Raw genomic sequence first — 93,975 nt, forward strand, 5'->3', positions numbered from 1 at the left:
TACAAACCGGAGTTGCACCAGGTACAAACCTGATTGTAGCAAAAGTGTTTGATGCATATGGTTCTGGATATTTATCTGATTGTATTCTTGGCTTTGAGTGGGCAGTTAATAACGGTGCCCGTATTATAAGTTTCAGCGGTGGATCATCAATACATGACCCGGCATTTACAACTACAATAAACAATGTTTTGGCAGCAGGTGTACTTCCTGTTATAGCAGCTGGTGGCTCAGGGCCTGGATCTGGCTCAATCTCATGCCCTGGTGATGAATTCAATTCGTGCACCGTAGGTGCAACAGATTCCTCCGATGTAATAGCAGCCTTTAGCGGCCGTGGTCCTGTTACTCTTGATGGACAAACATACATTAAACCCGATGTCTCTGCGCCCGGAGTAGATATCACTTCAACGGTTCCAGGCGGTGGATATGATACATGGTCCGGAACTTCAATGGCAACACCACATGTTTCCGGTACTGCGGCATTATTTTTGCAAAATAACCCGACTATGAAGCCTGCTGATGTACAGAAGGCATTAGAAAGTACAGCAGTAGATCTTGGATCAGCAGGAAAGGATAATGATTATGGTTCAGGCAGGATCGATGCATTAATGGAAGTCGGCCCAAGACTTTTTGCAAACTTTTCTGCGAAACCTACCGAAGGAAAAGTACCATTAACTGTTGCATTTACTGACACTAGCACAGAAAATCCGACTTCATGGAAATGGAGTTTTGGAGATGGAACAACTTCAACCATGCAGAATCCAACCCATAAGTATTCCAAAGCAGATAATTATACTGTTAAACTTACAGCAACAAATGATAAAGGCAGTAACACAGTAACAAAAGCAGGCTATATAAAAGTAGTAGCAAAACCGGTTGCTTCATTTTCCGCGAAACCTACCTCCGGAAAAGCACCACGAACTGTCGCCTTTACTGACAAGAGTGCAGGAATTCCTACTGCATGGAAATGGAGTTTTGGAGATGGAGCATCTTCAACAGACCAGAATCCAAAACATGAGTATTCGCAGGAAGGAAACTATAAAGTTACACTTACAGTAACCAATGTTGCAGGCAGCAGTACTGTAACGAAGACAAATTTCATAAAAGTGACAACAAATACAAGACCAGGTATATACTCTGAAAACGAATAGAACTTGAATTGAAAAAAGAAAAAAAAGATCAAGACAAAAGGGAAGTGGGGGAATTATTCATTAAATATGATAAAAAATCATTTTTGTCTTTCATGATCAGAGTTGAAAGCCATTTGCCTATATGCAGTTTCTCAGTGAGTAATTTTCAGAATCAAACTTTATAATTCTTTGTAAGCGAATTTGAAATTTTTAAAGTTCTTTTTTATGTTTTTGTGCTAAAATATGGAATTTCTACATAGATTAGCTTTTATCTGCTTTTTCTCTTGGGCGAAATCTTCCAAATTATGTGATTTTTATAAAGCTGAGATTTAAAAGAGAAAGTTTAAAAATTGACATGTATTCCAGAATATTAACGTATTTTTATGAAAAAAATTGAACTAAAGACAATGGAGTAGGATAATGAAAAATAGCAACAAATTATATTCACTAGCCTTAGCATCAGCAGCTCTAGTTTTAGTTTTAATACTTTTTTCGTCTATGGCATCCGCAGCTACTGAGAAAAATGCTTCGCCCAATATCAATATAACTCAAATCACCACAAGTGGAATAGCGACTCACCCCGATATTTACAGCGATAAAATAGTTTGGGAGGAGGACTACAGTAATGGATATGCATCCAACATCCACGTGTACAATCTCTCCAAGCAAGAAGAGGAAACTGAATTTAGTGCCAGTGGATCACCTCCATATCCTGTAATCTACGGTAACACGATAGTGTGGGTAGATTGGCGTAATGGACACAGAGACGGTGACCGATATATTAGCTCCCATGATGTTTACATGTATGATCTCTCCACGGGAAAGGAAACTCTTATCACTATACCACCGTGTAACGCGGGCAGCCATGATATCTATGGTAACAGAATAGTATGGGAACATGGCACAGATACCGTCAATATTTACATGTACGATATCTCTACTCATTACCTCCACAATATAACTCAAATCGGCACTTGGAGGTCATCATTTAATCCTGCTATATACGGTGACAGGGTAGTATATCAGGATGGACGCAATGGGTTCCCCCAAATATATATGTACAACAACTCCACTCAAACTGAAATTTTGATTACTGATGGAAAAAACGATAGTACTATTGAAGGAGTAAATCCTGATATATATGGCGATAAGATTGTGTGGCTGAATCCCAATGGAGATTATGGGGATATTCATATGTATGATCTCTCCACTTCTAAAGGAACTCAGATTACCACTAGTGGATCAGCATCCAATCCTGCGATCTACGGTAATAGGATCGTCTGGGAAGATTATCGCAATGGAAGCCCAGATCTTTATATGTACGATCTCTCTACCTCCCATGAAACTCAGATCACTACCAGCGGATTAGCATACGATCCTTCAATCTATAGTAACAGGATAGTGTGGACATATGGGCGCTATAGGGATTCAGATATCTACATGGGTACTATCTCAGAAGAGGAACCAGAACTACCTGTTGCTGCATTTTCTGCTTCTCCAACCTCTGGAAAGGCGCCATTAAATGTAGGTTTTACTGATAGTAGCACAGGAACTCCCACTGCATGGAAATGGACTTTTGGAGACGGAGCTTCTTCGACAGAAAAAAATCCAAAACATCAGTATTTACAGGAAGGAAACTATAAAGTTACACTTATAGTGAGCAATGCGGCAGGCAGTAGTACTGCAACTAAAACAAACTACATAAAAGTAACAACGAACACAAGACCGGGGATATACTCTGAAAACAAATAAAACCTGAATTGAAGCACGAGAAAAAACTGGGACCAAGGGATAGTGGGAAAAAAGATAAAAGCTAAGGGGTTCATGATCACTTATCTAATCTTGAAAAGATGGACACGTTCTCTTATTTACAGAAATTTGGAACGGCCATTTTTCACACATTTTAGTTAACGACCCGCGAGATCTGCTATCCTTTTCGCGATTTTATCTCCTATACTCTCTCTATTTTTTTCTCGACTTCTTTTCGACTTCCTCTGAAACTATCTCTCAACTTTTTCTTGACTTTTTCTGCTTGTTCTCAACTTTGTCTCAACTTCTTTCATTACTCTCATTTTCTCGTATTTTTCCCGGCTTTATATCTTAATTTCCCTTTCTTCATCTGTTCTGCCTTATAAAATAGGCTGCTCCTATAGCCAGCCCCACAATTCCAGGTCCAGAGCCAGGCGATTCTTTTTCTCCTGAAGCCTCTTCATTGGTAGCATTTTTAGTGGTAGCATTTTCATCTGTAGCATTTTCAGCTGCCGTTTCTGTAGCTTTTTTTGTTTCGTTTACAGTGGCTTTTGAACTGGTTGCGTTCTCCCTGTCGGCAAGGCCCTGCTCATAAGCACTGGTATTCAAGCTGCTTTCAAGGGCTTTAACGGCATTTGGGACTTTGGGGTAGAGCGGGTACTTATCGGTTCCTCCGCCTGTGATGTTATATGAGGTATCACAAATTCCGTTGCTATTTTTGTCCACACCGGTTTCGCTGTAACCTTTGCCTTCAAGGTCGGCCCAGAAGTTTCCTCCGATGTAAGGACCCCGGACGATATTCTGTCTTGTTTTGAGGGGACTTTGCCAGATATTTTCTGAGTTTGTGGCTTTTTCTTCGACATTTTCGGCGTTTTTGAAGTAATTGTTATAGATATAATTCCTGCTGCTTTCTTCAAGGGAGATTCCTGGACCATAATTATAGGCAATTGAATTGTCAAGGATATTATTTGAGTTTGAGCTTTCGAGCCTTATTCCTGTTTCTTCAAGGGTAATGAGATTGTTACTTATGGTATTGTTATCGGAACCTTTGAGAAGAATGCCGTATTCGGCTCCCTGGACTCTGTTGTTGTTAATATAACAGCTTTTAACCCCTGTAAGCAAGATCCCTGCTTTTTTCGAGCCTTCAATGGCAAACCCGCTGAAAGATGCCTGATCCACGCTGATTTCAATAGCGCTTTTCGTGGGATCGGCTGCCCTTATCACCGTATCTTCTGGCTTTCTTGATTCCGACCAGATCTGGACTTGCTTATTTATTTTGAGATTTTCAACATAGGTTCCAGGGCTTACAAAAATCGTGTCTCCTGCTTCTGCCTCATCGATTGCGGCTTGTATAGAGATATAGTCTCCTTCAGTTGCCGAACTTACCCTTAAATTCGAAGCCGAAGAGGCAGAGCAGGTGCAGAGAACTGCCAGAGTAATCGCAAGTGCTGTCAGCTTAAAAGCTCTGAAATTCTGTCTGTTTATTCTTCTCATACTAGTTCTTCCTTTACATTTTGAAGTTTCCGTTTTCTTTAGTCAGGGTTTAACTCTTTAGAAAAAGGAAAGCCTTCCTTTTTTAGGTTTTTATTGGTTTTTAGTAAAAAATTCTCTTAATTCTCTTAATACTTTGTCAAGAAAGGAATTTTATCCCTAAATTAATATACCTTTGGAAATCAAAAATTCTAAACAGCTATCCTTAAATAATAGTTCAATATCCTCTACGATAGAGGAAATTAATCTTCAATTAAAGCCTTAAATACTGTAAAATCTGATATTACATTGAAATTTTATTGTTTTATTATTGTCTCGAATGGAGGCCTAAAAATGTATGAGAAGATTGCGCCCCACCTTGAAGAGTTAACCAGGGCGCTTGGAGACCTTGAAAAGACTGGCATCCGGGCAGAGTTTGATAAACTCATTGCTTTTCGTGTCCCGCCTGATGTTGCAAAAGAGAGTATTCTCCGCAAATTCGGAGGAAAAAGGAAAGTTTTGAAAGTAAAAGATCTGTCTGCTAATCTTAAGAATTTTGAACTTACAGGCAGGATTCTGGATCTCGGGGAAAAATCAATCCGTCCGCAGGCAGGAGCTCCGGAAAAACCTTCTAAACTTTATACCGGTGTTCTTGCGGACGAAACCGGGTCAGTTCTGTTTTCTTCCTGGAAAGAGCTGCCAGGTTCGATTGGGGATGTGGTTAACATCAAAAATGCCTATATCCGCATCTGGCAAAACAGAATCAGGCTTTCTATAGGGGAACAGTCTCCTGTGTCGAAAATTTCGGACTCTTCGCTTCCTCCCTTGTCCGAACTTTCAGCAAGCTATAAAAAAAAGTTAATTGACATAGGAGCTGTGGACTTTTCCGTAGATACTGTAGCCTGTGTACTTCAGCTTTCTCGCAGGGAAGCCATTGTAAAGGGGCGCCAGTCAAGAATGATCTCGGGCGTGCTTGCAGACGAGACCGGCAGACTTCCTTTTACGGCCTGGATTGAGCTGCCTGGTATTGATATCGGAAGTATTATCCGAATCGAGGGAGCTCAGGTGCGAATGTTCAGGGGAATGCCATCGGTAAATATCTTGAGCAGCACAAAAGTTTCTTCGGTCGGGCCCGAAGAGGCCGGAAAACTTGCATTTACTTTTGAATCCGCAGCAAAAGATCCTGTCCCAATCAAAATCGAAGAGCTAGGTTCAAGAGACAGCATGTTTGACGTGTCTGTAGCAGGCAACCTGGTTTCAGTCAGGCCCGGTTCAGGTATAATCTCCCGCTGCCCTGAATGCAGTCGTGTAATCCAAAAAGGAAACTGCAGGGTGCACGGGAAGGTCGAAGGCATATGGGATATGCGGATCAAAGCCATACTGGATGACGGAACAGGTTCCATGTCAGTTATGTTCCCAAGGGAACTTGCGGAAACTATCTATGGAAAAACTCTTGAAGAAGCCGAACAGCTGATGTTTTCGGATGTCTCAAAAGATGCAGTCTATGAAGATTTAAGGCGTTTTCTTACAGGCCGCTATCTTGCAGTACGCGGAAATTCTTCAAAAAGTGAATTTGGGGTTTCTTTTGTAGCTGAAAATGCCTGGGTACCTGAAGATGATCTTGCAGTGAGGGTGGTTGAACTCCTTCGCAGGCTCGGGCCGGATGAAGAGAATGTACCGGATAAAAATTCACAGGTTTCAGGGGGAGGAATCGAGCTTGCTTAAACGAGAGGTTGCAAAAAGAGTTTTTGCAAGAGAATTCGAAGCCTGCAGAGAACTTGAAAAATCCGAACGTTCGGACTCGGAAGCTGCAGATTCAAAAACCCCAAACCTGCTTATTAGTCCTTTGGGGCTTATTCTCAATCGTGTTTTTGTGGTTGGAGTAATCACGGAACTTGACAACATCGGAACACAGAGTGAGATGTGGAAAGCCAGAATAGTTGATCCCACAGGGGCTTTTACGGTATATGCAGGGCAGTACCAGCCTGAGGCTTCGATCTTCTTTTCAACGGTACAAGTTCCTGCTTTCATTGCCCTTACAGGGAAAGCCAGGACATACGAACCCGAACTCGGATCGGTTTTTGTTTCGATTCGGGCTGAAGAGGTAAATGTAGTGGATGAGGAAATTCGCAACAGATGGGTCGTGGATACCGCAGAACAGACCGTTGAGAGACTTGAAGCCTTCTCGGATGCTCTGACCAGCGGATATCGTGGAGAGAAACTTAGGGAATACCTTCTGCAGAAAGGCGTTTCTTCCGAGCTTACGGAAGGAATTGCCATTGCGCTTGAACGGGAGCGCTCTCCTGATGAATTTGCAAGACTCCTTCGGGCTTCCATCAGGGAGGGCCTTAAAACCCTGGATCTGGATTCCGGAAACAGTACCGACGCCAAAGCTGATCAGAAGGAATTCGTGCTTGAATTGCTCAGGGAAATGGGCGGAAGCAAAGGAGTTGATTACTCAGCTTTTATGGGTGCTGCGGCCTCACGGGGCATTTCTGAGCAGGTTGTAGAAGAGGTTATCCGTTTCTTGCTTGCAGGCGGGCAGTGTTACGAACCTAAGATAGGGATAATAAGGCTTGTAGGGTAACTGAAGATGGATTTACAGGGCTTGTAGGGGAATCGTGCAGGGAAGAAAACCTGCGGTAAAGATAAAATTGGAAGGAATTAGCTCTTAATATGTGTGATAACGCTTAAGTGTGATTAGGTTAATTGGTATTCTCTGTTAAAATTTAATATCTCATATTTATCGTATTGATCTGGAGAAATTGACATGAAAGTATTGGTCAGCGATTCACTCTCCAATGAAGGTTTGGAGATTTTAAAAGAACACTTTACGGTTGACGTTTCCACCGGGCTTTCCGAAGACGAGCTGGTGAAAAAAATCAAAGATTACGATGCTCTTGTAATACGCAGCGGTACCCAGGTCACCCAGAAGATTATCGAGGCTGCCGACAACCTGAAAATCATCGGGAGAGCCGGGGTCGGAATTGACAATGTTGATGTGGATGCAGCTACAAAGAAAGGCATTATTGTGGCTAACTCTCCCGAAGGCAATATGATTTCGGCAGCAGAACACACAATTGCCATGATGATGGCAATGTCCAGAAACATCCCACAGGCAAATGCTTCCCTGAAAGCCAGAGAATGGAAACGCAGTAAATTCACGGGCGTTGAGGTCAAAGGCAAGACCCTGGGAATTATAGGTCTCGGAAGAATAGGTTCCGAAGTCGCAAAAAGGGCTTCAGGGCTTGAAATGAACCTTATGGGGTATGATCCTTTTATTTCCGAAAAGCGGGCTACCGAGCTTGGTGTCAAGTTAGCTACAGTTAACGAAATCGCAAAAGCAGCCGACTATATCACAGTGCACACACCTCTTATTAAAGAAACTAAAAATATCCTTGATGAAGAGCAGTTTGCCCTGATGAAACCCGGAGTCAGAATTCTCAACTGTGCCCGTGGTGGCATCATCAATGAAGAAGCCCTGGCAAAAGCTCTTGAAAGTGGAAAAGTGGGCGGCGCAGCGATAGACGTTTTTGTCGAGGAACCTCCATTTAATAGCCCTCTTCTGAATTTTGACAACGTTGTAACAACACCCCATCTTGGTGCCTCCACGCAGGAAGCTCAGGTCAATGTGGCAGTAGACATTGCAAAGGAAGTAACATCTGTCCTTACAGGCGGGCCTGCAAAGAATGCAATCAACATCCCTTCGGTAAAGCCGGAAGCTATGGCAGTCCTTGCTCCTTACATCAGGCTCTCGGAAATTATGGGCAAGATTGCAGGGCAGCTCGTAGACGGAAACTACGAAAAGGTAGAAATTGGATACAATGGAGAGATTTCCGGTAAGGATACAAGACCTCTTACAGTCTCTGCTCTTAAAGGGTTGCTTGAGATGGCTCTCGGCTCTGGAGTAAACTATGTTAATGCACCTACCCTTGCAAAATCAAGACAAATTGCAGTCGTGGAAAGCAAATCCGAATCTTCTGAGGAATACTCTTCAACTATCAGTATTAAGCTTAGCAGCAATGAGCAGACGAAATTGGTTGCAGGCACAGTTGTTGGGGACGAGCCAAAGATTGTTGCAGTTGATAATGATAGAGTAGATATCTTCCCTGCAGGCCATATGATTTTTGCCAAACACATCAACAGGCCCAATGTTATCGGACCATGCTGTCTCGTGCTTGGTAAAAACAATATCAATATCTCAGGTATGCAGGTTGGCAGAGGAGAAATCGGAGGCGTGACCATGATGGTTCTTAACGTAGACTCCGAAGTTTCTGATCCAATCCTTGAGGAAGTCCGCAAAGTCGACGGAATCCTTGATGCTAAACTTGTGACACTCTAAACTTTCCTGTTCAGGAAGACTTTACTCCGGCAGAAGTTTAAGATGGAAAAAACTTAGCCGGAGACTTTAATTTTTTGAGTCTTTGTCTTGAATTTCTTGATTTTAGACTTCTTCATCTCAAACTTCTACATCACACTCTCTATATTCTTAAATTTATATTATATGCCTAATATTGTTTATAATATTATTAAATACACAATATAATTAAATGCGTAATATTACATAATTAATATTATATACTAAATATCAGATTAGACCCTCCTTGCCAGACCAATTTCTAAGGGTGCAGTTAATGGAAGAACTTAAACGCGTAGTCTCCGTTCCTTTTAAAAAAACTCTTGCAGCTTCTCTCTCGGAAAAAGATTTTGAGTATTCTCTGGCTTTTGACCTGAAATGGTTTTCCCCAAAAACTGCCTCAAAAGTAAAGGAAAAAGCCCTTGAAGCAGGCTATCTCATACTTAAAGCAGGGGTTCTTGTACCCGGTTTTGATGTGGATAGTATCCGGATTCCACATGCTTTCAAGCCGTCGGAGAATTTTCTTGAAAACGAGAAAAGTTCAGGAGGGAAAGTTTCGGTAAAAGAAGAAATTTCCTTCGAGCAGATTCTGGAGTTTATCTCCGCAGATACCGGGGTAAACCGTCAAAAACTTGTTTCCGAAATTAATTTCATGCAGGACCGGCTTTCCTACCTTGTGGATATCCGGGTCGTAGCCCTTATTGTAGCAAAAAAGTTCGGGTGCGATATTTCGGTAATTTATGACAGGGTTTCGAGGTCGGTACTCGGCATATCTTATTAATAGATTTCTGCAACTACTTAAACAGAAGAAAAGTCACAGCTTTCTCTGGAAGTTTAATTTTATTCAAACAGATTGGAGAAAAGTTGTCTGAAAAAACAACTTTCCCTAACTCCTTAATAGACTTAAATTGTACCTTTTACAAGTTTTTGTGAATTGTTTCCATAAGCGGAGGAGCCGATAGTTTTGGCGTAACTATTTCTATGTATGCACCCGTTTTAGCATTATTCAGCTCTCTCATGACCTTATCAAGGGCACCGCAGGTAGTAACCTTTCTCGTTATCCAATCATTGCAACCTAGTATCTCTGGTAATTTATAATATTGCCACTCTGCAAGGTCATTGTAGCAGTAATCTAATTTTTCAGACAACATTTTTTCTATCAGATAGCCGTGATTATTCAGCACGAAGATGATAGGCTTTAAACCATAGCGATAAAATTGGCTGATCTCTTGAGTAGTCATCTGGTGTGATCCTTCTCCAGTGATAAGAATTACTCGCTGGTCAGGTGCAGCAAGTGCAGTGCCAAAGGACGCGGGAGTAGCCCAGCCAATTGCTCCCCAGAGCATCTCACTCTCGAACTTAGCTCCTTTTGGTAAAAACAGAGGTAGTAATCCATAAAAGGATGAGCTTGAGTCAGCTATAATTATGTCATCGGGCTTAAAGAACTCCGCGTACTTAGCGTATAAATAGTCAGCCGTTATTGGATCTTCAGCATTTACTTCTGGAATGGCTGGATGTATGGCAACAGGGCCCCTGATATCGGTACGTTTGTTAAGTCTTCTGGCGAGTTCCTCCAGTACGTCAAGCATTTTTACATTGATATAATCAGTATACCCTATATGGACACTGGAAGGCATGATATTGATAATTCGGGACTTATCCAGCTTAGCCGTGAACATGCCCATGTTAACGTCAGACAGGATGGTGCCTATAGCAAGGATACAGTCGCAGGATTCCACAAATTCCCGAATTTCAGGATTCATAAGCTGTCCAATGTATAATCCCATGTAGGAGGGATTAGTCTCGTCAAGAACTGATTTATCCAGAGCCATAGTAGCATAAGGTAAGCCTGAAGCATTAATGACAGCCAGGGCCAGGTCCTTGAGTCCAAATCGGTCAACAAGAAAACCCGGCATAATACAGGCTTGTTTTGCTTTCGAGAGTTTACCTTCAATAATTGAAACTACCTCTTCAAGAGTTGCAGGATCGCTTTTTACAGGTGTTTCTTTTGGTGCCGTGAAGGATGAAATATCTGCATTCACATAGTCGTGAGGTATTGCAATATAAACAGGACGGCGTTTCTCCAGGGCTGTTTCGATAACGCGCTCGACTTCTTGAACACAGTTCTCCGGAGTAAGCATTGTACTCGCACATACTACTGGCGTAGCCATTTCCATAAATATGCTAGATTCTCCGTCTCCCAGCGAATGATGCACTATATCGTGTTTCTTCTGTGCCTGCATTTTCGGCATTCCGACAATATGGAACACCAGATTGTACTCCGCGTAAGAGCCTGCTATACCGCATAGTGTGGAAAGTTCGCCTACGCCAAAAGTAGTAGATAGCGTTGATATGCCTTTAATACGAGCATAACCGTCAGCAGCATAAGCAGCATTCAGTTCATTGCAGCAGCCTATCCAGTGAAGCTCCTTATCATCACATATGGCATTATTGATAGGAAACGCAAAGTCTCCTGGCACGCCGAAAATATCTCTTATTCCCAGTTGCTTTAATCTATCCAGAAGGTATTGAATAACTGTTGGCATAATAGTATCACTCGCTCCTCATTCGTTTATTTTTCATATTTCGTACCAGGCACAGTAATTTAGTGATGCCCATAAGGAAGTCTATATTCATTTGCAGCCTGCTCATAGATCGGATACTCTAATTGTATGCGAGATTTCCCACTTCCCCAACACTGATTATTCCCCAAGTGGTATAATTTGTTTAATATTATAAAAATGGGATTTCTTTCTAATAAATCCCATCTATATCGGTTAACTCGGAAAGCAAATTTTCTAATTGAGCTGATCTCAAAACTCAAAATTACTTATCTGAATCCTGTATTCTGAATAATCAATAAGGTTTCAGATCACGAAAAATAACTCATGAAATACAAATTTAAAAATTTCATAACTTGAAAATAAAATTGGTTTTGGGATGAGCTCATTAATAAGTAAAACGAATATTGAGGTTATGAGTACACAGAAACAAAAAAATAGTAGAGACGAATAAAGATTATTATCTGGAATTCTTGCAAATGGAACTGGTGATGCACATAATCTTTATGTACTAGAAATGTTATTCACATCATACCAATTCCAACTAATCGCTTGTTCTTTAAATTTGCTGCTTTTGGATTCAGGTTCCAAAGGAGCAGCTCTAGCGATGTTCGAACGCGATAGGGAATTTTTTTCCGCGTGAGTGAGATTTATACTAATCTTGCGGAGGAACATACATTGGGTAAAAAATCACTGGTAAAACTGACAAGAAAAACAAATCCAAGAATCGTTTCTCTGATTCTTACCCTGAAAGAGAGGGCAAATACAAACACTGCCCCCATCTGGAAGGATATCGCGAGACGTCTTGAGATGCCGTCCAGAAACTATGCGGCTGTGAATATAAGTAAGATCAACAGGCACACGGCAGAGGACGATGTTCTGCTTATTCCAGGAAAAGTTCTGGGCGCGGGTCTCCTTGACCACTCTGTAACTGTTGCGGCTTTAACCTTCAGTGGCTCCGCAGTTGAGAAGATCACTGAAGCCGGTGGAAAGTGCCTGAGTCTCGAAGAGATAATGGAAGCAAATCCGAAAGGGTCCTGTATCAGGATTTTCCGCTGAGGTGTTAAATATGACGGTTATCGATGCAAATGGGCTTATTCTAGGACGTCTTGCAAGTACAGTTGCAAAACAGTTGCTTTCAGGAGACGAAGAGATATATATTGTAAACGCTGAAAAAGCCGTAATTTCTGGCTCAAGGGCGACCACCCTCAAAGAATACCGGGAAACCCGGGAGAGAGGTGCTACGGAATTTGGGCCTTACTTCCCGAAGCGTCCGGAACGCATCCTTAAGAGGACTATCCGTGGCATGCTGCCCTATAAGAGAGCAAGAGGCAGGGACGCAATGTCCAGGCTCAAAGTCTATGTAGGCGTTCCCTCTGAACTCAAGGGCGCTGAAACAATCACAATTGCAGATGCCGATATGAGGCTTCTGAGCTCCAGTAAATATATTGAGCTTGGTGAAGTGAGCCAGAAAATGGGTTCAAAATTCTAAAGGGTGAGTCCTCATGGTCAAAGTAGTTAATTCATCTGGAAAGCACAAGACTGCAACTGCACGTGCAACAGTCACAAAAGGAACCGGGAAGGTCAGGATCAACAAAGTTCCGCTCGAGCTATATACTCCAGAGCTTGTAATGATGAAGATCTCAGAACCTCTGCTGATCGCAGGAAATGAAGTGGTCTCCGGACTTGACATTAATGTAGATGTTCGGGGCGGCGGAATTATCGGGCAGGCTAATGCGGTAAGGACCGCAGTTGCCAGAGGTATTGTGGAATGGACAAATGACACAATCATCAGAGATAACTTCGCAAGCTACGACCGTAATTTACTTGTAAGCGATTCCAGGCAGAAAGAATCAAAGAACTTCGGTGGGCCTGGAGCAAGGGCTAAATACCAGAAATCTTACAGGTAAGACTATGATCCCAGTCCGATGTTTCTCATGTGGAAAAGTAATCTCAAACTATTGGGATGAGTACAAAAGACGTGTCAATGATGGCGAAGATGCTGCCGTAGTGCTGGATGATCTTGGGATCACCCGCTACTGCTGTCGCAGAATGATTCTAAGCCATGTTGAACTCGTTGATGTGCTTTCGCCGTACCAGTAAGGGACCGTAGGGTAGCTTGGTCCATCCTTCGGCGTTCGGGACGCCGGAACCTGAGTTCGAATCTCAGCGGTCCCATTTCCCGATTTCCAGGGTGCTGGTTTTAAGGCATGGTACTATAAATATCAAACTTATCATGATTCTCAATTATCAGAATTCATCGGAGCGTTTTTAAATTTCAGGGTGATCAGTTGGTCAAGGAAAAGTATACCCGGTTCGAGCGTGCACGGATCATAGGTGCAAGAGCATTGCAAATTGCAATGGGAGCTCCTGTCCTTGTTGAAGATGACGGGCGGCTGGACCCTCTTAATCTTGCTATTGAAGAGTTGAAGGCCGGAGTTATTCCTATTACGGTCAAACGTAAAACCAGTTAAAAACGCAGTGGGATACATTTTCAGATATTGAATGTGTTTTATTGTTGATTCTATATTATGAGGTGACTTTATGGAGGAAATTGAGCAGACAGGGCAGGAGGAAAATAACGAACAGCCTTTGCCTGAAGAAGATGTCGTGGCTGAAGCAAAACCTGCACCTGAAAAGGAAGCCGCAGCAAAAACCGGATCTGTACCTGTAGAAACAGAGGATGAAGCAGCTTCTACTAAAGAAGGTTCTACATCTCTTGTTTCGATTGACGAATACTTGGCAGCAGGTGTTCACATAGGCACCCAGCAAAAGACCCAGGATATGATGCGTTTCGTATACAGGGTCAGAACTGACGGATTATATGTACTTGACATTCAGTCAACAGACGAAAGAATAAGAGTTGCAGCAAAATTGTTGTCTCACTATGATCCTTCAAGGATCCTTGTGGTTTCTTCAAGGCAGTACGGGCAGCATCCTGCAAGGATGTTTTCCAGGTCATTAGGCACAAGAGCAATGCTCGGAAGGTTCATCCCAGGCTTACTTACAAACCCTCAGATCCACGGTTTCTTTGAGCCTGATGTTGTGATCGTAACTGACCCTGCAGGCGATGCTCAGGTACTAAAGGAAGCTTCAAGCATCGGAGTACCTGTTGTAGCACTCTGTGATACTAACAATCTGATTTCAAATGTGGACCTTGTAATCCCCACAAACAACAAAGGTAGAAAAGCTCTTTCCCTTGTCTACTGGCTGCTTGCAAGGGAAGTCTCCCGGCTTAATGGCACTCCCTTCAATTACGAGTTGCCCGAATTCGAAACACCTCTCTGATTCCAAAGGCAGCCCTGCAGACTGCAAGGATATATAAAAATGACCCGTATCTTATATGGGTGATCATAAATGAGACAGCCAGCGGTTGCAGGGCAGTTCTATCCCCTGCGTCCTGAAAATCTGGAGAAAGAACTTAAGCAATGTTTTGAAGGTCTGGAGATCCGGGAAAAAAATATCCTCGGGGCCGTTTGCCCTCATGCAGGATATGTCTATTCAGGGAGAGTTGCTGCACACGTCTATGCAGCTCTTCCCAAAGCTGACACATATGTCCTTTTCGGTCCCAACCATACAGGATATGGTTCACCGGTTTCGGTATCCACAGATACCTGGAAAACTCCCCTTGGAACTCTTGATGTTGATCGGGAACTTGCAGACGGGCTATCAGGAAGTATTGTTGATGCGGATGAGCTTGGGCACCGATACGAGCATTCGATCGAAGTTCAGCTTCCTTTCCTTCAATACCGCTTTGATCAGGATTTCAGGATTCTTCCTATTTGCCTAGGTATGCAGGACGAAGAAACAGCAACTGAGGTGGGAAACCTTATTGCCGATCTTGTCTCAGAAAGTGGGAAAAAAGTAGCCTTCATTGCATCCAGCGATTTTACTCATTATCAGCCTGCAAACCTTGCAAGGGAGACAGATAATGAAATCATAGAAGCTATCCTTAATCTGGATGTTTCAGAAATCTATGAAAGGCTTTATAGAAGAAATGCATCCGTATGCGGATATGGTCCTATTTCTGCGATGTTGACAGCCTCAAAGAAGCTTGGTGCAACTCGGGCTGAGCTGCTTAACTATTCAAACAGCGGGGAGGTTTCCGGAGATATGAATGCAGTTGTAGGATATGCCGCGATTATTGTGGAGTAAAAGAAATTCCGCAATTATTAGGTAGTAGGAAAAATTCTGCGGAAACGGAGCATACTCGTTTTTAATTAAAAGATCAGGGAGAGTTACGACCCCCAAATAAATTTTTTATGGTTTTTACCGTTATCTACTTATCATAGGCTTGTAAAACAGGTTAAACATCAAAACAAAGTATTTTAGCATTCGGAAACAAATTAACGGCGCATTCAAATAAACTCACCTTGCATTCAAAAGCAAATTAGCTTTCAGATTCAGATATAAATTGGTTGCTTGCCTGTTTCAATCAAATTTGAACTTTTCAGAGGAGTAATATGATTTCGTGTTCTGCCCCCGGGAAAATTTATCTTTTCGGAGAACATGCGGTTGTCTACGGAGAAACCGCAATAGGATGTGCAATTGAATTAAGGACCCGTGTGCGGGTGGAATTATGTGACTCTATAATAATTCGGTCGAAAATTGGCCGAACAGGGATTGATTTTGAAAAACATCCTTATATCTCCGCAGCCATTGAGAAAATGAGGGAAATAGTACCAATAGATGGTGTTCATTTGAGAGTTAATTCTGAGATTCCTGTGGGCTCGGGACTCAGTTCATCTGCCGCTGTTACGATTGCAAGTATAGGTGCGCTCAATGAAATGTTTGGCTGTGGCCTCTCTCTAGAAGAAATCGCTAAAATGGGGCATGAAATAGAAATTCAGGTACAAGGGGCCGCAAGTCCTACTGACACTTATGTTTCTACATTCGGAGGGGTTGTGACCATTCCCGATAGGAGGAAGCTGAAGACGCCTGATTGCGGGATTGTTATTGGGGATACAGGAGTTTTCGCTTCTACAAAAGAGCTTGTAACAAATGTGAGAAAACTCCGTGAAAGTTATCCACATCTTATAGAGCCTCTAATGGTTGTTATTGGAAGAATTTCCAAGACCGCAGAACCCTTTTTCCAGACAGGAGATTACTCTTCAATTGGCAAACTTATGAATGTGAACCAGGGCCTTCTGGACGCACTTGGAGTAAATACTTTTGAACTCTCTAAGTTAATATACTCCTCTCGGGGAGCTGGAGCTTTTGGAGCAAAGAGTACAGGAGGTGGAGGTGGGGGATGTATGGTTGCCCTTACAGCACCTGACAAATGTACACAGGTTGCTGAAGCCATCTCAGAAGTAGGGGGTAAAGCAATCATAACAAAACCAACAGAACAGGGCTTAAAGTTAGAATGAGCAACTTAAACCCTGATCCCTTTGGAGTCTTATTTCGTAATTTCGCATTATTCATAAAGGAAGCTGGAAGCTTTAAAAAGGTATTAAGTGATATAGCATGAATGTCTCAACCGAACCTGTTATTCTGAAACTTGGGGGCAGTGTCATTACTGACAAGACCGCAGATCAAGGGGTTGTAAGAGAGGATGCCCTCCTGAGAATTGCAAAGGAAGTTTCCGAATACCGGGGAAAAATGATTATTGTACACGGTGCAGGTTCTTTTGGGCACACCTACGCTAAAAAATATAGTCTTGGCAGGGTTTTTGACCCTGAAGGAGCAATTGTAACACATGAGTCTGTCAAGAGACTTGCATCCAGGGTGGTAGATGCTCTAAATGAGTACGGAGTCCGGGCTATAGCCGTACATCCTATGTGCTGTACAATTTGCAGAAACGGGCGAATCGAGAGGATGTACCTTGATAACATAAAGCTCATGCTCGAGAACGGGCTCATTCCGGTGCTGCACGGAGATGTTGTTATGGATCTCGAACTCAGAGCGTGCGTGCTCTCAGGAGACCAGATAGTCCCCTATCTTGCAAAAGAACTCAAGATTACCCGGCTCGGATTAGGCTCGGCAGAGAATGGAGTGCTTGATAATGACGGAAAAACCGTACCAGAGATCACTCCGGAAACTTTTGAGAATTTCGAGCGTTACATAAAGGGGTCGGGAAGTACCGATGTCACGGGCGGCATGCTCGGGAAGGTGCAGGAACTTCTGGAACTTAGCAAAACGTCTTGTATTACATCATATATATTCAATGCCGGGAAAGAAGATAATATACGTCGGTTCTTAAATGGGGAATCTATGGGAACCATAATCAGTCCGGACAAAAGGGTATGAAATATGATTAGCACGACCTCAAAGCGAAAGATCGAACACCTGAATTTATGTGCTGAAAGCCCGGTTGAATCCCGAAAAGTCAGTGCGGGCTTTGAGGATGTGACCCTGATCCACAGGGCGCTTCCGGAACTCGATATGGATAAATTGAACCTGTCTATAGACTTTCTTGGAAAACGCCTGCAAGCTCCTTTTCTGATTGCTTCGATCACCGGTGGGCATCCTGACACTATTCCTGTAAATGCTGCCCTTGCCGCTGCGGCCGAGGAGCTGGGGGTAGGGCTTGGAGTTGGAAGCCAGAGGGCTGCAATTGATGACCCTGCCCAAGAAGAGTCTTTCAGGGTTGTCAGGGAAAAAGCTCCGAATGCCTTTATATACGGAAATGTGGGCGCTGCCCAGATTCGCCAATATGGGGTTGACGGAGTTGAAAAACTCATAGAAATGATCGATGCCGATGCCCTTGCCATTCACCTTAACTTCTTACAGGAAGCCATCCAGCCAGAAGGGGATAGGAATGCCACTGGCTGCCTTGATATGATTAAAGAAATCTGCTCCGTACTGGGCACGCCAGTAATCATTAAAGAAACAGGAGCCGGGATCTCAAGGGAAGATGCACTTCTTCTCCAGAAAGCAGGCGTGTCTGCAATTGATGTAGGAGGTGCGGGAGGTACGAGCTGGGCAGGCGTTGAGGTCTACCGGGCCAGGGAAAGTGGAGACTCTGCCTCCGAAAATCTTGGAGAACTTTTCTGGGACTTTGGAATTCCCACAGTTGCTAGCATTATAGAGTCAAGGGTCTCTCTTCCAATTATCGCAACCGGCGGGATCAGGACAGGGATAGATATCGCAAAGTCCATTGTTCTCGGAGCCAGTGCGGCAAGTGCAGCCCTGCCTTTTGTAGGTCCTGCCCTTGAAGGAAAAGATTCAGTTGTCAGAGTCCTTTCCCGCATGCTGGATGAATTAAGGATTGCAATGTTTCTCTGCGGCTGTGCAAATATACAGGATCTGCGTAACGCACCAGTGGTTGTTACCGGCTGGACCCTTGAATATCTGGAACAGCGCGGCTTTAACGTAAAAGACGATGCCGTAGCATGAAACGCTTTCTAACACATAGCACAGGATTCGGCTACACTTATACCTGTAATCTGTATTAAAATCCAGTCTGTATTAAAATTCGGATTACACCGGTAAGATATAATACCAGATACATTAATTAGAAGATTCGTTCCACAACAATATTTATACATAATATGAAGTAATGTTTGGGAATAAGTCGTTAATATGAAAAGTGATCCGTATTTCCTAATCCTGAAAAACTGACTCAGGACTATACGGACAAGCATTGGGTTCGACCTGAACTTTCTGGAGTTAGTAGCAATTACACTAGAATTTGCTTCAGATTCATAAACTGCCAGATATCAGTTGTTGTAAAGTCAATGAAAGTCATGAGTTAATTTCATAAAATTACTAAAAAGTCGATAAACATCGATTAAACTAAGGAATAATTTTCATAGAATTGCTGTAAAATCAATTAAGTAAAAGAGCTCATTTCACAGTTATTCATGCTGAAATTACTTATTATGAAGGGATTGTATTATTAGACTAGAAATAATTATGATAATTGTTGACTCCGGAACCGCCTGGTGAGGTTAGAATCATCTGGTGAAGTTCTCATGATAGGAATAAACCAGATAGAATGGATTATTGAGAAGCAGCAGGGATAGAATTAGAGTAAATTAGAATAAGTCGGAAATAAACCATAATAAACCAGGAATAAAACCAGGAGTAAAAACCCCATTTATAACAAAGCATATTGCTGCATAAGCTCTAGAAGAATCGGCTAGAATAGAAAACTGGATATTTTCAAAGCATTTTAAAGGTAGAAATCTTACTTTACAGGATTGATTGAAAATCAGGTTCTTAAGAAATACTGGCCAATAAGAGAAGAATACGTAAAGGCTCTTGTTAATTGAAGTAATAGCAGAATTCGCTTAATCTGGAAGGGTAGAATCCTTTGAAGAAATGTGTATCTAAGAAAAGAGGATTTTAAAAGCAGTCCTGGGACAATTCTGGAGCGTGCTTGACAGGCATTTGGTTATCTGTATTGAAACAGATATATTAAAAGAATTCTTCTTACAAGAGATGTAGCCTGATTCGTCTCATCGGGGGTGGAGTTCTTCCTGCGAACAAAATCTGGGTATGGCTGCTTTAAGGCTGATTCTATGTTAGATTCTATACCAGTTGTATCATTCACATCGCGGCTATAATTTCAAGGTCATCACCTGATCCATCTTCTGAGGATTGGGGTTTCACAAGGATAAAAATGAATAAGAGGTAAAAATATGACTGAAATAGGAATTGTTGCAGTCGGCGGTTACAATGAGATGGGCCGTAACATGACTGCGGTTATTGTAGGTGAAGATATTATCATTCTGGATATGGGGCTTCGACTCGATAGGGTTCAGATCCATGAGGATGTTGAAATTGACAAAATGCATTCTCTCGAACTTATCGAGATGGGAGCAATTCCTGATGATACAATTATGAAAGAAATCAATGGAACTGTCCGGGCAATTGTCTGCACTCACGGGCACCTTGACCATATAGGTGCAATTCCGAAACTTGCCCACAGGTATAATGCCCCAATTATCTCTACACCCTATACAACGGCCCTTATCAAACAGCAGATCGAGGCAGAACGCAAGTTTGAGGTTTGCAACAGGGTTATTCCGTTGAATGCTGGAGGAACTTACCAAGTTACGGAGGATATTTCTATCGAGTTCATCAATGTCCAGCACAGTATTATTGATTGTGTGCTTGCAGTAGTTCACACTCCAGTTGGAGCGGTCCTCTACGCCTGCGACTTTAAGCTGGACCGCACTCCAACAATGGGTAAAGCTCCTGATTTCGAGCGCCTCAAGGCCCTCGGGAAGGAAGGAGTTGTAGCAATGATTGTAGAGAGCACGAATGCTGGGCGTTCAGGAAAAACTCCATCGGAACAGATCGCAAAGGACATGGTCAGGGATGTGCTGCTTGGTACAGAAGAATCCGAAGTCGGGATGATTATTACCACCTTTGCCTCCCACATCCCCAGGCTAAAAGCAATTATTGAAGCGGCTGGGGAAATGGGCAGGATTCCCGTACTTTTGGGGCGCTCAATGGAACGCTATGTAGGGGCTGCGAGAGATCTTGGTTATCTGGAATTACCTTCCAATGTCGAAATGCACGGCCAGAGGAAGGATGTGGATAGAGCTCTCAAAAGAATTATACAGGAAGGAAAGAACAAGTATCTCCCAATCGTCACCGGGCACCAGGGAGAGCCAGGCTCCATACTTGTGCGCATTGCGAACGGGGAAACTCCGTATACAATTGAGCCAGGAGACAGGGTTATTTTCTCTGCAAATGTGATCCCGAGTCCCATGACTCAGGCTAACCGCTATGCCCTTGAGACTAAGCTCAAGATGCGGGGAGCCAGGATTTATGATAATGTGCACGTATCAGGGCATGCATACAGGGAAGACCACTGGGAACTTCTGCGTATGGTGAATCCTGAACATGTGATCCCTGCCCATGGGGATATGGAGATGCACGGACACTACATCGAGATGGCGGAAGATGCCGGGTATGTACTCGGAGATACAGTACACCTTCTCAGAAATGGTGAAGTGTTATATATAGAAGAATAACTGTATAGGAAATTTATTCCGTACCTCGTGATGTTTATGATGTTAATTGATGAAATCAAAAAAAGAAGTGTCCATGTTGACGCCGCAATTAATGAACTGCTTCCGGTAGCTCATCCCGAGGAGCTGTACAAAGCCTCTCGCTACCTGGTAGATGCAGGAGGAAAGCGCCTCCGCCCCGCAGTTCTTATTCTGGCAGCTGAAGCTACAGGCTCGAACCTCAAATCGGTCTTACCTGCAGCGGTGGCCGTGGAACTTGTACATAATTTCACTCTGATCCATGATGACATAATGGATAGGGATGATATTCGTAGAGGAAGACCTGCAGTCCATATGATATGGGGTGAAGCCGGAGCAATTCTTGCAGGTGACACGCTGTATTCCAAAGCTTTTGAAATTCTGTCTAAAGTTGAAAATGAGCCTGTAAGAATTTTAAAATGTATGGACGTCCTCTCAAAAACCTGTACCGAAATCTGCGAAGGCCAGTGGCTTGACATGGATTTTGAAAAAAGGGAAAAGGTTAGTAAATCAGAATACATCGAGATGGTGGAAAAAAAGACTTCAGTTCTTTACGCTGCTGCAGCCAAGATAGGGGCTCTTCTTGGAGGAGCTTCTGATGAACTTGCTGAAGCTTTATCCGAGTACGGACGCCTTATAGGGATTGGCTTCCAGATGTATGATGATGTTCTGGATATGGTCACCCCGGAGGAAGTTCTTGGAAAAGTAAGAGGTAGCGACCTTATGGAAGGGAAACATACTCTTATTGTAATCGATGCTTTTGAAAAAGGTGTGAAACTGGATATTTTCGGGAAAGGGAAAGCTACTAAGGAAGAAACCGACGAAGCCGTCCGAATTTTAACCGAATGTGGGTCAATTGATTATGTGAAGAACCTTGCAATTTCGTATATCAATGAAGGCAAAGCAAAACTGGACGCCCTGCGGGACTGCCCGGAAAAAGAACTTCTCCTTCAGATCGCCGATTATATGATCTCAAGGAACTACTGAATAGAGCCGCCCAAATAACAGGAGGCTTCAAGGAAAGTTGCGGCTAATTGGGGCCGCAATAACCTGTATTTTCATAAATCTTTTTTATTGACTAGTTAGTCCCAAAACCAGTTTTATTCTCAAAATCAGTAAAGTTTCAGAACTGTTTTCTGTGATCTAAAACTTAATTGACTATTCGGAATGCAGGATTCAGAGAAGCAATATTGAGTTTTGGGGTCAGTTTATTATAGACGTGAAAGTCTAAAGCTAGATTTTAGATGTATAACGACTTAATGTTACTATTTTTCAGTTCAAGTACGTAAGTTCTACTTGGAAAAGATTCTCTATTCTAATCTTTAAGTCTTGATTAGAAAAGAGCTATGATTGACTTGAAATCTTTTACGTCAAACAATTTTTTGCTTGAATGCAATTTTTGATATGATTTATTTAATATAATTTATGCTATTACTATGTGATGGAGTTGGGGAATAGAGCTGGGGTATCATCAAAAAGAAAAGAATTTCCTGGGGTTGCTGATCCTTCTTCGAATCAATGTGCTTGGGGGAGCATAAATTCGGAGGGACTGTATTGGGGGATACAGTAGATACAGCACCTCTGGGCTTCTTCTTGCATTAAATATTCTGAAGATTCCTGGTCAAATTTTAGGAAATTTTTTTATCAAAAACTTCTTATCTTGAGAACCTCTACGTAGTCTTTTTTGGAACCTTAATAGCTAATCTTTATACTTTGGGAAATTCATCTTCCGTTTATTATCACTCCTTAAGCGCAAGTTATTTATATAATAAATGGGAAATAGGATTCCGTGTTCCTTTAAAAGAAAAAGGAATAAAACTTAGAATAAAGGAGAACCAGTTAATGAATAAAATGACAGAGAAGAAGCTTTCAAAGCAAATTTCACAAGGATCTTTGTTTGGGAATGGAATGCTTTTAACCTCTGAGGAAATTTACACAAGATGTTGGGGCCATTCATACAATACTAATCTAAACTTAAAAACAAATTGGAAAAAAGGTACATGTTAAAAATTTGTTAATAAGCAATATCTAGACAACTTCCAGAAAATTATCCATATATTAATAGAAACCAGCTTGAAAATAGCGAAACCACAAAATGGGGTATAAAATGGAATATGAACTTGAAGAAGTAGAGAGAGATTACATCATGTTTAGAAAAGAAATGGGAGAAGAATAACATAAAAAGAGTAAACTAGTCTCTCAATAGTCTATCAACATATCAGACAACCTCCAAACATATCAAACAACCTCCAACCAACATATCAGACAACCTCTAAAAGTCTCTCAAAAACTAAACAAATGCTTGAGCTCGTTACAAAACTTGATTGATCGTTCAAAATTCAAGTTTCTGAGAACCAATTTTGAGGTTTGTAATGAGCTCAAAATTAAAATAAAATTCAAGGAGTTTTATTCATGAAACATTTAAAAATATGTCCAAAATGCCACGCTCAATTGAAATTGCGCTCAGACGGCGAGATCCAGTACTGTAGTATTTGCAAGTACTGGACAAAAGCAGGTACTGCAAGGCTCGATTCAATAATGATTTTTGGATGAGGAGTATGCATGGCGCTCGACGTAAAATGACGACAAACCCTCAAAAAGGGTTACATCATTATATTTTTAAGGAAACACTTTTAAGAATCAGGATTGCCAGACCAAAGTTTTCAGATATCAGAATATTCAGAATTGTGAAATATAGTTAAAGATAACAAAAAAGAGTTTACAAGAGAAATTTACAAAAATGAGTTTCCAAAAAAAGGTATACAAAAAAAGAGTAATAAGAGCAGGATAAATCCTGCCTCTCTTTGAATAAGTCTTTAACTTCAAGGACTTTTTACTTTCTGGACTCAATTGTGCTCTGGGCAGCCACGAGTCTTGCAATCGGAACTCTGTAAGGAGAGCAGCTTACATAGTTAAGGCCTATATCATGGGCGAAGTGGATGGATCTCGGCTCTCCGCCGTGTTCTCCGCAGATTCCCATTTTGAGATCAGGTTTGACAGAGCGGCCTTTTGAGATACCAATTTTCATGATCTCGCCAACGCCTTCCTGGTCCAGGACTGCAAATGGATCGTGCTCAAGAATTCCTGCCTTCTGGTAGATAGGCACGAATTTGGACACGTCATCACGGCTGAACCCGAAGGTTGTCTGAGTCAGGTCATTTGTTCCGAAGGAGAAGAAATCGGCTTCCTGGGCAATCTGGTCTGCGACAATTGCGGCTCTGGGCAGCTCGATCATTGTTCCTACTTTGTAATCGATCTTTACGCCTTTCTCAGCCATGACTGTTTCTGCCATCTTGCAGACTTCTTCCCTGGTAATTGAAAGCTCTTTTACAAGACCCACGAGCGGAATCATGATTTCAGGAACAATCTGCATTCCCTCGTTTGCAAGTTCACAGGCTGCTTCCATGATTGCACGTACCTGCATATCATAGATTTCCGGATAGGTGATTCCGAGTCTGCATCCTCTGTGACCAAGCATAGGATTGAGTTCTTTGAGGGAAACCACACGCTGAATGACCTTCTTTACCTCGCTGATCTTTTCGGAATCTCCAGAGGCTTCGAGATTCCTGAGTTTTGCGTCAAGCTCTTCTTTGTCAGGAAGGAACTCATGGAGAGGTGGATCAAGCAGTCTTATAGTAACGGGCAGGCCTTCCATGCTGCGGAAGATCCCAAGGAAGTCCTCCTTCTGCATAGGAAGTAATTTTTTGAGGGCTTTCTTTCTGGACTTTTCTTCTTCGGCCATGATCATTTCCCTTACTGCAGGAATTCTCTCTTCCCCGAAGAACATATGTTCAGTTCTGCAAAGTCCTATACCTTCAGCCCCAAGTTCACGGGCGAGGCCTGCATCTGCCGGATTGTCTGCGTTTGTTCTAACCCCGAGAGTCCTTATCTCGTCGGCCCACTGAAGAATCTTCTTCAGATCATCATTAATTTCGGCATCAATCAGCTCGACTTTCCCGATGATTACGCTGCCTGTACTTCCATCAATAGTAACATAATCGTGTTCCTTGATAGTGTGGCCATTTACCATGAAGAGGCCGCTCTTAGTATCGACTGAGATATCTCCACAACCTACAACACAGGGCTTGCCCATACCTCTTCCAACGACTGCGGCATGAGAGGTCATTCCTCCGCGCACGGTAAGGACGCCCTGGGCAGCTGCCATTCCTCCGATATCTTCAGGGGAAGTTTCGGTCCGGACGAGAATTGTCTTTTCTCCCTTCTCAGCCATTTCTTCAGCTGCTTCGGCAGTAAATACAACTTTTCCTACAGCAGCTCCGGGTGATGCAGGAAGTCCCTTTGCGATTACTTCCAGTTTTGCATTGGGATCGATTCTGGGGTGCAGAAGCAGGTCGATGTGTTCAGCTTTAACCCTTGTGACTGCGGTTTCCTTATCAATCAGCCCTTCTGCTACCATGTCAGTTGCCAACTTTACGGCTGAGGCAGCTGTACGTTTTCCAGTCCTGGTCTGCAGCATGTAGAGCTTTCCTTCTTGGATAGTAAACTCTATATCCTGCATGTCTTTGAAGTGGGCTTCGAGCTTCTGACAGATGTCCACAAGCTGTTTGTAGGCATCGGGGATCTTGTTCCCAAGAGTGTCAATAAAGTCCGGAGTACGGATGCCTGCAACAACATCTTCGCCCTGTGCGTTGATAAGGTACTCCCCAAAGAATTTCCTTTCTCCTGTAGACGGGTTTCTTGTAAAAGCAACTCCTGTGCCTGAGGTATTTCCTCTGTTCCCGTAAACCATGGTCTGTACATTGACAGCTGTGCCCCAGCTGTCATCGATTTCGTTAAGCTTTCTGTAAGTGATAGCTCTTGGGTTATTCCAAGACTCAAAAACAGCATTGATCGCCATCTGAAGCTGGACTTTTGGATCCTGGGGAAACTCAAATCCTTTCTCGAGTTTGATTACTCCCTTAAACCTTTCGGCCAGATCTTTCAGTGCTTTCGCATCGAGGTCGGTATCGGATTCGACTTTAAGTTCTTTTTTCTTATCCTCAATAAGGGACTCGAACTTGTCGAAATCAATTCCGAGAACAACATCTCCAAACATAGAGATAAATCTGCGGTAACAGTCGTAAGCGAACCTTTCGTCATTGACCTTATTTGCGAGTCCGAGAACAGATTTGTCCGTGAGCCCAAGGTTAAGGACGGTATCCATCATCCCCGGCATGGACACTCTGGCTCCGGACCTTACAGAAACAAGCAGTGGATCTTCTGGGTCCCCAAGCTTTTTGTTGTTTAAGGCCTCGAGCTTATTGATCGCTTCTTCGATCTGTTTGAGTACTTCTTCAGAATACTTCTGATTTTTCAGATAAAGTACACAAACTTCAGTTGTTATCGTAAAACCTGGGGGTACTGGAATTCCGAGGTTTGCCATTTCGGCAAGGCCTGCGCCCTTACCTCCAAGTAAGTCTCTCATGCTACCTTTGCCATCAGTTACATTCTTTCCAAAAAAATATACGAACTTTGACAATGAGTCTCCTCCCTAGAACGAGATCATTAATCGGAGTTAGTGACTGTAACGACCATATTTATGGCCTGAACGCTGCCAACAATGTCCATTTAATATATAAGGTTGTGGTTTCCTTCTTCTAGAATTTATATTCTACTATATTAAATTAGTTGAGACTAACAGAGAATCTCAAAATAGAGTTTTGACTTAAAAACTTTAATATTTACGCAATTGAAATTACTAAATCAAGTACATTCGGCGTTGTGACTTATTTAGCGTTTTATACAGTTGAAGATATAATGCTGTTGATTTTTCAGTTCAACTGCGTAAGTCCTAAAATTATTCTCTTTTTCACTAACTCTTATAGATACTTTTCTTTATTCGATAGTGGCAACTTTAAACTCTGAAATTTGGTATAACTTAGCTGCAAAACCGATTATCTCCTACGCTTCAAATGCCATAATAAATAAAGAAGGCGAAGAGGAAAGAATCAATCACTGGGTAAATAAAAAATGGAGACTCGGTAGAGCTATATATGCACCAATTATGCACCAATGGAGAACAAACTCAAATTTTTGTATGAGATTGGACGGAAAGAACAGGTAGGAATGTACCTAAGAAACCAGAACATTTTGATTAGGGTTTTGGTGACAGTATAAAAAGAGAGCTGAATGTAAAAAGATACATGGACATGTTAAGAGTACAGTAAAATTCGATATCAGAAGAGTAAGAAATCAAAGTAGAAAACTCGACTCTCTATTGAGTCTCATAACATATCAACTGCTGGCAGAGTAGAAAACTCCACTCTTTGTTGAATTTCATAGCATATCAACTGCTGGTGCTGACATAAATGCAAAATAAGGTTGGAGATGAGAACCCATTTGGGAGATTTTTTGAAAGAATTGGATATCAAATAAGAAATATTTTAAAAGCTAATTTGAGATCCTCAAGGCCCTGAGACATAATTTCAACAAATTTAATATACTTATTCAACGATAATAGGAATGCATTGTCACCCTATTTTTGGGCCTTATAAGGCCCTTCGCGTTAAATTTTCCACATATAAGTAGAGGATTCCCCAAACTTCAAAGTTTTTTGAAAATCCTCTTGGCATAACTGTGAGGTATAAAATGAGTAAAAATATCTGTTTCATAGATGGGTTGGAGGGCATTCTGAAATACAGGGATGTAGATATTAACCAGCTTGTTGAGCTTCCCTATGATGCCGTTTCCTATCTGCTTATCCTCGGAGATCTCCCCAGAGATCAGGAACTTGCCGAGTATTCAGCCTGCCTGCATGGGGAGCGTGAAGTCAACAGGGAGGTGATAGACATTATCCACATGTACAATTTCAATATTGACTCTATAGAAGCGCTGCGTACAATCGTTTCTTTTATATCACAGTTCGATCCGGACATTAATGACAGCTCTCCTGAAGGAAATATGAGAAAAGCCATAAGGTTAATTGCCAAGATACCAACCATAGTTGCTGCATATTATAGAATCGCAAATGGAAAAGAGCCTGTGTCCCCTGATCCATCCCTCTCCCACGGAGCCAACTTCCTGTATATGTTAAGAGGAAACAAACCAAGTCAGCTGGAAGCTGAGGTCATGGAAAAAGACTTCATCCTCAGCGCCGAACATGAACTAAATGCTTCTACTTTTTCTTCAAGAGTTACCGCATCTACCCTTTCAGACCTCTATTCTGCTGTAGTTTCTGGACTCTGCACCCTTAAAGGTCCTCTGCATGGAGGAGCAAGGTCAGAAGTTGTGAACATGATCGAAGAAGTCGCTTCCCCGGAAAATGCAGAGAAATTTGTTCTCGAAAAAATCTCAAAGAAAGAAAAGATTATGGGTTTTGGGCACCGGGTATACAAGACTTATGATCCAAGGGGCATAATCTTCAAGCAGCTTGCCAGGCAACTCGCTGAAACGAAAGGGGATATGCACTGGTACGAGACAGCGGAAATAATAGAAAGCACTGTTATCCGTGAGCTTGTGGAAAAGAAAGGAAAGCCAATCTATCCGAACGTTGATTTCTACTCGGGAGTTATTTACAAATATATGGATATCCCCCCTCAACTTGCAACATCAATCTTTGCAATTGGCAGGGTCTCAGGCTGGATAGCTCATTGCTTTGACCAGTACGAAAAGAAAAGGATCATAAGGCCCAGGTCTTTCATGCTTGATGAATGTTAGATGACTTTTTAGCCAAGCTTTTTTTGAAAAAGGTTTGCGTAAACCGTTGCGCCGGTTAATCACGCCGGATAGGGTTTGTGGATAAGATCTTCAAACTCAAACACTGTTTGGGGTTTTCGCTCAAGCCTTTTTTGAAAAGGCTTGCGGTCAAGCAGTTTTTTGAAAAAGGTTTGCTGACAATCTTTTTATTGTCTGACAGCTTTTTGATATCCAGATACCCATGAGTTTTAGAGCTTTTATCGACCAGTTAAGAGAAAATGGAAAACTGGTAGAGATTTCGCAGCCGGTTTCTCCGAAGTTTGAAGCTTCAAGAATTGCAAAAACAGCAAAAGCCCCGGTTTTCTTCCATGATATTTCAGGCTCAAAAGTCATAATGAACCTGCTTGGATCAAGGGATGAACTGGCTTCCATGCTCGGAGTCCCTAAAGAAGAAATCATAAAGAGGCTTTCAGAAGTTTCTCCTGAAGGGGAAGTGCGGCTGGTGTCAGAATCTCCAACCCTTGAGGTCATAGAAGACCAGGTTGACCTGACAAGACTTCCTATCCTCACACATTTTGAAAAAGATGGAGCTCCCTATATAACGGCAGGAATTGTTGTTTCCGAGTACAGAGGCACAATTAATGCTTCAATCCATCGGCTTATGTTAGTAGGAAAAGATAAACTTGCAGCCCGACTGGTTCCTCCAAGGCATACCTATCTCCTGCACAAAAAAGCCGCTGAAAAAGGTGAACCTTTGCCTGTTGCAATCGTGCTTGGCTGTGATCCGACAATTATTTACGCGACTTCGACAAGGGTTCCTGTGGGAAAAGAATTCGAATACGCAGCTGCCCTGCGAGGCGCTCCTGTTGAACTTTTTGAGTGCGCAAACGGGGTAAAAGTTCCTCATGCCGAGATTGTGCTTGAAGGTTACATTGACCCTGTAGACAAGGTTGATGAAGGGCCTTTTGTGGACATTACAGGAACCTACGACGTTGTAAGACAGGAACCTGTTATTCATATCACCCGAATCATCCACAGAAAAAACCCTATCTATCACGGGATTCTGCCAGCCGGTCCTGAACATCTTCTTATGATGGGTGTACCCTACGAGCCAAGAATTTACAGGGCTGTCGGGGAAGTTACGACGGTCAAGAACGTGGTATTGACCGAAGGGGGATGCTGTTATCTTCATGCAGTCGTTCAGATTGAGAAGCAGACTGAAGGAGACGGAAAAAATGCTATTATGGCAGCCTTTGCAGCCCATACGAGCCTTAAGCACGTAGTGGTTGTGGACGAAGATATAAATATTTTTGACCCGAACGATGTCGAGTTTGCAATTGCCACGAGGGTAAAAGGAGATATGGATATTCTAATTATTCCCAATGTTCGGGGCAGTTCTCTGGACCCGCGTGGAGCTCCTGATGGAACGACAACAAAAGTGGGAATTGATGCTACAAAGGTGCTTGTAGAAAAGGAAAATTTTGAAAGAGCAGTAATTCCGGAAGAATAAATAAAAATTATTTTAAGCACTGGCGATTACCGAGTGAATTTCAATGTATCTTACAAAAGAAGAAGAGCAAATCCTGAATGGAGAAGCCGGGGAGACTCTAAGGCAGGCTATCGAAATTCTGGTGGCCCTTGGAGACATTTACGGTGCAGACAGGCTTATCCCCATCAAAAGCGCCCAGATTGCAGGAGTTTCTTACAAAACTATGGGCGATGCAGGCCTTGAATGGATTTCAGATCTGCAGGGCAGGGTTAAGGTTCCTGCGATTCTGAACCCTGCAGGGATGGATCTGCAAGACTGGAAAAGGCTCGGGATTTCACCCGATTTTGCAGAAAAACAAAAATTGATTATCCAGGCATATGAAAAACTGGGAATTCAGTGTGAGTGCACGTGTACGCCTTATACTCTCGAGGGCTTTGATGTCGGTTATGGCGACCATCTGGCATGGAGCGAATCGTCAGCCGTCTCCTATGCAAATTCCGTGCTTGGAGCCAGGACAAATCGGGAAGGAGGGCCGTCAGCCCTTTCTGCGGCACTTCTCGGGAAAACTGCAAACTATGGTTTCCATCTGGACGAAAACCGTGTGCCTGAGCTCTCAATTTCTGTAGAATATCCACTAAAGGGATCGGATTTTGGTGCACTAGGTTATGTAGCTGGGAAAATTGCAGGGAGCAAGGTACCTGTTTTTCATCTCAGGAATACACCGAAAACGGATGAATTAAAAGCGCTCGGTGCTGCAATGGCAGCTTCAGGAGCAGTTGCCCTTTACCACGTGGAAGGAGTCACGCCTGAGATTTGCAGGGTGGATTTTGAAGCCCCGACAGAAAAAGTAACCATTGAGAGAAGCCAGCTTGATGAGGTTTATGAGTGTCTGAATAAAGCCTGCAAAGAACCCGAATTGATAACCATAGGGTGTCCTCACTGCTCGGCAGCAGAGCTTGAAAAAGCCGCTGAACTCCTTGAAGGAAAAACGGTTTCGAAAGAGTTCTGGATCTTCACCTCAAGGGAACTTGCAAAACGCTATCCGGAGTATATCAGGACCATCGAAAAAAGTGGAGCTAAAGTTGTCTGTGATACCTGCATGGTGGTTTCTCCTGCTACCAACAGATATTCCTGTGTCATGGTAAACTCAGGAAAAGCCCTTGCTTACGTGCCAGGGATGTGCGGGGCTGAAGCCGTATACGGAAGTATGGAGGCATGTGTTGAGGAAGCGCTTGGCGGGACAGCAAAGAAGGCAGGTGATTCCAATTAAACTTAAAGGCAGGACGATTTCCAGAGGATGTGCAAAAGGGGAAGTACTTCTTTCCAGAGACCCTATTTCCTTCCTTGGTAGTATAGATCCTAAAACCGGGGTTGTAATTGAAGAAAATCATGCCCTTGAAGGAAAATCAATCCAGGGTAAAGTTCTTGTTTTTCCCCACGGCAAAGGCTCTACGGTTGGCTCGTATGTTATGTATCAACTTAAGAAAAATGGAGTTGCCCCTGTAGCGATAGTAAACATGGAAACTGAACCTATAGTCGCAGTTGGAGCCATTATTTCCGAAATTCCACTCGTTGATATGCTTGAGAGAAACCCTTACGAAGTATTAAATAATGGAGATCTTGTTCTGGTTAACGGAAGCAAAGGATATATTGAGCTTATCAAACAGGAAACAAATAAAACTGAACACGATTAAAATTAAAGAAATAATCAGCAAACGAAAAATGATAATTTAAGTTCTAATAGTAAACGGATAAAGCCGAAAATGGATAAATCTAAAAAATAAATCTTAAGCTGGGAGATAGGAACTCCGAGATGAACCAGGACAACAATAAGAAAGGCAAAGGAAAATTCAATGCCGAAGAAGCGGTTTCGCGGTTATATCCTTACATAGCCAGGGTATTTGACGTGTATGAGGTCCAGAATTCCGGGGAAGCTCTTTACTTCTTTGGAACTCCTCGAGTCGATACTCAGACTGTCACGGGAGAACTCTGGGAGCCTTTACAGCAGTTTGGGTTTGGATGTACGCTTAAACATGAGCTTGGAGAATATGTATTACTGGTATTTCCTGAAAAAAAGGCAAAGGAAAAGACCTGGATAAATCTTGTTCTTTTCATAGCAACATTTTTTACAACCATGGTTTGCGGAGCCTGGATGTCCGGAGCAGACCTCGAAAACGGGTCCATCCAGCTTTTCCGAGGCTTACCGTTTACCATTGCAATAATGACAGTTCTTGGCTCCCATGAAATGGCTCATTATGTAACGGCTAGATACTATGGGATGAAGGCATCTCTTCCGTATTTCATTCCATTTCCGACTTTTATTGGCACTATGGGTGCATTAATTCACTACAGAGGGCCTGTCCCAAGCCGAAAGGCGCTTTTTGATGTGGGAGTTGCAGGGCCACTGGTAGGCCTGTTCATGTCAATCACAGTTACGGTAATAGGCCTTAACCTTGAACCGCCTGCAGTAAATCCACTGTCAAATTCTATGATGCTCGGTCTTGGCCTTCCTCCCCTTTTTGTGTTTATCCAAAACCTTGTCGGAGCAACAGGAGAAAACCTTCATCCTGTAGCCTTTGCAGGATGGGTAGGAATGTTCGTGACCTTACTCAACCTTCTCCCTGCGGGGCAGCTTGACGGTGGGCATATCCTCAGGGCTATGCTGGGTAAGAAAGCGGAAAATGTTTCGTTTATGATGCCGCGTGTTCTGTTTCTGATAGGGCTTTATGTAATTTACTGGCTGAAAGAAGACGGATTAATATGGATTACCTGGGCCCTTTTCCTCTGGATTTTTGCTGCGGCAGGGCATCCGTCTCCCCTGCACGATAAAGTCGAACTGGACAAAAAACGCATCCTATTAGGGATCATTACCTTTATTTTGGGTTTACTTTGCTTTACTCTGATACCTTTTAAGCCAATTTCCTGAAGGAGTCTGGATTTCGAAAAAACGGAGGAAAAAATAATGGACGTACACTTCCGGTACAGCAAGAAAAATTCTTACAGCTTTGCAGTTCTTTCCCCTTTAATGCCGGAAGCCGGTTTTTTAGACAGGCCTGTAGACGGCATCATGATCTACAGTTTTACAACGCGCCAGGCAGCAAAGGTATTTCGGGAAGTAAAAAATGCAGATACGGAGTCGATTTTTATTGCTGGAGGCCCTCATCCATCCGGCGCTCCAGAAGAGACACTTGAATACTTTGACTATGTTGTGATTGGGGAAGGGGAGGAAACCCTTCCGGAACTTGTGAAAACGATCCAGGAAAGGGGAAACCCGGGAAAAGTACCTGGCATTGCATACAGGGACGCAAAAACGGGCAAGATTGCCAGAACTCCAAAAAGACCCTATGCAGACCTTGATTCCTATCCTTGCTTTGACCCTCATAAACTCCGGGCTCCTATTGAAATTAGCAGGGGATGCCCCTGGGGTTGCAAGTACTGCCAGACTCCCAGGCTTTTCGGAAGAGAAGTCAGGCACAGAAGCATAGATTCCATCGTAAAAAATGCAGGGTATTATAACGACCTTCGCTTTATAGCCTCCAATGCTTTTGGTTACGGAAGTGACGGAATTCACCCCAGGTTTGACAGGGTGGAGAAATTGCTTTCCGCACTTCATAAACTGCCTGATAAGAAGATTTTCTTCGGGACGTTTCCTTCTGAAGTGCGCCCGGAATTCGTAACTGATGAGTCGGTTGAACTTGTGAGGAAGTACTGCGCAAACGATAGCCTTAGCCTCGGAGCTCAGTCCGGCAGTGACCGGATTCTAAAGGAGATCCGGAGAGGGCATACTGTTGGAGACAGTATTTCAGCAGTTGAGTGCTGCCTGGAACATGAAATTGTTCCTGCGGTTGATTTCATCTTCGGCCTTCCCACCGAAACCGAAGAAGACCAGGAAAAAAGCCTTGATCTTGTTCGCTGGATCTGCAAAAAAGGAGGCACTGTAAGGGCTCATTACCTGAGTCCCCTGCCAGGAACTCCATATGCATCGGCTGTCCCGACAGAAGTGAGTGACATAGTAAGGCGAGAGCTTGGAAAGCTTGCCCTTGACGGCAAACTCACAGGATACTGGGAAAAACACCGTAAATCTGAAAAAAAGCCAAATTAGGAAGATAAGGTTGAAAGCCGATCTGAAATTTCGGCTTTGTAGAAATTCTCAATCTCAGCCAAAACAAGTTTATATTATTTTTATTTATGTTTACACTAACATTTTTATTTTTATTTCAGTCGAATACCCCGCTAGCTTGCTGCGAGGATGGAAAACTTCCCCGGTAACCGTTGATGATGTAACCGTTGATGATAATATTATTTATCAACTCCATTTTTCGGTTACTAACTTCTGCTCAAACTTATTTGTTTAGGGTTCTTATTTCCTTTAAAGGAATTTGGAGCGCTGGCGCGAACATACCACTTACTTGTAGCAAGTTGCGCCATCGCAACTTTGATTTGAAATCACTTATTCTAGGTGCTCCTACATTTTTGTGGTAAAAAGTGGAAGGAGCACTTTATTAATACCTTTTTATAATGACTGAGCAACTTAGGATTTCTACAAAGCCCTTTTTTTCCAATCTCTTTAAGACTTCTGCTGAAACTGTTGTCATAAATAAGTTCTCCTGAGCGAAGCGAAAAGGACTTCGTGCTCCCAAAGTGAAACTCGGGCTGCACAGGAAATGCTTATACCAAAAGCCTCTATTATATCCACTTCATGAAACAGGATATGTCGAGTGCCGACGTTGCTGCAGTTGTCGCCGAGCTGTCAGCAGGTCCCAAATCCATTATTGATGCGAAGATCGGTAAGATCTATCAGCCAGCCAGCGAGGAGATTCGCATCAATCTTTACGTTTTTCACCAGGGCAGGGACAACCTGGTTATTGAGGCCGGGAAGCGCATCCATCTAAGTAAATACCTCAGGGCAAGCCCAACGCTTCCCCAGTCTTTTCCAATGCTGCTTAGAAAATACCTGATTGGAGGCAGGATTGTATCGGTAGAGCAGCACGATTTTGATAGGATCGTAAAGATCGGGATCGAGAGAGGGGGAGTCCGTTGTACTCTTATTGTGGAGCTTTTCGCCCCTGGGAACGTGCTTATTGTCGATTCGGAAAACAGGATTATTCTGCCTATGAATCCTGTAACCATGAAGGATAGGCGGCTTAGGAGTGGAGAAATTTACGAACTGCCCGAGGCACAGATAAGTCCTCTAAAGGTTAAGGTTTCGGACCTTATGGAGGCTTTTTCCAGATCTACGGCTGATATCGTCCGAACGGTTGCCACAAGGTTCAATCTGGGAGGAGTTCTGGCAGAAGAAGTTTGTGCCAGGGCAGGAATTAACAAATCAAAGTCTTCAAAGGAGGCAACTGAGGAGGATGCCTCTAGGCTCTGCAATGCAATGCACGATCTCTTTTCCCCACTTTTGAAGGTCGGAGCCGCAGATAAAGGCCCTGCAGAAGCCGAAACCGAGACTGAACTTAAATCCGAGATCGAGTTTAAACCGGAAACCGAACTTAAACCCGAAGCCGGAGTTGAAGGTGAGGCTCCTAAGCTCAGATCTCAGCATGTGAAAAAGGAAATCAACGGAAAGCTGGAAACTTTCGATGTACTTCCTTTTGACCTTATTCGTTATTCTGGATTTGAAAAAGAGTACTTTGATTCTTTTAATACGGCACTTGATGAATTTTTTGGGAAAAAAGCGCTTGAACAGGTTGAAGAGGTAAAAGAAGCTCAGAAAAAGGAGAAAACACTTGGCGTTTATGAACGGCGGCTTCTCCAGCAGGAAGAAAGCCTTGCAAAGTTCGAAAAAGAAATCGAGAAAAATAATACCCTTGCTGAGACAGTCTATGCAAATTACACGGTTATTGAAGAGCTTCTTTCCGTGCTCAACGGCGCAAGGTCAAAGGGGTATTCCTGGGATGAGATCCGCTCCATTCTGAAGCAGGCCAAAAAGACCGTGCCTACTGCCCAAAAGATCACAAATATTGACCCAAGGACCGGGACTGTAGCTGTTAACCTTGACGGGAAGAGTATTAGTCTTGATATCCGAAAGACAGTGCCACAGAACGCTGAGGAATACTATGAAAAGGTCAAGAAATTTAGCAAGAAAAAAGACGGCGCTCTCAAAGCTATCGAAGATACCAGGAAGGCTATGGAGAAAAAAGCCGTGGCAAAGGCTGCAAAGGCAGGAAAGAAGCTCCATGTGTCTAGGAAAAAGCACTGGTATGATAGGTTCAGGTGGTTTGTGTCCTCGGACGGCTTCTTTATTGTGGGAGGCAGGGACGCAGATACCAATGAGGAAATCTTTAAGAAATATCTCGAAAAGAGAGATCTTGTATTCCATACTCAAACACCGGGGGCCCCTCTCACAGTCATCAAGACCGGTGGAGAAGAGGTTCCCGAATCTACTCTGCAAGAAGCGGCACAGTTTGCTGTTTCTTATTCTAGCCTCTGGAAAGCCGGGCACTTCAGTGGGGACTGTTACTGGGTCAAAGCCGAACAGGTCACAAAAACCCCGGAATCAGGAGAGTACGTAAGAAAAGGGGCTTTTATCATCCGCGGGGAACGCAATTACTTTAAGGATATTCCTCTCGGCGTTGCAGTCGGGCTTGAACTCAAAGGCGAGACGAGAGTGATAGGCGGGCCTGCTTCTGCTGTCCGGAAACATGCGGATTATATCCTCGAAATAGTCCCTGGGGCTTTTAATCAGAATGACATTTCTAAAAAGATCTACAGGATTTATGCCGATGAACTCAATGATCCTCGTTTCGTAAAGCAAATTGCCTCTCCTGACCAGATAGCCATGATGGTCCCACCCGGAGAATCTGACTTAAAGACCCAGAAGCCAGAAAAGAAGGGAGAGAAGCCCGAGCACGAAGATGAAGAACATGGGACAACGGGAGTCGAGAACGAACCTGAAGATAACGCAGAAGAAATTGAAGAGAAATTCGGAGAAGGAAGTGAAGAAGAAATTGAAACGCATGGAGGGAAAAAGGCATGAGGGTTACAAACCGCTCCCTTAAGGGCAGGGAAGGGGAGATTGCAGTAACAGCCGAAACCCTCGATGATCTCTGGCACCTCAAATATATAATTGAAAAAGGGGATCTGGTTTTTGCGGTTACCAAACGGAAAGCCGATTCGGCAAGTGATAAAATCCGCCCGGAAAAGGTTGAGAAAGTAAAGGTCAGGCTCGGAATCAGGGTTGACGAGATCGAGTTTCACAAGTTTGCGAACCGGCTCAGGGTGCATGGGATGATAGAGCATGGGATGGATGTCGGTTCCTTTCACACCCTCAATATAGAGATAGGAACAAATCTTTCTATTGTTAAGGAACACTGGAAGAGTGACCAGCTCCAGCGTATCCAGGATGCTGAAGAAGCGTCGAAGCGCCCTAAAGTCGTTATGGTCGCAATAGAAGAGGGCGATGCCGATATTGGCTTTGTTCATCACTACGGAATAGAGATCTATTCTCATATCAGGCAGTCCTCTGGAAAGCGAGAGACTAGCTTGAGGAATGAGTTTTTTAGGGAAGTTGTAGAACAGCTCAGGCATGCTGTTCCTGAGGAAGCGTCCATAGTTATTGCCGGACCCGGATTTACTAAAGAGGACTTCATCAAATATTTCCAAGAAATCGAACCGGCTATGGCTTCTAAAGCCCTGATTGAAGACACCTCCATGATAGGAATGTCCGGCTTTCAGGAAGTTCTACGCAGAGGTGCGGTGGATCGCATCATGCAGGAATCCCGTATAGCCCGCGAATCAGCCCTGATGGAAGACCTTATTCGTGAGATCTCAATGGATGGCAAAGCTGCATATGGTTTCGCAGATGTTAATAATGCTCTCAATTTCGGGGCTGTCGAAACCCTGCTCGTTGCCGACGAAACCCTCCGCGAAGGGCGGGAAAAAGGGGAGGATATCGATAAACTCCTCATGGAAGTCGAGCAAGCTCAGGGGAAGGTCGTTGTTTTCAGCACGGCCTTTGAGCCCGGAGAAAAGCTTCATAAATTGGGAGGAATCGCAGCTTTGCTCCGTTTCAAGGTTAGAGGTTGATCTGTTTTCCAATATTTTATATTCAATGGTTTTTATATTAATAAAAGAGCAATGAACCCGCTTAAAAAGATTCCATCAAAGGTTCCTGCCCCTCCTATGCTCGCAACCGGAGCTCCAAGGTTCTTAATTTTTCCCAGGTTCAGAAGATCGGCTCCAATAAGAGTTCCAAGCACTCCTCCTGCATAGGCGGCGACAACACGGCACTGATCAACCGGGCAGTCCGGAATATGAATTATTGATGTCAGTAAAATCGCAGTAAGGGCAGCTGCAAGGGGTGGAACAAGGGCCGGGGTTGCGATACCTATGCCGCGAATCGGCCTTGCTACGGAATGAGTTATTATTGTAACTATTAAGATGCTGGCTACTGCAAGCATGAGAGACGAAGGGAATTTCGTAAGAAGATAAGCTGAAATCAGAACCGGAATAACCGCTCCTCCTACATTCACAGCAATTGTCGTTTCATTTCTTATCACACGCCGGAATGGAACCCTGTAAGATATGCCAAAAACATGAACATAACTATCTCTTACTACCGGAGTATCGGATCTGAGGGTTGCCAGAGGGATATTGATACCGCTTCCGAGGAGAGACAGTAACAGGATAAGGAGCGCATCCCCTATAGAGAAGCCGATTTTCATAAAGGCGGAGATAATTACTCCAAAAAAAAGAAAACTAAGCCCGAAAATCAGAATAAAGATCAAAAGAAGAAGGAATGTAAGGCTAAAAGGAATGTAAAAAAGTTGTCTTCTCATAAAATCGCCCCACTTTCTTTATTTTTCCGCATATTTAGAAATATACTTTCTTTATTTATGAGTCTATATGCTGCCTTTCTTCCTTATAGATTTCATTGAAAGCCTCTCCTATTAAAAAGTCAGCAACTCGACACTTTCATGATATAATTAAAGATTTCTAATCCTGAGTAAAAAAGTTCTGATTTTTCAGGATTAGATATATCTTACCGCAGGCTTCAGGCACTCCATGCAGATTATTTCTTTCGCGTCTTTATATACCCTTAGAATTCCACCCGACTCGGATACCGTAACCGCGATCGCAACCGTATCTCTGCTGATTGCGGCTGCTGAAACGTGCCGGCCTCCCAGTCCTTTCTCGATATCCACATTTTTTGCGTCAACATCAAGGTAGCGGCCTGCGGCATGGATAATGCCGTTTTCGTCCACCACAAAAACTCCGTCAAGCTGGGAGAATTCCTTTATGGATTCCCAGTTTTTCTTGTCAAGGATATTCCGGTAAACTTCATCGTGACCTGCATAAGGATTCAGTATTAGCTGGTGAGAGCGTTTCAGAACCTCTTCGGAATCGCCTATTATGAAGGCAGCTCCTATTTTCTTGCCTTCCCTGCCTGTCAGCACAATATCAAAAGAAATTTTCATAATTGCACTTAGCACTTCCGGTTTTATCCTCTCCTGACATTCCTTCATTGCTTTTACAAAGGGATTTTCGTCGAGGTTATGTACAATAATCGAACTGGAGCTGCGGGTTTCAACCACACCTACAATAATTCCATTTTCCAGTTTTCCAAGCACGTACTCTATGGCGGCAGCCTGCTGAAGATGGTCAGAATTACCTGAGGCTTCGCGGTTTATCTGGTCGCCGAGTTCCTTTAGAGGATTTTTTCCATCCTTTCCAGTGGAGAGCAGGTGGTCTATTATGCTTTTAGGACGCATGGAGATGTAATAGACCGGAATTCCCCCAGTTTCGATCCCTTCAAAACTTAACTCTCCGGAAACCATAATTGCGGCAGCATCAAGTTCTCTGGAAATCCGGGCTGCCGTTTCTGCAATTATACGTGCTCTATCCATATGATCCACCGCTTTTTCTTTTTGCAGCAACCGATTTGCGGCTCCACTTTTTACTTTTGGAGTTATTGTTTCTTTGAACTAACATCATTTTCTTAGATTAGGGTTATTATTTTTTAACTTAGCGTTTTTTTCTGGGCTAAAGTTCTTTTCCCCAGGTTAACATTGAGGCCTACTTTATAAATACTTAAGCTTATTTACATCTCTGTACTTATCTCTTATATATTATAATTGCCCTGTAATTCCCTTTATTTGTCCTTTTTCCGCCCTACTTTTTTCACTATTGTCTCTTACATCTTTTTCTAAAAGATTTTGTGAAGGGTTTACAATTCCTTCGAAAAAAGATCTAAACTCAATTTTCCAGACGAAAATTAACAGGAAGATTTTTCTGGTTCGCTTTTCAATTAAGATTGGTGAATGTTTTGATCAGGACATTTATAGCAGTGGAATTAAACCCCGGTTTTACGGAGAAGATTCGAGAGCTTCAGGCCAGATTTTCTGGTTTTTATCTGAAGTTTGTTGATCCTGAGCTCGTTCACATAACTCTGAAGTTCCTGGGGAACGTGGACGAATCAAGAATTCCCTCGCTTTCCGCAGCTCTCGACTCCATTACGTGCGAGCCTTTCGAAGCAAAAGTAGGGGGAATTGGAGTCTTTCCCAAACCTTCGAATCCCAGGGTTCTCTGGCTGGGTGCAACCGGAAACTTCAGGGCGTTACATGACAACGTAGAGAAGTTACTGGAACCTTTTAAATTCGAAAAAGACGACAGGGAATTTACTGCCCATGCTACTCTTGCCAGGGTAAAATTCCTCAAGAAGGATCAGAAAACCGCGTTCATAAACATAGTAAAGGAATTAAAGGATATCGAAATTGGTACTATGTGGGTAAATAAAGTGCTTTTAAAGAAAAGCACACTGACTCCGAAAGGGCCGATCTATGAAACTCTGCATACAGTGTACATGGATTAAATTCCCTGTGCTAAATTTTTCTTCTCTACTACATATTCTCCTTTTCTATATTTTCTTCTGTATGGTATAAGCGTATCTTATTTTGAGGATTCACTGTGTGCAGTTAGTTTTTCGTGTCCATCCTGTACTCAGGACATCTCAATCTGAGGATTTTAAACTAATTATGTAAGAGAATTATTATATATTTTATCGGCATCCGGGTGTAGCAGTTCATTAAAAGTGCAGTTGAATAACCTTCTATGTCTTAGAAATCGTGAACATTCAAAAGTTTAAATATCATCTTCTCTAAATATGGTGCAAGCATGAATGGAGGACTCTACGATTAAAGAAGAGATCTGGATTGAAAAATACAGGCCTGTGCGGTTGGACCAGGTGGCGGGGCAGGAAGAAACAATCGAACGTCTGAAGTCCTATGTCGCAACAAAAAATCTTCCCCATCTCCTGTTTTCCGGGCCACCAGGAGTCGGAAAAACTGCCTCTGCCGTCTCGATTGCAAGAGAAATTTTCGGGGAAGACCTCTGGCGTGAAAACTTTACCGAACTTAATGCGTCGGATGAGAGAGGGATTGATGTTGTCCGGACAAAAATCAAAAACTTTGCAAAAACTGCCCCTATGGGAGGAGCTGAATTCAAGATCATCTTCCTGGATGAAGCCGATGCACTGACTTCAGATGCCCAATCTGCACTCAGGCGGACAATGGAGCGTTTCAGCAATAACTGTCGGTTTATTCTATCCTGCAATTATTCCTCCAAGATTATCGAGCCTATTCAGTCCCGCTGTGCAGTCTTCAGGTTCAGGCGACTTTCCAATGAGGCTATCAGGAAACGCCTTGAATACATAGCCAAAGATCAGGGGCTGTCCGTCACTGAAGACGGATATGAAGCTCTTATTTACGTAGCCCAGGGAGATATGAGAAAAGCCGTGAATTCCCTCCAAGCTGCTGCTTTCGTTGAGCCGAGTAAACCTATATCCAGGGAAACCATTTATAGGACTACTGCAACCGCAAATCCAGAAGATATAAAAAACCTGATTGAAACTGCCCTGAGTGGAAATTTCAGGGCTGCTCGAAAGGAGCTAAACAGGTTGCTCTACGAAGAGGGACTTTCTGGGGAAGATATAGTTGGACAGATTTACAGGGCAATCTCCGAAATGGATAACCGGATGATTCTGGATCTTGGGCTCTCAGAAAAGCGCATTGTCGAACTCGTAGATATAATAGGTGAGACTGATTTCAGGCTAACTGAAGGAGCGACTGAAAAGATCCAGCTCGAAGCTTTACTCGCGCATTTTGCGCTTTCTAATGCAGATTAAGTTTTTTGATGACCCGGAATGAAGCTTCTCTTCATCTCAGGTATATCAAGAACGGTTGAAAGGGCTTGAGGTCAGCCTTTTTAATAGGATCTATGGAATTAATAAATTCTGATTACCATTGTTGAACTATCATTGGTAGAAATGTTGGGGTCTGTTTCTCACTGGCTTGCAGTTTTGATTATGGGGGCTCTCCCCATCTCCGATCTGAGAGGATCAATCCCTGTTGCGATGGGCATTTATGGAATGGGCTCCTTTGAGGCCTTCTTCTTAGTGCTTGGAAACCTCCTTCCTGTAATCCCTCTTCTACTCTTTCTTGAGCCGGTTTCGAATTATCTAAGAAGGTGTCTTAAAATTCAAATCATATCTACAATTGGATAATTGTCAATGATAACTTTAAGTTCATATCGTAAATTTTTCAGGAATTTAAGTACATATTGACCTTAAGATATCATTTTATTCCATAAGACCATATCCTTGCCAGCTACCGGGGTCTGGTCTGGCTGTGCAGCGGCATTTGTCTTTGGGGTCAAGTTCAGGCGTGCCTTGCCGACAATTGCTGCAGGGGTGATGATAGCAGGAATTGTAGTAACTACCGTTACCATAACAGGTATCGGTCTCGCTGATCTGATTCTGGGAGCATAATCTCCCTTCTGCTCAAAGATTTACCCTGTGGAATCCTTTATCGTAGTAAATCTGGAAACCGCTACCGCATAATTTAATCTCACGTAAAAATAGGAAAATGCTGGTTATCAGCATTTTATTTTCAATTTCATCCCGTAAAGCAAGATGCCACTGATAAATAGCGTTAAGGAGTGGTTGGTCTTAATTTACAGCATCTCTTTTGCTAATTTTATGTCTTCAGCTTTTACAGTTTTCCTGCCTGCGTGCTCTGCAAGTTTTATTGCTTCTCTTGAAATCTCAAGTCCATATTCTTCCAGAATTTCCGTAAGGGCCATTCCAGCACTCTCACTAACTCTATGAGCACCTGCGGTTCTTATTAAACGCTCAATTGGTGCGAATGGTATTACTTTTGCCATATTATCCTCCAATCTTCTTTATTTGTTAATATATATCCTTATAATCCCTGATTTTGTAATCAGATTCTATAAATAACTTTGCTTGTATTGGGGTTTTTACCTCCTTTCCAGCTTTTAATACCTTTTTTCTCCTTTATTTTACTTTCCAGAGCTTCATTATTTGTTTTTTATTTATGCCATGAATTCTGTTTTGGGGGCCTGTGTCCGTTTCGCTTGCTTCACTCGCTCAAACAGACTAATTCACCCGAGTTATGCTTCGGGAGCACAGGTAACCGGGAATTTTCTGGAAGTTATGATGTAATCTATTTTACTCGGTGCTTTTCAGAGGAGTTGCGGCTCTGTATTCCGAGTTCCGCAAGCCTTTTTAACAAAGGTTTGAGCGAAAACATCGTGACGGCGTGATCAACTGGCGCAACGGTTGCGGCACAACCGTTGCGCTCAAGAGAGCTGAATTATGGGCGAAAATAACTGTTTTAATTTAAGGTTATTGGGGCGGGAGTAAACTCGGTGTAGATCTCTTTTTCGAAATCTTGATATGAGATTATCCGAATCTAAACAGATATGCTTTTACAGGAACTTCTTGGCATTGATGAAGACATCTATTTTGTAGAGGAAAGCTATCTCGCCCAGAGGACTATTGAGCGTACGCTTGACTATCTTAACGGAGTCCGGAGGTTTGCAGAGGCACGGAAGGTGCGACTCCTGAGAGTTCGAGAAGGGAAGAACACACTTGGGCTTTTGCTTTTCAATTCGGCAGACGAGGAAGTCCCTGTAGATTTCTGGTCGGTTTTTACGGGAGCTCTTGCGGAAGCTCGTTCAAAAAAAGATTTCGAGGCTTTTACAGACTTTCTTCTTACTTTAAATCTTCCTGAAAAAGAGATTGAAATTTCTTCGGAAAACTGGCGAGACGCCGTTAATGAGTACTATTCACTCATGCTTGTAAACCGGAATCTCTGCCCGGGTTGCGCAGTCAGACCCGAGTCTTACGAGAGTGTTTTTTCTGAAAATCGTGTACGAAGAGTCGCAGAAATTTTCAATCTTTTTCAAAAAAAAGGGCTTTACCCTGAAGGCAGGCTTCTTGAAATCTGCTGTGGAAACGGGATGTCTACACTTGCTCTTTACAGGCTTGGGCTTAACCCGCTAGCTATCGAAATTAACAAATGTACAGTCTGCCAGGGGCTTGAGCAGGGAGTTTTGAACCCTCAAAGAACGGTTGTAATGGATGCAACGGCTCTTTCCAGATACTTCGAGCCAGGAAGCTTTGATGCCGTGATGGGATTTATGCTGGGGCTTGTCTACGAATTCAATAAAGAGCTCTGGGTAAATATTATGAGAGAGGCGGTCGCGGTCGCAAATGAGGGCGCTCTCATGCTTTTTACAGTTAGCAGTAAGCCTGAGGCTGAAATCCTTGCTGGGGCCCTTCTCAGGGCAGGAGTTAAAGGTGAGATTGTAGATAATACCGACTCTGAAGGGACTTACGATCAGTGGTTCTTTGTAGGAAGAAAACAAAAAGCTTAATTTACAGCCTATAACTTCAAAGAAGTTTAGATATTCAAGGAAATGTAAATTTTCAAGAAGATTTATGTTCTCCGGTTCAAATAAATATCTTTTGTTTTCAGCCTTTTAAAACCTTTAATACTCGAATCTTTAATTTCCTAACTGATTTTTAAGCTGTATTAGGGATTAGGGATCTTTTCTAAAAATTATTATTCTTAATGTTAACAGGCGAAAAGTATATACTTGTTAACAATTGTATATTAAAGAATTCTCATCAACGCAGATTTGTTGAATACTGCGTTTGGCTCTATAAAATTAATTTCCTCTGATTGCGGTTCCGGAAAGTCTACTAAATTTAACCGAAAAATCCCTGTTTCCGGTAAAACCGCAGAAAATTGCGTCAAAACCGCAATTCGGGGACTTATACACTTTACTCAAACGGATCAAAATTTTAACCCGAAAAATTCCGGAATATCAGATGAAACCCCCCGGAAAAACCGTTCGAAGCTTACTATCAAGAATAGTAAGTACGGTTATTTTGATTCGATTTTAAGAGGTTCATCCATGAGTGTAAAAATTACCGAAACCATCCTCCGGGATGCACATCAATCTCTCCTGGCAACCAGAATGCGGACAAGAGATATGCTCGAAGTGGTTGAACAACTGGACCAGATAGGGTATTTCTCCCTCGAAATGTGGGGAGGCGCCACCTTTGACAGCTGTATCCGCTACCTGAATGAAGATCCCTGGCAGCGCCTGAGGGATATCAAGAAAGAAATGAAAAACACCTATGCTCAGATGCTGCTCAGGGGCCAGAACCTTGTGGGGTACAGGCACTATCCGGATGACGTGGTCGAGAAATTCGTTACTAAATCCTATCAGAATGGAATTGATGTTTTCCGGATTTTTGATGCTGTCAATGATATCCGGAATATGGAGTTTTCTATTAAAGTGGCAAAAGGGCTTGGTGCTCATGTACAGGGCACAGTCTGCTACACCATAAGTCCGGTGCACACTGTTGAGAAATATATTGAACTTGCAAAACAGCTTGAAGAACTTGAGTGTGATTCCATCTGTATCAAGGATATGGCAGGGCTTCTTTCCCCTAATGATGCTACCCATATAATCAGTGCCATGAAAAAAGAAATTTCCATTCCGATTTCTCTACACTGTCACTGTACCTCCGGAATGGCCCCTATGAGCTATATGGCAGCATGTGAGGCAGGGGTCGATATTCTGGATACAGCACTCTCTCCCCTGGCCTGGGGGACTTCTCAGCCTCCAACTGAAACAGTTATAGCTGCCCTTAAAGACACCCCTTACGACACAGGTCTCGATCTTGAAGCTTTTGAAGATGTCGTCACATATTTCAAAGAGCTAAAAGGAAAATATCGGGGCATACTTGACCCTATGTTAGAGCAGATCGATACTAATGTTCTTATCTATCAGATTCCGGGCGGAATGCTCTCAAACCTCGTTTCTCAACTAAAGGAACAGAATGCCCTTGACAAGTATGACGCTGTACTCAGTGAAATGCCCAGGGTTAGAGAGGAGCTTGGATATCCACCTCTTGTCACTCCCACAAGCCAGATCGTAGGCACTCAGGCAGTACTTAACGTGCTCATGGGCGAGCGTTATAAGGTTATTCCTAAAGAGGTAAAGGATTACGTGCGCGGCCTTTACGGGCGATCTCCTGCCCCCATAAGCCCGGAAATAATAGGCAAAGTGATCGGGGACGAAGAACCTATTCACTGCCGCCCTGCTGATCTTCTTAAGCCTGAATATGAGAAAAGGAAAAAAGAAGCTGAGGAAATGGGTATTGCTAAATCTGAAGAAGACATCCTTACCTATATTCTCTATCCAGCTATTGCCCCCAAGTTCCTGAAAGGAGAAATGGAAGAAGAAGCTCTCGCAGTAGTTGCCCCTGCTCCTGCAGTGCAGCAGGAGTGCAAAGTCCCAACCCATTTCAAGGTTGAAGTGGACGACGAGATCTATGAGGTCAGGATTGAACCTATCGGGGGGGGGATTTCCGTATCTGAAGCTTCTCCCAAGAAGCCGAGTGCCGGGTCCGTTAAAGGAGCTGTGAGCATCTCAATGCAGGGCATGGTCCTCTCTCTTAAGGTCAAGGTCGAGGACACTGTTGCAGAAGGCGATACGGTTGCTGTCATCGAAGCTATGAAAATGGAAAACGCTGTTCATGCTTCCCACTCAGGCGTTGTAAGAGAGATTTTTGTGTCCGAAGGAGATACGGTATCTCCTGGCGACATAATAATGTCAATCGAATAAATATTACAAGGTTGAAGGTATTATGTTCAAAAAAGTACTCATTGCAAATCGCGGTGAGATTGCAATCAGGGTTATGCGTGCTTGCCGGGAGCTTGGAATTTCCACGGTTGCGGTCTGTTCGGAAGCCGATAAAAACGCCCTCTTTGCTAAATATGCAGACGAGGCCTACCTCATAGGCCCGGCCCCTTCCAGCCAGAGCTATCTGAATATGGAAGCTATCCTTGCAGTCGCAAAAAACACAGGAGCTGAGGCAATTCATCCGGGCTATGGTTTCCTCTCCGAAAACCCTGTCTTTGCAAAGCGCTGTGAGGAAGAAGGAATTGTTTTCATAGGCCCTCCCAGCCATGTGATTGCCGAGATGGGAAGCAAAATCAGGGCAAGAAACCTTATGGTCAAGGCTGGGGTTCCTGTTGTTCCCGGGACGAAAGACGCAGTTGAGGATCCGGTCGAGGCTATAAAAATTGCAGAGGAGATCGGCTATCCTGTTTTGATTAAAGCCTCGGCAGGTGGTGGCGGAATTGGGATGAAAGTAGTTAATTCCAGCGACGAACTTGCCGCCGCACTCAGCTCTACCAGGCAGATGGCTGGCTCAGCTTTTGGGGACTCTTCGGTTTTCATCGAAAAATATGTAGAGGAACCCAGGCACATAGAGATCCAGATTCTAGCAGACGGATATGGAAACACGATTTACCTCTCAGATAGAGAATGCTCCATCCAGAGAAGGCATCAGAAGCTTATTGAGGAAGCTCCTTCCCCTATCATGACTCCTGAGCTCCGGGCCCAGATGGGAGAAGCCGCGGTCAGGGTAGCAAAGACAATTGGTTACGTAAATGCTGGGACAGTGGAGTTTCTTTATTCAAAAGGCAACTTCTACTTCCTTGAAGTCAATACTCGCTTGCAGGTCGAACACGGGATAACTGAGATGGTTACAGGTGTTGATATTGTAAGAGAACAGCTCAGGATAGCCTGGGGTGAAAAGCTTGAGTATAAGCAGGAAGATATCGTTATCGACGGGCATTCATTTGAGTGCAGGATCAATGCGGAAGATCCATTAAACGATTTTGCTCCTTCTCCCGGAAAGATCCGGGGATACCGGTCCGCAGGTGGGCCTGGTGTCAGGGTGGACAGTGGAGTACACACAGGTTACACAATTTCTCCGTATTACGATTCAATGATTTCGAAACTCTGTGTCTGGGCAAAGACAAGAGACGCAGCGATTGCCAGGATGGAAAGAGCACTTTACGAGTATGTGGTCGTTGGAGTAAAAACCAATATACCCTTCCATAAAGCGGTAATGCGCAACCCTGCTTTCCGCAGGGGTGACCTTACAACGGCTTTTATTGAGGATCATAAAATTCTGGAATCCGTTGAAGAGGTTGTCAAAGCAGATGCTGAAAAAGGGGCTACTCTGGCTTCGGCTCTTGAAGCAAAAGACAAAAAAGTTGCGGCTATTACGGCTGCCGTGCACGCCTATGTGAGCATGGCACAGAATACGCAGCGGTGACATGTGTCCTCCTGAGAAACAGGAACAGGATTCTGGTCAGTTTGGTATGAAACGATTTAAACTAAAAAAATATATACGGTGGAACGCATACATTTGTATGGGGTGCAAGGATGGGAGATAAAAGATCTCGAATTATCAAGGCACTTAAAGATGCACAGAAAAGTCCTGTTTCCGGAGAGGAATTGGGGCTCAAGTTAGGGATCTCGAGGACAATGGTCTGGAAATATATCAAGTCCCTTCAGGCTGATGGTTATGAGATAGAATCATCTCCGAAAAGGGGATATGTCCTGAAATCCATACCTCAACTCCTGTACCCGGAAGAAATCCAGATGGGACTCAAAACAACTCTTCTAGGAAAAAAAATCCACTATTTCGAAGAGGTAACTTCTACAAATATTATTGCAAAAGAAATCGCGGCATCGGAAGACGAAGGAACGCTTGTGATCGCCGAAGTCCAGAAAGGAGGCCGGGGTCGGATGGGCAGGGAGTGGATTTCCCCCCATGGCGGGATCTGGATGTCTGTGATCCTCAAACCTGGAGTTCCTCTGAGGCATGCCTCAAGGCTTACTCTGGTTGCGGGGCTTGCGGTTGCAAACGTTATTCGCAGTATGGGTCTTGATGCCCGCATTAAATGGCCAAACGATGTCCGCATTAATGGAAAAAAGGTCTGCGGAATTCTTACCGAGGCAAAGGCCGAAGTAGATAGAGTGGACTATGTTGTGCTGGGAATAGGAATTAATGTAAACATGGATTTAAAAGATATTCCTGAAGCTATCCGTGCAGGCTCCACAACCTTGAAAGCCGAACTTGGAGGGCATATAAAAAGGGTCTCGTTCCTGCAAGATTTCCTTTTTGAGCTTGAGCAGCAGTATATAATCTTCAAGACCCAGCCTTTCTCACACATTCTCAATGACTGGCTTGCTCTCTCCGATACCATAGGAAGAGAGGTAAAAGTCACGACGCCCTCACGAATTATAGAAGGTAAAGCCGTAGGAGTAACCCCCGACGGAGCTCTCGTAATAAGAAAAGCCGACGATACCAAAGAAGAAATTATTGCAGGCAGATGCATTTATGCGCGTCCCAGATAAACAAAGAAGAAAGGAAATTAAAGAGACAAACCTTGTTTCTGCATTTTCCTTTTTCCTTCTTATCTCCTTATGCTTTTCAGTCTTTTACTCGATATCACCTGTCTTAGCTGCTGACAATAAAGGAAAGCTTTCCATTATTCCTGACGATAGAGACAGCCTTTCTATTATTGCCATCAATGGAGAGGCAATTTATATAAGGTCCGGCTACTCCTATAACTTTTTACAGGATTATCAACTTTACATAAAAGGCACGGATACCGAAGGCAAAAGAGTCTGGATTGAACTTAGCAGAAACGGAGTTCCCCTTCAGGATGATATCGTTACTGAAGGTTCTCAGTTTGTGTATTCTCATAACTCTACCGAAATTCTTAACCTTACAGTGGATACGATATACGAAGGAGCTGATGGAGTACTTGTGAAGTTTTCACCCGTATACCAGTATCTTGATCCCAGGCTTCCTGTACCTCAGACCCCAGCTGAAGCGTTGTCAAACGCTTCGAAGAATACCTCGTCTTCCGCCGCTGAATTGGAAACTCAAGCTGTGGGCTTTGATATGCCTCTCTTCCTCCTTGGGCTGGGAACCGTACTTCTGGTGACATGTTTCTTTGCAGGAAAAGGGAAGAAAAAATAAATTTTTAATGATAACTGGAAAGACAAATCGATTTAAAATGGATAACAAAGGAAAATCTACTAAAAAGTACGGGAAAACCAATTTAAAAGGAAAATCGATTTAAACCAGAATAACAAAGGAAAATCATTTAAATAGAGTAAAATGAAAAATCATTTAAAAGAAATGAGCCGGGGACATTTTTTCTGAAACTGATTTTTGCCGTCGGCTTCCTGAGTTTCCCGAGTTCTTACTCGTTGGAGAATTTAACGTCCCCTTTCTCTATAAGGAGTTTAAGATCTTCAAGGCTCAAACGAGCGTTTTTCTGAAGCTTTTCGCGGGCATCGTTGTGTTTCTGGCTTACTTTATGTTCTTCTTTTGTAAGCTGCAGGTCTTTTAACCTGTCAAGATATAAGGAGAGTTCCTTTCGGTTATTAGCAATGCTGGTCTTAAGCGGGTCAATTTTTTCTTTAATTTTGTTTATGTTTGTGATTTTATCCGTAAGCTGGGCATGGTATGTATTTGCTTCTTTTCGGATTTCGTCCGCAGATTTGAAATTTTCGAGCATTTCCAGGTGGCAGGCCTGAGATTCGTCTGAGAGGGCCTGAATCTTTTCGTGGAGTTCATCTCCTCTCTTATGGATTCCTTTTGATTCTTTATAACTTTCCTGGATTTGCGCATGCAGTTCATTTGCCTTCTTTGCAGCTTGCAGGCGTTTACTCAGGTCATTCAGTTTCTGGAAGATTTTAATTTCCACTGCAAGAGGCAGTTCCTTATTTAGAAAAGCGTCAAGTTCGGCTTCATAAGCCTTTGTGAGGGATTCCACACTTCCGTGGGAACATTTATTGCATTCGTCCCGCTGTTCCTTGAGTCCCGCAATTCCTGAAAACAGTTCTTGCGTTTTTGAGTTTACATCGCTTCTTTTTCCCTTGTACTCACTGATTACTTTGTTAATCTCGTCTCGCTTGTCTCTCATTTCCTGTGCTTTTGCAACCCTTTCCTTAACCTGGTGGTTCAGAGAGTCTCTCTTTTCTTTCAGCTCGTCGATATCGGTCCTGTTAATCTTCAGTTCCTTAAAAATCGATGCCAACTGCCTTTCACTTTTCTCTATTCTGCTCCTGAGCTCGTTTACCTTGCCCTTCAGCTCCCGTTCGTTAAGGTTTGAAAGGTCGGCCGTTGCAATTTCTGTGGTTGAAACGTCGTCGGTCATGTACTATCACCCGCATGTTTTCGAAAAAGGGTTATACCTTCAACTTTTCCCAGTAATTCAGGGCTTCTTCGTGGTTCTTTATTCTGGTGCTGAGCCATTTATGCTGGGATTTGCTTTTAGAAATCTCTTCACTTTTGCTGCCGTCATCCTCTACAAGCTGTTTTTCAGATTTTATTATTTCTTTTAACTCAATATTCGAATTCCTGGCTTCCTCCATTCTGGCATCGGCTTGCAGGAGAACATTCTCTCCAAGTCCGGCTGCCCGAATAGTTTCCCGCAGGTTTTCCATAAATGAGTTTTTAAGTCTCTGCTCCTCTTCGGGTTCGATCTGCCCTTTGATTTTTTTAAGCTCTTCCTTGAGTTTGCTTGCAGTAATCGGGTCCAGCTTCGGGAAAACTTCTTTTTCGAGGAGTGCTTCGGTCTGATGATAGAACTGCTGGCGCTTCTCCTTGAGGACTTCTTTTCTCTCCTCCATCTGGATTCTGAAGTTCTTTGCATTTTTTACATTTTCTTCGACCTGGCTCAGCCTGCTGTCCAGTTCTCCAAACTCTTTTTTATTTTCTTCCAGAAACCGTCTGTGTTTTTCCACAACTGCGGAGATCAGTTCCTCTTCTGTTAGCACTCTGATTCCGGCTTCGTCAATGTTCTCAGTCACTGTATCACAATCTGCATTTTATTTTATACATATGTTGTATTCCGGTATATAATCAGCCCTGAAAGCCAGTGATTTGGCTTTCGCTGACTCAGCCTCTCAAGGGATTAATTCAGCAGTTGGATTAAACCCTGAAGATCTGGGCGTGAGGTACGCCGTCAATTACTATTACAGAATCCGGATCGATTAACCCGCATTTTATAGTAAACTTGACTGTTTTTTCCCCAAAGAGATTTGCAGTCGTAGCTTCTTCAAGGGCTTTCTTGAGTTCTTCTTCGGAAACGTATTCCCCTTCATAAAAGGCCCTGCTGATCTCCACTACGGTCTTGCCGTATTTCAGGGTCTTTCCGAGCACTTCCTTATCGCAGGCTGCAACAAGCACATGCTCCCCATTTTTATAGATCTTTATATACATACTCTCCCTTTTAAATAGTATTGCCCTTTTAGTATTTACAGCTTAACCGTCCTCATTTTATTTGTAGTTGAATATTAAGCGTGTACAATTCTGGAATATTTTAATAACTTGAAATTCTTTTTGAGTGGTAAATTATTTTACGACTTTTATATTTTCCCGTTTTGGTCTAAAAACATCGCCTTGGCTCTCAATCTTTTTTATTAATTCTTCTGCATGAGCTCGATCAATTCTGTGTACGTTTTCCGCTTCAGCATAAACCTCTTCTAATGGGGCTCCTTCTTTTTCAGGATGTCTCTCACAAATCTTTCTAATTATGTCCTTTAGGGTTTTTATCTTGTTTCTCTGGCTCATGCTTGTGCCAGATGCGATTATATCTGCATCAAAGGCTCCTGTATCAGGATCCACGCCTACGTTTTTCAGGCAATTCATGACGATTCTTGTAGTTCTTTCTGCATCCTCAAGCGTGACTGTATTGCTCAGGCGGACTCTTGCGCTCGCTTCTGATAGGCGGACAAGGGCTTCAAGTTGCCTGGCTGTTACAGGCACAGGTGTATCTTTGCCTTCTCCTGTTTTTCGAATGTTTGTATAAAATTTCATCAAGTGATCTCGTGCGTTGCCTTCCATCACTGGATAAACGTTTTTCCGGGCGTATGCAACGTATTTTCGCATGATCTCAGGCTGTATGGTAGGTTCGATGACTTCCATTTCAGCTTCGACAAAATCTTCCGTAATATGAGATCCAGGAAGTTTTTCCCGCTGCTCGAAGAGTTCCCCTGCATAATGAGACTGCAGAATATGGTTCGCAATTTTAGTGTCCAGGGTATGGTCAGGAGTATCGAGCAGAACAAAGATGAGGTCAAAACGGGAAAGCAATGCCGGCGGCATACTTATCTGCTCTGCAAGGCTCTCATACCGGTCAAAACGCCCATATTTCGGATTTGCAGCTCCCAGAAGGGCACATCTGGATTTAAGCGTAGCAATAATCCCCGCTTTGGCAATACTTATCGTCTGCTGTTCCATTGCCTCGTGAAGGGCACTTTTATCCTCGGTTTTCATTTTGTCCATTTCGTCAACAGCAGCGATTCCCATGTCAGCCATGACAAGGGCACCGCCTTCGATTGTCCATCTTCCGTCGTTGAGGTCGTCTTTTACGGCAGCTGCAGTCAAACCGCTTGCCGACGCACTCCGCCCTGAAGTGAACACGCCTCTCGGGGAGAGTTTGACAACATAGCGCAGGAGCTGGGATTTTGCAATTCCAGGGTCTCCTACAAGCATAACATGGATATCTCCCCTTATTCTGGAACCGTCAGGAAGGTTTTTCACAACGCCTGAAAACAGTTGAAGGGCAAGGGCTTCTTTTATGTCCTCGTATCCGTAGATCGAAGGCGCAACAGAACTTACAATTTTGACATAAATTTCAGGATCACGGGAAAGTTCAAGGATCTCTTCTTCATCTTCAGCAGTTATTTCAAGTTCGTCATAATCCTTATCCAGGCGCTCTATGGAATTTGCTTCGAGCACAAGATCATAAAAGGTAGACTTCCCTTCTTTCAGAGTGCGCTGCCTGGATTTCAGGATTCCGTTAATTATAACCCTGTCTCCGGGGGTGACATCTCCTGTCAGGTCATCTTCGGAGTCAACCTCAAGACTCTGAGGCTGGGAACCTCCTTTCAGGTTTTCGGGCGACTCCTGAATCTGAAGCTTCTGAGCATCTATAAAAGTAGAGTTTTCTATTATTACCTTAAAGGGCCCTTTCTTCCCACATGTTTCATTTTGACAACCTGCAAATGGCTCTTCAAACTTGAAGCTATTTTGCTCCACTTCGGTAATATAATCGCACCTGAGACACTGGAAAGCAGCTTTCGTAATTCTTGGCCTGACCTCAGTAGCTTTCCTTATCATACCTTCGATCGCAACAAAGTGCGAGAGGTGCTTGCTCCTTAACTCCCTTATAGGTATTCGGTTTGGGATTTTTATTATCCTTACGTGAGCCTCTTCCATGCTTTTTTCTACAGGAAGGTCGATTTCTTTCAGGGCAGCCTCAGCTGCCTTTATAAGTTCTTCTGGGTGGTCAAGAAACTCTTTTGAAAGCTCTCTGTCAAATTTCTCTATATCCGTAAAATCCACACTAAGGCTTCGCTGATCCGGATACTCGTTTGCAAGCTGGAGGATTTCATTCCAGTAGTAGTCTTTAAAAAACCTCTTTAGCTTTTCATCCCACTTGCTTTCTGTTTCAGTCATATCATTCTCTATCTGGCTAAAATTTTCATTTGTCGTTACGGTTTTCTGTCTAAAAAAGGATTTTAAAAAAAGTAATAATACGTATCACAAATTCTGATGTAAAAACAGGTCTATTCTCATATGAACTTTTCTATACTGGCCGAAGCTTCTGTTTCCTGGCCCTCAGGCTCGTTTGATGCATACCCCATTTTTCGCTCGGTTTTTCTTATTACGCCCCTCAAAGTCTGAACTTCCCTTGGGGTTAGCCCTGCTCTTCCGAATATTCTCCGCAGCATCAGATAAGTTTTATCTTTTTTGTGAGGTGGATAATCGATTTCCTCCAGCAATTCCTCCAGATGCCCGTATAAAAGCTGGAGATCAAACCCATCGGAAAGCGGACTGTTCCCTCCTTCCAGATCCGAGAGTTCATAAAGCACCACTGCAACGGCATGTGAGAGATTCATAATTGGATATATCTCAGAAGTTGGGATAGTAAAGAGCATATCAAAGCTTTTGAGCTCATCATTCCGGAAACCGGTGTCTTCGCGCCCAAAAAGAATTGCAACCGTTCCGCTGTAATCTTTCAGTCTCTCTTTGAGTTCTCTGGAGGTATAAAGCGGAAGGCGGATGTGTTCTCCGTTTTTCAGACTTGCCACCCCTGTAGTCCCTATCCTCAGGTTTGCGCCTTCTACAGCTTCTTCAAGCGTTGAGGCAATTCTTGCTCCTTCAAGGACGTCTCTTGCATGCGATGACATGGCTCTTGCTTCCCCTTCAAGTTTACAGGGATTTACAAGCACCAGGTCAGTATATCCGAAATTCTTCATTGCTCTTGCAACAGATCCAACATTCCCTTGATACATGGGCTCTACAAGTATTATACGAATTTCAAGTGACAAATTTCTCAGTCCTTTTTTAAAATCAGTTTTCAAATGTGATTGCATCTTCCATACAGACAGTCACACACATTCTGCAACCCAGGCAGTAAGATGAATCATTTAAAATGCAGACCTTTTTCCATGATTTTTTTCTATCGAGTAAACTCTCGGGCCTTCTGGGCAGGCAGCCTTGCATTTACCACAGCCTGTACATTCTTCTCATCAATATATGTTTTCATGCATATTGTTTTCCGTGTGTTCCGGCTTCATTGTTGTATGCTTCTGTCTTATTATTTTTCGGTCTCATTATAGTCTATTTAGGTTTTATTGTCATTTCTTTTTCCTATTTCAGTCCTTTCCTGTTTTAGCTTTTGCTTTTTTGTTTCTTTCTTCCTTGTAGTTTTTTCCCGTTTTGAATTTAGAAATATTATTTCTCCTCATATTACTCCCAAATGTTAGTCTTAAGTTCGCTAATGAAATAGAAAGATGAAATCGAAATATCAAATCACAAGATCCAGTTCTGGTTTTGACCTCGACTGTGGCTAAAACTTAAATTCAAAGACTGCCCTATGTTTTAACTATAAAAGTGATTATTTTAAAAAAGAAATGGTGATTAAATGAGTCTTGAAGAAATTCTTAAAAATACTTTTAAAGGAGAGACTACTGAAGTTGGTTGGTATCTCGCAATGTCGAAGGTTGCTGAGCGGGAAGGATTTCCGGATGTTGCGGTTTATCTCCGCCAGATCGCCATGGACGAGGCCTGGCACGCTACCGAGGTAGCTGAAATCCTGGGACTTGTTAAAGAAACAACTCTTGAAAATCTGGAAATGATGTTTGAAGGAGAGAGTAAAGCTGAAATTGAGAAAGCTGAAGCTGCAGAATTAGCCAGGAAGGAAGGTAATACAAAAGCTGCTCTTTTCTTTGAGAAGGCATCTCTGGATGAAGCCAGGCATAAAGCAGGGCTTAACGGATTCTTGGAAAGGATGAGAAAACAGAAATAAAAAAAGGATCTTTTGATCCTTCTTTCTCCATATTTACAACTTTTAAATGCAGCTTTAATTACAAATATTATCTAATTCTGTGATATTAGAGTAAATTAAATTACGTCAGGCGTATAATTTTATATTGTTTTGAACCGATATACTCTCTGGATCTTAAATCCTTTCACGGATCCGAGAAATATATTTAATCCGGAGAAGTACAGGAACATCGGATTCTTTGTCTTCTGGATGGGGGTCTAATTTCAGGGGGCTTAAGCAGAATTCGTGGTGGCTGCTAATTGATTCAGGAGCCTATCAGCTCTATCGATTTAGCCTTTACTTTCGATTTTCCTGTATTAGTCTTAGGTCAAATAATGATCAAAATCTGAGGCAATAACGATCAAATTTTGAAACGAAGATAAAATCGAACAAATCTTGAAGTAAATTCTGAATCAACTAAGTTGGAGGAGTGTATAATATGGTAAGTCGTGAGTATGTGAAAGGGGATCTTCCCGAAAAAGCTGCAATTCTGCAAAGAGATGGCGAAACGTATGCAATTGCTCCCCATATTCCTGGAGGAATCGTATACCCTGAAACTCTTAGAAAAATAGCTGACATTGCAGAAAAGTATGGTGCTGCAGCCCTTAAAATCACCTCGGCCCAGAGGATTGCAATTGTAGGATTAAAAGAAGAAGATCTGGATGCAGCATGGGGAGAGCTAAATCTAAAACCCGGAGCTGCCATAGGACTCTGCGTCCGCAGCGTTAAAATTTGCCCTGGTACTACGTTCTGCAAGAGAGGCAAACAGGATTCAGTCGGGCTTGGATTAAAACTTGATGAAAAATACCACGGGATGCAGCTCCCTTCCAAATTCAAAATGGGGGTTTCCGGGTGCCAAAATTCGTGCTCTGAACCTATGATAAAGGATATAGGGCTGATGGGCACGGCAAAAGGCTTTAATTTATCTGTAGGAGGCAGTGCCGGCCCGCGTCCAAGGCTTGGGACTGTAGTGGCAAAAGATCTCACCGAAGAGCAGGCTCTGGATCTTGTTGAAAAGATAATTAACTTCTACAAGGGATACCCGAAACCAAGAAGAATTGGAGAAGTAATTGACGAGATCGGGCTTGAGAAATTCAAAGTAGAAGTGGGGTTATAAAAAGCTCTCTTAATTGTCAGAGACGCTTTTTACCTTAGCCAATGTTTCTCGGTCAGGCCTTTTTTGAAAAGGGCTGTGCCACAACCGTTGCGCCGGNNGGTTGATCACGCCGTTGCTAGGTTTTCGATAAAACCTTTTCAAAAAAGGTTTTCGCTCAAGCCTTTTTAAAAAAGGCTTGTCATTGACTTTTTCTTTTTCTGCATTTTTACTTTTTACTTTTTTATTGCTTAATTTCTTACTTTACCGTCCGGAAGAATTTTATAAACTCTTTTTATGATCTTTATATTATAATTTACATATTATTCTTTATACTTTCACTTTTTTCTTTCTCGCTTGATTACTTTCATTCAACTCATTTTTGCGACTCAGTGGGCTTTTTAATCTATTGTTTAATAAAGATAATGTTTAAATATAATAGATACAAAGACTAACAGACTATACAAACCTTATGTAGACAGTCGCTACGGTTATCATTCTGTCTTTACTATCATTGATGTTCTGTAACATGGTAATTATAAAAACAATATTAATTCCCAGTTTTTGATCTATACATAGGAGGAATAAACTATCAGTAGTGAAATGTTATATTTCTCTGGGCTCTCGGATGCACTACGAATGACGTTTGTCCAGGTAATGATAATGGCTACACTAGCCCTTGTGATTTTCTTATATGGTCTAATGGTTAACTTCCAAAAATGGGGGACAGGAGTTACGGGTTATAACCTTGAACCTCAGGCAGGAAAGAAAGGAAGTGCAATCACATTCTTAAAAACTTGGTGGAAACAGGTAACAGCAGAATCTCATCATGGACATGGTATCTTAGAAACTCTCATTCTTGATATTGTCTTCCAGAGGAGAATTCTTAAGAGAAGTCCTTTCCGCTGGATCATGCACTTATTTATTTTTGGAGGCTGGATGACTCTCTTTGCCTTGTCAGGGATGATGTTTGCAGTCGAAATGATCGAGAAGATCGGAATTGAACTCCCGTTCACTCCTGACGTGTTTAGAGATTGGCTCTCCATTCCGAACTATATCTTCGGGTATATCCTGCTTATCGGAGTTCTCATAGCAATAGTAAGAAGATTGTTTGTCTCTGAAGTCAGGGAGGCTTCTATTACATATGATTGGGTTTTAATTGGAGTAATTTTCATAGTTACTATTTCCGGTTTCCTCGCCGATGGAATACGAACAGGACTTATCTGGAGCTTTGGGCTTGACCCCTCAGCAGCACCACCAGCAGCTCTCTTCCATTCCATATTCTCCCTGTTCTTCTGTATTGCATTTATTCCATACAGTAAATATATACATGTAATCGCCATACCGCTTGCACTTCTTGCAAATAAAGGAGGCGAATAAAAAGATGGCAAAACGTACCCCTTCAATTGATACGAAGAATCTTACTGCAGTCCAGCTCATGGAGCTTGATTCCTGCGTTCGCTGTGGTGAGTGTGTAAAATGGTGTCCGACTTATGCCGCTTCCGGCGGGAAACCAGGATTAGCTCCCAGGGATAAAATCCTGCGCTGGAAGCAGTTCATGAACAAGTCCTATGGGTTTAAAGCAAAAATCTTTGGTCCACAGGAAATTCCTCAATCAGAGCTTGAAGAATTCAAAGACGATATATACGGTTGTACTACATGTGGTGTCTGTGGAACGGTTTGTGAAGCAGGTATTAACACTGTGGAACTCTGGGAAGCCCTGAGGACAAATCTTGTCAAGAAGGGCATTGGGCCTTATGGAAAGCTGGGCGCTATCCCTAAAATGATAAAGCAATACCATAACGCCTACATGCTTGACCAGAAAGACAGACTTGCATGGGTCCCTGCAGATGTGAAAATCGCAGACAAAGCAGACATCGTCTATTTCACTGGCTGTACTGCAGGATACAAGCAGCTTTCTCTGGCTTTTGCGACCTCGCGTGTACTTAACAAGCTAGGCGTTAAATTTGCCATGCTTGGAGAAGATGAGTGGTGTTGTGGTTCAAATCCTATCAGAACAGGTCAGATAGGTTACGAGCAGGTAGCCCATGAAGCTGCAAGACATAATGTCGAAGCCCTTAAGAAGAAAGGTGCCAAAAAAGTTCTCTTTGCATGTGCAGGCTGTTTCCGTGCTGCAAAGATCGACTGGCCCAGGCTTCTCGGACAAGAACTGCCTTTTGAGGTTGTTCACATCACACAGTTCCTTGCAGACCTGATAAAGGAGGACAAAATCAAATGGGAGAAGTCTATTAACAAGACGGTTACCTATCACGATCCCTGTCACCTTGGTCGCCACGTTGGCGTCTTTAATGCTCCCAGGTTTGTGCTTTCCCATATTCCGGGCGTTAAGTTCGTCGAAATGGAAAGGTCAAAAGAATTCCAGCGCTGTTGTGGAGCTGGCGGTGGTGTAAAGGCAGGAATGGGTGATCTTGCTGTGGCAATTGGAGAAGCCAGAGTTAAGGACGCTCTTGAAACCAATGCAGACATTCTTTCCAGTGCGTGCCCCTTCTGTAAGAGGAATCTCTCGGACGGCCGTGATTCCCTCAAAGCTCACATAGATGTAGAAGACGTCATCGAGCTGGTTGCAGAGGCACTGGGCCTGAGCACTACGTAAGCGTGAAGATGAAGGCTGGATTTCCAGCTTTCTTTATTTCTCTTTTCTTTACCTCTTTATTGTTATATAGCAAAACTTAAATATCGATACTTACTTCCCCTTGAACATGTATATTCCTTACGAATTTCTAGGAAAAATATTTATATATCTGGTTTTTTTTGCTCTTGCAGGAACCGGAATCGCCCTGCTGATAGGGGCATATTCCTTTAAAAAGCGCAGGATTATTTTTCCGGGGTTCGTGTTGTTTACACTTTATCTTTTCTACTCTCCCGCAAAATGGATCTGCAAAGCTTTCAGGATAAGGGATACCCTTGTTGACGATATCCTTATTGATGTCCGAAACGCTGCTATGTATGACGATTACCGGCATGTTAAAGGCAAGAAAATCCTGCTTCTTCCTCAGTGCCTGCGCCATCCGAACTGTAAGGCTAGGTGCGATCCAGTCCATGGGTATGAATGCAAACGTTGTGGGCTATGTGATATTTCAAAAATCTCCGAGGCTGCTGATAGGTGCAACTTCCAGGTTTTTGTAGTGCCTGGGGGAAGTTTTGTCAAGAAAATCTTTAAAGAATACAGGCCTGATGCCTGCATTGGCGTTGCTTGCTATAACGAGCTTTCCGAGAATATGCAGGCTGCGTCATTTGTTCCCGTACAGGGCGTTCTTCTTCTAAAGGACGGCTGCTTCAATACTGAAGCCAATGTTGAGGAAATAATCCAGAAAATGGAGATGTGCAATGTATAATCTCATTGGGAAGGCTCTTTTTTATTTCATCATCACCTCCCTTATTCTCTCTGGCATAGCTCTGGTTGCCAGCAGAAAAAGTCTAACAGGAAACGTGTATCTTGCAGGGTTTTTTGCAAATATACTCGATTTCTTTTATTTGCCTCTAAGGCACCTTTTCCTTAAATTTTCCGATACGCGAGTTCTGGATAAGTGGATGGCATCTCTGAAAAATCGAGCCCATAAGTCTGATTTTGCAGGAACAAAAAAGAGGATTCTTCTGGCTCCACATTGCATGCGGAGTCTTGACTGCCCGGCTTATTCTACTCAGACAGGGATACAGTGTAAATCCTGCGGGAAATGCGTCTTTACTCAGTTGAAAAAAGATGCTGAGAAATATGGGTATAGATTATTCATTGTTACAGGTTCCTCCTATGTAAAGAATATCCTTAAAATGGAAGCTGCCGACGGTGTTCTTATGATCGCCTGCGATTACGAAATCAACAAGGTAATGCGTGCGCTTAAAGGTAAGGGAGTTGTAAGCTATGGTATTCCTATGGAAAGGGACGGCTGTTTCGGGACTGAAGTAAATTATCAGAACGTCCTGAATGTTTTTGAAACTTTTAAGAATTAAGAAAAACGAGTAAAAAGGGACGAATTTCGATTTTTCCCCTAACAATCTATCTTTTCTCCTAATAACTTATCTTTTTTCTCCTGATAGTCTCTTTTCTTTCGACCTGCCTTTTCTCATTTTATCGCAATTTTAAACTAATATCAACACTTTAAGCTAACTTTTGATTATATAATTCTAAAATCCGAATTTTTCAGGATGCTTTTGAAGGTGTTGCTTGCATGTATGACGTAATCATTATCGGTGGTGGTCCTTCCGGAGCCTCTGCCGGAAGAAAGGCAGGAAAACTTGGTTTGAAAACACTGCTGCTTGAAAAAGAAAAGTTTCCCAGATACAAGCCCTGCGCGGGTGGACTCTCAGATCATGCGATATCCTATCTCGATTTCGAACTTCCTGAGGATATTATTGAGTGGGAAGTTACAGGGGCAAAGATCATTTTTAGGGATCAATCGATTGAGGCACACAAAGATCACCGGGTGTCTGCACTTGTCTCAAGAAATAAGTTTGACAATTTCCTTCTTGAAAAGGCAAAAGAGACGGGGATCGAAGTACATACCGGAGAAAAAGCTCTGTGCTGCAGGGAAATGCCTGATTGTGTTGAAGTGGATACCAGGCGGGGAACATACCAGGCAAAATTTGCGATAATTGCAGAAGGAGCCCAGGGACTTGTCAAAACCTGTGTACGGCCCACGGATAATAAAGAAGAATATGGAATCTGCCTTGTTACTGAAGTCCCTGCCGAAGAAAGAGAAATTCAAGAGCGCCTGGGAGATACTGTGGAAATGCATTTTGGAGTTGCAGACGGTGGATACGGCTGGATTTTCCCTCATAAAACCTATTATTCCATTGGGATCGGCGGGGTTATCAAGGATCTTCCACATCCGAAAGAGTCCATGCTTGAGTTCCTGAAAGAAAATGGTTTTTCCGGAGAGTATAAACTTCACGGGCATAAGATCCCCTGTGGAGGAATTAAACGAAAAGTAATGGGGTCAAGGGTCGTTTTAAGCGGAGATGCTGCCGGGTTTGTAGATGCTTTCTCAGGTGAGGGGCTCGCCTATGCGATCAGTTCAGGGCAGTTTGCAGCTGAGACAATTGCAGGGATTTGTCTGCATGGCAAAAATCTTAAGCATCTGAGCAAATATGAGGCTCTCTGCCGGGCTGAGTTCGGGACTCACCTCAAGTACTCGCTTATGTTTTCCAGGGTAATGCACCGTTTCCCTGACCGGACATTTAAGATCTTTACATCAAGTGATAAAATGCTTGATAAGTATCTTGAGGTTATGGATTTCACGATTGATTATAAGGATTACCTGCGCTGGGCTCTCCTGAATTTCAAACTTAGGTGATATAATAAGAACTTTTTTCAGGCACTCTTTTTCTTTCCTCTATCTTTTTATCGCTCCAGCCTAATCTATTTAAATGGCAGATTATTCCTGTCTGTATACAATTGCACTTATTCCGTAAACAGGTGTCTTAGCATGTACGACCTGATCATAGTAGGAGGAGGCCCTTCAGGAGCATCGGCAGGAAGGACAGCCGGGAAAAGGGGACTTTTAACCCTTCTAATTGAAAAAGAAACCTTCCCGAGGTACAAGCCCTGTGGAGGGGCTCTTTCCTCTTATGGTTTATCTTGCCTGGATTTCAAGCTCCCTGATTACGTAATTGAGAAAAATATCCCAAAGGTAAGGATTTATTTCAGGGACCGGTTTGTAGAAGGAACGAAAGAAAATAATCTGGCTTTACTGGTCTCCAGAAGAGTCTTTGATAACTTTCTGCTTGAAAAAGCCAGGGAAACCGGAATTGAGATCCATACCGGGGAAAAGGTTCTTGATTTGATTGAAAAAGAAGATTGCGTTGAAGTCAGAACCACTGATAATACCTATCTGGGGAGGTTCGTTCTTATTTCAGAAGGTTCAGGTGGAATCCTTAAATACAAAGTAAGGCCGAGAGATAAAAAAACAGAATATGGATTGGGTCTTGTGTCTGAAATCCCTGATGACGATGAAGCAATAAGGAACCGATTTCCAGGCACTATAAATATTTATTTTGGGATCGCACAGGGAGGCTATGGCTGGATCTTTCCCCATGCTGGATATTATTCTGCAGGGATTGTAGGGACAGCTCAATATCTTGAGCATCCGAAAAAAGCACTGCTGGATTTTCTACATGAAAACGGCTTATCAGGAAACTTTCCGGTTTGTTCCCATATTATCCCCAAAGGCGGGATAAAAAGAAAAATCCTCAATTCAAGGCTGCTCCTGAGCGGGGATGCTGCTGGTTTTGTAGACGCTTTCACAGGAGAAGGTATTTCATACGCGATTCGGTCAGGACAGCTTGCTGCAGAGTCTGTCGCTGATCTTGTTATGTATAGCCAGAAGTTAAGTAGTCTTAAAGCCTACGAGTCAGGCTGCAGGCAGGAATTTGGGAATTACCTTGCTGGTTCTCTTAAGCTGGAGAAGATAATGCATCGTTTTCCTGAGATCTCTTTCAAACTGGCTGTCAGCAACAATGAAATTTTAGATAAATATCTGGATGAAGCAGTAGCCAATAGAAATTATAAAGACTATATCCGCTGGCTACTGTTGAATTTCTGCCTAGCTGAACCTGTCTCCAGAATAAAGTCTCTTACACTGGAAGGAAACGATAAGAATCGATCTAAAAATGAAGGAAAGCAAAGAAAAGAATAAAACGAAAAAGGAATTTACGGAAAAAAGGATAAAACCGAAATAAAAATGAAAAAAGAGAATAATACGGATAAATATGAATAAAAAAGCATAAAAAAGTTAAAAAAAGCATAAAAAAGTTAAAAAACCTAAGTTACTAGAATTAAGTAAATTTATGCGAGTGAGGCACATAAGCTCCCTTCTGTTCCTGCAAAGACTTCCTGCCACTCATCAGTGGAGAAAATGGTCCAGAGGACTCTTGCAGTGACGACATTCGGCTATGCGTTTCCAAAAACAACCGGGAGAGTCCGGAATTCTCTTTTTCCCGATTTCCAACTTGCACCCACGAGGATTCGCCGTTTCATCCATTTTCCCTGAGACCTCAGCTTTCGCATCATCGCATTTTCAGGGGATGGTTATCGTTTCTGTGCCAGGGCCCAGGCTCTCGCCCGACATCCTTTACAGATGTTCGTGTATCCGGAGCGGTGGGGAGACTTTCCTCAGACCTGAAGGCCCGTCAGCCGTCCAGCCTCTCTCGCATATTACCTTTTAATGATCTTTATCTATTCTTCTAATTATATATATTTTTGGGATACCATGCCTGAAAAAAGTTGGGAAATGTTTAAGCTTGAACAGAATTTTAAGATCGAATAGAATTTTACGACTAATAAAGTTTTTTCGCATAAATAGTATAATACTTTTATTTGATGCCAACACATTTTACTTTCTTCTTTGGGCGGTTACAGGTTCATCCTTTCCTTATTGTTTATATAAATTTTATGTGTTTAGGATGCGTCCAAATATTAATATATATGCATTATAATTCGTAAGTTATGGATGGACTCTTTCCATCTCCAAAGCTTGTCCGAAAAAAGATTATCGGTACTTTAATATCGGGCAGTAGCTATAATTCCTTTCAGTTTGCAGGCTTATTTTCAAGAGGTAAAACATGAGTGATTGTCTGTTCGATTTGCATATTGGATATGTCCGTTTTAAAAACCCTATTGCACTGGCGCCTATGGCAGGAATTGTCGATAGTGCTTTTGCCAACCAGTATGCAAGCAATGCAGGGCTGGTAATTCTTGGAGCCTTCAATCTGGATAAGGCTTCAATAGCTGTTGCTTCAGCCCTCGTAGCCCGGGGTAGAAAAGAGTTCATTTCCGATGAACCTATAGAACTTATAAAAAAGGAAATCCGGGCAGTAACGTCCGGGAGTGCCGTTGCGGTAAATGTCAGGAGTACTACACTTGAACCCCTAATTGAAGCTGCAAAAGTTGTCAAAGAAGAAGGAGCAATCCTTGAGTTAAACGCTCACTGCAGGCAGCCTGAAATGCTCGAAATCGGGCTGGGAGAAGCTCTTCTCCACGATCTTCCAAGGCTTTCGGCCTGGATTCGGGCCATAAAGGAAACCGAAGTTGTGCTTTCAGTAAAAGTAAGGGCAAACGTGGTCGATGATATCGAACTTGCGAGGCTTATTGATAAGGCGGGTGCGGATATCATACATGTTGATGCCGGAATGGAAGGTTTCGGTGTAGATCTTGATGCAATCCTTAACTACAGGGACGCTACAAGGCTCTTCCTGATCGGAAACAATTCGGTAAAGGACTTTGAGGCCGCAAAGGAAATGTTTACCCGAGGAGCCGATATGGTCTCCGCTGCAAGGGGAGTCCTTGAAAATTCCGGGCTTATACACGAATTGGTAGATAACGTTACCTCTTACCAGCAGTCAATAGGCTGGTATAATGCTCCCAAGCACGTTTGCAGCGAAGGGGACTTCAGGGGGCTGGCTTTCTGCTGTCTGCCTGTAAAACCCTGTCCTGTACATCAAAAGTTCCGAAAACTGGGATATACGGCAGAGGAGTTTGCCAGGACAAAGTTTGACTTTGCGAAAGGCACAATGCTGGAATACGGAGAGGACACGTGCTTCGGAAGTCTTGTCTGGTGTTGTAAAATCACCAAGCCCTGCTGGATCAGAGATGGAGTGTTAAACACAATTGAGCTCTCTGACGCAGAATACATGAAGCTTAAAAAGCAACTGGCAAATTACATACTGGATCATGCCAGAATTCCGGTAAATGAATCCCATTAATACTGGTTTTACCTGCCAGATACCTCAACTGGCAGAAAACCCACAGATTTCAAGTTTTATTGCCCGCTGTGCCCAGCTTGCTATGCTACTTGAGGTTTCTGCCTCTCCCAAGCCAGGAAACGTCGATAGGGAGCATAACTATCCTGATACCTGTTTTGAGCATTTTATAGCATCTTCGGTAAGCGTTTACCCTGTTCTCGAGCTGGCTGCAAGAAGCAGGAACGGTATAGGTGCCCTTATCAGAAGTGCGGTTTGCGAGAGCTCTGCCTGGCAGAAAGGAGGAAATACTCATTTCGGCGCTTTTCTGCTACTTATCCCTCTTTCAATGGCTGCAGGAGAACTCTTCAATTCACGCGGAAAAGCCCCATATAAACTCTTACCGGAAGAATTCGAAGCCCTTGCTGCGCATGCACATGCTTTTGTTCAGGCGACAGACTGTGAGGACGCTGTCGAGTTCTACAGGGCTTTCGAAGTGGCAGGGGTCAGGGTTAACAGTGTGGATGAATTCAGCCTTGGAGACCCCGAGTCAACAGCCGAATTAAGGACCCAGGAAGTCACCCTTTACGAGCTTATGGATATTGCCAGAGGGTATGACCTGATTGCAAATGAATGGGTCTCAGGCTTCGGACGCTGCCTTGAGGGAGCAAAAAGCATAATTGAGTTCATGCAGGCTCAAAATCCAGAAGCTGAGAACTCAGTTTCGAACTGTTCAGGCACAGGTATCAACGAAGCTATCGTATACACTTTCCTAAAATTGCTGTCCCGGCACAGGGATACTTTCATTGAGACCAAATTCGATACAGATACTGCAGATTATGTTTCATCCAGGGCGGGCGAGATTCTCTCGGCCTGGGAGGAGGATTCAGGTAATACTGAATCTTCAGGTAATACCACCAGAGACTTTGCAGTTTTGCTTCCTGCTGTACGGGAATTTGACTCTGAACTTCTCAAGAAGAGAATCAACCCGGGTTCAACAGCCGATATCATCATAGCCGGGCTTTTCATTGTCCTTCTGGGGGGACTGCGCTTTTGACCGGATTTTCTCCTGAATGCGGAAAAAACAGAAGCGAATCTTCAGCTGTCGATCTGTCTTCATTCGGGATCAGGGAAGGCATTTCCGAAACAATTATTAGCACGGGCCTGGAATCCCCAAACGCTGCCCCTATCGGAATAATCGTAAAAGGAGGAAGGACTTTTGTCCGGCTTTTCAAAGGCACCCACACCTGGGCCAACGTCTCTAAAGAAAAGCATCTGGCCTCAAACATAGTGTACGATCCCTTACTTTTTGTGCGTTCAACTTTTTTCGATCTTGAGCCCTCCGAGTTTGACTATGTGCCTGTTCACGGGCTCAGTTTTCCAATCCTGAAAACAGCTTCAGCCTGGGTCGTTTTCGAATGTACTGATCTTAAGAATACAGATCATGCTCTTGTGGCAGACCTTACTCCTATAAAAGCAGGTTTCAACGAAGCTAATTGGAAAAGCCTGCCTGTACCCAACAGGGGATTCAACGCAGTGCTTGAGGCGACTGTCCATGCGACCCGATACCAGCTTACAGGAGAAGAAAAGTATCTCGAGTTGATCCGTCACTATGAATCGCTGGCTTCCAAGTGTGGAGGAGAAAACGAAAAAAAGGCTATGAAATTGCTTTATGAGGTACTGGGGCTGTGAATAATTTATTTAGCTGTCATTGTTTAACTGTTATCGTTTAGCTGTGACTGCTCCCCAAATAAAGTTTATAACTTCCGTCTTCAGTTAAAGTTTGTGACTTCTCGTTTTCATTACCCTGAACCTTTTTTAGAAAATTATATTATCTTCCTCGGGCATGACTTCTTTCCATGAGTTTTCAGAGAATCGCGTGGGGCATTACAGGTGCCGGGCATTTCCTGGACCGCAGTTACCAGGTCTTTAAGGAAATCAAGCTCAGAAACCCTGAAGTTTCCGTAAACACATTTGTTTCCAGGGCTGCAGAGGAGGTGCTGCGCATGTACGGGCTTGAGCAAAAGCTTGTTAAAATCTCTGGAGGGGAATACCTTGAAGAAATTTTCCGGGAAAGCGAACAGGGTTCAAGTTCTCCGAAGGTTGGGCGTTTCACTCTTGACCGATATGATGTCCTATTTGTCACGCCTGCAACCTCAAACACGGTTTCGAAAATCGCTTATGGGATTGCGGATTCCCTTGTTACCAATGCCGTTGCCCAGGCTGTGAAAGGAAGAGTGCCTGTTTACATTGTGCCCGTGGATATTGAAGGTTCAATCGTGTCCGAAATGCCCTATAATATTGACCGAAAACAGTGTAAGCATTGCGAGGACTGCCCTCCAAGAGAAAACTGTCCTCAGGGAGCAATCACTGAGAAAAACGGTTTCACAGACCAGATAGATCTTCTGAAGTGCAAGGGCTGCGGAATCTGCAAGGAACTCTGTCCCTATAAAGCTATTAAAGGCGGACCTGTCGAAGTCCTGGTTCGGGATGTGGATATGCGCAATGTTGAAATTGTAAAAAGCTTGCAGGGAATTACCGTGCTTGAAAGCCCTGAAAAGATTCTGGATTTCTTTTGAATTTTCCTTCTTTTATTTTCCCAATTTTTACTGTCTTTTTCCTTTTCTCCTATTCAAACTTATATTTTTTCTTCAACTGGTTTTTTATACTTTGTTTTGCTTCTCAATTTCAATCTGTCTTTCTATTTCCCTTGCCAGATTCTCTGCCGAATGAATGTAGACTGATGCAGGAAGTCCTGTGTTTGAGATCATATAGAACAGGTTCATGGTCGTCCTGTTGAGGCCAGGGAAATAGTTCAATAGGGTGCTTCTGGATATTTTGACCATCGTATCCAGAGATTTTATCCCGGTAAGGTAGCTTTCTATGTCCCTGTTTTTCTGGCTTTTTTCAAAAATTAGATCGATCCAGGTATTCATTTCGTCGATCAAAAGCTCTCTGGTAAGGTCTTCGGGAACTATGTAACTTTTTCCCTTTTCTATGTTTCTGAAAAACTCTTTGAAATCCTCTCCTTTCGCGAGGGTATATACCTTCCCGAGGCTCCCAGTATGAGTGTCGGTCGTTGCGGCAATACCTTTGCCAAAGTTCTCCGCAAGAGCAATTGTAAGTTCGTTTTTCTGCCTGAGTTCGTGCATATTGTATTCAAGTACAGGGAAAAGTTTTGCTAACCTGGGGACTGAAGACGGATTCGGTTCACTGTGAAACTCAAACCAGAAAGGATGGTTGTAAATAAAAGGAAGGTTATGCCGCCTGAGGTATTTGATAAAGCTTTTCAGGTCATGTTCAATTTCCGCAATTTCCATAAGCTCAAGGAACTCTTCCCTGTCAAGCTCGAAAATATTAATATGCAGCGAATGCCCTGCAAATTCCGGGTCATATACACTTATTTCAACCCCAGGGACAAGCTTTTCACAGTTCCACCCGAGAATTTCATATGCATCAATGGTATCGTGGTCTGTAAATGTTACGTAATCCATTCCCATCTTTAGAGCCTTCTCATAAAGGCTCTCCGGGTGCAGGTCTCTTACAGGAAGCACGTCAAAGGAACAGGTTGTATGAACATGCAGGTCTGCTCGCTTCCAGCCCTCTTCTATAAGCTCAACTGCTTGTTCCGGAGTTATCAGCTTCTCCTCGTAATTTCTCGGCCCTCTCCCCATAGGCGTAAAATCCTGCACTTTAATTCAGTTTTGATTATTTTTTTCAAGTTTTAAATTTATCCCCAATATAGTATATCCTTTTTTTAGATTAAGGTTTTCCGGAAGAATTTCTGGGTAAATTTGTAGAAAATTTATGGGAAAGATTTGTGGGAAATCGCTGGAAAATTTGAGTCCGTGTTCAGGTTTGCCTGACTACAGTATAAAAAGCTGCTATGAATAGTTTTCATGTTTCAGCCCACTGCGCACTATTTTCCCTGTTCACACCATCACATTTATAAATACACTGAAATATTTCAATATTTTCACAAAAATGCCAGTGGTTAACTATGGGTTTATTCCGAAAGCTAAGAAAAGTTATCGAGGTAATTTTTGAAAACGAATCCGAGCAAAAAGGAGACGATTTTGAAAAATATGTTGTGGACCTTTTTGATGAAAAATATTTTTCCATTGTGCAGTGGACGACCGATATGGCTAGGAAACATACACGGTTTGTCGAATCCGATTGCGGCCCGGATCTTGTATTCCGCTACAGGCCCACAAATGAGATCTTTTGTGTTGAATGCAAATTCAGATCCAAACTCTTCAAAGGTAAGCTCCAGTGGTCAGCACCCAAACAGCTTGGAAGATACAGGGTTTTTGCAAAAGATAACAGGGTTCCGTTCTATGTTATAATAGGACTAGGCGGTAAAGCCAGAAAACCGAAAAGAATGTTCTGCATTCCCCTAAAAGAGGCAAAGTTCCCTGCACTTTCTCCAGAGCTTGTTGAGAAATTTGAACGCAATTCAAAAAAGAAATTCTTCTGGAAAAATGGAGTATTGAAATAATTTCTATTGTATGGGAATTGCCGAAATTTCTATTGTATGGGAATTGCCGATATATTTTAAAATAATGAAACATAATCTGTTTATATACACTGTTTGGGGTTTTTATCACGGGACTTATTGGCAAACTTAAAAGAGCAGTTGAGGTCTTGAAAGAGGATGAATCCGTAGAAAAGGGAAATGATTTTGAAAAATATGTTGTGAATCTTTTTGACGACAAATACTTCTCGATTGTGCAATGGAGCACAGACATTACGCGGAAGCACGACAGATTTGTGGAATCGGATGTCGGTCCGGATCTTATTGTCCGTTATTTACCGAAAGACGAAGTTTTTTGCGTTGAATGTAAGTTCAGGTCTGGCCTGTTTGAGGGTAAACTCCAGTGGTCCGATCCTCAGCAATTAAAACGTTATCAGGATTTTGCAAGGGAAAAGAGGCTTCCCTTCTTTGTTGTCATCGGATTTGGCGGAGGCTCGGCTTGTCCGGAAAGAATGTTCTGTATCCGCCTTGGAGAAGCAAAGTACCCTGCGCTTTTCCCAGGCGTATTTAATAAGTTCGAAAGAAACCCTTGCAAGCCCTTTTTCTGGAAAAATGGAGTGTTGAAATAATCTGTACAGGAGTTATGTAGTTATTTGAATAGGCAGCCAGTCTTCTCCCAAAAACAGAATATCTCTACATTCAAATTTAACATATATCTTCCTCTCCTAATTTTATTTCTCCTTAATTTATAATACTGGAAATTCCAATACTACTAATAACTCTTTTTTGGGGGAGAGTATGAAACTTAAGTCCGTTAACCCTTATACCGAAGAAGTAAATTGGGCATATGATTCCTTTTCTATAGGGGAGTGCAGAGCCCGGATTGGAAAATCCAGGGCGGCTTTTTCCGTATGGGGTTCAATGCCTGTAGAAGAAAGGGTAAAACATTTTAAGACTGCGGCCGAGATTCTTCGGGAGAATACCGATACTTATGCTGAAATTATTACGAAAGAGATGGGAAAACCTATCAGGCAGTCAAAAAGCGAAGTTCAGAAATGTGCCAGGCTCTGTGACTATTACGCGGAAAACGCTGCTGGATTATTGAAGGACGAAGTTGTGGATATCGGAGCTGAAAAAAGTTATGTAACCTTTGAGCCTCTGGGAGTAATTTTTGGGATAATGCCCTGGAATTTCCCGTTCTGGCAGGTTTTCAGGTTTGCAGTGCCTGCGATGTGTGCAGGAAATGTTTGTGTGCTCAAGCACGCATCAAATGTGCCGAGATCAGCTCTGGAGGTTGAAAAAGTCTTCTTGGAGGCCGGATTTCTTGAAAACGCATTTAATACTCTGTTAATTGACTCAAAAACTGCCATACAAATTCTTAAAGAAGAACTGGTGGATGGGGTTTCGCTTACCGGCAGCGTAGGCGCAGGCTCGAAAATCGGAAAACTTGCAGGGAGAGGCATCAAGCCTTTAGTACTGGAACTTGGAGGCTCGGACCCTTTCATAGTACTTGAGGATGCTGATATCGAGAAGGCTGCACAGGCAGCTGTAAAGTCTCGTTTCCTAAATGCCGGACAAAGCTGTATCGCTGCCAAAAGATTAATTGTCGTAGAAGATATTGTTGCGGATTTTATCGAGGCATTTGAACTCAGGGTTCAGAAACTGAAACTGGGGGACCCTATGGATGAGAAAACCGATATCGGACCTCTTGCAAAGAAGGAATTTATCGAGAGTCTTGAGAAGATCCTGAAAGACGCAAAAAAGAAAGGTGCAAAACCTCACGTTTACGGAGAAGAACATAAAAAGGGTTTCTTCTTCAGGCCTACCCTGATCCCTGCAGTCAGTATGGATATGGAAATATGCAGGACTGAGGTTTTCGGGCCTATTGCTCCGGTGATCACGGTAAAGGATGAGGATGAGGCCGTGGAGATTGCAAATTCCACTGAATATGGGCTTGGGGCGAAAATCTGGTCTGGAGACCTGGATAGGGTTGAAAGGCTGGCAAAAAGAATAAAATCCGGATCTGTATCTATCAACGGAATGATTAAATCCGATCCGAGACTGCCTTTTGGCGGGATCAAAAAATCCGGAGTGGGACGAGAACTTTCACACTATGGGCTCAGGGAATTTGTGAATATAAAAACTGTTGTTGTTAACAGATAAAGAAGGACTTCAGTTGTTAATGAACCTATCCCTAAACTAATGTATTCGGTTTAAGGAATCTGTTAATATTAAAATGACTACTGCAATCATATATGCATCCCGATTTACAGTTATAGGTTTATAGAAATGGCAACATAAATAACATGTTTCTTGTATTTTGTATCTTGACCGAATATAAATGAAATCATATTCATGAGATATTAAAAAATACATTATAAAAAGCTATTTTTGACTAATTCCCTAGAATAAATTGGACTCAAGGTTAGAAAATTAGATTGTAAGAGCCAGTTCTTGAAAAATGCAAACAGAAGGTTGGCTCTCAAATCTGGCCAAACACCCCCTTTAGCTTGATCTTTTTTATCGTTTTTCAATTTAAGCTAATGGAAGGTTGGGTTATTGAAACCCATATAAACAAGGACTTTTCTACATTTACATCAAATGTAAGAAATGTACTCGCTTTTTAGAAATTGATCAATAACCCATGGACACGGCCCAATTCAATGATTTATTCGTTTTCAGAGTATATACCTGGTCTTGTACTTGTTGTCACTTTTATGTAATTTGTTTTTGTTGTCGTATTACTGCCTGCCGCGTTTGTTGCTGTCAGATTTACTGTATAATTTCCTCCTTGTGAATATTTATGTGTTGGATTCTTAAGTGTTGAAGTTTTTCCATCTCCAAAAGTCCATTTCCATGCAGTAGGAGTTCCTGAACTTTTATCCGTAAACGCAACAGTTAATGGAGCTTTTCCTGAGGTAGGTTTCGCAGAAAATGCGGCAATTGGTTTTACAGGCGCTGTCACTGTTATGTAGTTTGTTCTTGTTTTCGTACTACTGCCTGCCGCATTTGTTGCTGTCAGCTTCACTGTATAATTCCCTGCTTGTGAATACTTATGGGCTGGGTTCTGGTCTGTTGAGTTCGTCCCGTCTCCAAAAGTCCATTTCCATGAAGTAGGGATTCCTGTGCTACTGTCAGTAAAACTAACACTTAATGGTGCAATTCCTGAGGTAGGTGTCGCAGAAAAGTTTGCAACCGGCTTTGCTATTACTATTATATAACCTGTTTTTGTTGCGGTATTATTACCTGCAGCATTACTTACTGTCAGTGCTACTGTGTAATTTCCTGCTTTGGAATATTTATGGGTCGGATTTTGTTGTATTGAAGTTGCTCCGTCTCCAAAATTCCATTCCCATACGGTAGGAGTTCCTGTGCTATTGTCAGTAAATATTACATTTAACGGTGCTTTTCCAGAGGTAGGTGTCGCAGAAAAGTCTGCTACAGGAAGTACTGCTTGTACAGCAAACTTCTGAATGCGATTATTGTCCGTATCGGCAACATAAACATTGCCCGAAGAATCTACAGCAACACCATGTGGATACGAAAATTGCCCGTCATCGCTGCCATAATAACCCCATTGGGTAAGGTATTTGCCACTGCTATCAAATTTCTGAATGCGATGATTGTCATGATCGGCAACATAAACATTGCCCGAAGAATCGACAGCAACACCACATGGATAAATAAATTGCCCGTTATCGTTGCCATAAGAACCCCATTCAGTAAGGTATTTGCCGATGCGGTTAAACTTCTGAATGCGGTGATTGTTAGTATCGGCAATATAAACATTGCCCGAAGAATCTACAGCAATACCACATGGATAATTAAATTGTCCGTGACCGCCGCCCCATGAGCCCCATTGAGTAAGGTATTCTCCGCTGCTATCAAATTTCTGAATGCGATGATTGTACTGATCGACAACATAAACATTGCCCGAAGAATCTACAGCAACACCATATGCATGAGAAAATTGCCCTTCATCGCTGCCCTCAGAACCCCATTGGGTAAGGAAGGTTCCACTACTATCAAACTTCTGAATGCGATGATTTTCCGTATCAGCAACATAAATATTTCCATATGAATCTACAGCAACACCATATGGGTTACAAAAATATCCGTCACTACCAGAGGAACTCCATTTGGTAAGGAATGTTCCACTACTATCAAGCTTTTGAATGCGATTATTGGACGTATCGGCAACATAAATATTGCCCGAAGAATCTACAGCAACATCTTCTGGATAATAAAATTGTCCGTCATCGCTGCCTGAAGAACCCCATGTGTTAAGGAATGTTCCGTTGCTATCAAACTTTTGAATACGATTGTTATAATAATCGGCAACATAAACATTGCCAGACGAGTCTACAGCAACACCTTGTGGATAATAAAATTGTCCGTTATCACTGCCATAATAACCCCATTGGGTAAGGTATTTGCCGCTGCTATTAAACTTCTGAATGCGTTGATTTTCACAATCGACAACATAAACATTGCCTGAAGAATCTACAGCAACATCTTGTGGATTATAAAATTGTTTGTTGCCGCTGCCAGAAGAGCCCCACGCGGTTAGAAATTCACCGCTGCTGTCAAATTTCTGAATGCGATTATTGGATGAATCGGCAACATATATATTGCCTGAAAAATCTACAGCAACACCTTCTGGATTAATAAATTCTCCGTTAGCAGTGCCCTCAGAACCTATTTTAGAAAGAAATGTTCCGCTGCTGTCAAATTTCTGAATGCGATGATTGCTCGCATCGGCAATATAAACATTGCCTGAAGAATCTACAGCAATACCAGTTGGATTAGAAAATTGTCCGTCACCGCTGCCTGAAGAACCCCATTTTGTAAGGCATTTCCCACTGCTGTCAAACTTTACGATACGATTATTGTACGTATCGGCAACATAAACATTGCCAGAAGAATCTACAGCAATGCCTCGTGGATTATAAAGTGGTCCGCTGTTGCTGCTGCCATAAGAACCCCATTTGGTAAGGAATGAACCACTGCTGTCAAACTCCTGAATGCGATGATTGGACGTATCGGCAACATAAACATTGCCTGAAGAACCGACAACAATACCAGATGGACTAGAAAATTGTCCGTCACCACTGCCTTGAGAACCCCACTTTGTAACAAAAGTATAAGATTCAGCATGCGTAACAGAAGCACTCATCAATCCAAAAAAAAACAAAATCAAACATAACGATGTTATCTTAAAAACATTGATCTGTTGATATTTCACCTTTGTATGTCTCCTTTTTCTATCTAAACCTGTAGTTTTATTTTATATGCTTACTTTTTCTTACTGATTAACGAATTTTACGCACACCTTCAAAAAATAAACATAGATAGTTTTTAATATAATTATACATAGTACAAAATAGTACACTTAGACGTTTTTTATCCAACAAGTGCGTTTATTTTGGATCTCTTTATATTTAAAAATATTTATATGTAAAACTGTTATTATGTTACTCAGTCTAAGCTTATCTCGATGCTTGGTTTTGAGTGCATTTGTCTACACACAAAAGTAACAAATTAATCTTAGCAAAATAGGGCTTACTAATCAATATTTGACTAGCTGTCTAAAGTGAAAACATTTTGGGATACAAAATTAAACAAAAGTATCTCAACTCACTTAGAGGGTCTTTTAATACAAATAATCCTTGTAACCTTATAGTTCGTTGGTGCTTAAACAAATCAAAAGGAGTAATTGTTTAGATACCCTAAAGTGAGTCAATTAACACCGATTTTGACTATTAAGTTATGTCTGGTAAGGAATTCACATCAAAACTAAAAATGGTATAATTTGGCATCAGTTTACAAAAACAACTAAAATATATTGTTGAGCTCATCCTTAACTCCGAATTATCATTAATCCTCAAATTTGAAATAATCAATCGACCTTTATTGAAAAAATACTTTTGAAATTCTTAATGATATGGAAATGAAATTGGTTTTGGGATAAGCTCAATAACTAAAGAGGACTTTAATATCTATATTGTTAATATAGTAAACTATAATCTCTTTGGTAGCATTTAAGGGGGAAATATATTGTCCAAATTAGCTGAGCAGGATGTAATGTCCAGATTAACCAGGTTAGAACAGAAAATGAATGACCTGGATAGGAGTGCGGACGCTCTGATAGATGAATTCGAGAGCCTGGAGGCTGTAGCCAGAGAATTAAAGCTGACAGATTCAGTAGATAAATTTGATGAATATATCGAGGAAGTAGGACAAATTAAAGAAGATTTAAGCTGCAAATTATCGGATGAGATTGAAAATGAACAGATGAGGGAGCTGGTAGAGGCAAGGATGAAAACCATACCAGCGGATATCGAAAATCTAAGAAGTGAATATAATTCTGCTCGCGGTAAACTGGCAGAGATAAGAGACGAACTAAGAATAAGTCGATCGAGTAAGCCGGATTGAGCATCCATAGACCTAGGTGGTTGAAGAATCTTCTTTCTGCAAGCCGTACTAAAGTACATAACGCGATAAATATGGTTAGATTTGTAAATTCTTTATTTCTGATAAGATCCTTAAAAACCTGTAGTATCCGAATGAAAAGCATAAACTACTGGACTCATTTACTCATACCGAGATAGTTGAGGTAAACGGTTTTTTCCAAAAACAGCACAAAAAGGAAAGTCTCTAAATATTAATTTCGCCTGATGCCAGGATAATCCCGGCAGTTGCAGGACATAATTTTCAGGATAAAAAGGAAAGAAAAAATGGATTATTTTTCATCAGGGTGACTTCTTTCGTCTCAACGCCAACAACAAAATGGCTACAATCACAGATGCAAACATCCAAAATATAAAGGTGAATGGATCTATTGCTTTTTTGAGTGTGTCTATTTCCTTTTTTAGCCGTAGCGGGTTCACTTAGTCCAGCTCCACGAAATCTTTGGCTATGTAATCATATGCTTTAACTAATATTGAATATAGTACATTAGGAAGATAACAGATATCGGTTTAGGGCTATCCGAAAATAGAGCTATCCGAAATGTCAATAGCGGAATGTTGTAAAAGTTATAATCGGTCTAAACATCCGAGCATCCATTCCATTTTTGTATCTTGCATATTTTAAAAGCAACAGTAGATAGCCACTTTTCGGACAGGCTCTAAATCGCGGGGCGATTTTCTGTTTTCATGAAATTCTAGGACTTCATTTAAGTTTTGATCAAGATTTACCTCTGTTTAGTATAACATTTGCATGGTCTAACAACAGACATACCTTTCTAGCGAAAGGTAACTCAAATCTAAGAGTAACTTACTAATTAAATGAGCAATTAATATATAGGGCTTACGCGGTTGAATCATTTTTCTGTAAGTTGTATTAAAATACTTTCTTCAATATTATAATATAAATATAATCAAAAAAAAAAAATCTCTGGGTTGAATGAATAAATCCGCCTAAATGCACTTACCTTGATGCATCAACTTTCTTATTGCATCTTCACGAGTTTTTAGCTGTACCGAAGCTTCTAAGTGCAGCGATTTTGACTCTAATTCCAGCTCATGACTCTTTTACTCGTCTGTTCTAAGGCATCCTCCAGATACGGAGGCTTTATGGGACAAAGTAAAAGACATAGTCACACTCCTCAAACTGGATTTAAGAGTATTAGATGCAAGATAAGTTACAAAATCACAATTAGCTGGCCTCTTAGATATATTGAAAAGCATTATGCGCCTAAAAAAGTAGAAGTTATGTTATATGTAAGTCGCTTCGTCAACGTATGTGTATCGTGTACTCTAACTTTTATTTTCTTTTATTTACCTGATTATGCATTATTTGTACATATATTCACCAGGTTACAGGACAGAATATAATATTGGGAATGTCAGATTAGTTCAAAATAATTTGAACTAATCCTTAAATATAAAAATCATAGTATGGATATTATCTTAACAGCTTAAGCCAAAGCCACATCGATAAAAAGGAGCCATAGAAGTGAGAATGCTTGAGGAGCTTTTTCCGGAGTTTACCCAGAAGCTGGATGAAATTGATCAGCTTTACGCCGAAAAAAAGATGATAGACGAAAAGACCTATCAGTCCATTTGCTTTGCTCTCTCCATCAAAACCAGGTCAAAACCCTGCGTTCTGAAGCATTTTAAAGGTGTCCTGGAAGCAGGGTACAGTCAAGGAACTTTCGTATATCTTTGCCCTGGTAATGCGAGAAGCCGCTGGTGCCGACGACTGCTGGACACATGATGTAATTGGGGACTGGAAAGAAATCCTGAAAGGTAATATTTCCTGCATCTGCGCAGGAGATGAGAAGTAAACTCATTAATAGTAACTGTTCTCAAGTTTATTTTTCAAACCCGGTCAAGAATTCTCTTTCATGAATTTTCAAGACTGAAGTTTAGAATTAAGAGTAAGGAATAAAATGAACGAAAAATATCTGACGTACTTAAGGCAAAACAAGAAAAAAATAGGACTTTCCACTGTAATTCTTATATTCTTGATTGTATTGGGAGTATTCATTTTCAATAATATGGAGTCCAACATTTCCCCTAAGACGTCAAACAATACTGTGTACGTAACTGGCGATGGAAGTGGAAACTTTACCTGTGATGGGATTGATGATCAGGTAGAAATAAATCAAGCTCTTGAATATGTTGCAAAAAATCCACAGTTCTCAACCGTCCATTTGAAAGGTCCAAACACATACGTCATCTCTAACAGTATTCTAATTGGAAGTAATATAATCTTAGAAGGAGATGATACAGCCGTAGTAAAACTCAAAGATAACGCAAATTGGCCAGTGGGCAAGCCCATGATAACACAGATGGACAGCAATGGAATCTATGGAGTCACTATAAAAGGGTTTGAAATAAATGGAAATCATGACAAGAACGAAGATAGAAAAAGAGGGCAAGGATATTACAATATGATCAAATTCCTTGACTCTAAAAACATAGACGTTCATGATATGTATATGCACGATGGGCATGGAGACGGCTTAAGAGTGGAGAGAGGCTCTAATATCAAGTTTTATAATAACAGAGTGTATAAATTAGGACACGACGGTCTTTTTGCCATCGATTGCCTGAATGTAGAGGCATGGAACAACAGAATCACCTGCAGGACCAACAGCGGCCTTAGAGTCTGGAACTCAAACCATGTAAAATTCCATGATAACGCAATAGATTCCTTTTATCATTGGAGCGCAGGCGGCTCTGGGATCCAGATTGAGAAAACAACAGGTGTCGTCAGCGATATTGAGGTATATAATAATACCATCTATAATACTTATGGCCCTGGAATCTGGCTGATAGGCTATGGAGAGGCTTATCCCAGGGAAGAGGCGCAAAATGTCCACATTTATGAGAATACCCTCTACGATACAGGTACTAATCCCAGTATTGACTGGGTAGGAGGTATTGTAACCAGCGGGTTCTACGATACCCTGGTTGAAAGGAATGTATTTGACGGAGTATATCATGGAGCCATTATTCAGATGTATCCTCCTTCTTCCGAAGACACAGATAACTCAGTTGATCTTTCACCTCAGGGTACAGGTTACAGTACGATTGTCCGCGACAACATAATCATTGATACCCAGAAGCGCAAAAAAGACCCTGACGGGACAGGATACGCAGTGATTAATTATCTGCCTGAAACGCATTCCTTTGTGCTGGAAAACAACTGTCTGTACAATAATGAGGGTGGAAATTATAAAAATGCAAGTTCAGCTACTGATATCTATGTAAATCCCCTCTTTGTAAACCAAAATAAGCATGATTATCGCCTGAAATCAAACTCTTCCTGTATTGGTGCAGGATACTTGTCATCAAACTCTTCAACAGAACTAGAGGAGAGCGGGAATAATACCAACATAGGAAGGTATTAATACGGCAGTACCTACGCAAAAATCAAAAATTATTTCCTGAAAAATCCGTTAACTTGAGCTGTTTCGAATGGTAAAGTTTTGCCTGCATGGGTTTCATATAGTCCCCGGACAAATGGTATTTTTCCATAAGAGAGTTGAGCATTCCGTAAAGTTTAGCTTTATAGGCTATTTCAACTCCTCCTTTTGCATACAATTTGCGGTACGGGTCCGCAAGTTCGGGAAAGTTAAGCTCAAGGAAATCGAAGAAATGCTTTCTGGTTTCGCCCCTGAGGTTGAGAACGCCAGGCAAGGCGTAGTCCACTTCACATTCGGCTGCAAGAGACATAATTTGCTCTAAATTCTGAGGGCTGTCGGTAAGAACAGGAAAAATCGGCATCATATGGATTCCGGTAATAGTGGCTGTGTTTTTAAAAGTCCTCAGAACTGAAAACCGTTTTTCAGGAGACGAAGCCAGGGGTTCCAGTAAGGAGCTTATCTTTTTGTCCATTGTTGTAACTGTAACTGCGACATTTACAGATGTTAGTTCAGCAAGTTCTGAAAGAAGGTCATAGTCTCTAAGGATGAGATCCGATTTTGTAGATATAGTGACCGGATTTCGGTATTTAATCATCAGTGTCAGAACCTTACGCATCAACTCATACTTTGCTTCTGCAGGTTGATAACTATCGCAGACCCCGCCTATATTAATTACTTCCTTATTCCAGCCTCGTGCTGCAAGCTGCTTTTCAAGAGCTTCTGCAACATTCATTTTTACGTAAATTTTTTGAAAAAAGGCACAGTCTTCTCTCCCTGAAAGCTCTTTCACCGGAAAAGAGTCATTTTCTTCTTTCTTTTCTTTTTCAAGATAACTATGAGAATACATCGCGTAACAGTAGTTGCAACCGTGTTCGCATCCCCTGTAGATATTCAGATCCCAGGAGTATGGTAACCTGAGCCTGCTAGTTGCCTTTATTTTGTTCAGGGCTTTCGTAACCCGGATTTCCTCAAACATTCCGGAATAGAATAAGGCTGAAAGGTATAATAAACTTAACAAAAAATCCCTGGAAAAATGGAGCAACTCCCCGGTAAGAACAGCCGCAGCATATTTAGGTTTCTAGAAAAATCCCGAAAAGAGGGACAGCGAACAGCTTGAAAAGAGGATGAGAGTATCACCTTTGATAAAATTAACTGTATGTGCCCGAAAGTATCACTTAGTTTCTTGTAATTTGATAAGGAACGTCAAATATACATTTTAATATGTGGGATGAAGAATCGAAGAACCTGGATACATTAAGCTTGTTTTCACTGCCTCCGGTACTGAAAGGGTACATGTACGGGGCACGGGAAGCCCATCAGGCACGGAACTCAAACAGGCTTTTAGCCATACGCCTTGAAACGAACAAATCCTGTAATCTTCACTGTCGCTACTGCTATGCACAGAGTGGGGAAGACTCGACAAAAATAGCCGATTTTAATAATCTCAAGCGTATTATTTAGGAGGCAAAAGAACTCGGGATCAGGTCTGTGGTCGTGATAGGGGGAGGAGAGCCGACCCTTTACCCAAATTTCAGGGATTTAATAGCCTATATTGATTCCCTGGAAATAATTCCAGTGATTTTTTCGAATACTGTTCTGATGACAGAAGAGCTTGCAGGATTCCTGTATAAACACAATGCCTCAGTAATGGGAAAGCTAGATTCCCTTAAGCCTGAGGTTCAGGATTACCTGGCAGGAAGAGAAGGGGCTTCCGAAGACCTTAGACAGGGGCTTGGAAACCTTCTTAAAGCAGGCTTTTCAAAACCTGCGGGACCTGGAGAACTCCGTCTGGGAGTTTCTTTCGTCAGTAATAAAATGAATCTGGAAGAAATTGAGGAGATCTGGCATTTCTGCAGGCAAAACAACATTTTTCCCAATATGGAAATTCTAACGCCGACAGGCAGGGCAAACGATGAACTAGAGGATAAGCTGCTGACAGCTGACGAAATAAAAGAATATAAATTAAAACTCCTGGAAATAGACCGGAAATACTACGGGTACGACTGGCTGCCCTATACGCCAATTACTGCAAGTGGCTGCCTTCAGCATCTTTACAGCCTGTATATCAATATAGAAGGAAATGTCCGGCCCTGTGCGCCTACAAAGCTGGACGAACATCCTGCACTTAGAGTTGGCGGGGAATATCCCTATAATGTAAATAAAATGAGCCTTCGGGAGATTTATGATTCCGATCTCTTCACATATGTTCGAAATATCGATAAAGTACTTGAGGGCAGGTGTGGGAACTGTGAGCATCTGAAAGAGTGCATAGGCTGCCGCGGATATGCTTACAGCGTTGGAATAAACAGTGGTGTCGACCCGCTCAAAGCCCTCAGAATGGAATGCCAGCAGTGTTTTAAATAAGCGACAAAATGGCAAGAATAGAGCTCAAGCAATAAGCCGGAAAAAATGATCTAAGGAAGGCATGTGCTGTTAAAGAATTCGAGGATAAGGTGAGAAATTGAACAGTACAGAAAAAGTGGAATTTGAGCAGGTTTCGGAAAATAAGGAGAAGATAGTAGTTACCAGTAGTAAGAAGAATCTAGAAGGAAAACTCTGTGAATGTCTTAAGAATCGCGAACTACCTGATTATCTCCTCTACACAGGCGCTGGCGGAGCGAAGAACTGGCTGAAACTTGACGGGGCTGAGACGTTTCCTGTAGCTAGGCAACTTAAAGTCCTTCTGGAGAAAAACCTTGAGTCAATAGTGAGATTTATTCCTACAGGCATGAGTCTCGTAAGTGTGGGAGTGGGAAACGGGGAAAAGGAGAGAATTTTCCTCGAAGCTCTTGTAAGGAAAAATCTGGCTGAAAACCCGGCCTCAGGAAAAGTGTCGATACGCTATTACCCTATAGATATAAACAGTGAATTAGTGGATATCGCCCTTGAAAAGGTAGAGAACCTGCCTGTCGAAAAGAAAGGAATAGTTGGCTTCATAGAGGATATGTCAACCCTTAAAAAGAACTGGCGTCTACCGGTCCTTTTCTGCATTCTGGGAAATACCTTTTGCAATTACGAGCCAGAATTCATTCTTCAGCTTGTCCGTGAAAATCTTGAGCAGGGGGACCTTTTTTTCTTCGACGCCAACCTGCTACCCTCTGAGGGCACGGAGGCGCAATCTGCAAGGAGATCCGTACTGGGCACGTATGCGTCAAGAGAGAATGCCCTCTTCAATATGTATCCCCTACTTCATTATGGAATGGCTCCTGAGGATTTCGACTTTGAGCTTTTGCTTGCTCATGTAAACTCAAGGATAGGGGGAGTATACAGAACCAGAAAGAGTCTGTATATCCTTAAGGATACTGAACTCACAATCGGGGCAGAAACCATAGGCTTCAGGGAAGGAGACGTCATCCATATGGGTTTTACTTATAAATATACATATGACCAGATTACGGCTTTCCTTGAGATTTGCGGATTTGAGATCCTCAAGGCTTTCCTGAGTGAAGGCCGGGCAAATGCCATAATACTTGCAAAAAAACGCATCTGAGAACATGGATCAAAAGGGAAGTTCAGAGTATGGGCTGCGAGATAGATGAATTGAAAAAGGCCGAAAAAGCAGGGCAAGGTATCGCTTACGGATGCGAGGAACTTGGAAGGCTGAAAAGCGTACTGATGCATACGCCTGGGGAAGAACTTTCTCTGCTCAACGAGTCAAACTATAAACACTGGCTATACGATAAGGTTCCTGAAATTTCAGGGTATATTAAAGAGCATAGAGCTTATCAGGAGTTGCTGGAATCAAACGGTGTCAGGGTCTATGAACTTGAAGATTATGTGGATAAAAATACAGGTTTAATTACGAAGATGCCAAATCTAACTTTTTTGCATGATACCGCAGTTATCTCCGGAAAAGGGGCTATTCTATCAAGAATGCGCCCGCCTGCCAGGGAGAAAGAAGAGGTTGTTGTAAAGGAAGCCCTGAGTAATCTGGGGATTCCTATTCTCAGCGAATTCAATGGAGGGCAGGGGTTTTTCGAAGGCTGTCTCCTGATCTCAAAAGAGATGGTCTTTGTAGCTGATACGGAAAGGCACACTTACCCATTTATAAGGGAATTTGTTTCAAACATTCTTAAAGAATTCAGTGAGGTTATTTACGTCCGGGTTCCGAAAGCCAGGCGATACATGCACCCTGATACTGTCTTTAACAGGATAAGGGAAGACCTTGCCCTTGCTTATCTGCCTGCATTTGAGGAAAGCTGCCTGTTTACAGAAGGTACCAGAGAAGAAATCGATTTTAAAGCTTTCATGTGGGAAAAAGGGATGAAAATTATTTCTGTTTCGGATTCCGAGCAAAGCCGTCTAGCCTGTTCTTTTGTTCCTCTCGAAAGCGGAACTATTTTTCACTACGATACCGCACTTGATCAGAAAACCAGGAAAATCCTTGAAAATGAAGGTATTGAGATTATTCCTTTTCATCCGGATGCCCTGCTTGCAGGAGGGGGAAGTCTGCGCTGCCATACTTTGAGGCTTTGCAGAAGGAAAAATTAAGAATTAAAGGGAAGCTTGAAAAAAGCTGGAGAGAAGGTTAGAAAGAGCCAGACTGAGAAAGAACAGCTTGGGTCAGTATATAAAGTTGAGAATAATCGACACCGCATAGATTACCAGAGCTCCGTGGTAAACAGGCAGTATCTTCATTCCGGCGCCCGGACTTTTTTCTTTCCACAAGTAAAGGTTTGCCCCTGCAAGGAGTACAAAACCTGCAAGAAAACCGTAGAGAGCAATATCTCCAAGTTCCTTGAGAAAGAAAAAAGCTGCAAGGAAATGCAAGACCGTAAAACCTGTAATCCAGTACATTGTTCCTTTTTTACCGTAGAGTACGGCTATTGACTTCATGCCTCTTGCGCGATCGTTTTTCAGGTCTATAAAGTCATTCAATCCCAGATGAGCCATAGTCCAGGGATAGAAAAAAACCATGTAAAGTAGCATGGTCTTGTCTGGCTGCCCATAGCATAGATAACCTGCCACCGGAAAAAGCGTAAAATCCGTCCTGCCCAAAAGCTGTGCAATCGGATATCTCTGATTTCTCTTTTTTATCTGGTAAAAAGCCTCAATGCCGTAAGAATACAGCATAATCGCGAACACGTATAAAGAGTTTGGATATGGAAGTGTGAGAATCAAGATTGAAATGACTGCTACGAGCAGGATAAACAATGAAAAGGCATTTTTTGAAGAAATTTTCCCTGAAGGTATAGGCCTCTCTTTAAAGGGTCTCCAGTACCTTGTAAGGGTGTTCTCTACATCAAGTCTATCTCTATTCCTGTCAACATAATCATTAAGTATAAAACCGGCTTCAAACCCAAGCAGACCCATCAGAGCAACCTTAATAGTCAACTCCCAGGAAAAACCACCATAATTTGCAAAAGCGAGCACCAACCCAGAGCAGGAAACCAGGGGCCAGGCCGGAAGAAAATGAGCACGTATTAGATCAAGATAAGCTTTCAGGGTTTCTGTCATTTTTTGGCCTCAAAAATAATAATGGCGGTAATTAAATAAACTATTACATAAAAATTGTGAAAATAGGGTAAAACTACTGTTAAGAAGCTATTATTTTTGAAAATAGTTTATTTATGAATGTAATTACTTTTTCATTTCAGGCTGAGGCTTTTCAGAGTTTAATTTGTTCGATCCAAGCAAAGATATAACACATCAGAGTATCAAGCAGTTTAAAGTATTTCTAGAGACTTTCTCTGTGTTACAGGTTTCAAGGATTGTCTGTGAATCTTTGCACATATCAGGATAAAACAAGAAATGAAAGGATCTATAGATTAACTTCAATAAACTTGAAGCTATTTTTATGAGATAAGATTATTAAATATATGTTAATGTAGTCTCTGATAGCAGTAATAAATAATTTGAGATCACTGTATTGAGAAAATTTTCTGGGAAATTTTCTATGTGAAGAGATATAAAATCAGAGCTGATTTATATCAAGCCGTTTTAAAAAACTAAAATTGTAGCCTATTAGAAAGGCTACTTGTAATTCCTTTTTACGCTACTAAATTATAAACTGCTTGTTTGTGTAGTGTTGTTATCTGCAGAGTCGTCTGTAACATTGGCAGAGTCGTCGTCTGTAACGTTGGCAGAGTCGTCTGTAACATTGGCAGAGTCATCTGTAACATTGGCAGAGTCGTCTGTAACATTGGCAGAATCATCTGTAACATTGGCAGAGTCATTTACAACTGTAATGTTGTCTGCAGCTGGAACTTCTGCACTTGTATTGTTCACACTTACATTTTGGTCTGCTACTGGAGCTTGGCCATTCACTGCTTCTGAAGCTGTAGAATTTGTGTCAGCCTTCTTCTCAGAACAGCCGGCTGCAAAGACAACAGCACCAATAACAAGGAGCATTGCCATAATCTTTAACATTTTTTTCATTAATAATACCTCTAAAGTTCTCTTCCTTTTTTACACCCAGCTCATATAAAATTATGGGATTTTCATATGAGATATTTATGCATGACCAGCCAATTACATTAAAACTTTTCGATTTCGTAAAAGAATAATACCGCAAAATGGCGTATTTAATTGTAATATATGTGCAGAAATGAATATTATTAGTAAATAATAAATTATTATACTTATTATAGCCTTTTTTCTCTCAAGATTTCTAATATATATATTATAAGGGGAATATATATTCTAAAGTTCAAAAAGAAAGACCACTCGGTGGGAGAAAGGTATTTAAGTGGGATGTAATATTCCTCCGTTGAGGAAGCGCAAACCTGTTGACACCCTGTTTGGGCAAGATCTGAAAGCAGTTTGAGGATAAAATACTGAAATATTACAAAACTCTTAAATGCTGCGGTAAGGCTCAGAAGGAATTCAAAAACTCCCTGTTCATAGGTTATGCCAGACCTATAGAAAGTGAGGCTGAGGCAAAAGCTTTCATAAGAGATATTAAGGAATTCCACCGCGATGCAAACCATAATGTTTCGGCTTATTTTATAAAAGAAAAAAGCTCTTTTGCCCTCAAATACGATGACGACGGTGAGCCTGCGGGCAGCTCAGGAAAGCCTGTTTTTAAAATACTCGAATCAAAAGAAATTCTAAATGCGGCTGTGGTCGTGACTCGATATTTTGGGGGAATAAAACTGGGTTTCGGTGGACTCTCAAGAGCATACCGGGATACGGCACTCTCCGCTATTGAAGAGGCCGAAGTTATCGAAGTCTTCGAGCAGGCTAGATTAAGAATACGTCTGAGATATGCGGAAAGTCAGAAAGTAAGAAATCTGATAGAAAAATACGCAGTAATCCAGGAAGAAACGTACTCGGATACCGTGGAATTCATCCTACTTGTAAGAGAGGATCTTGAAGATGAATTCATTAAAAGAATAAAAGACCAGACAAAAAATAAAGTGGCGCTTGAAAGGCTTTAACTTCATTAATCAAGTTTACACTCAGACCAGATGCCTCGGAAATAAAAAAATTTAGGTCAAAGAGGAAAAAGTTGAAACAACAGGAAAATCGCCTCTTGGTATTTTTTTCTGCAGCATCCGTCGTTCTGGCGGCACATCTTGTTGCAACTGTCACGCCGAGCAGGAGAAGGAAAAATTGATCTAATGTGCATATAGTTGATTAGCCGGGAAAAACCTGAGACAAGGCTTCAAAGGTGTAAAGTGCGCGAGTTTGAAAACCACCCTCCTGGATTTGGAAGAGCCAATAGGGCTTAACTCCGGATGAGAGCCTTCTTCGAGTAAATTAAGAAGGAGAAGATTTTTCTCAAACCAACAGTTTTCCTGTTTTTTCCGCTGCCTTATTGCCTCAAGTTTCGTTTTTGAAGAACCTCTGAGTTCTGCTCTGTAAATTACCTCCAGAAGGTCGGCAAGCTCCTCAAGCTCCTTGCTTTCAAGATATTCCTTAAGTTCCTCCTCAAGCTTATTTTCAAGCTCAGGAAGAAAACTGGAGTCTGAAATCTCACGGATTATGCACTCTCTGCCTGAAAGTTTAAGAATTTCAGGTATGAGATCCCTAACTGCTTTAAAACTATTTCCTGCCATAGTTTTTTGCCTGATTACAGGAATTTTTGTTTAAGAGCAGTCATATCAGCCAATAGTTGATAACTAATAGCTGATAACCAATATTTGATAGCCAATATTTGATAGCCAATACTTAATAGCCAGCCGAAAGTTGCCCTAAACTGAAAATCTGAGGTTTCAAGCTCATTCTATGACTTTTCCAGCAGGTATATAAATACTACAGGCATATCCTTCTCGAATGTTCCTGAAGGACAAAAAGCCGCATCTGGCAGTAATTGCAGGCTGCATATTTTATGGCATGAACGGACTTTTCATTGATCGTATCCATGATATGGCCATAACTCCTATAATATTCTACAGGCTATTATTTGGCTTGCTGTTTCTTTTTATCTATATAGCTGGCAGGGGGAAAATCTCAGACCTTAAATTGAAGAAAAGGAGAGGGAGTCTTCTCCTGCAGGGCACGCTTGTTGTCGCATGCATGTTGCTTTACTTTACCTGCCTGAAAATTACCTGTGTTTCTATTGCCATTCTACTCCAGTACACTGCCCCAATTTATGTAATGCTTGCCTCTCCTCTCATCCTGAAGGAAAAAATTGGGAAGGAAAGTATAACTGCCCTTTTTATAGCAGTTACCGGAGTATTCCTGATAGTAAAGCCGGAAAGCCTTTCAGGTATTGAACTTACAAGCACCTATATGCTCGGCATTGGAGCTGGACTGCTCTCAGGAGTAATCTTTGCGGCACTCATTATAAACGTAAAAATCCTTAAAGCAGAATACCCGGAGCTTGCTATCATGTTCTGGCCTATGGGAATCGCCCTTTTGCTTCTAAGCCCCTATGCATTCAATGTTTCTCCTGATGTTCTTTATAGCAACCTGAAAGTGCTTGTTGCCTTCGGAATAGTATCAATAGGTTTTGGAGAGATATTTACGATTATCGGGCTTGCCAGTCTCAAAGCCCAGACCGGTAGCCTTCTTGCTCTAATAGAACCTGTCAGCGGAGTATTTTTCGATATAGCGGTACTGGGAGTCGCACTATCTTCCGAAATGCTTGCGGGCTGTGCCCTTATACTTGCTTCTGCAGCATTCATAAGCCTTGGAGGCTCAGAACATACAAAGGAAAACGATAGAAAGCCTCCTTTTAAACAGATTTACCAGAGGCTCTCAACGAAGATTCACTGTGAGAAGTAATCATCTCTTGCCCTGACAAGCGCTTTTATATTTTCAAGTGGGGTATGGGGAGCAAGCCCACAGCCTGGAGCAAGGATATCAATTCCATCATCAAGGCAGGCAGTGGCTTCAATGAAAACTGCTTCAGGCCCTTTTGCGAGCAGGGTATCGGACGGAGAAACATTTCCTATAAACCGCACTCGATCGCCTGCAGTTGCTTTTGCAAAACTTACACTTACTTTTTCTTCAATGCTTATTCCGTTAAACCCTGCATCTCCGAGAGGATCAAGAACGGCGGTGGCGTCACCGCACATATGAAGGATTTTCAGGCCATTTACATTCCTGCAAAATTTCCTGTAAAGGGGAAAGACCGATTCTTCGAACATCTGAGGGGAAATAATGTCAGGCCCAGCTTCGGAATCTATAAGGGTTATGGCATGTGCGCCTCTTTCAAGCAGGCCATTGGCATATTCTATGCAGGCATCGGTAAGAACTCCCATTAGTTCCTCAATAACTTCAGGATTCTTCACAAACCACGTAAGATAATTTTTTATTCCGGCAAGCATGGAGGCAAGTCCAGCAGGGCCCACAACCCCTGCAATAACAGGCACCGTCTCTCCTACTCTTTCATTCAGAATTTCAACTGCGTCCAAGACTACCGAAGTCCGCTTGCTATCAAGAAGCGAATCCGGAACCGTTATATTCTTCACATCTTTCTTGTTTTTGCAGGGGAAGTCCGTTATATAAGGCTGCATATCTATACTTCCTTCATTTACTGTGCAGCCAAGGGTCTCGGCAAGTACGGTAATGTCGAAAGGACAGCGCACATTCTCAAATCCTGCAATCTCATATCCTGCAAGTGCGAGCGCAGCCATCTTATCGGCATTGAAATTTGCCTGGGGCCAGTGTGCTCCAGTCATTTCCATTAGTTCTACAGTGCCTGTCTGAGTTACGGAACAGACAGGAACAATGTCTAAAGCCGTTCCTTTGAGTGCCTTTTCAAACCTCTCTTTTAGGGTAAATTTACTCATTTTTGTCACCAGAAGTAGTTATCGGCTGAAAAATGCTTTTCAGAGAATCTTTTCAGGAAGACAATATATTGAAGCAGGGATATAAAAATATATGAATGAAAAAAACTCCCAGAGGTTAAATAACATAATTGGTATGAGTTAATAATTAGTATGAGTTAATAATTGGCAGGAAGTAAAGATCGGCTCCAATGAAAAAAGCGGAAGAAATAATGGATATATGATGTTGGAGATAATGTGAAAAATTTAGTGATGCTGGAGATAACGTGAAAATTTAGTGATGCTGGAGATAACGTGAAAATTTGGGTGATGTTGGAGATGATGTAAAAATTTGAGTTTTGACTTATTGAAGTACTTAAATATCCATCAATTTAGTGAGAAGCGTTTTTGCGCCAGTTACCAGGAGGCACTGTAATTTCAAATCTCGCGCCCGTTCCCTCAGTTCCGGTTTCTTTAATCCCCACGCCTGTGATGGAAAGGATACTTTTGACAAGAAAAAGCCCAAGTCCGGTATTTTTCCCGATGGATTTTTCAAAAATTAGCTCTTTCATTTCAGAAGAAACTCCTATACCATTATCTTTTACTTCAATTACAAGATTGTCCGCAACCCTGCGTGAACTAACACTGATTTCAGTAACATGTTCTCCATGTGCCCTTGCGTTGTCAAACAGATTGTAAAAGGCTTTTTTAAGCAGTGGATCGGCATAGATCTCCACTCTGTTTTCTTCGATGGAAAACTTCAAGCTCTGGCCAGAGAAGGGAAAGGCTGCTTCTCTTGCTGTATTACTTACGGATTGCCAGATCGGAGAAACTACTCCGAGTTCCTGGTAGTCTTTGGTGAAAACAATCTGACTGTGGATCGTTTCAATACCTTTATTGAGATTTTTCAGATACTTCACTATTCGAGGATCGTTCTTGACGTTTTCAGGAAGAGTTTCGGAAATTAATTCGGTGTACCCGGAAAGTACATTTACCTGGTTAAGAATGTCATGTCTGGTAATGTTGCTCATGAGGTTTATCTTCTTGTTAGCCTGTTTCAGGGCCTCTTGATATCGAGAAGTTTCAGTAGTGTCACGCATCATTATCAGCCTGCCCTCTGCATCATCTTTTGTCATAAGGGGGCTGACACTGAGAGTGAAAAATTTTGTTTCAAATCCACTCTTCAAGGAAATTTCTTTGTGGAAACAGCCCTCATGAACTTCATTCTGAGGCATTTCTACTTGATCTCCGAGAAGCTCATTTAAATTTTTCCCGAGAACCTCTTTTTTTGTTTTTCCTGCCAGCTCAAGAGCAGCCTTATTGATATCTATTATGGAATCTGCAAGGTCTACTACGATATATCCATCACTCATGGATTCGATTACGTTTTCTCTAGCAATCGGAATAATGTTGAGGAATTCATGCTGCATGATGCCCCAGAAGAGAATCAAACCTGTAATTGTAAATGAAAAAGGAGTCGGGTCAAGGAATGCAAAAGGACCTATATCTGCGATATGAAGAATATTTCCCAGGACTGGAATACAAGCTGCCGTTAGAGCAATTGCTGCCTGAGCCCTGTAGGGTGCAGTTAGATGGACAAACTGATTGAAGAAGAAGAAAATTCCAAAGAAAATTAAAATAAAAGAATAAATATAAAATATCCAGAAAAAAGGCCCGTGTTTGAGCACAAGAAGAGGAAAGCCCCTTGAGGCGTCTAGGTAATAGCCTAAAAAATACATCCTGTGATAGCTATTTGTAAGCATCAAAAGGATTATGAGCAAAGGAAGTATGAAAAATGCTTTCTGATACTTTCTTATGAATTCCTTACATACTCCTGAATATTCAGATGCAAATATAAACCATGCTACTGGAGCAAAGGCCATCCCAATATACTCGAGACGGGTAAAGAGATATTTGAGCTCAATGTCCATAAATCCGACCTCAAAGGCATAATTCACGGACCAGAGAGACATGCTCAACATAATAAGTATGAAATATTTTGAGAAATACATCCTGCGGTACTTGAAAGCTTTGTAGGCTTTGATTGCAAGTAAAGTCGATATAGTTCCTGAAAAGATTAATGCTCCCATATAGGGAAACGCAACGGCGGGAATTTGCAGGTTGATAAGACTACCTTCCTTTATGAATCAGTGTCAGGCGAATAGGGGGGAAAGACGAAAGAAGTTAAAAAACATGAAATGTTCTAATACTTACAGAAAGCCCGAATATATAAATTTATGTATTAAGTGGGAAAGTTCACCAAACTGTTCCTTCACCAAACTGTTCCTATTAGAACTACTGCTTTTGAAAAGAGATAAAAGGGAATGAATCAGAAAAATGAGACAGAGTAACAAAAATGAGAACGAAAACTGTTGCCTGGAACAGAGAAATCCTGAAAATTCGTAATGCAATTATAAGAATTATAGAGCATCTTAATTTCGGATCAATCAAGGTTAAAATTCTCTCAGGGCGACCCATTTAAGAATTTTCGAGTATTAAGGAGGGAATAACTCGCTTGATTCGCTTTCAGAACTCCGCAGCATGGAGCCTTGAATTCACCTATAAAGCAGCAAAAGGTGTCTTTCACGGTCTCAATCATTCTACTGGAAAACTAACTTCTCTGCCCTGAGAGCACTTTTATTCCCTAATCTTCGGGTGGAATTACATTGTATTCATTCTTTTTTTCCGTACTAGGAGAGGCCAAAATATATACTTGTTAATAAATATTTAAATGTAAAACATTAAAACATAAAAAAGCTAGGGAGTTTGGATAAAACGAAATCCGCCATTCTTTGAGATAAAAATTTAAAA

Annotated in this window: 80 protein-coding genes, 1 tRNA gene, 1 other RNA gene and 1 pseudogene; 62 read left to right on the forward strand and 21 right to left on the reverse strand. The window is 42.2% G+C overall.

All coding sequences use genetic code 11. The features are described 5' to 3' along the window. Together BP621_RS05010 and BP621_RS05015 are read left to right on the forward strand one after the other, a co-directional pair. A partial coding sequence (locus BP621_RS05010; RefSeq protein ID WP_292388288.1) for a S8 family serine peptidase occupies window positions 1-1,148 on the forward strand: 1,148 nt, incomplete at its 5' end. Between the two features lie 477 nt (window positions 1,149-1,625). Then, entirely contained in the window at window positions 1,626-2,879 is a 1,254-nt protein-coding gene (locus BP621_RS05015; protein WP_292388289.1) for a PKD domain-containing protein, read from the forward strand. A gap of 363 nt (window positions 2,880-3,242) precedes the next feature. Here the strand turns inward: BP621_RS05015 and BP621_RS05020 are convergent, their stop codons facing one another. Then, window positions 3,243-4,370: a right-handed parallel beta-helix repeat-containing protein gene (locus tag BP621_RS05020; protein WP_292388290.1), complete on the reverse strand. Its 1,128-nt coding sequence runs from the start codon at window positions 4,368-4,370 to the stop codon at window positions 3,243-3,245. 330 nt (window positions 4,371-4,700) lie between these two features. Here BP621_RS05020 and BP621_RS05025 point away from each other — a divergent pair, with 330 nt between their 5' ends. The 4 genes from BP621_RS05025 (at window position 4,701) to BP621_RS05040 (ending at window position 9,484) form a co-directional block, all read left to right on the forward strand. Next, the gene (locus tag BP621_RS05025; RefSeq protein WP_292388292.1) at window positions 4,701-6,071 is read left to right on the forward strand and encodes a Single-stranded DNA binding protein; all 1,371 of its coding nucleotides are present in this window, start codon (window positions 4,701-4,703) and stop codon (window positions 6,069-6,071) included. After that, complete coding sequence (locus BP621_RS05030; RefSeq protein ID WP_292388293.1) at window positions 6,064-6,933, forward strand: RPA family protein; 870 nt, start codon at window positions 6,064-6,066, stop codon at window positions 6,931-6,933. The genes BP621_RS05025 and BP621_RS05030 overlap by 8 nt, the downstream gene beginning before the upstream one ends. 183 nt (window positions 6,934-7,116) lie before the next feature. After that, window positions 7,117-8,688, forward strand: coding sequence for a phosphoglycerate dehydrogenase (serA, locus tag BP621_RS05035; protein ID WP_292388294.1), 1,572 nt, complete (start codon window positions 7,117-7,119; stop codon window positions 8,686-8,688). Between the two features lie 292 nt (window positions 8,689-8,980). Continuing rightward, window positions 8,981-9,484: a DUF2240 family protein gene (locus tag BP621_RS05040; protein WP_292388295.1), complete on the forward strand. Its 504-nt coding sequence runs from the start codon at window positions 8,981-8,983 to the stop codon at window positions 9,482-9,484. A 136-nt stretch (window positions 9,485-9,620) separates the two neighbouring features. Here the strand turns inward: BP621_RS05040 and BP621_RS05045 are convergent, their stop codons facing one another. Beyond that, a complete protein-coding gene (locus tag BP621_RS05045) occupies window positions 9,621-11,249 on the reverse strand; it encodes an alpha-keto acid decarboxylase family protein (protein WP_292388296.1) in 1,629 nt (542 codons plus the stop codon). Between the two features lie 693 nt (window positions 11,250-11,942). Between BP621_RS05045 and BP621_RS05050 the strand changes: the two genes are divergently transcribed. The 14 genes from BP621_RS05050 to BP621_RS05115 all read left to right on the forward strand — a co-directional run bounded on the left by BP621_RS05050 (window position 11,943) and on the right by BP621_RS05115 (window position 23,215). Then, a complete protein-coding gene (locus tag BP621_RS05050; RefSeq protein WP_292388297.1) occupies window positions 11,943-12,323 on the forward strand; it encodes a 50S ribosomal protein L18e in 381 nt (126 codons plus the stop codon). 10 nt (window positions 12,324-12,333) lie between these two features. Then, window positions 12,334-12,756: a 50S ribosomal protein L13 gene (locus BP621_RS05055; RefSeq protein WP_095643854.1), complete on the forward strand. Its 423-nt coding sequence runs from the start codon at window positions 12,334-12,336 to the stop codon at window positions 12,754-12,756. Between the two features lie 13 nt (window positions 12,757-12,769). Beyond that, on the forward strand, window positions 12,770-13,174 hold the full coding sequence (locus BP621_RS05060; protein WP_292388298.1) for a 30S ribosomal protein S9: 405 nt from the start codon (window positions 12,770-12,772) through the stop codon (window positions 13,172-13,174). A 4-nt stretch (window positions 13,175-13,178) separates the two neighbouring features. Continuing rightward, window positions 13,179-13,367, forward strand: a complete 189-nt coding sequence (locus tag BP621_RS05065; protein WP_292388300.1) for a DNA-directed RNA polymerase subunit N — start codon at window positions 13,179-13,181, stop codon at window positions 13,365-13,367. Next, window positions 13,368-13,442: transfer RNA gene (locus BP621_RS05070), tRNA-Pro, on the forward strand. Between the two features lie 113 nt (window positions 13,443-13,555). Then, the gene (locus BP621_RS05075; protein ID WP_048108139.1) at window positions 13,556-13,738 is read left to right on the forward strand and encodes a DNA-directed RNA polymerase subunit K; all 183 of its coding nucleotides are present in this window, start codon (window positions 13,556-13,558) and stop codon (window positions 13,736-13,738) included. A gap of 70 nt (window positions 13,739-13,808) precedes the next feature. Beyond that, the gene (gene rpsB / locus BP621_RS05080; RefSeq protein WP_292388301.1) at window positions 13,809-14,552 is read left to right on the forward strand and encodes a 30S ribosomal protein S2; all 744 of its coding nucleotides are present in this window, start codon (window positions 13,809-13,811) and stop codon (window positions 14,550-14,552) included. A gap of 69 nt (window positions 14,553-14,621) precedes the next feature. After that, complete coding sequence (locus BP621_RS05085) at window positions 14,622-15,419, forward strand: MEMO1 family protein (protein WP_292388302.1); 798 nt, start codon at window positions 14,622-14,624, stop codon at window positions 15,417-15,419. Window positions 15,420-15,727: 308 nt separating this feature from the next. Next, on the forward strand, window positions 15,728-16,633 hold the full coding sequence (locus tag BP621_RS05090; RefSeq protein WP_292388303.1) for a mevalonate kinase: 906 nt from the start codon (window positions 15,728-15,730) through the stop codon (window positions 16,631-16,633). A 97-nt stretch (window positions 16,634-16,730) separates the two neighbouring features. Next, window positions 16,731-17,513: an isopentenyl phosphate kinase gene (locus BP621_RS05095; RefSeq protein WP_292388304.1), complete on the forward strand. Its 783-nt coding sequence runs from the start codon at window positions 16,731-16,733 to the stop codon at window positions 17,511-17,513. A gap of 3 nt (window positions 17,514-17,516) precedes the next feature. After that, on the forward strand, window positions 17,517-18,602 hold the full coding sequence (gene fni / locus BP621_RS05100; protein ID WP_292388306.1) for a type 2 isopentenyl-diphosphate Delta-isomerase: 1,086 nt from the start codon (window positions 17,517-17,519) through the stop codon (window positions 18,600-18,602). A gap of 1,247 nt (window positions 18,603-19,849) precedes the next feature. Then, a complete protein-coding gene (locus BP621_RS05105) occupies window positions 19,850-21,193 on the forward strand; it encodes an RNase J family beta-CASP ribonuclease (RefSeq protein WP_292388307.1) in 1,344 nt (447 codons plus the stop codon). A gap of 36 nt (window positions 21,194-21,229) precedes the next feature. Continuing rightward, window positions 21,230-22,195, forward strand: coding sequence for a polyprenyl synthetase family protein (locus BP621_RS05110; RefSeq protein WP_292388387.1), 966 nt, complete (start codon window positions 21,230-21,232; stop codon window positions 22,193-22,195). A gap of 726 nt (window positions 22,196-22,921) precedes the next feature. Beyond that, the gene (locus tag BP621_RS05115) at window positions 22,922-23,215 is read left to right on the forward strand and encodes a hypothetical protein (RefSeq protein WP_292388309.1); all 294 of its coding nucleotides are present in this window, start codon (window positions 22,922-22,924) and stop codon (window positions 23,213-23,215) included. Between the two features lie 826 nt (window positions 23,216-24,041). Here the strand turns inward: BP621_RS05115 and ppdK are convergent. Then, complete coding sequence (gene ppdK, locus BP621_RS05120; RefSeq protein WP_292388310.1) at window positions 24,042-26,687, reverse strand: pyruvate, phosphate dikinase; 2,646 nt, start codon at window positions 26,685-26,687, stop codon at window positions 24,042-24,044. Between the two features lie 1,109 nt (window positions 26,688-27,796). Between ppdK and BP621_RS05125 the strand changes: the two genes are divergently transcribed. The 8 genes from BP621_RS05125 to BP621_RS05160 all read left to right on the forward strand — a co-directional run bounded on the left by BP621_RS05125 (window position 27,797) and on the right by BP621_RS05160 (window position 38,363). Further along, a complete protein-coding gene (locus BP621_RS05125; protein ID WP_292388312.1) occupies window positions 27,797-28,864 on the forward strand; it encodes a citrate/2-methylcitrate synthase in 1,068 nt (355 codons plus the stop codon). 220 nt (window positions 28,865-29,084) lie between these two features. Beyond that, a complete protein-coding gene (locus BP621_RS05130; protein WP_292388314.1) occupies window positions 29,085-30,353 on the forward strand; it encodes a UbiD family decarboxylase in 1,269 nt (422 codons plus the stop codon). A 43-nt stretch (window positions 30,354-30,396) separates the two neighbouring features. After that, window positions 30,397-31,602 (forward strand): aconitase X, encoded by a 1,206-nt coding sequence (locus tag BP621_RS05135; protein ID WP_292388316.1) that lies wholly within the window; start codon window positions 30,397-30,399, stop codon window positions 31,600-31,602. Then, window positions 31,589-32,026 (forward strand): DUF126 domain-containing protein, encoded by a 438-nt coding sequence (locus BP621_RS05140; RefSeq protein WP_292388389.1) that lies wholly within the window; start codon window positions 31,589-31,591, stop codon window positions 32,024-32,026. Before BP621_RS05135 ends, BP621_RS05140 begins: the two co-directional genes overlap by 14 nt. 119 nt (window positions 32,027-32,145) lie before the next feature. Beyond that, window positions 32,146-33,258: a site-2 protease family protein gene (locus BP621_RS05145; RefSeq protein ID WP_292388318.1), complete on the forward strand. Its 1,113-nt coding sequence runs from the start codon at window positions 32,146-32,148 to the stop codon at window positions 33,256-33,258. A 36-nt stretch (window positions 33,259-33,294) separates the two neighbouring features. Then, window positions 33,295-34,434 (forward strand): TIGR04013 family B12-binding domain/radical SAM domain-containing protein, encoded by a 1,140-nt coding sequence (locus BP621_RS05150; RefSeq protein WP_292388319.1) that lies wholly within the window; start codon window positions 33,295-33,297, stop codon window positions 34,432-34,434. A 597-nt stretch (window positions 34,435-35,031) separates the two neighbouring features. Further along, window positions 35,032-37,314 (forward strand): ribosome rescue protein RqcH, encoded by a 2,283-nt coding sequence (rqcH, locus tag BP621_RS05155; RefSeq protein WP_292388320.1) that lies wholly within the window; start codon window positions 35,032-35,034, stop codon window positions 37,312-37,314. Next, window positions 37,311-38,363 carry an mRNA surveillance protein pelota gene (locus tag BP621_RS05160; RefSeq protein ID WP_292388322.1) on the forward strand — a complete coding sequence of 351 codons (1,053 nt, stop codon included), beginning with the start codon at window positions 37,311-37,313 and terminating at the stop codon, window positions 38,361-38,363. Before rqcH ends, BP621_RS05160 begins: the two co-directional genes overlap by 4 nt. A gap of 32 nt (window positions 38,364-38,395) precedes the next feature. Here BP621_RS05160 and BP621_RS05165 read toward each other — a convergent pair whose 3' ends face one another. Then, window positions 38,396-39,115, reverse strand: a complete 720-nt coding sequence (locus tag BP621_RS05165; protein ID WP_292388323.1) for a DUF1614 domain-containing protein — start codon at window positions 39,113-39,115, stop codon at window positions 38,396-38,398. 192 nt (window positions 39,116-39,307) lie between these two features. After that, window positions 39,308-40,183: a DNA integrity scanning protein DisA nucleotide-binding domain protein gene (locus BP621_RS05170; RefSeq protein WP_292388324.1), complete on the reverse strand. Its 876-nt coding sequence runs from the start codon at window positions 40,181-40,183 to the stop codon at window positions 39,308-39,310. Between the two features lie 419 nt (window positions 40,184-40,602). On the opposite strand from BP621_RS05170, the gene thpR reads away from it, so the two are divergent. The 4 genes from thpR (at window position 40,603) to BP621_RS05190 (ending at window position 43,101) form a co-directional block, all read left to right on the forward strand. After that, complete coding sequence (gene thpR, locus BP621_RS05175) at window positions 40,603-41,148, forward strand: RNA 2',3'-cyclic phosphodiesterase (protein ID WP_292388326.1); 546 nt, start codon at window positions 40,603-40,605, stop codon at window positions 41,146-41,148. Between the two features lie 306 nt (window positions 41,149-41,454). Beyond that, a complete protein-coding gene (locus BP621_RS05180) occupies window positions 41,455-42,459 on the forward strand; it encodes a replication factor C small subunit (protein ID WP_292388327.1) in 1,005 nt (334 codons plus the stop codon). Between the two features lie 132 nt (window positions 42,460-42,591). After that, window positions 42,592-42,837: a small multi-drug export protein gene (locus BP621_RS05185; protein ID WP_292388328.1), complete on the forward strand. Its 246-nt coding sequence runs from the start codon at window positions 42,592-42,594 to the stop codon at window positions 42,835-42,837. Between the two features lie 96 nt (window positions 42,838-42,933). After that, complete coding sequence (locus tag BP621_RS05190; RefSeq protein ID WP_292388329.1) at window positions 42,934-43,101, forward strand: small multi-drug export protein; 168 nt, start codon at window positions 42,934-42,936, stop codon at window positions 43,099-43,101. 185 nt (window positions 43,102-43,286) lie between these two features. Here the strand turns inward: BP621_RS05190 and BP621_RS05195 are convergent, their stop codons facing one another. Next, window positions 43,287-43,496, reverse strand: a complete 210-nt coding sequence (locus BP621_RS05195) for a histone family protein (RefSeq protein WP_011306577.1) — start codon at window positions 43,494-43,496, stop codon at window positions 43,287-43,289. A 561-nt stretch (window positions 43,497-44,057) separates the two neighbouring features. On the opposite strand from BP621_RS05195, the gene BP621_RS05200 reads away from it, so the two are divergent. From BP621_RS05200 to BP621_RS05220, 5 genes are all read left to right on the forward strand, one after another. After that, window positions 44,058-45,014 (forward strand): class I SAM-dependent methyltransferase, encoded by a 957-nt coding sequence (locus BP621_RS05200; RefSeq protein ID WP_292388331.1) that lies wholly within the window; start codon window positions 44,058-44,060, stop codon window positions 45,012-45,014. Between the two features lie 543 nt (window positions 45,015-45,557). Continuing rightward, window positions 45,558-47,279: a sodium-extruding oxaloacetate decarboxylase subunit alpha gene (gene oadA, locus BP621_RS05205; protein ID WP_292388332.1), complete on the forward strand. Its 1,722-nt coding sequence runs from the start codon at window positions 45,558-45,560 to the stop codon at window positions 47,277-47,279. A gap of 22 nt (window positions 47,280-47,301) precedes the next feature. Continuing rightward, complete coding sequence (locus BP621_RS05210; RefSeq protein WP_292388333.1) at window positions 47,302-48,783, forward strand: acetyl-CoA carboxylase biotin carboxylase subunit; 1,482 nt, start codon at window positions 47,302-47,304, stop codon at window positions 48,781-48,783. 110 nt (window positions 48,784-48,893) lie between these two features. Further along, a complete protein-coding gene (locus tag BP621_RS05215; protein ID WP_292388334.1) occupies window positions 48,894-49,871 on the forward strand; it encodes a biotin--[acetyl-CoA-carboxylase] ligase in 978 nt (325 codons plus the stop codon). Beyond that, window positions 49,855-50,502: an S-layer protein domain-containing protein gene (locus BP621_RS05220; RefSeq protein WP_292388335.1), complete on the forward strand. Its 648-nt coding sequence runs from the start codon at window positions 49,855-49,857 to the stop codon at window positions 50,500-50,502. The genes BP621_RS05215 and BP621_RS05220 overlap by 17 nt, the downstream gene beginning before the upstream one ends. A gap of 226 nt (window positions 50,503-50,728) precedes the next feature. On the opposite strand, the gene BP621_RS05225 is transcribed toward BP621_RS05220, so the two are convergent. The 6 genes and pseudogenes from BP621_RS05225 to BP621_RS05250 form a co-directional block, all read right to left on the reverse strand. Then, window positions 50,729-51,688 (reverse strand): coiled-coil protein, encoded by a 960-nt coding sequence (locus BP621_RS05225; protein ID WP_292388336.1) that lies wholly within the window; start codon window positions 51,686-51,688, stop codon window positions 50,729-50,731. Between the two features lie 31 nt (window positions 51,689-51,719). Continuing rightward, window positions 51,720-52,343 carry a hypothetical protein gene (locus BP621_RS05230; protein ID WP_292388338.1) on the reverse strand — a complete coding sequence of 208 codons (624 nt, stop codon included), beginning with the start codon at window positions 52,341-52,343 and terminating at the stop codon, window positions 51,720-51,722. Window positions 52,344-52,464: 121 nt separating this feature from the next. Next, window positions 52,465-52,755: a DUF424 domain-containing protein gene (locus BP621_RS05235; protein ID WP_292388339.1), complete on the reverse strand. Its 291-nt coding sequence runs from the start codon at window positions 52,753-52,755 to the stop codon at window positions 52,465-52,467. 132 nt (window positions 52,756-52,887) lie between these two features. Continuing rightward, window positions 52,888-54,996 carry a minichromosome maintenance protein MCM gene (locus BP621_RS05240; RefSeq protein WP_292388340.1) on the reverse strand — a complete coding sequence of 703 codons (2,109 nt, stop codon included), beginning with the start codon at window positions 54,994-54,996 and terminating at the stop codon, window positions 52,888-52,890. A gap of 116 nt (window positions 54,997-55,112) precedes the next feature. Then, window positions 55,113-55,871, reverse strand: coding sequence for an RNA methyltransferase (locus BP621_RS05245; RefSeq protein ID WP_292388341.1), 759 nt, complete (start codon window positions 55,869-55,871; stop codon window positions 55,113-55,115). A 99-nt stretch (window positions 55,872-55,970) separates the two neighbouring features. Beyond that, window positions 55,971-56,048, reverse strand: a pseudogene (locus BP621_RS05250) (ferredoxin); the annotation flags it as partial. A gap of 419 nt (window positions 56,049-56,467) precedes the next feature. Between BP621_RS05250 and BP621_RS05255 the strand changes: the two are divergent. The 8 genes from BP621_RS05255 (at window position 56,468) to BP621_RS05290 (ending at window position 64,615) form a co-directional block, all read left to right on the forward strand. Continuing rightward, complete coding sequence (locus BP621_RS05255) at window positions 56,468-56,851, forward strand: ferritin-like domain-containing protein (RefSeq protein WP_292388342.1); 384 nt, start codon at window positions 56,468-56,470, stop codon at window positions 56,849-56,851. A gap of 457 nt (window positions 56,852-57,308) precedes the next feature. Beyond that, on the forward strand, window positions 57,309-57,986 hold the full coding sequence (locus BP621_RS05260) for an NAD(P)/FAD-dependent oxidoreductase (RefSeq protein WP_292388343.1): 678 nt from the start codon (window positions 57,309-57,311) through the stop codon (window positions 57,984-57,986). Between the two features lie 615 nt (window positions 57,987-58,601). Beyond that, on the forward strand, window positions 58,602-59,342 hold the full coding sequence (locus BP621_RS05265; protein WP_394339284.1) for a respiratory nitrate reductase subunit gamma: 741 nt from the start codon (window positions 58,602-58,604) through the stop codon (window positions 59,340-59,342). A 4-nt stretch (window positions 59,343-59,346) separates the two neighbouring features. Continuing rightward, the gene (gene hdrD, locus BP621_RS05270) at window positions 59,347-60,576 is read left to right on the forward strand and encodes a dihydromethanophenazine:CoB--CoM heterodisulfide reductase subunit HdrD (protein ID WP_292388345.1); all 1,230 of its coding nucleotides are present in this window, start codon (window positions 59,347-59,349) and stop codon (window positions 60,574-60,576) included. Between the two features lie 106 nt (window positions 60,577-60,682). Beyond that, complete coding sequence (locus BP621_RS05275; protein WP_292388346.1) at window positions 60,683-61,318, forward strand: DUF116 domain-containing protein; 636 nt, start codon at window positions 60,683-60,685, stop codon at window positions 61,316-61,318. Further along, entirely contained in the window at window positions 61,311-61,931 is a 621-nt protein-coding gene (locus tag BP621_RS05280; protein ID WP_292388347.1) for a DUF116 domain-containing protein, read from the forward strand. Before BP621_RS05275 ends, BP621_RS05280 begins: the two co-directional genes overlap by 8 nt. Before the next feature lie 218 nt (window positions 61,932-62,149). Further along, window positions 62,150-63,274: a geranylgeranyl reductase family protein gene (locus BP621_RS05285; RefSeq protein ID WP_292388349.1), complete on the forward strand. Its 1,125-nt coding sequence runs from the start codon at window positions 62,150-62,152 to the stop codon at window positions 63,272-63,274. Between the two features lie 132 nt (window positions 63,275-63,406). Further along, a complete protein-coding gene (locus BP621_RS05290; RefSeq protein WP_292388350.1) occupies window positions 63,407-64,615 on the forward strand; it encodes a geranylgeranyl reductase family protein in 1,209 nt (402 codons plus the stop codon). Window positions 64,616-64,770: 155 nt separating this feature from the next. On the opposite strand, the gene rnpB is transcribed toward BP621_RS05290, so the two are convergent. After that, window positions 64,771-65,128, reverse strand: an RNA gene (rnpB, locus tag BP621_RS05295) — RNase P RNA component. 412 nt (window positions 65,129-65,540) lie between these two features. On the opposite strand from rnpB, the gene BP621_RS05300 reads away from it, so the two are divergent. The 4 genes from BP621_RS05300 (at window position 65,541) to BP621_RS05315 (ending at window position 69,235) form a co-directional block, all read left to right on the forward strand. Beyond that, complete coding sequence (locus BP621_RS05300) at window positions 65,541-66,680, forward strand: methanogenesis marker 9 domain-containing protein (protein ID WP_292388352.1); 1,140 nt, start codon at window positions 65,541-65,543, stop codon at window positions 66,678-66,680. After that, the gene (locus BP621_RS05305; RefSeq protein ID WP_292388353.1) at window positions 66,667-67,713 is read left to right on the forward strand and encodes a triphosphoribosyl-dephospho-CoA synthase; all 1,047 of its coding nucleotides are present in this window, start codon (window positions 66,667-66,669) and stop codon (window positions 67,711-67,713) included. Before BP621_RS05300 ends, BP621_RS05305 begins: the two co-directional genes overlap by 14 nt. Continuing rightward, window positions 67,710-68,348: a DUF447 domain-containing protein gene (locus tag BP621_RS05310; RefSeq protein ID WP_292388354.1), complete on the forward strand. Its 639-nt coding sequence runs from the start codon at window positions 67,710-67,712 to the stop codon at window positions 68,346-68,348. The genes BP621_RS05305 and BP621_RS05310 overlap by 4 nt, the downstream gene beginning before the upstream one ends. Before the next feature lie 167 nt (window positions 68,349-68,515). Beyond that, window positions 68,516-69,235: a dihydromethanopterin reductase (acceptor) gene (locus BP621_RS05315; protein WP_292388355.1), complete on the forward strand. Its 720-nt coding sequence runs from the start codon at window positions 68,516-68,518 to the stop codon at window positions 69,233-69,235. 84 nt (window positions 69,236-69,319) lie between these two features. Here BP621_RS05315 and BP621_RS05320 read toward each other — a convergent pair whose 3' ends face one another. Beyond that, window positions 69,320-70,267 (reverse strand): PHP domain-containing protein, encoded by a 948-nt coding sequence (locus BP621_RS05320; protein ID WP_292388391.1) that lies wholly within the window; start codon window positions 70,265-70,267, stop codon window positions 69,320-69,322. 389 nt (window positions 70,268-70,656) lie between these two features. Here BP621_RS05320 and BP621_RS05325 point away from each other — a divergent pair, with 389 nt between their 5' ends. The 3 genes from BP621_RS05325 (at window position 70,657) to BP621_RS05335 (ending at window position 73,293) form a co-directional block, all read left to right on the forward strand. Beyond that, window positions 70,657-71,154, forward strand: coding sequence for a hypothetical protein (locus tag BP621_RS05325; protein ID WP_292388356.1), 498 nt, complete (start codon window positions 70,657-70,659; stop codon window positions 71,152-71,154). A gap of 146 nt (window positions 71,155-71,300) precedes the next feature. Beyond that, on the forward strand, window positions 71,301-71,759 hold the full coding sequence (locus BP621_RS05330; protein ID WP_292388357.1) for a hypothetical protein: 459 nt from the start codon (window positions 71,301-71,303) through the stop codon (window positions 71,757-71,759). Between the two features lie 169 nt (window positions 71,760-71,928). Further along, a complete protein-coding gene (locus BP621_RS05335; protein WP_292388359.1) occupies window positions 71,929-73,293 on the forward strand; it encodes an NAD-dependent succinate-semialdehyde dehydrogenase in 1,365 nt (454 codons plus the stop codon). 505 nt (window positions 73,294-73,798) lie between these two features. Here BP621_RS05335 and BP621_RS05345 read toward each other — a convergent pair. After that, window positions 73,799-76,375 carry a PKD domain-containing protein gene (locus BP621_RS05345; RefSeq protein ID WP_349682047.1) on the reverse strand — a complete coding sequence of 859 codons (2,577 nt, stop codon included), beginning with the start codon at window positions 76,373-76,375 and terminating at the stop codon, window positions 73,799-73,801. 812 nt (window positions 76,376-77,187) lie between these two features. Between BP621_RS05345 and BP621_RS05350 the strand changes: the two genes are divergently transcribed. From BP621_RS05350 to BP621_RS05360, 3 genes are all read left to right on the forward strand, one after another. After that, window positions 77,188-77,565, forward strand: coding sequence for a hypothetical protein (locus BP621_RS05350; protein ID WP_292388360.1), 378 nt, complete (start codon window positions 77,188-77,190; stop codon window positions 77,563-77,565). Between the two features lie 1,524 nt (window positions 77,566-79,089). Continuing rightward, window positions 79,090-79,350, forward strand: a complete 261-nt coding sequence (locus BP621_RS05355) for a carboxymuconolactone decarboxylase family protein (protein WP_292388362.1) — start codon at window positions 79,090-79,092, stop codon at window positions 79,348-79,350. 175 nt (window positions 79,351-79,525) lie between these two features. After that, entirely contained in the window at window positions 79,526-80,992 is a 1,467-nt protein-coding gene (locus BP621_RS05360; protein ID WP_292388364.1) for a right-handed parallel beta-helix repeat-containing protein, read from the forward strand. Between the two features lie 22 nt (window positions 80,993-81,014). Here BP621_RS05360 and BP621_RS05365 read toward each other — a convergent pair whose 3' ends face one another. Further along, the gene (locus BP621_RS05365; protein ID WP_292388366.1) at window positions 81,015-81,983 is read right to left on the reverse strand and encodes an SPL family radical SAM protein; all 969 of its coding nucleotides are present in this window, start codon (window positions 81,981-81,983) and stop codon (window positions 81,015-81,017) included. A gap of 245 nt (window positions 81,984-82,228) precedes the next feature. Between BP621_RS05365 and BP621_RS05370 the strand changes: the two genes are divergently transcribed. From BP621_RS05370 to BP621_RS05385, 4 genes are all read left to right on the forward strand, one after another. Beyond that, window positions 82,229-82,468 (forward strand): hypothetical protein, encoded by a 240-nt coding sequence (locus BP621_RS05370; RefSeq protein WP_292388368.1) that lies wholly within the window; start codon window positions 82,229-82,231, stop codon window positions 82,466-82,468. A gap of 18 nt (window positions 82,469-82,486) precedes the next feature. Then, a complete protein-coding gene (locus BP621_RS05375; protein ID WP_349682048.1) occupies window positions 82,487-83,371 on the forward strand; it encodes a radical SAM protein in 885 nt (294 codons plus the stop codon). A 97-nt stretch (window positions 83,372-83,468) separates the two neighbouring features. Then, entirely contained in the window at window positions 83,469-84,497 is a 1,029-nt protein-coding gene (locus BP621_RS05380; RefSeq protein ID WP_292388371.1) for an L-histidine N(alpha)-methyltransferase, read from the forward strand. Window positions 84,498-84,526: 29 nt separating this feature from the next. Further along, on the forward strand, window positions 84,527-85,498 hold the full coding sequence (locus tag BP621_RS05385; protein ID WP_292388372.1) for a dimethylarginine dimethylaminohydrolase family protein: 972 nt from the start codon (window positions 84,527-84,529) through the stop codon (window positions 85,496-85,498). A gap of 72 nt (window positions 85,499-85,570) precedes the next feature. On the opposite strand, the gene BP621_RS05390 is transcribed toward BP621_RS05385, so the two are convergent. After that, window positions 85,571-86,464: a prenyltransferase gene (locus BP621_RS05390; protein ID WP_292388374.1), complete on the reverse strand. Its 894-nt coding sequence runs from the start codon at window positions 86,462-86,464 to the stop codon at window positions 85,571-85,573. A 546-nt stretch (window positions 86,465-87,010) separates the two neighbouring features. After that, on the reverse strand, window positions 87,011-87,385 hold the full coding sequence (locus tag BP621_RS05395) for a hypothetical protein (protein ID WP_292388376.1): 375 nt from the start codon (window positions 87,383-87,385) through the stop codon (window positions 87,011-87,013). 458 nt (window positions 87,386-87,843) lie between these two features. Between BP621_RS05395 and BP621_RS05400 the strand changes: the two genes are divergently transcribed. Continuing rightward, window positions 87,844-88,386 (forward strand): IMPACT family protein, encoded by a 543-nt coding sequence (locus tag BP621_RS05400; protein WP_292388392.1) that lies wholly within the window; start codon window positions 87,844-87,846, stop codon window positions 88,384-88,386. Between the two features lie 180 nt (window positions 88,387-88,566). Here BP621_RS05400 and BP621_RS05405 read toward each other — a convergent pair whose 3' ends face one another. After that, entirely contained in the window at window positions 88,567-89,007 is a 441-nt protein-coding gene (locus BP621_RS05405) for a hypothetical protein (RefSeq protein ID WP_292388378.1), read from the reverse strand. Window positions 89,008-89,224: 217 nt separating this feature from the next. Between BP621_RS05405 and BP621_RS05410 the strand changes: the two genes are divergently transcribed. Then, window positions 89,225-90,178, forward strand: coding sequence for a DMT family transporter (locus BP621_RS05410; RefSeq protein WP_292388379.1), 954 nt, complete (start codon window positions 89,225-89,227; stop codon window positions 90,176-90,178). Here the strand turns inward: BP621_RS05410 and mtaA are convergent. Further along, window positions 90,163-91,188 (reverse strand): methylcobamide:CoM methyltransferase MtaA, encoded by a 1,026-nt coding sequence (mtaA, locus tag BP621_RS05415; protein WP_292388381.1) that lies wholly within the window; start codon window positions 91,186-91,188, stop codon window positions 90,163-90,165. The genes BP621_RS05410 and mtaA overlap by 16 nt on opposite strands. Before the next feature lie 368 nt (window positions 91,189-91,556). After that, window positions 91,557-93,254: a histidine kinase N-terminal 7TM domain-containing protein gene (locus BP621_RS05420; protein ID WP_292388384.1), complete on the reverse strand. Its 1,698-nt coding sequence runs from the start codon at window positions 93,252-93,254 to the stop codon at window positions 91,557-91,559. 266 nt (window positions 93,255-93,520) lie between these two features. Here BP621_RS05420 and BP621_RS05425 point away from each other — a divergent pair, with 266 nt between their 5' ends. Beyond that, the gene (locus BP621_RS05425) at window positions 93,521-93,646 is read left to right on the forward strand and encodes a hypothetical protein (RefSeq protein WP_292388385.1); all 126 of its coding nucleotides are present in this window, start codon (window positions 93,521-93,523) and stop codon (window positions 93,644-93,646) included. The last annotated feature ends 329 nt before the right edge of the window (window positions 93,647-93,975 follow it).

It is taken from the genome of Methanosarcina sp. UBA5, from assembly GCF_002505485.1.
Classification (GTDB): Archaea; Halobacteriota; Methanosarcinia; order Methanosarcinales; family Methanosarcinaceae; genus Methanosarcina.

Coding starts and splice junctions, on each gene's coding strand:
- BP621_RS05200 (WP_292388331.1), top strand. CDS start 44,058: ATGCTTTTACAGGAACTTCTTGGCATTGATGAAGACATCTATTTTGTA.
- BP621_RS05045 (WP_292388296.1), bottom strand. CDS start 11,249: ATGCCAACAGTTATTCAATACCTTCTGGATAGATTAAAGCAACTGGGA.
- BP621_RS05160 (WP_292388322.1), top strand. CDS start 37,311: ATGAGGGTTACAAACCGCTCCCTTAAGGGCAGGGAAGGGGAGATTGCA.
- BP621_RS05420 (WP_292388384.1), bottom strand. CDS start 93,254: ATGGGAGCATTAATCTTTTCAGGAACTATATCGACTTTACTTGCAATC.
- BP621_RS05110 (WP_292388387.1), top strand. CDS start 21,230: ATGATGTTAATTGATGAAATCAAAAAAAGAAGTGTCCATGTTGACGCC.
- BP621_RS05215 (WP_292388334.1), top strand. CDS start 48,894: ATGGGAGATAAAAGATCTCGAATTATCAAGGCACTTAAAGATGCACAG.
- BP621_RS05065 (WP_292388300.1), top strand. CDS start 13,179: ATGATCCCAGTCCGATGTTTCTCATGTGGAAAAGTAATCTCAAACTAT.
- BP621_RS05095 (WP_292388304.1), top strand. CDS start 16,731: ATGAATGTCTCAACCGAACCTGTTATTCTGAAACTTGGGGGCAGTGTC.
- BP621_RS05405 (WP_292388378.1), bottom strand. CDS start 89,007: ATGGCAGGAAATAGTTTTAAAGCAGTTAGGGATCTCATACCTGAAATT.
- BP621_RS05390 (WP_292388374.1), bottom strand. CDS start 86,464: ATGACAGAAACCCTGAAAGCTTATCTTGATCTAATACGTGCTCATTTT.
- serA (WP_292388294.1), top strand. CDS start 7,117: ATGAAAGTATTGGTCAGCGATTCACTCTCCAATGAAGGTTTGGAGATT.
- BP621_RS05150 (WP_292388319.1), top strand. CDS start 33,295: ATGGACGTACACTTCCGGTACAGCAAGAAAAATTCTTACAGCTTTGCA.
- BP621_RS05325 (WP_292388356.1), top strand. CDS start 70,657: ATGGGTTTATTCCGAAAGCTAAGAAAAGTTATCGAGGTAATTTTTGAA.
- BP621_RS05055 (WP_095643854.1), top strand. CDS start 12,334: ATGACGGTTATCGATGCAAATGGGCTTATTCTAGGACGTCTTGCAAGT.
- BP621_RS05240 (WP_292388340.1), bottom strand. CDS start 54,996: ATGACTGAAACAGAAAGCAAGTGGGATGAAAAGCTAAAGAGGTTTTTT.
- BP621_RS05085 (WP_292388302.1), top strand. CDS start 14,622: ATGAGACAGCCAGCGGTTGCAGGGCAGTTCTATCCCCTGCGTCCTGAA.
- BP621_RS05180 (WP_292388327.1), top strand. CDS start 41,455: ATGGAGGACTCTACGATTAAAGAAGAGATCTGGATTGAAAAATACAGG.
- rqcH (WP_292388320.1), top strand. CDS start 35,032: ATGAAACAGGATATGTCGAGTGCCGACGTTGCTGCAGTTGTCGCCGAG.
- BP621_RS05170 (WP_292388324.1), bottom strand. CDS start 40,183: ATGGATAGAGCACGTATAATTGCAGAAACGGCAGCCCGGATTTCCAGA.
- BP621_RS05410 (WP_292388379.1), top strand. CDS start 89,225: ATGTTCCTGAAGGACAAAAAGCCGCATCTGGCAGTAATTGCAGGCTGC.
- BP621_RS05210 (WP_292388333.1), top strand. CDS start 47,302: ATGTTCAAAAAAGTACTCATTGCAAATCGCGGTGAGATTGCAATCAGG.
- BP621_RS05125 (WP_292388312.1), top strand. CDS start 27,797: ATGAGTAAAAATATCTGTTTCATAGATGGGTTGGAGGGCATTCTGAAA.
- BP621_RS05145 (WP_292388318.1), top strand. CDS start 32,146: ATGAACCAGGACAACAATAAGAAAGGCAAAGGAAAATTCAATGCCGAA.
- BP621_RS05335 (WP_292388359.1), top strand. CDS start 71,929: ATGAAACTTAAGTCCGTTAACCCTTATACCGAAGAAGTAAATTGGGCA.
- BP621_RS05280 (WP_292388347.1), top strand. CDS start 61,311: ATGTATAATCTCATTGGGAAGGCTCTTTTTTATTTCATCATCACCTCC.
- BP621_RS05385 (WP_292388372.1), top strand. CDS start 84,527: ATGGGCTGCGAGATAGATGAATTGAAAAAGGCCGAAAAAGCAGGGCAA.
- BP621_RS05060 (WP_292388298.1), top strand. CDS start 12,770: ATGGTCAAAGTAGTTAATTCATCTGGAAAGCACAAGACTGCAACTGCA.
- BP621_RS05015 (WP_292388289.1), top strand. CDS start 1,626: ATGGCATCCGCAGCTACTGAGAAAAATGCTTCGCCCAATATCAATATA.
- hdrD (WP_292388345.1), top strand. CDS start 59,347: ATGGCAAAACGTACCCCTTCAATTGATACGAAGAATCTTACTGCAGTC.
- BP621_RS05290 (WP_292388350.1), top strand. CDS start 63,407: ATGTACGACCTGATCATAGTAGGAGGAGGCCCTTCAGGAGCATCGGCA.
- BP621_RS05285 (WP_292388349.1), top strand. CDS start 62,150: ATGTATGACGTAATCATTATCGGTGGTGGTCCTTCCGGAGCCTCTGCC.
- BP621_RS05395 (WP_292388376.1), bottom strand. CDS start 87,385: ATGAAAAAAATGTTAAAGATTATGGCAATGCTCCTTGTTATTGGTGCT.
- BP621_RS05025 (WP_292388292.1), top strand. CDS start 4,701: ATGTATGAGAAGATTGCGCCCCACCTTGAAGAGTTAACCAGGGCGCTT.
- BP621_RS05255 (WP_292388342.1), top strand. CDS start 56,468: ATGAGTCTTGAAGAAATTCTTAAAAATACTTTTAAAGGAGAGACTACT.
- BP621_RS05020 (WP_292388290.1), bottom strand. CDS start 4,370: ATGAGAAGAATAAACAGACAGAATTTCAGAGCTTTTAAGCTGACAGCA.
- BP621_RS05275 (WP_292388346.1), top strand. CDS start 60,683: ATGTATATTCCTTACGAATTTCTAGGAAAAATATTTATATATCTGGTT.
- BP621_RS05360 (WP_292388364.1), top strand. CDS start 79,526: ATGAACGAAAAATATCTGACGTACTTAAGGCAAAACAAGAAAAAAATA.
- BP621_RS05315 (WP_292388355.1), top strand. CDS start 68,516: ATGAGTTTTCAGAGAATCGCGTGGGGCATTACAGGTGCCGGGCATTTC.
- BP621_RS05090 (WP_292388303.1), top strand. CDS start 15,728: ATGATTTCGTGTTCTGCCCCCGGGAAAATTTATCTTTTCGGAGAACAT.
- BP621_RS05130 (WP_292388314.1), top strand. CDS start 29,085: ATGAGTTTTAGAGCTTTTATCGACCAGTTAAGAGAAAATGGAAAACTG.
- BP621_RS05105 (WP_292388307.1), top strand. CDS start 19,850: ATGACTGAAATAGGAATTGTTGCAGTCGGCGGTTACAATGAGATGGGC.
- BP621_RS05365 (WP_292388366.1), bottom strand. CDS start 81,983: ATGTTTGAGGAAATCCGGGTTACGAAAGCCCTGAACAAAATAAAGGCA.
- BP621_RS05425 (WP_292388385.1), top strand. CDS start 93,521: ATGAGAACGAAAACTGTTGCCTGGAACAGAGAAATCCTGAAAATTCGT.
- mtaA (WP_292388381.1), bottom strand. CDS start 91,188: ATGAGTAAATTTACCCTAAAAGAGAGGTTTGAAAAGGCACTCAAAGGA.
- rpsB (WP_292388301.1), top strand. CDS start 13,809: ATGGAGGAAATTGAGCAGACAGGGCAGGAGGAAAATAACGAACAGCCT.
- BP621_RS05370 (WP_292388368.1), top strand. CDS start 82,229: ATGTGGGATGAAGAATCGAAGAACCTGGATACATTAAGCTTGTTTTCA.
- BP621_RS05220 (WP_292388335.1), top strand. CDS start 49,855: ATGCGCGTCCCAGATAAACAAAGAAGAAAGGAAATTAAAGAGACAAAC.
- BP621_RS05040 (WP_292388295.1), top strand. CDS start 8,981: ATGGAAGAACTTAAACGCGTAGTCTCCGTTCCTTTTAAAAAAACTCTT.
- BP621_RS05260 (WP_292388343.1), top strand. CDS start 57,309: ATGGTAAGTCGTGAGTATGTGAAAGGGGATCTTCCCGAAAAAGCTGCA.
- BP621_RS05135 (WP_292388316.1), top strand. CDS start 30,397: ATGTATCTTACAAAAGAAGAAGAGCAAATCCTGAATGGAGAAGCCGGG.
- BP621_RS05305 (WP_292388353.1), top strand. CDS start 66,667: ATGAATCCCATTAATACTGGTTTTACCTGCCAGATACCTCAACTGGCA.
- BP621_RS05300 (WP_292388352.1), top strand. CDS start 65,541: ATGAGTGATTGTCTGTTCGATTTGCATATTGGATATGTCCGTTTTAAA.
- BP621_RS05265 (WP_394339284.1), top strand. CDS start 58,602: ATGACGTTTGTCCAGGTAATGATAATGGCTACACTAGCCCTTGTGATT.
- BP621_RS05235 (WP_292388339.1), bottom strand. CDS start 52,755: ATGTATATAAAGATCTATAAAAATGGGGAGCATGTGCTTGTTGCAGCC.
- fni (WP_292388306.1), top strand. CDS start 17,517: ATGATTAGCACGACCTCAAAGCGAAAGATCGAACACCTGAATTTATGT.
- BP621_RS05195 (WP_011306577.1), bottom strand. CDS start 43,496: ATGGCAAAAGTAATACCATTCGCACCAATTGAGCGTTTAATAAGAACC.
- BP621_RS05225 (WP_292388336.1), bottom strand. CDS start 51,688: ATGACCGACGACGTTTCAACCACAGAAATTGCAACGGCCGACCTTTCA.
- oadA (WP_292388332.1), top strand. CDS start 45,558: ATGAGTGTAAAAATTACCGAAACCATCCTCCGGGATGCACATCAATCT.
- BP621_RS05165 (WP_292388323.1), bottom strand. CDS start 39,115: ATGAGAAGACAACTTTTTTACATTCCTTTTAGCCTTACATTCCTTCTT.